104 protein-coding genes, 1 tRNA gene and 2 pseudogenes (2 of these 107 only partly in view) are annotated in these 113,266 nt (G+C 73.3%); 46 read left to right on the top strand and 61 right to left on the bottom strand.

Annotated features, from left to right (window positions below; translation table 11 throughout):
* The 4 genes from hppD to hisC all read left to right on the top strand — a co-directional run.
* Positions 1-777: the 3' portion of a 4-hydroxyphenylpyruvate dioxygenase gene (gene hppD, locus GA0070604_RS29470; protein ID WP_091125953.1), read on the top strand. It extends 429 nt beyond the left edge of the window; the window shows 777 of its 1,206 coding nt (coding positions 430-1,206); the start codon falls outside the window, past its left edge; its stop codon occupies positions 775-777.
* A gap of 10 nt (positions 778-787) precedes the next feature.
* A complete protein-coding gene (locus GA0070604_RS29475) occupies positions 788-1,501 on the top strand; it encodes an RDD family protein (protein WP_091125956.1) in 714 nt (237 codons plus the stop codon).
* A gap of 114 nt (positions 1,502-1,615) precedes the next feature.
* A complete protein-coding gene (locus GA0070604_RS29480) occupies positions 1,616-2,539 on the top strand; it encodes an RDD family protein (RefSeq protein ID WP_091125961.1) in 924 nt (307 codons plus the stop codon).
* Positions 2,536-3,639, top strand: a complete 1,104-nt coding sequence (hisC, locus tag GA0070604_RS29485) for a histidinol-phosphate transaminase (protein ID WP_091125964.1) — start codon at positions 2,536-2,538, stop codon at positions 3,637-3,639. Before GA0070604_RS29480 ends, hisC begins: the two co-directional genes overlap by 4 nt.
* Positions 3,640-3,716: 77 nt before the next feature.
* Here hisC and GA0070604_RS29490 read toward each other — a convergent pair whose 3' ends face one another.
* The 5 genes from GA0070604_RS29490 to GA0070604_RS29510 all read right to left on the bottom strand — a co-directional run bounded on the left by GA0070604_RS29490 (position 3,717) and on the right by GA0070604_RS29510 (position 8,251).
* Positions 3,717-4,970, bottom strand: a complete 1,254-nt coding sequence (locus tag GA0070604_RS29490; protein WP_091125968.1) for an outer membrane protein assembly factor BamB family protein — start codon at positions 4,968-4,970, stop codon at positions 3,717-3,719.
* A gap of 120 nt (positions 4,971-5,090) precedes the next feature.
* Positions 5,091-5,573: an SRPBCC family protein gene (locus GA0070604_RS29495; RefSeq protein WP_091125971.1), complete on the bottom strand. Its 483-nt coding sequence runs from the start codon at positions 5,571-5,573 to the stop codon at positions 5,091-5,093.
* A 128-nt stretch (positions 5,574-5,701) separates the two neighbouring features.
* The gene (locus GA0070604_RS29500) at positions 5,702-5,911 is read right to left on the bottom strand and encodes a DUF397 domain-containing protein (protein ID WP_091125975.1); all 210 of its coding nucleotides are present in this window, start codon (positions 5,909-5,911) and stop codon (positions 5,702-5,704) included.
* Between the two features lie 280 nt (positions 5,912-6,191).
* Entirely contained in the window at positions 6,192-7,388 is a 1,197-nt protein-coding gene (fahA, locus tag GA0070604_RS29505) for a fumarylacetoacetase (RefSeq protein ID WP_091125979.1), read from the bottom strand.
* Positions 7,385-8,251: a hypothetical protein gene (locus GA0070604_RS29510; RefSeq protein ID WP_167363593.1), complete on the bottom strand. Its 867-nt coding sequence runs from the start codon at positions 8,249-8,251 to the stop codon at positions 7,385-7,387. Before GA0070604_RS29510 ends, fahA begins: the two co-directional genes overlap by 4 nt.
* 94 nt (positions 8,252-8,345) lie before the next feature.
* On the opposite strand from GA0070604_RS29510, the gene GA0070604_RS29515 reads away from it, so the two are divergent.
* A complete protein-coding gene (locus GA0070604_RS29515; protein WP_091125986.1) occupies positions 8,346-9,512 on the top strand; it encodes a homogentisate 1,2-dioxygenase in 1,167 nt (388 codons plus the stop codon).
* 57 nt (positions 9,513-9,569) lie between these two features.
* On the opposite strand, the gene GA0070604_RS29520 is transcribed toward GA0070604_RS29515, so the two are convergent.
* A complete protein-coding gene (locus GA0070604_RS29520; protein WP_091125988.1) occupies positions 9,570-10,925 on the bottom strand; it encodes an AfsR/SARP family transcriptional regulator in 1,356 nt (451 codons plus the stop codon).
* A 188-nt stretch (positions 10,926-11,113) separates the two neighbouring features.
* Here GA0070604_RS29520 and GA0070604_RS29525 point away from each other — a divergent pair, with 188 nt between their 5' ends.
* Positions 11,114-11,641 carry a hypothetical protein gene (locus tag GA0070604_RS29525; protein ID WP_091127503.1) on the top strand — a complete coding sequence of 176 codons (528 nt, stop codon included), beginning with the start codon at positions 11,114-11,116 and terminating at the stop codon, positions 11,639-11,641.
* A gap of 51 nt (positions 11,642-11,692) precedes the next feature.
* Here GA0070604_RS29525 and ispF read toward each other — a convergent pair whose 3' ends face one another.
* From ispF to GA0070604_RS29540, 3 genes are all read right to left on the bottom strand, one after another.
* Complete coding sequence (ispF, locus tag GA0070604_RS29530; protein WP_091127504.1) at positions 11,693-12,175, bottom strand: 2-C-methyl-D-erythritol 2,4-cyclodiphosphate synthase; 483 nt, start codon at positions 12,173-12,175, stop codon at positions 11,693-11,695.
* A 151-nt stretch (positions 12,176-12,326) separates the two neighbouring features.
* Positions 12,327-13,022, bottom strand: coding sequence for a 2-C-methyl-D-erythritol 4-phosphate cytidylyltransferase (ispD, locus tag GA0070604_RS29535; RefSeq protein WP_091125993.1), 696 nt, complete (start codon positions 13,020-13,022; stop codon positions 12,327-12,329).
* Positions 13,023-13,076: 54 nt separating this feature from the next.
* The gene (locus tag GA0070604_RS29540; RefSeq protein ID WP_007073334.1) at positions 13,077-13,562 is read right to left on the bottom strand and encodes a CarD family transcriptional regulator; all 486 of its coding nucleotides are present in this window, start codon (positions 13,560-13,562) and stop codon (positions 13,077-13,079) included.
* Positions 13,563-13,889: 327 nt separating this feature from the next.
* Between GA0070604_RS29540 and GA0070604_RS29545 the strand changes: the two genes are divergently transcribed.
* Positions 13,890-14,612 (top strand): hypothetical protein, encoded by a 723-nt coding sequence (locus GA0070604_RS29545; RefSeq protein ID WP_091125997.1) that lies wholly within the window; start codon positions 13,890-13,892, stop codon positions 14,610-14,612.
* A gap of 7 nt (positions 14,613-14,619) precedes the next feature.
* Here the strand turns inward: GA0070604_RS29545 and GA0070604_RS29550 are convergent, their stop codons facing one another.
* From GA0070604_RS29550 to GA0070604_RS29565, 4 genes are all read right to left on the bottom strand, one after another.
* Positions 14,620-15,174, bottom strand: coding sequence for a hypothetical protein (locus GA0070604_RS29550; RefSeq protein WP_141721409.1), 555 nt, complete (start codon positions 15,172-15,174; stop codon positions 14,620-14,622).
* Positions 15,175-15,230: 56 nt separating this feature from the next.
* Positions 15,231-16,280 (bottom strand): type III polyketide synthase, encoded by a 1,050-nt coding sequence (locus GA0070604_RS29555; protein ID WP_091126005.1) that lies wholly within the window; start codon positions 16,278-16,280, stop codon positions 15,231-15,233.
* 81 nt (positions 16,281-16,361) lie between these two features.
* Entirely contained in the window at positions 16,362-17,528 is a 1,167-nt protein-coding gene (locus tag GA0070604_RS29560) for an acyl-CoA dehydrogenase family protein (RefSeq protein ID WP_091126009.1), read from the bottom strand.
* A 42-nt stretch (positions 17,529-17,570) separates the two neighbouring features.
* On the bottom strand, positions 17,571-18,323 hold the full coding sequence (locus GA0070604_RS29565; protein WP_091126012.1) for a methyltransferase domain-containing protein: 753 nt from the start codon (positions 18,321-18,323) through the stop codon (positions 17,571-17,573).
* 45 nt (positions 18,324-18,368) lie between these two features.
* Here GA0070604_RS29565 and GA0070604_RS29570 point away from each other — a divergent pair, with 45 nt between their 5' ends.
* The 4 genes from GA0070604_RS29570 (at position 18,369) to disA (ending at position 22,981) form a co-directional block, all read left to right on the top strand.
* The gene (locus GA0070604_RS29570) at positions 18,369-19,208 is read left to right on the top strand and encodes a UbiA family prenyltransferase (protein WP_091126015.1); all 840 of its coding nucleotides are present in this window, start codon (positions 18,369-18,371) and stop codon (positions 19,206-19,208) included.
* Between the two features lie 141 nt (positions 19,209-19,349).
* A complete protein-coding gene (locus GA0070604_RS29575; protein ID WP_091127505.1) occupies positions 19,350-20,099 on the top strand; it encodes a copper chaperone PCu(A)C in 750 nt (249 codons plus the stop codon).
* A 106-nt stretch (positions 20,100-20,205) separates the two neighbouring features.
* The gene (gene radA, locus GA0070604_RS29580) at positions 20,206-21,657 is read left to right on the top strand and encodes a DNA repair protein RadA (protein WP_091126019.1); all 1,452 of its coding nucleotides are present in this window, start codon (positions 20,206-20,208) and stop codon (positions 21,655-21,657) included.
* A gap of 142 nt (positions 21,658-21,799) precedes the next feature.
* Positions 21,800-22,981, top strand: a complete 1,182-nt coding sequence (gene disA / locus GA0070604_RS29585; RefSeq protein WP_091126022.1) for a DNA integrity scanning diadenylate cyclase DisA — start codon at positions 21,800-21,802, stop codon at positions 22,979-22,981.
* 42 nt (positions 22,982-23,023) lie between these two features.
* Here disA and GA0070604_RS29590 read toward each other — a convergent pair whose 3' ends face one another.
* The 3 genes from GA0070604_RS29590 to GA0070604_RS29600 all read right to left on the bottom strand — a co-directional run bounded on the left by GA0070604_RS29590 (position 23,024) and on the right by GA0070604_RS29600 (position 24,991).
* The gene (locus tag GA0070604_RS29590; RefSeq protein ID WP_091126025.1) at positions 23,024-23,761 is read right to left on the bottom strand and encodes a hypothetical protein; all 738 of its coding nucleotides are present in this window, start codon (positions 23,759-23,761) and stop codon (positions 23,024-23,026) included.
* A 160-nt stretch (positions 23,762-23,921) separates the two neighbouring features.
* Positions 23,922-24,482: a peptide deformylase gene (locus GA0070604_RS29595; protein WP_091126029.1), complete on the bottom strand. Its 561-nt coding sequence runs from the start codon at positions 24,480-24,482 to the stop codon at positions 23,922-23,924.
* Entirely contained in the window at positions 24,479-24,991 is a 513-nt protein-coding gene (locus tag GA0070604_RS29600; protein WP_091126033.1) for a glycine cleavage system transcriptional repressor, read from the bottom strand. The genes GA0070604_RS29595 and GA0070604_RS29600 overlap by 4 nt, the downstream gene beginning before the upstream one ends.
* 97 nt (positions 24,992-25,088) lie before the next feature.
* Here GA0070604_RS29600 and GA0070604_RS29605 point away from each other — a divergent pair, with 97 nt between their 5' ends.
* On the top strand, positions 25,089-25,994 hold the full coding sequence (locus tag GA0070604_RS29605) for an HhH-GPD family protein (protein ID WP_091127506.1): 906 nt from the start codon (positions 25,089-25,091) through the stop codon (positions 25,992-25,994).
* A gap of 191 nt (positions 25,995-26,185) precedes the next feature.
* Here GA0070604_RS29605 and GA0070604_RS29610 read toward each other — a convergent pair whose 3' ends face one another.
* From GA0070604_RS29610 to lysS, 3 genes are all read right to left on the bottom strand, one after another.
* Positions 26,186-28,723, bottom strand: a complete 2,538-nt coding sequence (locus GA0070604_RS29610) for an ATP-dependent Clp protease ATP-binding subunit (RefSeq protein WP_091126037.1) — start codon at positions 28,721-28,723, stop codon at positions 26,186-26,188.
* Between the two features lie 581 nt (positions 28,724-29,304).
* Positions 29,305-29,655, bottom strand: a complete 351-nt coding sequence (locus tag GA0070604_RS29615) for a histone-like nucleoid-structuring protein Lsr2 (protein ID WP_091127507.1) — start codon at positions 29,653-29,655, stop codon at positions 29,305-29,307.
* A 115-nt stretch (positions 29,656-29,770) separates the two neighbouring features.
* On the bottom strand, positions 29,771-31,279 hold the full coding sequence (lysS, locus tag GA0070604_RS29620; protein ID WP_091126041.1) for a lysine--tRNA ligase: 1,509 nt from the start codon (positions 31,277-31,279) through the stop codon (positions 29,771-29,773).
* Between the two features lie 94 nt (positions 31,280-31,373).
* On the opposite strand from lysS, the gene GA0070604_RS29625 reads away from it, so the two are divergent.
* A complete protein-coding gene (locus tag GA0070604_RS29625; RefSeq protein WP_091126045.1) occupies positions 31,374-32,114 on the top strand; it encodes a class I SAM-dependent methyltransferase in 741 nt (246 codons plus the stop codon).
* A gap of 123 nt (positions 32,115-32,237) precedes the next feature.
* Here GA0070604_RS29625 and GA0070604_RS29630 read toward each other — a convergent pair whose 3' ends face one another.
* The 7 genes from GA0070604_RS29630 to GA0070604_RS29660 form a co-directional block, all read right to left on the bottom strand.
* Positions 32,238-32,996, bottom strand: a complete 759-nt coding sequence (locus tag GA0070604_RS29630) for a type III pantothenate kinase (RefSeq protein ID WP_091126050.1) — start codon at positions 32,994-32,996, stop codon at positions 32,238-32,240.
* Between the two features lie 29 nt (positions 32,997-33,025).
* Positions 33,026-33,922, bottom strand: a complete 897-nt coding sequence (gene nadC / locus GA0070604_RS29635) for a carboxylating nicotinate-nucleotide diphosphorylase (protein ID WP_091126053.1) — start codon at positions 33,920-33,922, stop codon at positions 33,026-33,028.
* Between the two features lie 115 nt (positions 33,923-34,037).
* On the bottom strand, positions 34,038-35,726 hold the full coding sequence (locus GA0070604_RS29640) for an L-aspartate oxidase (RefSeq protein WP_091126055.1): 1,689 nt from the start codon (positions 35,724-35,726) through the stop codon (positions 34,038-34,040).
* A 61-nt stretch (positions 35,727-35,787) separates the two neighbouring features.
* Positions 35,788-36,681, bottom strand: a complete 894-nt coding sequence (locus GA0070604_RS29645) for a septum formation family protein (RefSeq protein ID WP_091126059.1) — start codon at positions 36,679-36,681, stop codon at positions 35,788-35,790.
* Positions 36,682-36,777: 96 nt separating this feature from the next.
* Entirely contained in the window at positions 36,778-37,206 is a 429-nt protein-coding gene (gene panD, locus GA0070604_RS29650; protein ID WP_091126062.1) for an aspartate 1-decarboxylase, read from the bottom strand.
* Between the two features lie 21 nt (positions 37,207-37,227).
* Positions 37,228-38,076 carry a pantoate--beta-alanine ligase gene (gene panC, locus GA0070604_RS29655; protein ID WP_091126064.1) on the bottom strand — a complete coding sequence of 283 codons (849 nt, stop codon included), beginning with the start codon at positions 38,074-38,076 and terminating at the stop codon, positions 37,228-37,230.
* Entirely contained in the window at positions 38,073-39,050 is a 978-nt protein-coding gene (locus GA0070604_RS29660; RefSeq protein WP_091126065.1) for a Rossmann-like and DUF2520 domain-containing protein, read from the bottom strand. The genes panC and GA0070604_RS29660 overlap by 4 nt, the downstream gene beginning before the upstream one ends.
* A 154-nt stretch (positions 39,051-39,204) precedes the next feature.
* Between GA0070604_RS29660 and GA0070604_RS29665 the strand changes: the two genes are divergently transcribed.
* From GA0070604_RS29665 to GA0070604_RS29675, 3 genes are read left to right on the top strand one after another with little or no spacing between them, the layout of a single operon-like run.
* The gene (locus GA0070604_RS29665) at positions 39,205-39,501 is read left to right on the top strand and encodes a hypothetical protein (RefSeq protein WP_091126066.1); all 297 of its coding nucleotides are present in this window, start codon (positions 39,205-39,207) and stop codon (positions 39,499-39,501) included.
* Positions 39,498-40,583 carry an SAM-dependent methyltransferase gene (locus GA0070604_RS29670; RefSeq protein ID WP_091126068.1) on the top strand — a complete coding sequence of 362 codons (1,086 nt, stop codon included), beginning with the start codon at positions 39,498-39,500 and terminating at the stop codon, positions 40,581-40,583. The genes GA0070604_RS29665 and GA0070604_RS29670 overlap by 4 nt, the downstream gene beginning before the upstream one ends.
* A complete protein-coding gene (locus GA0070604_RS29675) occupies positions 40,580-41,749 on the top strand; it encodes an NADH-quinone oxidoreductase subunit D (RefSeq protein ID WP_208602193.1) in 1,170 nt (389 codons plus the stop codon). The genes GA0070604_RS29670 and GA0070604_RS29675 overlap by 4 nt, the downstream gene beginning before the upstream one ends.
* A 30-nt stretch (positions 41,750-41,779) precedes the next feature.
* Here the strand turns inward: GA0070604_RS29675 and GA0070604_RS34045 are convergent, their stop codons facing one another.
* The 4 genes from GA0070604_RS34045 to GA0070604_RS29695 all read right to left on the bottom strand — a co-directional run bounded on the left by GA0070604_RS34045 (position 41,780) and on the right by GA0070604_RS29695 (position 46,935).
* The gene (locus GA0070604_RS34045) at positions 41,780-43,786 is read right to left on the bottom strand and encodes a hypothetical protein (RefSeq protein ID WP_091126071.1); all 2,007 of its coding nucleotides are present in this window, start codon (positions 43,784-43,786) and stop codon (positions 41,780-41,782) included.
* A gap of 233 nt (positions 43,787-44,019) precedes the next feature.
* On the bottom strand, positions 44,020-45,024 hold the full coding sequence (locus GA0070604_RS29685) for a glycine betaine ABC transporter substrate-binding protein (protein ID WP_091126074.1): 1,005 nt from the start codon (positions 45,022-45,024) through the stop codon (positions 44,020-44,022).
* A gap of 389 nt (positions 45,025-45,413) precedes the next feature.
* Positions 45,414-46,136 (bottom strand): ABC transporter permease, encoded by a 723-nt coding sequence (locus tag GA0070604_RS29690; RefSeq protein ID WP_091126077.1) that lies wholly within the window; start codon positions 46,134-46,136, stop codon positions 45,414-45,416.
* 112 nt (positions 46,137-46,248) lie between these two features.
* Positions 46,249-46,935: an ABC transporter permease gene (locus GA0070604_RS29695; protein WP_091126079.1), complete on the bottom strand. Its 687-nt coding sequence runs from the start codon at positions 46,933-46,935 to the stop codon at positions 46,249-46,251.
* 2 nt (positions 46,936-46,937) lie between these two features.
* Here GA0070604_RS29695 and GA0070604_RS29700 point away from each other — a divergent pair, with 2 nt between their 5' ends.
* Positions 46,938-47,933 carry an ABC transporter ATP-binding protein gene (locus tag GA0070604_RS29700; protein ID WP_091126082.1) on the top strand — a complete coding sequence of 332 codons (996 nt, stop codon included), beginning with the start codon at positions 46,938-46,940 and terminating at the stop codon, positions 47,931-47,933.
* Between the two features lie 145 nt (positions 47,934-48,078).
* Here GA0070604_RS29700 and GA0070604_RS29705 read toward each other — a convergent pair whose 3' ends face one another.
* The 7 genes from GA0070604_RS29705 to folP form a co-directional block, all read right to left on the bottom strand.
* The gene (locus GA0070604_RS29705; RefSeq protein ID WP_091126084.1) at positions 48,079-48,579 is read right to left on the bottom strand and encodes a hypothetical protein; all 501 of its coding nucleotides are present in this window, start codon (positions 48,577-48,579) and stop codon (positions 48,079-48,081) included.
* 84 nt (positions 48,580-48,663) lie between these two features.
* Entirely contained in the window at positions 48,664-48,972 is a 309-nt protein-coding gene (locus GA0070604_RS29710; protein WP_091126086.1) for a hypothetical protein, read from the bottom strand.
* A 136-nt stretch (positions 48,973-49,108) separates the two neighbouring features.
* Positions 49,109-50,320 (bottom strand): ABC transporter permease, encoded by a 1,212-nt coding sequence (locus tag GA0070604_RS29715; protein WP_091126088.1) that lies wholly within the window; start codon positions 50,318-50,320, stop codon positions 49,109-49,111.
* 120 nt (positions 50,321-50,440) lie between these two features.
* Entirely contained in the window at positions 50,441-50,929 is a 489-nt protein-coding gene (locus GA0070604_RS29720) for a DUF3180 domain-containing protein (protein ID WP_091127509.1), read from the bottom strand.
* A gap of 55 nt (positions 50,930-50,984) precedes the next feature.
* Entirely contained in the window at positions 50,985-51,512 is a 528-nt protein-coding gene (folK, locus tag GA0070604_RS29725; RefSeq protein ID WP_091126089.1) for a 2-amino-4-hydroxy-6-hydroxymethyldihydropteridine diphosphokinase, read from the bottom strand.
* The gene (gene folB, locus GA0070604_RS29730) at positions 51,509-51,868 is read right to left on the bottom strand and encodes a dihydroneopterin aldolase (RefSeq protein WP_091126090.1); all 360 of its coding nucleotides are present in this window, start codon (positions 51,866-51,868) and stop codon (positions 51,509-51,511) included. Before folB ends, folK begins: the two co-directional genes overlap by 4 nt.
* 55 nt (positions 51,869-51,923) lie before the next feature.
* Entirely contained in the window at positions 51,924-52,787 is an 864-nt protein-coding gene (folP, locus tag GA0070604_RS29735) for a dihydropteroate synthase (RefSeq protein WP_091126091.1), read from the bottom strand.
* 355 nt (positions 52,788-53,142) lie between these two features.
* Between folP and GA0070604_RS29740 the strand changes: the two genes are divergently transcribed.
* From GA0070604_RS29740 to GA0070604_RS29770, 7 genes are read left to right on the top strand one after another with little or no spacing between them, the layout of a single operon-like run.
* The gene (locus GA0070604_RS29740; RefSeq protein ID WP_091126092.1) at positions 53,143-53,457 is read left to right on the top strand and encodes a hypothetical protein; all 315 of its coding nucleotides are present in this window, start codon (positions 53,143-53,145) and stop codon (positions 53,455-53,457) included.
* Positions 53,458-53,469: 12 nt separating this feature from the next.
* The gene (locus GA0070604_RS29745) at positions 53,470-53,832 is read left to right on the top strand and encodes a hypothetical protein (protein ID WP_073837722.1); all 363 of its coding nucleotides are present in this window, start codon (positions 53,470-53,472) and stop codon (positions 53,830-53,832) included.
* Between the two features lie 49 nt (positions 53,833-53,881).
* A complete protein-coding gene (locus GA0070604_RS29750) occupies positions 53,882-57,313 on the top strand; it encodes an ATP-binding protein (protein WP_091126093.1) in 3,432 nt (1,143 codons plus the stop codon).
* 1 nt (position 57,314) lies between these two features.
* Complete coding sequence (locus GA0070604_RS29755; protein WP_091126094.1) at positions 57,315-59,243, top strand: hypothetical protein; 1,929 nt, start codon at positions 57,315-57,317, stop codon at positions 59,241-59,243.
* Positions 59,244-59,248: 5 nt separating this feature from the next.
* Complete coding sequence (locus GA0070604_RS29760) at positions 59,249-59,797, top strand: hypothetical protein (protein WP_091126095.1); 549 nt, start codon at positions 59,249-59,251, stop codon at positions 59,795-59,797.
* Complete coding sequence (locus GA0070604_RS29765; RefSeq protein ID WP_091126096.1) at positions 59,794-60,963, top strand: M23 family metallopeptidase; 1,170 nt, start codon at positions 59,794-59,796, stop codon at positions 60,961-60,963. Before GA0070604_RS29760 ends, GA0070604_RS29765 begins: the two co-directional genes overlap by 4 nt.
* A gap of 9 nt (positions 60,964-60,972) precedes the next feature.
* Complete coding sequence (locus tag GA0070604_RS29770) at positions 60,973-61,572, top strand: hypothetical protein (RefSeq protein WP_091126099.1); 600 nt, start codon at positions 60,973-60,975, stop codon at positions 61,570-61,572.
* A gap of 2 nt (positions 61,573-61,574) precedes the next feature.
* On the opposite strand, the gene GA0070604_RS29775 is transcribed toward GA0070604_RS29770, so the two are convergent.
* On the bottom strand, positions 61,575-62,138 hold the full coding sequence (locus GA0070604_RS29775; RefSeq protein ID WP_091126102.1) for an Rv0361 family membrane protein: 564 nt from the start codon (positions 62,136-62,138) through the stop codon (positions 61,575-61,577).
* 310 nt (positions 62,139-62,448) lie between these two features.
* On the opposite strand from GA0070604_RS29775, the gene GA0070604_RS29780 reads away from it, so the two are divergent.
* The 6 genes and pseudogenes from GA0070604_RS29780 (at position 62,449) to GA0070604_RS29805 (ending at position 69,596) form a co-directional block, all read left to right on the top strand.
* Complete coding sequence (locus GA0070604_RS29780; RefSeq protein WP_208602194.1) at positions 62,449-62,931, top strand: MarR family winged helix-turn-helix transcriptional regulator; 483 nt, start codon at positions 62,449-62,451, stop codon at positions 62,929-62,931.
* Positions 62,932-63,161: 230 nt separating this feature from the next.
* On the top strand, positions 63,162-64,121 hold the full coding sequence (locus GA0070604_RS29785; protein ID WP_244162121.1) for an NAD(P)/FAD-dependent oxidoreductase: 960 nt from the start codon (positions 63,162-63,164) through the stop codon (positions 64,119-64,121).
* 13 nt (positions 64,122-64,134) lie between these two features.
* A pseudogene (locus GA0070604_RS29790) lies at positions 64,135-65,126 on the top strand (aldo/keto reductase).
* 86 nt (positions 65,127-65,212) lie between these two features.
* Positions 65,213-66,127, top strand: coding sequence for an LLM class flavin-dependent oxidoreductase (locus GA0070604_RS29795; RefSeq protein ID WP_091126105.1), 915 nt, complete (start codon positions 65,213-65,215; stop codon positions 66,125-66,127).
* A 153-nt stretch (positions 66,128-66,280) separates the two neighbouring features.
* Complete coding sequence (locus GA0070604_RS29800) at positions 66,281-68,833, top strand: FtsK/SpoIIIE domain-containing protein (RefSeq protein ID WP_208602365.1); 2,553 nt, start codon at positions 66,281-66,283, stop codon at positions 68,831-68,833.
* A gap of 67 nt (positions 68,834-68,900) precedes the next feature.
* Positions 68,901-69,596, top strand: a complete 696-nt coding sequence (locus GA0070604_RS29805) for a hypothetical protein (RefSeq protein ID WP_091126112.1) — start codon at positions 68,901-68,903, stop codon at positions 69,594-69,596.
* Between the two features lie 68 nt (positions 69,597-69,664).
* On the opposite strand, the gene folE is transcribed toward GA0070604_RS29805, so the two are convergent.
* The 4 genes from folE to GA0070604_RS32830 all read right to left on the bottom strand — a co-directional run bounded on the left by folE (position 69,665) and on the right by GA0070604_RS32830 (position 73,565).
* Positions 69,665-70,330: a GTP cyclohydrolase I FolE gene (folE, locus tag GA0070604_RS29810; protein ID WP_091126115.1), complete on the bottom strand. Its 666-nt coding sequence runs from the start codon at positions 70,328-70,330 to the stop codon at positions 69,665-69,667.
* Between the two features lie 32 nt (positions 70,331-70,362).
* Positions 70,363-72,369, bottom strand: a complete 2,007-nt coding sequence (gene ftsH / locus GA0070604_RS29815; RefSeq protein ID WP_091126119.1) for an ATP-dependent zinc metalloprotease FtsH — start codon at positions 72,367-72,369, stop codon at positions 70,363-70,365.
* 384 nt (positions 72,370-72,753) lie between these two features.
* Positions 72,754-73,329, bottom strand: a complete 576-nt coding sequence (gene hpt, locus GA0070604_RS29820; RefSeq protein WP_091126122.1) for a hypoxanthine phosphoribosyltransferase — start codon at positions 73,327-73,329, stop codon at positions 72,754-72,756.
* Positions 73,330-73,427: 98 nt separating this feature from the next.
* Positions 73,428-73,565 carry a hypothetical protein gene (locus GA0070604_RS32830; protein WP_167363595.1) on the bottom strand — a complete coding sequence of 46 codons (138 nt, stop codon included), beginning with the start codon at positions 73,563-73,565 and terminating at the stop codon, positions 73,428-73,430.
* Between the two features lie 150 nt (positions 73,566-73,715).
* On the opposite strand from GA0070604_RS32830, the gene GA0070604_RS29830 reads away from it, so the two are divergent.
* On the top strand, positions 73,716-74,675 hold the full coding sequence (locus GA0070604_RS29830; protein WP_091126128.1) for a GlxA family transcriptional regulator: 960 nt from the start codon (positions 73,716-73,718) through the stop codon (positions 74,673-74,675).
* Positions 74,676-74,750: 75 nt separating this feature from the next.
* On the opposite strand, the gene tilS is transcribed toward GA0070604_RS29830, so the two are convergent.
* From tilS to dacB, 3 genes are all read right to left on the bottom strand, one after another.
* A complete protein-coding gene (gene tilS / locus GA0070604_RS29835; protein WP_091126132.1) occupies positions 74,751-75,749 on the bottom strand; it encodes a tRNA lysidine(34) synthetase TilS in 999 nt (332 codons plus the stop codon).
* 30 nt (positions 75,750-75,779) lie between these two features.
* Complete coding sequence (locus tag GA0070604_RS29840) at positions 75,780-76,850, bottom strand: zinc-dependent metalloprotease (protein ID WP_091126136.1); 1,071 nt, start codon at positions 76,848-76,850, stop codon at positions 75,780-75,782.
* Between the two features lie 80 nt (positions 76,851-76,930).
* Positions 76,931-78,340 (bottom strand): D-alanyl-D-alanine carboxypeptidase/D-alanyl-D-alanine endopeptidase, encoded by a 1,410-nt coding sequence (gene dacB / locus GA0070604_RS29845; protein WP_091127511.1) that lies wholly within the window; start codon positions 78,338-78,340, stop codon positions 76,931-76,933.
* Positions 78,341-79,078: 738 nt separating this feature from the next.
* Here dacB and GA0070604_RS29850 point away from each other — a divergent pair.
* Positions 79,079-79,579, top strand: coding sequence for an inorganic diphosphatase (locus GA0070604_RS29850; protein WP_091126139.1), 501 nt, complete (start codon positions 79,079-79,081; stop codon positions 79,577-79,579).
* Positions 79,580-79,637: 58 nt separating this feature from the next.
* Here the strand turns inward: GA0070604_RS29850 and eccD are convergent, their stop codons facing one another.
* The gene (eccD, locus tag GA0070604_RS29855) at positions 79,638-81,041 is read right to left on the bottom strand and encodes a type VII secretion integral membrane protein EccD (RefSeq protein ID WP_091126141.1); all 1,404 of its coding nucleotides are present in this window, start codon (positions 81,039-81,041) and stop codon (positions 79,638-79,640) included.
* A 102-nt stretch (positions 81,042-81,143) separates the two neighbouring features.
* Here eccD and eccCa point away from each other — a divergent pair, with 102 nt between their 5' ends.
* The 3 genes from eccCa (at position 81,144) to GA0070604_RS29870 (ending at position 87,468) form a co-directional block, all read left to right on the top strand.
* Complete coding sequence (eccCa, locus tag GA0070604_RS29860; protein ID WP_091126145.1) at positions 81,144-85,151, top strand: type VII secretion protein EccCa; 4,008 nt, start codon at positions 81,144-81,146, stop codon at positions 85,149-85,151.
* A 68-nt stretch (positions 85,152-85,219) separates the two neighbouring features.
* Positions 85,220-86,581 carry a type VII secretion-associated serine protease mycosin gene (gene mycP / locus GA0070604_RS29865; protein ID WP_091126148.1) on the top strand — a complete coding sequence of 454 codons (1,362 nt, stop codon included), beginning with the start codon at positions 85,220-85,222 and terminating at the stop codon, positions 86,579-86,581.
* Positions 86,582-86,616: 35 nt separating this feature from the next.
* Complete coding sequence (locus GA0070604_RS29870) at positions 86,617-87,468, top strand: phosphatase PAP2 family protein (RefSeq protein WP_091126152.1); 852 nt, start codon at positions 86,617-86,619, stop codon at positions 87,466-87,468.
* 59 nt (positions 87,469-87,527) lie between these two features.
* Here the strand turns inward: GA0070604_RS29870 and GA0070604_RS29875 are convergent, their stop codons facing one another.
* The 6 genes from GA0070604_RS29875 to GA0070604_RS29900 form a co-directional block, all read right to left on the bottom strand.
* Entirely contained in the window at positions 87,528-88,706 is a 1,179-nt protein-coding gene (locus GA0070604_RS29875; RefSeq protein WP_091126158.1) for a MarP family serine protease, read from the bottom strand.
* A 63-nt stretch (positions 88,707-88,769) separates the two neighbouring features.
* The gene (locus GA0070604_RS29880) at positions 88,770-89,462 is read right to left on the bottom strand and encodes an NUDIX hydrolase (RefSeq protein WP_091127512.1); all 693 of its coding nucleotides are present in this window, start codon (positions 89,460-89,462) and stop codon (positions 88,770-88,772) included.
* A 23-nt stretch (positions 89,463-89,485) separates the two neighbouring features.
* Positions 89,486-90,097: a TlpA family protein disulfide reductase gene (locus tag GA0070604_RS29885; protein WP_091126162.1), complete on the bottom strand. Its 612-nt coding sequence runs from the start codon at positions 90,095-90,097 to the stop codon at positions 89,486-89,488.
* Positions 90,094-90,873, bottom strand: coding sequence for an endonuclease III (gene nth / locus GA0070604_RS29890; protein WP_091126166.1), 780 nt, complete (start codon positions 90,871-90,873; stop codon positions 90,094-90,096). The genes GA0070604_RS29885 and nth overlap by 4 nt, the downstream gene beginning before the upstream one ends.
* Before the next feature lie 62 nt (positions 90,874-90,935).
* Positions 90,936-92,108: a CapA family protein gene (locus tag GA0070604_RS29895; RefSeq protein WP_091126170.1), complete on the bottom strand. Its 1,173-nt coding sequence runs from the start codon at positions 92,106-92,108 to the stop codon at positions 90,936-90,938.
* 82 nt (positions 92,109-92,190) lie between these two features.
* The gene (locus GA0070604_RS29900; RefSeq protein ID WP_091126174.1) at positions 92,191-92,853 is read right to left on the bottom strand and encodes an adenosylcobinamide amidohydrolase; all 663 of its coding nucleotides are present in this window, start codon (positions 92,851-92,853) and stop codon (positions 92,191-92,193) included.
* 129 nt (positions 92,854-92,982) lie between these two features.
* Between GA0070604_RS29900 and GA0070604_RS29905 the strand changes: the two genes are divergently transcribed.
* From GA0070604_RS29905 to GA0070604_RS29915, 3 genes are all read left to right on the top strand, one after another.
* Positions 92,983-93,660: a Crp/Fnr family transcriptional regulator gene (locus tag GA0070604_RS29905; protein ID WP_088981720.1), complete on the top strand. Its 678-nt coding sequence runs from the start codon at positions 92,983-92,985 to the stop codon at positions 93,658-93,660.
* 90 nt (positions 93,661-93,750) lie between these two features.
* Positions 93,751-94,494, top strand: coding sequence for a metallophosphoesterase family protein (locus tag GA0070604_RS29910; RefSeq protein WP_091126177.1), 744 nt, complete (start codon positions 93,751-93,753; stop codon positions 94,492-94,494).
* Positions 94,495-94,609: 115 nt separating this feature from the next.
* Entirely contained in the window at positions 94,610-95,602 is a 993-nt protein-coding gene (locus tag GA0070604_RS29915) for a hypothetical protein (protein WP_141721410.1), read from the top strand.
* A gap of 255 nt (positions 95,603-95,857) precedes the next feature.
* Here GA0070604_RS29915 and GA0070604_RS29920 read toward each other — a convergent pair whose 3' ends face one another.
* Positions 95,858-96,319, bottom strand: a complete 462-nt coding sequence (locus tag GA0070604_RS29920; RefSeq protein WP_091126184.1) for a hypothetical protein — start codon at positions 96,317-96,319, stop codon at positions 95,858-95,860.
* Between the two features lie 116 nt (positions 96,320-96,435).
* Between GA0070604_RS29920 and GA0070604_RS29925 the strand changes: the two genes are divergently transcribed.
* Positions 96,436-96,741: a hypothetical protein gene (locus GA0070604_RS29925; protein WP_141721411.1), complete on the top strand. Its 306-nt coding sequence runs from the start codon at positions 96,436-96,438 to the stop codon at positions 96,739-96,741.
* On the opposite strand, the gene GA0070604_RS29930 is transcribed toward GA0070604_RS29925, so the two are convergent.
* The 6 genes from GA0070604_RS29930 to sp36 form a co-directional block, all read right to left on the bottom strand.
* Positions 96,728-98,239, bottom strand: coding sequence for a serine/threonine-protein kinase (locus tag GA0070604_RS29930; protein ID WP_091126190.1), 1,512 nt, complete (start codon positions 98,237-98,239; stop codon positions 96,728-96,730). The genes GA0070604_RS29925 and GA0070604_RS29930 overlap by 14 nt on opposite strands.
* 30 nt (positions 98,240-98,269) lie before the next feature.
* On the bottom strand, positions 98,270-98,740 hold the full coding sequence (locus GA0070604_RS29935) for a hypothetical protein (protein WP_091126194.1): 471 nt from the start codon (positions 98,738-98,740) through the stop codon (positions 98,270-98,272).
* A 193-nt stretch (positions 98,741-98,933) separates the two neighbouring features.
* Positions 98,934-102,515 (bottom strand): adenylate/guanylate cyclase domain-containing protein, encoded by a 3,582-nt coding sequence (locus tag GA0070604_RS29940; RefSeq protein WP_091126198.1) that lies wholly within the window; start codon positions 102,513-102,515, stop codon positions 98,934-98,936.
* Positions 102,512-103,306: an MBL fold metallo-hydrolase gene (locus GA0070604_RS29945; protein ID WP_091126201.1), complete on the bottom strand. Its 795-nt coding sequence runs from the start codon at positions 103,304-103,306 to the stop codon at positions 102,512-102,514. Before GA0070604_RS29945 ends, GA0070604_RS29940 begins: the two co-directional genes overlap by 4 nt.
* Positions 103,307-103,435: 129 nt before the next feature.
* Positions 103,436-103,897 carry a RidA family protein gene (locus tag GA0070604_RS29950; RefSeq protein ID WP_091126203.1) on the bottom strand — a complete coding sequence of 154 codons (462 nt, stop codon included), beginning with the start codon at positions 103,895-103,897 and terminating at the stop codon, positions 103,436-103,438.
* 5 nt (positions 103,898-103,902) lie between these two features.
* Positions 103,903-104,058, bottom strand: a complete 156-nt coding sequence (sp36, locus tag GA0070604_RS29955; protein WP_013736319.1) for a Sp36 family protein — start codon at positions 104,056-104,058, stop codon at positions 103,903-103,905.
* 771 nt (positions 104,059-104,829) lie between these two features.
* On the opposite strand from sp36, the pseudogene GA0070604_RS29965 reads away from it, so the two are divergent.
* The 3 genes and pseudogenes from GA0070604_RS29965 to bagB all read left to right on the top strand — a co-directional run.
* A pseudogene (locus GA0070604_RS29965) lies at positions 104,830-105,393 on the top strand (Rv0361 family membrane protein); the annotation flags it as partial.
* A gap of 26 nt (positions 105,394-105,419) precedes the next feature.
* Complete coding sequence (bagA, locus tag GA0070604_RS29970) at positions 105,420-106,397, top strand: ATPase BagA (protein ID WP_091126207.1); 978 nt, start codon at positions 105,420-105,422, stop codon at positions 106,395-106,397.
* A 56-nt stretch (positions 106,398-106,453) separates the two neighbouring features.
* Entirely contained in the window at positions 106,454-107,602 is a 1,149-nt protein-coding gene (bagB, locus tag GA0070604_RS29975; protein ID WP_091126211.1) for an ArsA family ATPase, read from the top strand.
* A 34-nt stretch (positions 107,603-107,636) separates the two neighbouring features.
* Here the strand turns inward: bagB and GA0070604_RS29980 are convergent, their stop codons facing one another.
* The gene (locus tag GA0070604_RS29980) at positions 107,637-107,957 is read right to left on the bottom strand and encodes a WhiB family transcriptional regulator (RefSeq protein ID WP_091126214.1); all 321 of its coding nucleotides are present in this window, start codon (positions 107,955-107,957) and stop codon (positions 107,637-107,639) included.
* A 400-nt stretch (positions 107,958-108,357) separates the two neighbouring features.
* Between GA0070604_RS29980 and GA0070604_RS29985 the strand changes: the two genes are divergently transcribed.
* Positions 108,358-110,802: a penicillin-binding protein gene (locus GA0070604_RS29985; protein WP_091126217.1), complete on the top strand. Its 2,445-nt coding sequence runs from the start codon at positions 108,358-108,360 to the stop codon at positions 110,800-110,802.
* A gap of 62 nt (positions 110,803-110,864) precedes the next feature.
* Here GA0070604_RS29985 and GA0070604_RS29990 read toward each other — a convergent pair whose 3' ends face one another.
* Positions 110,865-111,320 (bottom strand): GatB/YqeY domain-containing protein, encoded by a 456-nt coding sequence (locus GA0070604_RS29990; protein ID WP_091126221.1) that lies wholly within the window; start codon positions 111,318-111,320, stop codon positions 110,865-110,867.
* Positions 111,321-111,345: 25 nt separating this feature from the next.
* On the opposite strand from GA0070604_RS29990, the gene GA0070604_RS29995 reads away from it, so the two are divergent.
* The 3 genes from GA0070604_RS29995 to GA0070604_RS30005 all read left to right on the top strand — a co-directional run.
* A complete protein-coding gene (locus tag GA0070604_RS29995) occupies positions 111,346-112,239 on the top strand; it encodes a metallophosphoesterase (protein ID WP_091126226.1) in 894 nt (297 codons plus the stop codon).
* A gap of 73 nt (positions 112,240-112,312) precedes the next feature.
* Positions 112,313-112,389, top strand: a tRNA-Pro gene (locus GA0070604_RS30000).
* A 306-nt stretch (positions 112,390-112,695) separates the two neighbouring features.
* On the top strand, positions 112,696-113,266 hold the 5' end (the start) of the coding sequence (locus tag GA0070604_RS30005) for a carboxypeptidase-like regulatory domain-containing protein (RefSeq protein ID WP_091126229.1). The gene runs 1,475 nt beyond the window's last position; the window shows 571 of its 2,046 coding nt (coding positions 1-571); it begins with the start codon at positions 112,696-112,698; its stop codon lies beyond the right edge, outside the window.

Genomic DNA, 113,266 nt, shown 5'->3' on the forward strand with positions numbered 1-113,266 from the left:
GAGCACGGCACCGTCCGGCTGGCGGCCATCGCCGCGTACGGCGACACCCGGCACACCCTGGTCGACCGGTCCCGCTACACCGGCCCGTTCCTGCCCGGCTTCGTGGCCCGCGGCCCGATCGTGGACCGGCAGCCGATGATCGACGCCGGTATCCAGCCGAAGCGCTTCTTCCAGGCCGTCGACCACGTCGTCGGCAACGTGGAGCTCGGCAAGATGGACGACTGGGTCGAGTTCTACAAGCGGGTCATGGGCTTCAGCAACATGGCCGAGTTCATCGGTGACGACATCGCCACCGACTACTCCGCCCTGATGAGCAAGGTCGTCGCGAACGGCACCCGCAAGGTCAAGTTCCCGCTCAACGAGCCGGCCGTCGCCCGCAAGAAGTCGCAGATCGACGAGTACCTGGAGTTCTACCAGGGTCCGGGCGCCCAGCACATCGCCGTGGCCACCAACGACATCCTGAGCAGCGTCGACGCGATGCGCGCGGCCGGTGTCGAGTTCCTGGACACCCCGGACTCGTACTACGACGACCCGGAGCTGCGCGCCCGGATCGGCCAGGTTCGGGTGCCGATCGAGGAGCTGAAGGCCCGCAAGATCCTGGTCGACCGGGACGAGGACGGCTACCTGCTCCAGATCTTCACCAAGCCGGTGCAGGACCGCCCGACCGTCTTCTTCGAGCTGATCGAGCGGCACGGCTCGCTCGGCTTCGGCAAGGGCAACTTCAAGGCCCTGTTCGAGGCGATCGAGCGGGAGCAGGAGCGGCGCGGCAACCTGTAACACTGTCCGCGTGACCCAGCCGCCCCCGAACGCGTTTCCGCCGCCCGCCGGGCCCCCACCCGCGGGCGGCGGCTTCGTTCCCCCCACCGGACCGCCGTACGCGCCCCCCGCGCAGTACGCCCCGCCGGCGTACGCCGGGCCGCCGGGCTATCCCCCGCCGATGCACCCGCCGTACCCGGGTTTCGTGCCGCCGGCACTGGCCCCGAACGGTCAGCCACTCGCCAGCTTCGCCGACCGGCTGCTCGCCTGGCTGATCGACACCGCGGTGGCGACCCTGCTCGGCATGGTGCTGTTCCTCCCGGTCTTCATCTGGCTCTGGTTCCGGATGTTCCGCGAGATGACGACGGTCAACCCGGACGGGACGGCGTACCAGCCCGACCCGGCGACGATGATGACCGATTTCTTCCTGCCGATACTGCTCGCCGAGGCCGGACTGGTGGTGGTGATGCTCGTCTTCTACTGGCTCTACCACGTCGAGTACGCCCGCCGGACCGGCCAGACGCTCGGCAAGAAGGCGATGAAGATCCGGATCATCCCGGTCGATCCGTCCGCGCCCCTGACCCGGGGCGCTCTCGGCAAGCGGTACCTGGTCGAGTTCGTCGCCGGCTCGCTGGTGCCCTTCGCCAACTACGTCGACGGATTCTGGCAGCTCTGGGACAAGCCCTGGCAGCAGTGCCTGCACGACAAGTTCGCCGGCACCGTCGTCGTTAAGGTTGCACCGTGAGCGTGAGGAGTGAGCCGGGTCTGCGAGCCCCGCAATCGCGAACTGAGAAGGCGCTGTGAGCGTGCAGAGTAAGCCGGGTCTGCGAGCCCCGCAATCGCGAACTGAGAAGGCGCTGTGAGCGTGCAACCCGGCTGGTACGTCGACCCCGCCGATCCCGACACCCGACGATACTGGGACGGCGAGGGCTGGATCGGGGCGCCGATCCCCGTCGACGCCACCCCGCCCGAAGGTCCCCCGCCGCCCGAGCCGACTCCCGCCAGCGTGCCGACAGCCGCCGTACCCGGGGCGCAGCCGGAACAGCCGGCGGCCGGGGCGCAGCCGGGCTGGCCGAGCGCCGGACCGCAGCCCGGTGGGCCGGTCGGCGGGCCGGGGCACCCGCAGGGGCCGCCGCCGGGCTGGCCGTACCCGACCTGGCCGGGGCGGCAACCCCTGCCCCGCCCGCACGGGCTGCCGCTCGCCTCGTACGGGGCCCGGCTGGTCGCCCGGCTGATCGACATCGGCCTGGTGCTACTGCTGAACGTGGTGGTGAACAGCTGGTTCGTCTGGCGCCTGCTCGGCGAGTTCGCCGCACCGTGGCACGAGTACATGCGCCGGGTGAACACGGGGGACTTCCGGAATCCTGAGCCACTGCCGCCCGCCGGTGAGCAGTTCGGCGGTCTGCTGATCACCGTCCTGCTGATCGCCACCGCGCTCTGGTTCGCGTACGAGGTGCCCTCGATGGCCGCCCGTGGGCAGACCTTCGGCAAGCGGTTGGTGGGCATCCGCGCGCTACCGGTCGAGGCCGACGCGCCGCTCGGCTTCGGCCGGGCCACCCGGCGATGGAGCACCCTCGGCCTGCCCACCCTGCTCTGGTGCTGCTGCGGCCTCGGGCTGCTGCTCCAGTTCGTCGACGCGGTCTCCGCCCTGTTCGACCAGCCACTGCGCCAGGCGCTGCACGACAAGCGGGCGCAGACCGTGGTGGTCCAGTTGCCCCGCACCAGGCTCGACCCCCGTAGCACCCCGCGCGACCGCGCCAATCCCCCGGGAGACACCGAATGACCGACACCGGACGTCACCAGCCTCCGCTGCGGCTGACCCGCGCCGACCTGGACGCGCTGCCCAACTACGTCCCCGGGCGCAGCCCCGCCGACCTGGCCCGCGAGCTGGGCCTGGCCGAGGCGATCAAGCTGGCCAGCAACGAGGTGCCCTACGGCCCGCTGCCGGGCGTGGTGGAGGCGGTCGCCGAGGCAGTGACCGCCTCGCACCGCTACCCGGACATGGGCGTGGTGGCACTGCGCCAGGCTCTCGCCGAGCGGTACGGCGTGGCGGCCGACCGGATCGCCACTGGCTGCGGTTCCGTGGCGCTGGCCGAGCACCTGGTCCGGGCCACCTGCCTCCCCGGCGACGAGCTGCTCTACTCGTGGCGGTCGTTCGAGGCGTACCCGATCATCGCGGCGACCAGCGGCGCGACCAGCGTGCAGGTGCCGAACAACGCCGACCACGGCCACGATCTGGCCTCGATGGCGGCGGCGGTGACCGACCGGACCCGGATGATCCTGGTCTGCAACCCGAACAACCCGACCGGCACCGCCGTTCGCAGGGCCGAGCTGGACCGGTTCCTCGACGCGGTCCCGGACGACGTGCTCGTGGTGATCGACGAGGCGTACCGGGAGTTCGTCACCGACCCCGAGGTGCCGGACGCGCTCGGCTACCTGGACCGGCCGAACGTGGCGGTGCTGCGCACCCTGTCCAAGGCGTGGGGGCTGGCCGGCCTGCGGATCGGTTGGCTGGCCGCCGCCCCGGCCGTGGCCGCCGCCGTGCGCAAGGTCGTCACGCCGTTCTCCACCAGCATGGCCGCCCAGGCCGGCGCGCTGGCCGCGCTGGCGCAGGCCGACGAGGTCGAGCGGCGCTGCGCGCTGGTCGTCGCCGAGCGGGACCGGGTCACCGAGGCGCTGCGCAAGCTGGTCCCGGACGTGCCGGCCAGCCAGGCCAACTTCGTCTGGCTGCCGCTGGGCGGGCGGGCCGTCGAGTTCGGCAAGGCGTGCGAGGCACGTGGCGTGATCGTCCGGCCGTTCGCCGGTGACGGGGTCCGGGTCACCATCGGCACTCCGGCCGAGAACGACGCCTTCCTCGCGGTCGCCGAGTCCGCCCTCGCCTGAGGTGTAAGGAGGGGCCCCCTGTTAACGCCTGGTGTTGTACAGGGGGCCCCTCCAAACACCTGCGGGCCCGGCGAGGGTCACGTGGCGGCGAGCAGCACCGGCTCGGCCGCCAGGAAGTACGCCTGGTCGTCGTCGTCCGGGACGGCCCGCTCGCGGGCCCGCTCCACCGCCACGTAGCCGCCCGTGGCGTACGCCCGGCCGGGCTGCCAGTCGATCCCGTCCTGCCCGATGGTCAGGGCGATACGGGACCGCTCGGCACCGGTGGCCGGGTCGAGGGTCACCAGGTCCCGCCCCGCGGTCAGCAGGTGCACCCGGCCCGGCTCAGCTGCGATGATCCGCACCGGCCCGAGGTCGGTCCGCCGCCACAACTCCGCGCCGGTACGCGCCAGCCGGCCGGTCACCACAGCCGCCGAGGTGCCGACCGCCCGCTCGCCGTCGAGCGCGGTGTCCGCCCCGGCGAGACCGGGGGCGGCTACCGGGGCGCCGGTGCCCACCAGCCAGCCCTGGCCCCCGTTGCCCTCGCCGTCGGAGATGCGCAGCCCCCGGCAGCCGGAACGGCCCTCCCGGCAGCCGACCGGTGTCAGCACGAACCGGTCGGGGGCATCCGACGGACGCCAACGGGTACGGACCGCGCCGGTGGCGGCGTCCCGGAACTCGACCGTCTCCGGCCCGTCACAGGCCGCCAGGCCGAGCACCTCACCGGCGGCGGTGGTGCCCGCCGCGCCCAGGCAGCCCCGCTCCTGGTCGGCCCGCCACAGCCGGCGACCGTCGGCCAGGTCGTACCCGCCGAGTTCCCCGGCACCGGCCACGACCAGCACGGTCCGGCCGGACGGGGTGCGGGCGACGGAGAGCCCGGACGGCTCCCAGACCGTCGCGGCGTAGGTGCGGCGGGGTTCCGGCAGCACGCCCGGTTCCGGCCCGTCGGCCCGCCAGGCGACCCGCCCGGTCCGCGCGTCCAGGGCCACCAGCTTGCCGTCGGACCAGCGGCTGACCACCGTGGTCCCGTCGGCCACCACCCCGCTGACCCGTGCCGGCCAGCGCCGGTACGACCAGTACGGGCTGACGCGGTGCCGACGGTCGGCCGGCTGATCGGCGTACACCTGGCGGGCGGCCGCGTAGACGCGGAGCCGGCCGTCCACGATCAGCGGGGCCACCGGCAGTCGGCCCACCACCCCGACGGTCGGCGTGACCGCCGACGGGTAACCGGCCCGGGCGATCGTCTCGACCTCGGCCGGAGCGAGCACCCGGTGCCCGACGACCGCGACGGCCCCGACGCCGAACAGCGCCGCGACCAGGGCCGCCACCGCCCGTCGCCCCTTCGGGAACCCCATGCCGCACCTCCGGACGGCACCCTACCCACGGAAACCCTCGAAGGCCCCTGTGAGGTCGCGCCAGCCGTGGCCGACGCGTTCGACTCGGTGACCTGGCCCCAGGGGTCGGTCGCCGCGGGCTCAGGCCGCCACCGCGGGAGCCGCAGGTTGGGCGGCGCGGGCGAGGTCGGCGAGGTCACGCCGGAACGCCGCCTCGACCGCGCGGGCCGCCAGACCGCCGAGGAGCAGGGCGAGGACCCGACCGTACGGGGCGGTGGGCCGCGCCTCCTGCCGCACCGTGACGGCGGTGCAGGCCCGGCAGCGCCGCCGGACCGTACGCAGCGTCCAGCTGATCCGGTAGTCCACGCCGATGCCGGACGAGCTGAGCACCAGCCGCCGGAGCGGGACGGCCTCGACCACGACGAACTCCTCCGCCTGGGCGTCCTCGTCCGGCCGGGTGCGGGTCTCCCGCCAACTGGTGCCGGGAGCGAGGCGACCCGGGGTGAGCAACTCGACCGAGTCGACCGTGGAGAGCCAGTCGGCGCGGGCCGGCAGGTCGACCAGCAGTCGCCAGAGATCGATGGCGGGCGCCTCGATGAACTGGGTGACCGCGACCGTCGACATCACACCTCCCGTGTCCTCCACGGTACGGGGAGTGAGGTCGCGACGGAACCCGGCGGGAAATTTCCCGCCTCCGGTGGCCGCTTCAGCGCGACGGCGGGCTTCCGGTGTCCGGCCCGCCCCGCAGCCGATCAGACCCGGAACCGCCCGCTCCGGGTCGCCTCGACGAAGGCGGCCCAGCGGGATCGGGTGACGGTCAGCATCGGGCCGGTCGGGTTCTTGGAGTCGCGTACCGCGACCACGCCGACGGTCCGGGCCAGGTTGTCCGCCACCTCGACGCACAGCCCCTGGTCGTTCGAACGGCTGCTGGTACGCCAGACGGCGCCCGCGAGATCGGTCATTCGGTGTCTCCTTGTCCGCTGGGACGTCCCCCACGACAGCCGGTGGCACCGTGCCGCGCCACCGGCCGGGGTCGCCACGCCAGCCGGCGGCGGACCCGGCACGATCAACGCAAATTCGCAGGACCCCGGTCGCACAGCGGGTGCGACCGGGCCGGGTGGCACGGGCGGCCCCTGGCCGGGTCAGCGGGCCGGACGGCCCGGCCGCCGGGTCAGCGGGCCGGACGGCCCGGCCGCCGGGTCAGCGGGCCGGGACGCCCGGCACGAGGGTCTCGCGGCCTGCTCAGCGGGCCGGGAGGATGGTCCCGGTGACCTCGCCGAGGGCGATGGTGGTGCCGCCCGCTCCGGGGGCGGTGGCGGTGACGGTGACGGTGTCGCCGTCCTCCAGGAAGGTCCGGGTGCCCCCGTCGGCGAACTTGACCGGCTCGGCCCCACCCCAGGTCAGCTCCAGGAACGAGCCGACCTGGCCGCGCTCGGGGCCGGACACCGTGCCGGAGGCGTAGAGGTCACCGGTACGCAGCGACGCGCCGTTGACGGTGAGGTGGGCGAGCTGCTGGGCGGGTGTCCAGTACATGGTGGCGAAGGGCGGCTCGGTGACCCGTTCGCCGTTCCACTCCACGGCCATGGCCAGGTCCAGCCCGAGGTGCGGGGTGTCCCGCAGGTAGTCCTGCACCGGCGGGTCCTGCTCGGGCGCGGGCACGAAGGCGTCGGCCAGGGCGTCCAGCGGGGTGACCCAGGCCGAGACCGAGGTGGCGAAGGACTTGCCCAGGAACGGGCCGAGCGGCTGGTATTCCCACGCCTGGATGTCCCGGGCAGACCAGTCGTTGACCAGCACCACGCCGAAGACGTGGTCGGCGAGGTCCGCCACGGGCACCCGGTCGCCGAGCCGGCTCGGCACGCCGACCACGAAGCCGACCTCGGCCTCGATGTCCAGGCGTACGGAGGCACCGGTGGTCGGGCCCTGCGCGGTGGCTCGCTGCCCGGTGGGGCGGACCACCGGGGTGCCGGAGACCACCACGGTGCCGGCCCGGCCGTGGTAGCCGATCGGCACGTGCTTCCAGTTGGGCAGCAGCGGCGGCTGGCCCGGCCGGAAGATCTGCCCGACGTTGCCCGCGTGGTGCTCCGACGAATAGAAGTCGACGTAGTCGGCCACCTCGAACGGCAGCAGCAGCTCCACCTCGCGCAGCGGCACCAGCAGCGGCTCCACCGCCACGCGGTGCTCGGCATCGGTGAGCAGCTCGGTGACCCGCTGCCGGACGGCGGTCCACTGCGGGCGGCCGAGCGCCATGAATTCGTTGAGCGTGGGGCGGCCGAGCGCCCCGGCGGCCAGCACCAGCCCGGCCGCCTCCGCGCCGGCCAGATCCAGCACGAAGTCACCGATGCGTACGCCGATCCGCGGCGCGCGGTCGCCGTGCCGGAACACCCCGTACGGCAGGTTGGTCACCCCGTACGGCCCCTCGGCACCCACAACCCAGGTCATTTCTCGAAGCCCCCGTTCACCAGGCCCAGCCGGGCCAGATCGGTCAGTGGATCGGAGATGCTGCACGAGCCGTACCCGGCCCAGAGCGGGCGCTCGGCGTCCCGGTGCGCCCGGACCCGCTCGACCACGCGTACCGGGTCGGTGGCGGCGAGCAGCTCGGCGACGGCGGCCACCTCGGCGCCCTCGGTGGCGGCCAGGGTCGCGGCGAGCACGTTGGCGAAGCCGTGGTGGGTGAAGCCGGTCTCCGGGTCCCGGTGCCGGATCGCGTGGTGCAGCCCGGCGGTGAGCTTGAACGGCAGCTCCCGGTCCCGGCAGGCGCAGATCACCGCGGCCAGCTCGACCGGGGTCGGGAAGAGTTCGGCGGCCAGCCCGCCGGTGCGGAACTTGGCGGCGATCGGCAGGCCGCCGGCGCGCGCCTCGGCGACCGTGTCCAGCCCGCCCATCAGGCCGAAGGTCAGCGGGATCTCGGCGTACACCTGAATGTCGCGCCACTGCTCGGCGAGCTTGACCAGCTCGGTCAGGCCGGGCTGCGGGTCCTCGCCACGCTTGGCGACCGCCACCTCGACCTGCCGGGCGGTCACGCCGTGCGGCGGCAGGAGCGACAGTGCGGTGGGCAGCCGGTCGATGCCGGTGTCGCCGATGAGGCCGATGACGAAGCCCTCGGCCGGGTCAACCAGGCCGCTCAGCTCGCCGGCCGCGATCGCGGAGGCGGGCAGCAGCAGCGGGCCGACCAGGTCGGCGTACCAGGCGGCGCGGTGCCGCCGGTGGGCGGTCACCGCGTCCGGCAGCGTGGCGCTGCCGGGCGGGAAGACCGCGGCGTCGTCGACCAGGCCGGCGAGGAGGCGGGGCACCTGCGTTGACACGAGACAAGAATGTACGGGACGCTACGAGGAACGGACAACTGTGTCCGATTATCGGACGTTACCGGCCGGAGAACGGGACATACCGGGAGGCGAGATGCCGTACTACCGCAGAGTCGGCGAGGTGCCGCGCAAGCGCCACACCCAGTTCCGTCAGCCCGACGGCACCCTCTACGCGGAGGAGCTGGTCGGCCAGGAGGGTTTCTCCTCCGACTCGTCACTGCTCTACCACCGGTACGCGCCGACCGCGATCGTGGCCGCCGAGGAGTTCACCCTGCCCGCGTTCACCCGGGTGCCGAACCTGCCGCTCAAGCCCCGTCACCTGCGTACCCACAAGCTCGACGGGACCGGTGCGGACCCGGTGCTCGGCCGGCAGTACCTGCTCGCCAACGACGACGTGCGGATCGCGTACGTGCTGGCCGACCGGCCGTCCCCGCTGTTCCGGGACGCCACCGGCGACCACTGCCTCTACCTGGAGTCCGGTTCCCTGCGGGTCGAGTCGCCGTTCGGCGTGCTCGACGCGGTGGCCGGCGACTACGTCATCATCCCCACCTCGACCATCCACCGCCTCGTGCCGACCGGCGACGAGCCGACCCGGCTGCTCGCCATCGAGGCGGCCGGGCACGTCGGCCCGCCCAAGCGCTACCTCTCGGTACGCGGCCAGTTCCTGGAGCACTCGCCGTACTGCGAGCGGGACGTCCGGGGACCGGACGCGCCGCTGCTGGTCGACGACGAGGACGTCGAGGTGCTGGTCCGGCACCGTCGCGGTTGGACGAGCTACACCTACGCCCACCACCCGTTCGACGTGGTCGGCTGGGACGGGCACCTCTACCCGTGGGCGTTCTCCATCCACGACTTCGAGCCGATCACCGGGCGGATCCACCAGCCACCGCCGGTGCACCAGACCTTCCAGGGCCCGAACTTCGTGATCTGCTCGTTCGTACCCCGCAAGGTCGACTACCACCCGGACGCCATCCCGGTGCCGTACAACCACCACAACGTCGACTCCGACGAGATGCTCTTCTACACCGGCGGCAACTACGAGGCCCGGCGCGGCTCCGGCATCGGGCAGGGCTCCATCTCGCTGCACCCGTCCGGATTCACCCACGGTCCGCAGCCGGGTGCCGCCGAGCGGTCCATCGGGGCGGAGTTCTTCGACGAGCTGGCGGTCATGGTGGACACGTTCCGCCCGCTCGACCTCTGCGACGCCGCGTCCACCTGTGAGGACGACGCATACGCCTGGACCTGGGCACGTCGGGGCTGAGCTGCTCCGGCGCGGCGGACACGGCCGCCTCGGCGGCGTCGAGCGCTCCGGGCGCGGTCAGGCGCTGCGGCAGGGCGTCCCGGCCTCCCGGCTACCGCAGGTGCCGAGGCTGCACCAGCGGCGAAGGCCGGTCTCGTCGAGGAAGAGCCAGCCACACCGCTCGCCGGGACAGGTCCGGACGGTGAGCCGGCGCGGATCGGCGAGCAACTGCGCGGCGCTCCAGGCGGCGGCGTGCACGGGCAGCCGGAGCCCGGCGGCGAGGTCCGGCCACCAGCGCCCCCGGCCGTCGACGTCCCGGCGGAACACCAGCGTCCGCGCGGCTGCCTCGGCGTACCGGGCGACCGCGTCGAACGCCCGCCGGTCGTCCGGATCGACCAGGCAGGCGTACAGCTCGGCGCGAAGGGCACGGGCCGCGGTGAGCGCGTCGTCGGCCTCGTCGGGCGACCGCTGGGCGAGGTGCAGCAGCCGGCTCACCGCGACCTCGTCGGCCAGCCCGACGTGGCCGGTCCACACGGCCAGCGTCCGGTAGCCGCGCAGCCACTCGGCGCCCGGCAGCGGCGGCTCGTGGCCCCAGCCCGCGAAGGTGTTGCAGAAGTCGAGGGCGGGATGGCCGCCCACGCTCCACGGCAGGCTCTCGTCGCGTACCCGCACCAGGTACGCCGGCTGAACCGTCCGTTCGAGCCGGTCGTCGTCAGCGAGGACCCGCCGGTGCACCTCGCGCAGCCGCGACCCCGGTTCGACGCCGAGCTCCGCCACCAGGAGGTCCCGGGTCCTCCGGTAGAGCCCCAGGGCCTCGGCCCGCCGGGCGTCCCGGTACAGGGCGGTCATCAGGATGGCGACGAGTTGCTCCCGGGTCGGGTACCGCGCCACCAGCGGGGTCAGCTCGGTGATCGCCAGGGTGTGCCGGTCGAGGGCGAGCTGGGCCTGCGCCCACAGCTCGACGGCGACCAACCGCAGTTCCTCGACCGGGGCGTGCAGCCGTTCCCGCAGCTCGTCGTCGGCGGTGTCGGCGAGCAGCGGCCCACGCCGGAGGGCCAGTGCCCGGTCGAGCAGGCTGACCCGCTCGGCGGGATCGGAGACGCCGCCGGCCTGCCGGACGAGCGCGGCGAATTCCGTCACATCGACCCGGTGTCCGTCCGGCTCGACCAGGTAGCCGTCGCCTCGGGTGCTGATCCGCACCCCGTACGGCGTCAGCGAGGCCCGCAGCCGCCCGATGTACGTGTGCACCGCGCCCCGCGCCGAGCCGGGCGGCGCACCGTGCCAGAGCAGGTCGATCAGGCGCTCCGTGGTGACCAGCCGCCCCGGGTCGAGCAGCAGGACGCCGAGGAGGCAACGCTCCTGGCGCCGGCTGCCGACCTCGACGAGTTGGCCCTCGTGGCGCGCCTCGAACGGCCCGAGCAGTCGGAAGTCCATACCACCTGAAACCGCCTGGCCCCCGCCTCCGGTTGTCCGGCCGGTGAGCGGGTGGTGTGCCCGGGAGCGGGCAGTCCTTGCGTCGCCACCGTACGGGTCGGTCGGCCGGGTTCCGGCGGTGAGTGGATGGTGAGCGGGCCTCGGGACGCTGGTCCGGTCCGACCACGGGCAACACGGATGGAGTGATCATGCGTCTGATGAAGAGCGTCGGCGTGGCGTTGGCCGCGGCGGCCCTCGTCGCGACCGTTCCGGCCCCGGCGTCCGCCGCGCGCGGCGACATCGCCCCGGGCATCTGGGTGCCGGCCCCGCAGCCGGGGTTCGAGCAGCCCGCCGGGGCACGCTGCGACTTCGCGGTACGGGTCGAGCCGATCGTGGACGAGGTCCGGAAACTGACGCTGTCGACCTACCCGGACGGCTCACCGAAGCGGGAGCTCTTCCAGGGAGCCCTGATCGATCGGGTGACGAACCTGGAGACCGGGGCCACCTCGACGGCCGACGCGAGCGGCCACGCCATGATCGACTATGGCACCGACGGTTCGATGACCTGGTACGTGACCGGCCCGGTGCTGGTCGGCTTCCGGGAGAACGCCGGTTCCCTGCCGAAGGGGCTGTGGCTCATCGACGGCCAGTTCGTCATCGAGTTCGCGGCCACCGGCCAGCGGACCGTCACGATGCGGCACGGCACGACGCACAACGTCTGCACCGACGTGGCCTGACCCACCCGGCCCTCCCGGGCCGTGGGGCACCCACCCGCGGCCCGGGAGGCGTCAGTCGGTCGGGGCCTCGTAGACCAGGGCCACCGCGATCCCGGTCAGCCCTTCGCCACGGCCGGTGAAGCCGAGGCCGTCGGTGGTGGCGGCGGAGACCGTCACCGGCGCGCCCACGGCTGCGGTGAGCACCTGCTGCGCCTCCTCCCGGCGCGGGCCGATCTTGGGGCGGTTGCCGATCACCTGGACCGACACGTTGCCGATCCGGAAACCGGCCGCGCGGACCCGCCGAGCGCTCTCGGTGAGCAGCGCCACCCCGGAGGCCCCGGCCCACTCCGGCTGGTCCACGCCGAAGTTCGCGCCCAGGTCACCCAGACCGGCCGCGGAGAGCAGGGCATTGCAGGCGGCGTGCGCCGCCACGTCGGCGTCCGAGTGGCCGGCCAGGCCGTCCTGGCCCGGCCAGTGCAGGCCGGCGACCCAGCACGGCCGCCCGGCCTCGAAGGCGTGCACGTCCGTGCCGATGGCCACCCGAGGAACGATCATGACCCGAGGGTACGCGTCAGCGGGGTGCTGGCCGCCCCGCAGTGCCCGGCCAACCTTGATCAACTCCGTGTACGGCACATCGCGGTCACACGCGGCGGTGAAACCACCCTTTGCGGCACGCCGAGTTGATCAGCGAGGACCGGGCACGACCTCAGGCGCCGATGGCCAGCAGGTGCTCGGCCAGCGCCAGGTCGAACGGCCGGGTGACCTTGAGCGCGTACTCGGAGCCGGGAACGCAGACCACCGGCACGCCCAGCTTCTCGACCAGCCCGGCGTCGTCGGTGAGCGGATCACCGGCCGCCTCGTGCGCGGCGGCCAGCACGGACCGGCGGAAGCCCTGCGGCGTCTGTACGGCCCGCAGGGCGGACCGGTCCACCGTGCCGAGAACCACCTCGCCGGCGCCGACCTCCTTGATCGTGTCAACCACCGGAAGCACCGGGACCACCGCGTCGTGCCCGGCGCGGACCGCCTCGGCCACCGACTCGACCAGCTCGGGCGGAGTGAGCGCACGGGCCGCGTCGTGCACCAGGACGATCTCGGGCCCGGCGGGGACGGCGGCCAGCGCGGCGGCCACCGACGCCTGGCGCTCCGCGCCGCCGGCCACCACGGCCACCGGGGCAACCGGCGCGAGGAGCTGCCGGACCGCTCCGACGTCGGCGGCCGGGGCGGCCACCACGATGGTGTGCACCGAGGGCGCGGCCGCGATCCGGCGTACCGCGTGCACCAGCAGGGGCTCGCCGGCGAGCGGTCGGAGCGCCTTCGGGGCGCCGGGGCCGAGGCGTACGCCGGCACCGGCCGCAGGAACAAGGACCGCGACGTCACCGCGCGGATTGAGCTGCGCGGTCACGTCGCGGTCCTCGGATTTCTTTGCTACGGGGCGGGTAGGACGATGTGGTGCGGATCAGGCCTCGGTCAGCACCTTGTCGAGCAGCGTCTCGGCCTCGTCCTTGGTGCTCTTCTCAGCCAGCGCGACCTCGCCGACGAGGATGTCGCGAGCCTTGGCGAGCATGCGCTTCTCGCCCGCGGACAGACCCCGCTCCCGCTCCCGGCGCCACAGGTCACGGACCACCTCGGCGACCTTCAGCGGGTTACCGGAGGCCAGCTTCTCCAAATTCGCCTTGTAACGCCGCGACCAGTTGGTCGGCTCCTCGGTGTGCGGTGCACGGAGCACGTCGAAGACCTTGCCCAGGCCCTCTTCGCCGACCACCTCACGCACACCCACGATCTCGGCGTTCTCGGCGGGCACCCGGACCGTCAGGTCACCCTGCGCGACCCTCAGGACGAGGTACTGCTTGGGCTCGCCCTTGATGACCCGAGTCTCGATTGCCTCGATGAGTGCGGCCCCGTGGTGGGGGTAAACAACGGTCTCGCCGACACTGAAAACCATAGGTTCGAAACCCCTTTCGCTGTGTCTAGGGTAACACGCTCAGGCACCGATGTCTCACCGCTGTCCTGACCGTTGGCGCAGCTCAGGGGCCCTGTGAGAGGTATTTCTTCAGCTTGACAGGCGGTCAAACCGATGGTTTCGACACGCTCCGTGACTGACAGATGACAACCGGCCCGGGCAGTAGGAGCGTCGATATCTAGGGCGATGCGCTCCTTCCATGGTAGCCCCGGAAGCCAGGACGCGCCCAGGTGTGGCGGTACGCCGACGGGTGCGGGACGCTTAGGGCGGACGCGACGTCCGCTCACCGAGACGGTTCCTGGGGGTCCGATGGGCATGGCTGACGCTGAGGGCCAAGGGCCACCGGACGGGCTGCCCGACCTGCCCCCGGAGTGGGGTCGGGTAGTCATTCCCGACGATGCCTCGGAGCTCACCCACGAGGCGCGGCAGATCCGCCGTGAGCTGCGCCGCCGCCGCCAGCGCGCGGTGTGGCGCCACCGGCTCGGTCTCGCCCCCCGGCCGGACGGCCGCCCGCCGCTCGGGCTGCCGGCGCTGGTCCTGCTGGTGTCGGTGCTGATCACCCTCACCGGCCTGGCCGCGGTCGTCTGGCCCCGCTCACCGCGCTCCGGAGGCAGTCCCACCGTCGTTCCGTACCCCACGGCCACCCCGGCGGCGATCGGGCCGCTGCCCGCGCTGGACCTGGTCGACGCCGCGGACTCCCCGGTGCCGCTGCGCGGCCTGCTGCCGGCGATGATCGTCCTGGTGGACGCCTGCGCCTGCACCGAGCAGGTGATCCAGGCCGCGGCCGTCGCACCACCGGGCATCACCGTGGTCACCGTGACCGGGGGCCGCGAGGCCGGCGCCACCCCCGCGCCCGGGGTACGCGCCCTCGCCGACCCGGCCGGCGGCCTGCGCGACTACATCCGCCTCGCCGCCCACCCCGGCACGGCCCCCGCCCTGCTCGTCGACCGGGAAGGCACCGTGGTCCGGCTCGTGCCCGAACTCGGGCCGGTCGACGAGTACCGCGACGTCCTCGCCCACCTCGCCACCTGACGGCTCGTCAGCCCTGGGCGACGAGCCGGGCGTCCAGGTCGACCTCGCCGTCCGCGACGGTGAAGCGCACCAGCAACGGGCCACCGCTGGCGGTGAGGGGCTGGGTGAGCAGCCTCGCCGGACAGGTCGTCCTCAGCGGCGTGTCATCCTCCTCGGAACCGGTGAAGGTCACCGCCAGCATCCCCGAACCGGTGCAGGACACGGTGAGCAGATGACGCTCGCCGGGCGACCGGGCGGCCTGCTGGACCAACGGAGCATCGCCCGGGAGCAGATGGGACCGCGCCACCCAGATGTCCGAGACCACCGTCGCCGGGGGAACATCCGGCTCCTGCTGGACGACCACCGCCTCGTCCGGATCCAACTCCGGCCCGGGGAGCACCTGACCGGTGTCCGGATCGACCAGAAACAGGTGCTCAGGGCTGGTACGGGTCGACGGGCTCGGCGAGGCGTCGACCGCTCCGACGACGGGTGCCGAGTCCCGCCACCACCACACGCCGACCGCCAGAACGGCCAGCGCCAGCCCGGCCAGCAGCACACCCCGTACCCGCTCATCGGCAGCCATGCGGTGAGCGTAGACACGCGACGCTCACCCGGACCGCACCGTGGACCGGGCCGGCCTCAGCCGGTGCGCTCAAGCAGCGCCGTGTACAGGGTCAGGCCCGGTCCGAACGCGAGCATCACGATCCGGGCCGGCGGCGTCAGCGCGTGGCGCAGCCGGTCCAGGATCAGCAACACCGTCGGGGACGAGCAGTTACCGTGCTCGTCGAGGGTGGCGCGGGACGCCGCGAGGGCCTCCGGCGGCAGGGCCAGCTCCCGGTCCACCACGTTGAGGATCCGGGGACCGCCCGGGTGCACCGCCCAGCCGTCCACTTCGGCGGACGTCCGGCCGTGCCGGGCCAGCAGCCCGTCGACCAGCCCCCGTACGTGGCGCGAGAGCACCTGCGGCACCTTCGGCGACAGCCCCATCCGGAAGCCGGTGTCGGTGACGTCCCAGGTCATGTGGTCGGCGGTCGAGGTGTCGGTGACCGAGGCGACCTCACGCAGCGCGTACCCCCGGCCATCGGGGACGAGCACGGCGGCGACGGCGGCGTCCGAGAAGAGCGCGTGCGACACGATCTGCTGGGTGTCCATCCGGGCACTGGCGGGCTGGATGTGCAGGCTGGTCAGCTCCGCGCAGAGCAGCAGCGCGGGGCGACCCCGGGCAGCCACGAAGTCACTCGCCGCACCCAGCCCGGGCAGGGCCGCGTAACAGCCCATGTGGCCGACGAACATCCGCTGGGTGTCCGGGGCCATGCCCAGGTCCCGGGCGAGCAGGATGTCCAGCCCCGGCGTGGCGTACCCGGTGCAGGAGCAGACCACGAACAGGCCCACGTCCCGGGCGTCGAGCCCGGCGGCGGTGAGCGCCCGGCCCACCGCCTCCTTGCCGAGCGGCAACGCCTCCACCTGATAGCGCCGCATCCGGCGCTCGGTCGGCCACGCCGAGACGTCCTCCAGCAGCGGGTTCACCGCCGCCTGCCGTCGGGACACGCCGGAATTGGCGAAGATACGCTCGGCCAACGCTCGGGTCGCCCCCGAGAAGTGCTTCGCGAAGAAGCCCTCCCAGAGTTCGTGCTGCGCGGCGGCCGGCGGTTGCGCCGTACCCAGACCTGCGATCACCGGTACGGCCATGTCCCCCGCCTCTCGATCCCGATCCCCACGCTTCACCAACGACTACCACCCGCCCGCGACAGTGCCGGAGGGCAAAACTCGTCACCAGCGAGGGGCTGAGCCGTCGCGGTCCGGGTCGCCGCCGAGCGCGGCGACGCCGAGCCAGTCGGCGCAGACGTCGGAGGTGGCCGGGTGCAGCGAGCCGCAGCGGGCGTCCCGGTAGAGCCGTTCCAGCGGGTGGCCCCGGCGGGTGGCCGAGGTGCCGGCCGCCTCCAGCATGGACGCCGCGACGTCCGCGGCGGTGGTGCCGGCGAGCAGCTTGGCCCGCCACACCCAGCGGTTGGTGTCCGCGTCCCCGGGTGCCTCGTCCACCCGGCGGGCCGCCTCGGCCACCACCAGTTCGGCCGCCGCGACCGCCGCGTCGGCCCGGCCCAGCCGGGCCCGGACCGCCGGCAGGCCGGCGAGGTTACGGGCGTTCAGGTGCTCGGCGGCGGCGTCGATCGCCGCACGGGCCACGCCGACGTAGACGGCGGCGTAGCTGGCCACCAACCAGTGCGGCATGAGCTGGGCCACCACCAGGGCGAGCCCCTCCACCCCGCCGAGCAACCGGTCGGCCGGGACGGTCACGTCCAGGTGCAGGTCGTGCGAGGAGGTGGCGCGCATGCCGAGCGAGTCCCAGGTGGGCTCCACGGTGATCCCCTCCCCGGCCGGGACCAGGAACTGGGAGACCACCGACTGGTCGGCGGCGCTGCGGGCGGCCACCAGGTAGCCGTCGGGGTGCCCGGCACCGGAGCAGAAGGTCTTGCTCCCCTTGATGTGCCAGCCCCCCTCGACCGGCTCGTAGACGGTGCTGAGCTGGGACAGCCGGGCCCCGGCGCCGCGTTCGCTCATGGCCACCGCGTACCAGGCGCCCTCGGCCGCCGCGCGGAGCAGCCGGTCCCGGGCGGCCATCGCCTCGTCCGGTACGCCCAGCGCCTCCGCCAGTTCCTCGGTGACCGCGCCCAGCGCCCCGGTGACCGAGGCGTGCATGTTGAACACCAGCGCGGTGGCGCCGTTGCCCCGGGCCAGTTCGGTGGCGACGGCGGCGTACTCGGCGAAGGTCGCCCCCACCCCGCCCAACTCCCGGGGCACCATCAGCCCGAAGAGCCCGGCCTCCCGCAGGTCGGCGAAGTCGTCGACGGGGAAGGAGCCGTCCCGGTCGTGCTCCGCCGCACGGGCTGCCAGTCGCGGCGTCAACCGGCGGGCCGCCTCCAGCGCGTACACAGTCATGTCGCCCCCTTCTTGGCGTACCTCCGACCCCGACGGCCCCGGCTATCCGCTCCGGCGCCCGTGGCCCTGGTAGAGCACCGCGGTGGACCGCGTCGGCACGATCCGCGGTTCGGCCCGGCCCGTGGAGCGGCCGCGCATCCGGCGCAGCAGCCAGGCCAGCGTCCCGCCCAACTCGGGGCGGATGCCGGACAGCCGCAGCTCGACACCGTGCCGGGCGCACTCGGCGACCAGCGCGCGCGCGTCCACGAACAACCGCGGATCGTGGATGCCACGCGGCACCGTGGGCAGCCGTTCGCCGATCTCCACCGCGATCAGCCGGGCCAGCAGGGTGTCGTTGAGGGTGTCCAGCACCAGGAGGCCGCCCGGCCGCAGCAGCCGGCACGCCTCGGCGACCGCGCGAGGCCAGTCCGGCACGTGTTCCAGCACCTCACCGGCGGAGACCACGTCGGCGCAGCCGTCCGCGAGCGGAACGGCGGTGACATCGGCGTTGACCACGGTCACCCCGTGCGCGGCGGCCTGGTCGAGGGCCGACCGGGTGAGATCCACCCCGATGTGCCGGTAGCCCTTGCCGGCCAGGTGCGGGGCGAGCAGGCCGGCGCCACACCCGAGGTCGACCAGGACGGCGTCTCTCCTGGCCGCCGGCGGCACCAGTGCGGCGCGGGCCCGGGCCAGCCAGTGCAGCATCGCGAACGCGCCGTCCGCTTGCCACCACTCGCCGGCCAGGTCGTCGTACTGGCGCGGGTCGTTCGGCGGCAGCGCCCGGGGCGATGTGGACACCGGCGCCGCGTCTCGCATGAATCGAGCGTGGCACGACTCCCCGGTAACGACCAGACTTCCCTTATGCCGTCTTCGGTGTTAGGGCTGGCCAAGGCGAGCCATCCGGAACCGGCCGTCGCGGTCACCGCGGTGGCCGGCCTGCTGGCGGCCGGCGTCGGGCATCGGCCCGCCGGCATCGCCACCGTGGTGCTCACCGTGCTGGCCAGCCAACTCGCCGTGGGCTGGAGCAACGACGCGCTCGACGCGCACCGGGACGCCGCGGTCGGGCGTACCGACAAACCGGCGGCCAGCGGCGTCGTCCGGCGACGGACCCTCGGGTACGCCGCCGTCGCGGCCGCCGTCGCCACCCCGCTGGTGGCGCTGCGGACGAACGGCGCGGCGGCGGCGTGCGTGGCGCTCGGGCTGGTGTCCGCGCTGCTCTACAACTGGCCGCTGAAGTCGACCCCGCTCTCCGTGCTGCCGTACGCGGTCTCCTTCGGCGCGCTGCCCGCCTTCGTGGTGCTGGCCCTGCCCGGCGCGCCCCCGCCCCCGCTCTGGCTGGTGGCCGCCGCCGCCTGTCTGGGCGCCGGGGCCCACTTCGCCAACGTGCTGCCGGACCTGGCCGACGACGCGCGGACCGGGGTGCGCGGGCTGCCGCACCGGCTGGGGCCGACCGGCAGCCGGCTGGCCGCCGCCGGGCTGCTCCTCGCGGCCACCGTCGTCCTGGTCGTCGGGCCACCCGGGCCGCCGTCGTGGGCGGGTCTGTCGGCGATCGCCGTCGCCGTCGTGGTGCCGGCCCTCGGCTGGTACGCGGGGCGGATCTCCGCCCCGCCCGGCGGCCGGCCGGTCGCCGCCTTCCGGGCGGTGATGGTGGTGGCACTCATCGACGTGGTCCTGCTGGTGACGAGCGGCCGGGTGGTCTGACCGGCCCCCGGAAGGGTGGCATTGCCGGGTCGGCGTTCGGGCCTCGATCAGGTCCAACTACCCTGGAGCGCGGTCTGCGCGGGTATGGCCACCCCGCGCCCGGCGTACGGCCGGGTGGGGATCGTGACGAGGAGGACCGACGTGACGCGCTCGATCAGGGGTTCCGGACGGGCGGCCCTGCTGCTGGCCGGTACGGCGGCGGCGGCGAGCCTGCTGCTGTCCGGGTGCGGCGCCGGCCAGGTGGCCGAGACCTCCATCAAGGTCCCGTCGGTGCAGGGTGTCAACGTCCAGACCCCCGACTTCAACTTCCTGGTGCGCGGCCTGCACGTCCTGTACCCGGGCACCGAGGGCTACCAGGCGGGCGCCAACGCCCCGCTCGACGTCGTCATCTACAACGACAGCAAGAACCCGGTCACCGTGACCGTGACCACGGACAGCGCCCGCGACATCGTGCTCACCGGCGCCGACGCTGCCGGCCCGCAGGCGAGCCCGACCAACTCCCCGACCGAGCCGGCCACCGCGTCGCCCTTCCCGAGCGCCCCGAACGCCTCGCCGAGCGAGGCGCTGGGTTCGGGCGAGCCCGCCTCTCCGTCGGCCTCGCCGAGTGAGTCGGCCGCGCCCAGCCTGCCGGCCCGGATCGAGATCCCGGCCAAGGGATTCGCCCAGCTCAGCCCCGGCAGCGACCGCTTCCTTCAGCTCGTCGGCCTGCACGAGAAGCTGCTCACCGGCCAGCAGGTCAGCCTGACCTTCGACTTCGGCGACGGCAACGTCATCCGCACCGGGGCGCCGATCGGCGTGCCGCTCACCCCGGCCGCGCCGCCCTCGCCGGTCGTCCACCCCCGCGAGGAGGCGGGCCCCGCGGGCGGCATCGAGGGTGGCGGACACCGCTGACCAGCCGACTGAACATCCCCGGCACCGCCGGTGTGGCCATCGCCACGCCGGCGGTGTCGCCGTTTTCGGGTGGGCTTTCGTCGTACCGTCCGGTTAGCGTCCTGGGGTGAGCACGTCCCGATCGACCTCCCCCCGCGCCACCACCACCGGTCGCGGCCGCGGCGCCGCCCGGGAGCCGCGCCCGGCGTACGAGTGCGACGCCTGCGGCCACCAGCCGCCCAAGTGGGTTGGGCGCTGCCCGGAGTGCGGCGAGTGGGGCTCGGTGGTCGAGTGCACCGTCACCGGGCCACTGGTCTCCGGCCGGGTGGTCAGTTCCCGGATGCCCGCCGAGCCGGCCCGACCGATCGCCACCATCAGCGCCGCGCCGGCCCGGGCCCGCCCCACCGGGGTCAGCGAGCTCGACCGGGTGCTCGGCGGCGGCCTGGTTCCCGGCGCGGTGGTGCTGCTCGCCGGTGAGCCCGGGGTCGGCAAGTCGACCCTGCTGCTCGACGTGGCCCAGCAGTGGGCGGCCAACGCGGGCAGCCCGTCGCTGGTGGTCAGCGGCGAGGAGTCGGTCAGTCAGGTGCGGCTGCGCGCCGAGCGGATGGGCACCCTGCACGAGCAGCTCTACCTGGCCGCCGAGAGCGACCTGTCGGCGGTGCTCGGCCACCTCGACGCGGTCAAGCCGGGGCTGCTGGTGCTCGACTCGGTGCAGACCATCTCGACCACCGGGGCGGAGGGCGTGCCGGGCGGGGTCACCCAGGTCCGGGCGGTCACCGCGGCCCTGGTGGCGATCGCCAAGGAGCGCGGCGTCGCCACCGTGCTGGTCGGCCACGTGACCAAGGACGGCCAGGTCGCCGGCCCCCGGGTGCTGGAGCACCTGGTCGACGTGGTGCTGCACTTCGAGGGCGACAAGCACTCGTCGCTGCGCATGGTCCGGGGGGTGAAGAACCGGTTCGGCGCGGCCGACGAGGTGGGCTGCTTCGAGATGCACGAGGGGGGCATCAGCAGCCTGGCCGACCCGTCGGGGCTCTTCCTCACCCGCTACGCGGAGCCGGTGCCGGGCACCTGTGTGACCGTGGCGATGGAGGGGCGGCGCGCCCTGGTGACCGAGGTGCAGGCACTGATCGGCGCCACGGTCGCCGGCTCGCCACGGCGTACGGTCTCCGGGCTGGACGGGGCGCGGCTGGCGATGGTGCTGGCGGTGCTCCAGCGGCGCACCGAGCGGCTCGCCCTGCACGACCGCGAGGTTTTCGCCGCCACGGTCGGCGGCATCCGGGTGGTGGAGCCGGCCGCCGACCTGGCCGTGGCGCTCGCGGTCGCCTCCGGTGGCCTCAACCTGGCCATCGCCCCGCACCTGGTGGCGATCGGCGAGGTCGGTCTCACCGGCGAGGTACGCCGGGTCGGGGCGGTGCCCCGCCGGCTGGCCGAGGCGGCCCGGCTCGGCTTCCGGCTGGCGCTGGTGCCGCCCGGCTGCGGGCCGGGCAGCAGTGGGGTGGCCCCGGAGAACATGCGGGTGATCGAGGTCACCGACGTGCGCGGGGCACTCCAGGCTGCCGCCCGCGCTTCCGCCGAGTGACCCACGGTGAGCGTACGGCGGGACCGGCTGGGCGATTCCGGACAGCGGGCGTACCGGCTCGCCGACCGGAGAAGCCGGACATCGTGACACATCACAGTAACCACGAGAGCACCCACCGCAGGGCAGTCCGTAGACTGTGCCCGTGCCGATCGACCGCGATGCCACCAAGCCCGCCGCGACGACGCCGCACGCCCGCACCGGCGCCGTGGGTTCCTCCCGTCCGATCAGCGTGACCGTGACCGGGAGCGTGGGCGGGGCCGGCGGGGACCCGCTGCGGGCCAACCTCGCCCTGATGGCGCCGGGTACCGCCCTGCGGGACGGTCTGGAGCGCATCCTGCGCGGTCGCACCGGCGCGCTGATCGTCCTCGGCTACGACAAGGTGGTCGACTCGATCTGCACCGGCGGCTTCCCGCTGGACGTCGAGTTCTCCGCGACCCGGGTCCGTGAGCTGTGCAAGATGGATGGCGCGGTGGTGCTCTCCAACGACGGCACCCGGATCGTGCAGGCGGGTGTGCACCTGATGCCCGACCCGTCCATCCCCACCGAGGAGTCCGGCACCCGGCACCGCACCGCGGAACGGGTCGCCCGGCAGACCGGCTACCCGGTCATCTCGGTCAGCCAGTCCATGCGGATCATCAGCCTCTACGTCAACGGCCAGCGGCACGTGCTGGACGACTCGGCGGCGATCCTGTCCCGGGCCAACCAGGCCCTGGCCACCCTTGAGCGTTACAAGCTCCGCCTCGACGAGGTCTCCGGCACCCTCTCCGCCCTGGAGATCGAGGACCTGGTCACCGTACGCGACGCGGTGGCGGTGGTGCAGCGGCTGGAGATGGTCCGCCGGATCGCCGACGAGATCGCCGGGTACGTGGTGGAGCTGGGCACCGACGGCCGGCTGCTCGCCCTCCAGCTCGACGAGCTGATGGCCGGCGTCGACGCCGACCGCACCCTGGTCATCCGGGACTATCTCCCGGTCGGCCGGAAGTCGCGCACCCTCGACGAGGCGCTGGTCGAGCTGGATCTACTCAGCGCCACCGAGCTGATCGATCTGGTCGCGGTGTCCAAGGCGATCGGCTACCCGTCCGCCTCCGACGCCCTCGACGCGGCGGTGAGCCCGCGGGGTTTCCGTCTGCTGGCCAAGGTGCCCCGGCTGCCCGCGGCCGTGGTGGACCGGCTGGTGGTGCACTTCGGCAGCCTCCAGCGGCTGCTCGGTGCCACCGTGGAGGATCTCCAGGCCGTCGAGGGGGTGGGCGATGCCCGGGCCCGGGGCGTCCGCGAGGGGCTGTCCCGGCTCGCCGAGGCGTCCATCCTGGAGCGGTACGTCTGAGCCGCCACCCGCCGGCCCGGTCGAGGCCGGCGCGGTCGCCGGTCAGTTGGTGATGGTCAGCTTCACCGGGTCGCTGATCTTGGTGCCCAGCCGCGCGAAGACCTGGTAGTTGCCAGCGGGGACGAAGTCGCCGGCGGCGAGCCCGTTCGCGCAGCGGTTGCTGTACCGGCCGTTCCAGCCGAGCTGGTAGGAGCGCTCGAAGTTCGGGGTGAACGACTGGACGTCCGACTCCCTGGCGGTGCCACAGGTGTCCGAGGACCAGACCGTCTCGGCGCCCGCCTTGATGTACAACTCCTGTGCGCCGGAGCCGACGTCGCGGCTGCAGGTGCGGTCCGACACGTTCTTGATCTTGAACCGCAGGGTGACCACCGTGCCCCGCTGGGCGGTGGCCGGCAGCGCCACCGGAGTCGCCCGGATCTCCGAGTCGGTGCAGGTCCCGTCGTCGGCCACCGGGGCGCCCGAGGCGTCGTCCGTCCCGGTGTCGCCGCCCGCCGGGCCGCCCTGCCCACCGTCCGAGCCGCCGTCCGCGCCGCCACCGGAGTCCCCCGGTGTCGGGGACGGACTGCCGGACTTCGGAGTCAGCACCGTGGCGGTCGGCTTTGGGGTCGCGGCGGCGGACGCCGTTGCCGTGGGATCGGCACCGATCGCGCCGGTCGGTTTACGCTTCGGACCGGTGCAGGAATAAAGCAGGACAATCAGGAATAGAAGCCCCGCTCCGAGTACGACGGCGCGACGCCGCCAATACACGGCGGGTGGCAGGGGGCCGACCGTCAGACGCATGATGCGTTCACCGTAGTCGCGCGACGCGAGGCGTGGGGAACGACGCGCCGGTGCGGATCAGTCGTGCCCGACCAGCCGTCCACACTCGACCCGCCATGGTCACCGAACGGCTCCGGGCGGGCGCGCAGCGCCACGACGGACACCCAGGACCCCCGATCGATCAGAGATAGACCTTGCGCTGGTAGACGGAATGGGCACCGGCCACCCGGTCGAGGAAGAGCAGACCGGCACAATGGTCGATCTCGTGCTGGAGCGCCCGCGCCTCGAAGCCGTCGGTGACCAGCCGTACCGGCACACCGGTGCCCGGGAGTACCCCCTCGACGACCAGCCGGCTGGCCCGCTTCACGTCACCGGTCAGGTCGGGCACCGACATGCAGCCCTCCCGCCCGGCCTTCCAGCGGGTCGCCTCGACCACCTTCGCGTTGCAGAGCACGAACGTGCCGTGCACGGTGACCGCCTTCGGATGGCCGGTGACGTTCACCGCAAACACCTGCGCGCCCACCCCCACCTGCGGCGCGGCGAGGCCCACGCAGCCCGGCGACACGCGCATCGTGGCGATCAGGTCGGCGGCGAGGCGGACCACCTCGTCCGAGGTCGGATCGACCTCCGGCCCGGGCCGGCTGAGCACCGGATCGGGTGCGACCACCACCGGCCGTACCTCACCCGCGACCTCCAGCGCCTCCGGGGTCCAGTCGCCCAGGCCGACGTACTCGGCGGTCACAGCAGGTCCGGGTCCGCCGGGCGGAGGCTGACGCCCACGCCGAGATCGGCAGCGGTACGGGCGAGCCGGCCGGCCACCTCGTCGGAACTGCCCGGCGGCAGCTCGACCTCGGCGACCACCACGTAGAGGGAGCCGGTCAGCCGGGTGCTCAGATCGGTGACGTTGCCGCCCGCGTCGGCCAGCACCCGGGTCATCGCGGCGACGATGCCCATCCGGTCGGCGCCGTGCACGGCCAGCACGTACGGCTCGCCCGGCGGCGGCGTCTGCCCGTCCGGGGTGACCGGGCGTACGGTGGCCAGGAGCTGGCCGTCGGCGGCGAGCGGGGCCAGCGCGGCCTCGACATCGGCGGCGGCCGGGCCCACGCAGATCAGGGTCATCGCGAAGTGGCCCCGCAACCGGGTCATCGTGGAGTCGGTGAGGTTCGCGCCGAGCCGCGCGAGCGCTTCGGCGACGTCGGCCACGATGCCCGGCCGGTCCCGGCCGATGACGGTGATCGCGAGCTCGTTCATCCGGACATTCTGCCCCGCCGGTTCCCGGGCGGTCGGAGGGGCCTGCCCCGCCCGCCCATCCTGCGGGAAAGCCAGCCATGACATGATCGGCAGCGCCATGACCGAGCCCACCTTCGCCACCCTGGTCAGCCGCTGGTACGAGCGGAACGCCCGCGACCTGCCGTGGCGCGAGCCGGGCATCGGCGCGTGGGCGATCCTGGTCAGCGAGGTCATGCTCCAGCAGACGCCGGTGGTCCGGGTGCTGCCCGCCTGGGAGGCGTGGCTGGCCCGATGGCCGGTGCCGCTGGCGCTGGCCGAGGACACCCCGGCCGAGGCGATCCGGATGTGGGGACGGCTCGGCTATCCCCGCCGGGCGGTACGGCTGCGGGACTGCGCGGTGGCGATCGTCGAACGGCACGGTGGCGAGGTGCCGGATCGGCTGGACCAGTTGCTGGCGCTGCCGGGCGTCGGGACGTACACGGCCCGGGCGGTGGCGGCGTTCGCCTTCGGGCAGCGGCACCCGGTGGTCGACACCAACGTACGCCGGGTGGTGTGCCGGGCGATCGCCGGCGAGCCGGACGCCGGCCCGGCCACCCGCCCCGCCGACCTGGTCGCCACCGAGGAGCTGCTGCCCGCCGAGCCGGCCGCGGCGGCCCTGGCCAGTGCCGCCTTCATGGAACTCGGCGCGGTGGTCTGCACCGCCCGCGCGCCGCGCTGCGCGGTATGCCCGGTCGAGGCGGTCTGCGCCTGGCGGGCGTCCGGCCAGGAGGCGCCGGCCGGCCCGACCCGCCGCCCCCAGCGCTACGCCGGCACCGACCGCCAGGTACGCGGCCTGCTGCTCGCGGTCCTCCGCGAGGCGACCGGCCCGGTGCCGCACCAGCGGCTGGACCAGGTCTGGCACGACGACGTGCAGCGCGCCCGGGCCCTGGCCGGGCTGGTCACCGATGGCCTGGTCGAGCCGGTCGGTGAGGAGTCCTTCCGCCTGATCGGCGACGGCCCCCCGGTCCCCCTCCCCCACGCCTGACCAGCCGGGCACGGCACGCCGCATCTTGATCCACTCAGCTTGCGGCAACTGGCGGTCTCCGGCACCACCGAGACCACACCTTGCCGCACAGCGAGTCGATCAGAGCCGAGGCGCGGGCCGACGGCCGGAAAGGCGACGGCCCCGGTGGCTCTCGCCTACCGGGGCCGTCGCCCTGTCACATCTGCCCAGCGTTACGCCGCGTCGTCCGCACCCGCGGTGGCCGCGCCACCAAGGTCCGCCGGGACGGCGTCCGGCACGGCCACCGGCCGGTCGGTGCCCCGGAAGACGAGCTTGGACTTGTCGACGTTGCTCGGGTCGCCGTCGCAGTCCACCACCACGATCTGACCCGGGGTCAGCTCGTTGAAGAGGATCCGCTCGGAGAGGTTGTCCTCGATGTCGCGCTGGATCGTGCGGCGCAGCGGCCGCGCGCCCAGCACCGGGTCGAAGCCCTTCTTCGCCAGGTACTTCTTGGCGTTGTCGGTCAGCTCCAGGCCCATGTCCTTGTTGCGCAGCTGGGTCTCGATCCGCTGGATCATGATGTCCACGATCGAGAGGATCTCCTGCTCACGCAGCTGGTGGAAGACGATGGTGTCGTCGATCCGGTTCAGGAACTCGGGCCGGAAGTGCTGCTTGAGCTCGTCGTTGACCTTCTGCTTCATCCGGTCGTAGTTGGACTCGGAGTCCTCAGAGGCCTGGAAGCCCAGCGAGACCGCCTTCGCGACGTCGCGCGTACCGAGGTTGGTGGTCAGGATGATGACCGTGTTCTTGAAGTCCACGATCCGGCCCTGGCCGTCGGTGAGCCGCCCGTCCTCCAGGATCTGGAGGAGCGTGTTGAACACGTCCGGGTGGGCCTTCTCGATCTCGTCGAAGAGGACCACCGAGAACGGCCGGCGACGCACCTTCTCGGTCAGCTGCCCGCCCTCGTCGTAGCCGACGTAGCCGGGCGGGGCACCCACCAGCCGGGAGACCGTGTACCGGTCGTGGAACTCGGACATGTCCAGCTGGATGAGGGCGTCCTCGCTGCCGAACAGGAACTCGGCGAGCGCCTTGGACAGCTCGGTCTTACCGACACCGGACGGGCCGGCGAAGATGAACGAGCCGGACGGGCGCTTCGGGTCCTTCAGGCCGGCCCGGGTACGCCGGATCGCCTTCGAGACCGCCTTGACCGCGTCCTCCTGGCCGATGACGCGCTTGTGCAGCTCGTCCTCCATGCGCAGCAGGCGCGAGGTCTCCTCCTCGGTCAGCTTGTAGACCGGGATGCCGGTCCAGTTGCCGAGCACCTCGGCGATCTGCTCGTCGTCGACCTCGCTGACGACGTCCAGGTCGCCGGCCTTCCACTCCTTCTCCCGCTGAGCCTTCTGGCCGAGCAGCTGCTTCTCCTTGTCGCGGAGCTGAGCGGCCCGCTCGAAGTCCTGCGCGTCGATCGCGGACTCCTTGTCGCGGCGCACCTGGGCGATGCGCTCGTCGAAGTCACGCAGGTCTGGCGGCGCGGTCATCCGGCGGATCCGCATCCGGGCACCGGCCTCGTCGATCAGGTCGATCGCCTTGTCGGGCAGGAACCGGTCGGAGATGTATCGATCGGCCAGAGTCGCGGCCGCGACGAGCGCCGCGTCCGTGATCGAGACGCGGTGGTGCGCCTCGTAGCGGTCCCGCAGGCCCTTGAGGATCTCGATGGTGTGGGCCAGCGACGGCTCACCCACCTGGATCGGCTGGAACCGGCGCTCGAGAGCGGCGTCCTTCTCCAGGTGCTTGCGGTATTCATCGAGCGTGGTGGCGCCGATGGTCTGCAGCTCGCCACGGGCCAGCATCGGCTTGAGGATGCTGGCCGCGTCGATCGCGCCCTCGGCGGCACCCGCACCCACCAGGGTGTGGATCTCGTCGATGAACAGGATGATGTCGCCGCGGGTGCGGATCTCCTTGAGCACCTTCTTGAGGCGCTCCTCGAAGTCACCGCGGTAGCGGGAGCCGGCCACCAGGGCACCGAGGTCGAGCGTGTAGAGGTGCTTGTCCTTCAGCGTCTCGGGCACCTCGCCCTTGATGATCTTCTGAGACAGCCCCTCGACCACGGCGGTCTTGCCAACGCCGGGCTCGCCGATCAGGACCGGGTTGTTCTTGGTACGGCGGGAGAGCACCTGCATGACCCGCTCGATTTCCTTCTCGCGCCCGATGACCGGGTCGAGCTTGCCCTCGCGGGCGGCCTGGGTCAGGTTGCGGCCGAACTGGTCCAGCACCAGGCTGGTCGACGGCGCGGCCTCGCCCGGGGCGGTGCCCGCGGCGGCCGGCTCCTTGCCCTGGTAGCCGGAGAGCAGCTGGATCACCTGCTGGCGGACCCGGTTGAGGTCGGCGCCGAGCTTGACCAGCACCTGGGCGGCGACGCCCTCGCCCTCACGGATCAGGCCGAGCAGGATGTGCTCCGTGCCGATGTAGTTGTGGCCGAGCTGCAGCGCCTCGCGCAGCGACAGCTCCAGCACCTTCTTGGCCCGCGGCGTGAACGGGATGTGCCCGCTCGGCGCCTGCTGACCCTGGCCGATGATCTCCTCGACCTGCTGGCGGACGCCCTCCAGGGAGATGCCGAGGCTCTCCAGGGCCTTGGCCGCGACGCCCTCACCCTCGTGGATCAGGCCCAGCAGGATGTGCTCCGTACCGATGTAGTTGTGGTTGAGCATCCGGGCCTCTTCCTGGGCCAGGACGACAACCCGTCGCGCTCGGTCGGTGAACCGCTCGAACATGCCCTCGTGCTCCTCACGTGCCGTGCGCCTTGATGGTCAAGATCTTGGCGGGGCCGGTGCGCGGACGTCCGGGACGGGCGTCCGTGCCTCCTTACTCTATCGCCGCGGACCGACTCCGCTGAGGTCGTGTGTCCCCGCGAAAGGCCGTTCCCACGTCGTTTCTGACAACCGTCCACGCTCAGCAGGTGTTCCGGTACCCCTAGCTGTACGCGCAGAGCGAAATTCGACCGTTGGTGGAAAAGCCCGGTCGGGGGCCTCCGGAAGGTCTTCCGGGCTCGGGGCGGGGGCTTCGGCGCCGCCGCCGTCATCCACAACCTGTGGACAGGATCTCCACTGCCTGTGGACAACCTGCCCCGCGGCGGTTTTCTTCCCGCCCCCGACCTGGCTCCCGCCGCCCACGACCAGCGCGCCCAGCCCGGCCCCCGCGACCGGCGGCGCACGTCCCGCACGGGGGGCGTTCGACGCGGCCGGCACGTCTCGCCCCGGACCGGACCAGACGACGCACCGGGGCGGAAACGGCGACGCCGGCCCGGAGTGGCCTCCGGTCCGGCGTCGTGTCGCCCGCTACGGGGTCGTCGTGATCAGTGACCCGCCTTCGCGTGGTACTCCTCGACGATCTCCTGCGGGATGCGTCCCCGGTCCGAGATGTCCTTGCCGGCCTTCTTCGCCCAGGCGCGGATGGCCTTGTTCTGCTCGCGGTCGGCGGTCGCGCCGCCCCGGCCACGCGCGGCCCGGCCGCCGACGACCACCCCACCGCGACCGACCTTGGTCCCGTGCGCGATGTACTGAGCGAATACATCACGCAATTTCTCGGCGTTCGTCGCCGACAGGTCGATCTCGTACTGCACGCCGTCGAGGGCGAACTTGACGGTCTCGTCAGCGTCCCCGCCGTCCAGGTCATCGACCAGCTTGTGGATGATCTGCTTGGCCACGTCCCACATTCCTTTCGAGCAGGGTGATGTTCTCCTGCGAATACAGGAGAACAATAACCCGCCCGCCGCTTGTCTCGTCAATAGGATGCGGTAACGACCTGGAGACGGCCGGCGGCTACTCCGGCCGGACCAACGGGAACAGGATGGTTTCCCGAATTCCCAGGCCGGTCAGCGCCATCAAGAGCCGGTCGATTCCCATTCCCATACCACCGGCCGGCGGCATTCCGTACTCCATCGCCCGGAGGAAGTCCTCGTCGAGTCGCATCGCCTCGTCGTCGCCGCGGGCGGCGAGCTGCGCCTGCGCCACCAGCCGCTCCCGCTGCACCACCGGGTCGACCAGCTCGGAGTACGCGGTGCCCAGCTCGAAACCGAGGACGTACAGGTCCCACTTCTCGGCCAGTCCCGGCTCGCTGCGGTGGGCCCGGGTCAGCGGGCTGGTCTCCTCCGGGTAGTCGCACACGAAGGTGGGCGCCTGCAGCGACGGCACCACTAGTTCCTCGAACAGTTCCTCGGCCAGCTTGCCCGGACCCCACTTCGGGTCGACCGACAGCCCGACCTTGTCGGCGTACTCGACCAGCCGGGACCTCTCGGTGCGGACGGTGACCTCCTCACCGAGCGCTTCGGAAAGAACACCGAACAGTGTCACCGAGCGCCACTCGCCGCCCAGATCGAACTCCCGGCCGTCGGCGTGGGTGACCACCGTCGATCCGCCGACCGCGATCGCCGCCTGCTGCACAAGATTTCGAGTCAGCTCGGCCATCGTGTTGTAGTCGCCGTACGCCTGGTAGGCCTCGAGCATCGCGAACTCGGGCGAGTGCGACGAGTCGATGCCCTCATTACGGAAGTTGCGGTTGATCTCGAAGACCCGGTCCACGCCGCCCACCACAGCGCGCTTGAGAAACAGTTCCGGCGCGATTCGCAGATACAGATCGGTGTTGAGCGCATTGCTGTGGGTCACGAATGGGCGGGCCGCCGCGCCTCCGTGCAGCAACTGGAGCATCGGGGTCTCCACCTCGATGAAGTCCTGCGCGTGCAGGGTGTCACGGAGGCTGCGGACCGCGGCCGCCCGGGTGCGTACCATCTGCCGCGCCTGCTCGCGGACGACCAGGTCCACGTAGCGCTGGCGGACCCGGGCCTCCTCGCTCAGCGGCTTGTGCGCCACCGGCAGCGGGCGCAGGGCCTTGGCGGTGACCGCCCACTCCTCGACCAGCACCGACAGCTCGCCGCGCCGGCTGGTGATCACCTCACCGGTGACGCCGACGTGGTCGCCGAGGTCGACCAGGCGCTTCCAGTCCTCCAGCCGCTGCCCGCCGACCCGGTCCAGCGAGAGCATCGCCTGGAGTTCGGTGCCGTCGCCGTCCCGAAGGGTGGCGAAGCAGAGCTTGCCGGTGTTGCGTACGAAAATCACCCGGCCGGTGACCGAGACCCGGTCGCCGGTGGCGGTGTCGGTGGGCAGCTCGGCGTACTGGGCGCGGATCCGGGCCAGCGTGCTGGTCCGGGGGTAGCCGATCGGGTACGGTTCGACGCCCTCGGCGAGCATCCGGTCCCGCTTCTCCCGGCGGACCTTCATCTGCTCCGGAAGGTCGTCGGCGGGGTCTACTGGCAGGGCGTTCTGCTCGGTCACGGCACGCTTCCTCAAGCCTTGGAGGGATATCGGCGGGTCAGCCCATGAGCGTACTCAAGCCACGTGCCGGCCGTTACGGGATAACCTGCCGCCCATGACGGACCCCACTCAGGCGCTCTCCTTCGGTGTCGCCGCCGCCGACTACGACCGGTTCCGGCCCCGCTATCCCGAACAGGCGCTGCGCTGGGCACTCGACGGCCTCACCGCGCCGGCCCGGGTGGTGGACCTCGGCGCGGGCACCGGCATCCTCACCCGCGGGGTGCTCGCGCTCGGACATGACCTCGTACCCGTCGAGCCGGATCCGGGGATGCGGGCGCAACTGGCGGCCGCGACCCCGGGCACGAGGCCGCTGGCCGGCACCGCCGAGGCAATGCCGCTGCCGGACGGGTCGGCGGACGCGGTGCTGGTGGGGCAGGCGTACCACTGGTTCGACAGGGAGCCCGCGCACGCCGAGATCGCCCGGGTGCTGCGACCCGGCGGCGTCTTCGCCCCGATCTGGAACCTCCGGGACGAGCGGGTGGCCTGGGTGGCGGAGCTGACCCGGATCGCCCACCTCGGTGACAACGCGGGCAACGTGGTCGAAAGGTACGGCGACTTCGGGTCCGCCTTTGAGCCGGTCGAAGTGGGCGAATTCTCCCATTCGACCGCGCTGACGCCCGACGAGGTGGTCGGCATGCTGCACACCCGGTCCTACTGGCTCGTCGCGTCGGCGGAGGAGCGGGACCGGGTCGACCGGGAGCTGCGGCAACTCTTCGCCACCCACCCCGACCTGACGGGACGGGAGACCGTCGAACTCCCCTACCGCACCTTCGTCTTCCGCTCCCGCCGCCGCTGAGCGCCGGGCGCCGCCGAGCGCCGGGCGCCGCTGCTCACTGGGCGCCGCCGCTCACTGGGCGCCGTGGTTAAGAGGGGGCCCCTGCTCTGCCGGAGGCGTTAAGAGGGGGCCCTTCCTTGCACCTCAGATGTTGCGTTCGTAGACCATGCGCAGGCCGATCAGGGTGATCATCGGCTCGTGGTGGGTGATCGTGTGACACTCGTGGAGCACCAGCGAGGCGAGGCCGCCGGTGGCGATCACCGCCTTCACCTCGCCCAGCTCCTCGGTCATCCGCTCGACGATCCGGTCCACCTGGCCGGCGAAGCCGAAGTAGAGCCCGGCCTGTAGACACTCCACGGTGTTCTTGCCGATCACCGAGCGGGGCATGGTCGCCTCCACCTTGCGGAGCTGGGCGGCGCGGGCCGCGAGCGCGTCGAAGGAGATCTCGATGCCCGGGGCGAACGCGCCACCAAGGAACTCACCCCGGCCGCTGATCACGTCGAAGTTGGTGGTGGTGCCGAAGTCCACCACGATCGACGGCCCGCCGTAGAGGGTGTACGCGGCCAGGGTGTTGACCACCCGGTCCGCGCCGACCTCCTTCGGGTTGTCGATGGCGAGCTGCACCCCGGTGCGTACGCCGGGCTCGACGATCACGCTCGGCAGGTCCGCGTAGTAGCGGGACAGCATCGTACGCAGCGAGCGCAACGCGGCCGGCACGGTCGAGCAGGCGGCCACCCCGGTGATCTCCACAGCGTCACCGGCCAGCAGCCCCCGGAACTTCAGACCCAACTCGTCCGCCGTCGAACGGGCATCGGTCTTGATCCGCCAGGAGTGCACCAGCTTGTCGCCGTCGAAGGTCGCCAGCACGGTGTTGGTGTTTCCGATGTCGATGCAGAGCAGCACGCTGGCAGCCTAGGCCATGTCCTGGACGCTCATTCCGCCCTCAGATCCAGGGCGATGTCCAGGATCGGCGAGGAATGGGTGAGCGCGCCCACCGAGAGGTAGTCCACGCCGGTCGCGCCGTACTCGGCCGCCACCGGCAGCGTCAGCCCACCGGTGGCCTCCAGCTCGGCCCGGTCGCCCACCGCGGCGACCACCTCGCGCAGCTGCGCCGGGGTCATGTTGTCCAGCAGCAGGAAGTCTGCGCCGGCCGCCACCGCCTCCACCGCCTCGGCCAGCGTGTCCACCTCCACCTGCACCGGCACGTCCGGGAACGCCTCCCGGACCCGCCGGTAGGCGGCGGCGATGCCACCCGCCGCGACCTTGTGGTTGTCCTTGATCATGGCGACGTCGTGCAGGCCCATCCGCTTGTTGGTGCCGCCGCCGGCGCGGACCGCGTACTTCTCCAGAGCGCGCAGGCCGGGGGTGGTCTTGCGGGTGTCGAGGACCGTCGCCTTCGTGCCGGCCAGGGCGTCGGCCCAGGCCCGGGTGTGGGTGGCCACCCCGGACAGCCGGCAGAGCAGGTTGAGCGCGGTCCGCTCGGCGGTGAGCAGCAGCCGGGTCGGGCCGGTCACCGTGGCCAACACGTCGCCGCGCGCCACCCGTTGCCCGTCGTGGGCCACCAACGACACCTCGACCGTACGCTCCGCCCCGGTCACCTCGCCCACCAGCTCGAACACGGCCGCCGCCACGGGCAGCCCGGCCACCACGCCGTCGGCGCGGGCGACCAGGTCACCGGTGTCGTTCTGCTCGCCGGGGATGGTGGCGACGCTGGTGACGTCGAGGAAGTCCGGGCCCAGGTCCTCGGTGAGCGCGTCGACGATCACCCGCCGTACCCGCTCCGGGTCCAGGCCCCCGGCCCGCAACGCCCGCTCCGTCGATTCCCTCACGGTGCCTCCTCTGTTCGCGACTGCGGGGCTCGCAAAACCGGCTCACTCCTCGCGCTCACGGGTGCCTCCTCTGTTCGCGACTGCGGGGCTCGCAAAGCCGGCTCACTCCTCGCGCTCACGGCAGTTCCTCCCACCGCTCGGTCAGCGAGCCCTGCGCCCCGATCCCGCCGACGAAGTGGCCCAGCCACCGGTCGTCGGCGGCCGGGAAGTCCTCCCGCCAGTGGCAGCCGCGGGTCTCCCGGCGCCGGTACGCGGCGGCGACCAGCGTCGACGCCACGGTGATCAGGTTCGTCGCCTCCCAGTCGGCGGTACGCGGGACGCCCCGGCCCTCGCCCAGCTCGGTCAGGGTGGCGGCGGTCGCGGCGAGGGTGTCCGCCGAGCGGAGCACCCCGGCGCCCCGGGTCATCGCCCGTTGCAGAGCCGGGGTACCGGCGGCCGGCAGCACCCAGCCCTGTCCACCGACCCAGGCTCCGGTCTCGGCCGGCTTCGCCTGCTCCGGCAGGCCGGCGGCGATGTCCTCGGCGATCCGGCGGGAGAAGACCAGCCCCTCCAGCAGTGAGTTGCTGGCCAGCCGATTCGCGCCGTGCACGCCGGTGCAGGCGACCTCGCCGCAGGCGTACAGGCCGGGGATGGAGGTGCGGCCGCGCAGGTCGGTACGGACGCCGCCGGAGGCGTAGTGGGCGGCCGGAGCGACCGGGATCAGGTCGGTGGCCGGGTCGACCCCGATGGCCAGGCAGGACGCGACGATGGTCGGGAAGCGCCGGGCCAGAAAGTCCCCGCCCAGGTGGCGGGCGTCCAGCCAGACGTGGTCCGCCCCGGTGGCCAGCAGCACCCGGTGGATGCCCTTGGCGACCACGTCCCGGGGGGCCAGTTCGGCCAGCTCGTGCTGGCCGACCATGAACCGCTTGCCGTCCCCGTCGATCAGGTGGGCGCCCTCGCCGCGCAGCGCCTCGGACACCAGCGGCTGCTGGGCCCGCGTCGCGCCCGGCGCCCCCGTCGGCACGATCAGCGCGGTCGGATGGAACTGGACGAACTCCACGTCGGTTACCGCCGCGCCGGCCCGCATGGCGAGCGCCACCCCGTCGCCGGTGGAGACCGCCGGGTTGGTCGTGGCCGCGAAGATCTGCCCCATGCCGCCGGTGGCCAGCACCACCGCCCGGGCCAGGATCGCGCCGACGCCGTCCTCGCTGCCCTCGCCGAGCACGTGCAGGGTGATCCCGCAGGCCGGGCCGAGCCCGTCCGGGCCGTCGCCGGGCGCGCGCAGCAGGTCCAGCACCAGGGCGTGCTCGACCAGCCGGATCCACGGGTCGCGGTGGACGGCCGCGTGCAGCGCCCGTTGCACCTCCGCACCGGTGGCGTCACCACCGGCGTGCACGATCCGGTCGGCCCGGTGGCCGCCCTCCCGGGTGAGCATCAGCGAGCCGTCCGGGTTCCGGTCGAACTCCGCCCCGATCCGCATCAGCTCGCGCAGCCGGGTCGGGCCCTCCTCCACCAGCACCCGCACCGCCGCCGGGTCACACAGGCCGACGCCGGCGACCTCGGTGTCGTACGCGTGGGCGGCCGGGGTGTCGGCCGGGTCGAGCACGGCGGCGATGCCGCCCTGCGCCCAGCGGGTCGACCCCTCATCCATGTTGACCTTGGTGACCACAGTGACGTGCAGACCCGCCTCGCGCAGGTGCAGCGCGGCGGTCAGGCCGGCGACCCCGGAGCCGACGACGACCACGTCGGTGGTCTCCACCCAGCCGGGTGCGGGCGCGGCGAGCAGCCTGGGCAGGGCCGGCAGGTCGACGGTCGGAAGGTCCATGCGCACAGTCAACCCGAAGGCTTCTCGCCCCGGGCGGCGGGGGCGGGACGAGTGGTTCGAGCTACTTCGTCCGTACCGGCAGGCCGGCCGGTCCGGCGCCCTTGAGCGAGGCGGTCACCGTGCGGTCGCTGAGCCAGAGGTAGCAGCGGACGCCCCGGTCGCCGGCAGCCCACCGACCCGCGCCGGGCGGTCGGACCACCACACCGCTGCGGAACCGCAGCATCGCGTCGTCCGGCACCCCGACGTACCTCGCCAGAACGGTGCCGCAGCCGGCGTAGAGGGGGACCCAGTCGGCCTCCTTCGTCGGGTACGGGCGGTCCGGCGCCGACCACACCCCGACGAACTCGGCGTCGTGCGCGGTGCCGCACTCCACCGGGGTCAGCGTCTGCACCCGCCGGGCGTCGCCACCGGTACGCTGGCAGCCCAGCCGCAGCGCGGACGGCCCCTTGAGCGCGTCCCGCAGGCTGCCCGTACGGGTCACCACCTGCGCCGCCGCCTCGACCGTGGTCAGCTCGGCCAGGTCGCAGCGGTACCACCGGGAGCCGGCCGCCCAGCCGGGCCCGGTGGGCAGCGCCACGGCCAGCCGCAGCCGACCGGCCCGCCAGTTGTCGCCGACGTATTCGTTGACCCGACGGTCGCAGTCGGCGAACGCCGTACGCAGCTCGGCGGAGGCGAGGGGCGGCGGGGTGGCCCGGTCGACGGTGAAGGCGCCCACGTGCACCGTCTCCACCCGGTGCGGCAGCTCGCAGCCCACCGGGTCGTACCCGGCCGGGCTGACCGTGGCGGTGAAGTCGGCCACCTGGCAGACCCCCGCCGCCGGGGTGAACGGCCCGGCCGGCGGCAGCGCCGCCCAGTCGTCGGTGAGGTCGCCGTCCAGCCCGCCGGACCCGGCGCAGCCGGACAGGGTGGCCGCCACGACCAACACGGCGACCAGGGTCCTCATCGCACGGCGCATCGCGGCCTCCCCGAGCCGACGACCGTCAATCCGACGGTGCGCCCAGGGTAGCCGGGAATGACCTTCCGGTGACAGACCGTACGGCCCGAACCGAGGTCAGTTCAGCGCGGCGGCGAACGGGTTGGGCACCGGATCACCGGCGGTGCCGGGAGCGGCGCTGGTCGGGTCGGCGGTCAGGTCGACCACCCGGTTGTCCGCGTCGACGTGCACCACCCGGGGCTGGTACGTCCGTGCCTCGGCGTCGTCCATCTGCCCGTACGAAATAAGAATCACCAGGTCACCGGGGTGCACCAGGTGCGCGGCGGCGCCGTTGATGCCGATCACCCCGCTGCCCCGCTGCCCCGGGATGACGTACGTCTCCAGCCGGGCCCCGTTGGTGACGTCCACGATCGCGACCAGCTCGCCGGGGAGCAGGTCGGCGGCGTCGAGCAGATCCTCGTCCACCGTCACCGAGCCGACGTAGTGCAGGTCGGCCTGGGTCACCGTGGCCCGGTGGATCTTCGACTTGAGCATGGTCCGCAGCATCGGATGCCTTTCTCGCACGAGTCAGGAACGCGGGGCGAGCGGGATCGCCGCGTTGTCGATCAGCCGGGTGGTGCCGGACCAGGCCGCGATCAGCATTCGCGCCGGGCCGGCGAGCGGGTCCGGCTCCAGGTCGGGGTCGGTGAGCACCAGGTAGTCGAGGCGGGCGCCCGGCGTACCGGAGTCGAAGGCCCGGTGGGCGGCGGCCAGCACCTCGCCCGCGTCCGCGCCCTGCTCGGCGGCCTCGACGCCGGCCCGCAGCGCGGCGGACAGGCTCAGCGCCGCCGCCCGCTCCTCGACCGAGAGGTAGCGGTTACGGCTGGACAGGGCCAGGCCGTCCGGCTCGCGTACGGTCGGCACGCCGACGATCTCGGTCGGCACGTCCAGGTCACGGACCATCCGCCGGACCAGGGTGAGCTGCTGGTAGTCCTTCTCGCCGAAGAACGCCAGGTCGGGGCGGGTGAGGTGGAGCAGCTTCAGCACCACGGTGAGCACCCCGTGAAAGAAGCCGGGGCGGCTGTGCCCCTCCAGGCCCTCGCCCAACCGGCCCGGGTCGACCCGGACCGTCGGCTGGCCGTCCGGGTACATGTCGGAGACGGCGGGGGCGAAGACCACGTCCGCGCCGGCCCGCCGGCAGATCTCCAGGTCGTTGTCGAGGGTGCGCGGGTAGCGGTCGAAGTCCTCGTTCGGGCCGAACTGGAGCGGGTTCACGAAGATCGTGACGATCACGTGGTCGGCCCGCTCGCGGGCCGCCCGCAGCAGCGTCTCGTGCCCGGAGTGCAGCGCGCCCATGGTCATCACCACGCCGACGGTGCCGGTCAGACCGTCCCGCGCCGCCGCCAGCTCCTTGCGCGTGTGCACCAGCTCCGTCACGCGGCCACCTCCCCGTAGATCCCACTCAGCACGTCCAGCAGCGACTCCGCGTCCGCCGGGCGCAGCCGGCCCGCCGCGATCGCGCGGTCCGCGCTCCTTCGGGCCAACGCCAGGTAGGGGGGCACGGATTCCGGCGCGGTCGCCGCCAGCCTGCGCAGGTGCCGGCGTACGGTGCCCGCGTCGCCCCGGGAGACCGGGCCGGTGAGCGCGTCGTCGCCGAGCCGCAGGGCGTTCTCCAGGGCGGCCCGCAGCAGCGGGGCGAGCACCTTCTCGGGCCGGTCCACCCCGGCGTCGCGCAGCCGGTCGACCGCCTCGTTGACCAGGGTCACCAGGTGGTTCGCGCCGTGCGCCAACGCCGCGTGGTAGAGCGGGCGGTCGGCCTCGGCCACCCACTCCGGCACGCCGCCGAGGTCGGCGACCAGCCGGGCGGCGAACGCCCGTAGTTCGGCCGGGGCGGTCACCCCGTACGAGATGCCGGCCAGGTGGGTCAGATCGTCCGGCGTACCGGTGAAGGTCATCGCCGGGTGCAGCGCGAGTGGCCGTGCGCCCACCGCGGCGGCCGGGGCGAGGACGGCCAGCCCGTGCGCGCCGGAGGTGTGTGCGACCACCTGGCCGGGGCGCAGCGCGCCGGCCTCGGCCAGGCCGGCGACCACGCCGGCCAGGGCGTCGTCGGGTACCGCCACGACCAGCAGGTCGGCGGCCGCGCGGGCGACCGACCTCGCGGAACGGTTCGGGGTCTGCGGCAGCAGCAGCGCCATCCGGGCCCGGGCGGCCCCGGACGAGCCGGAGGCGGCGGCCACCCGGTGGCCGGCGGCGGCGAGGGCCGCGCCGAGCACGGCACCGACCCGGCCGGCGCCGAGCACGCCGACGGTGAGGGTACGGGGGAAGGCGAGCGGGGCGCCGTTCGAGGCGCCGCCCGGCGGTACGGCGGCCCCGGGCAGGGCGGCCGGACGCGGGCGCAGCGGTGCGCTCATGACAGTCGATCCAGTCCTCGAAGGGGGTACCGGTCGATCGCAAGTATGCGCCGGTGTCACGGAACCTGGACAAGCATGTGTGAAAACCTTCACCGGCCCGCAGCCGGGCCGGTCCGGCGGTGTGGCTGCCCCCACACCGGCTACCGTGCCGCATGTGACGGAACGGGTGATCGTGGACGAGGTCGGCATCCGGACGGAGGACGGCGACCACTCGTTCGGCTGGCCCTGGCCGGAGATTCAGCACGTCTCGGTCTCCGCCCTGCCGCCGGAGGAGCACAAGTTCCTGTATTTCGAGGTCACCCACGTCTCGGGCGAGTTCATGGAGGTCGGTGAGACGGTCGACGGGTTCCGGGCGGCGGTCCAGGACATCGCCGCCCGCGCCGGGCGGGCGGCTCCCGACCTCGACGCGCTCCGGGCGTCCGATCCGATGGTGGAGATCTGGCCGGGATGAACCCGGTGCGCTGGCGGGACGCGATGGACCAGGCCCTCTACGGGCCGGGCGGCTTCTTCGTCTCCGGGGCCGGGCCGGCCGCCCACTTCCGCACCAGCGTGCACGCCACTCCCGCGTTCTCGTCCTGCCTGCTGCGCCTGCTCACCTCTGTTGATCGTGTGCTGGGGCACCCTCCCCGTCTGGACGTGGTGGACGTCGGCGCGGGCCGGGGTGAGCTGCTTCGGGCGCTGCTCGTGGGGGTTTCCGGGGAGCCCACAGCCCCGGTCCCCCTCGCCGACCGGATACGCCTCACCGCCGTCGAACGGGCGCCCCGCCCGGACGACCTGCCCGCGGAGGTCCACTGGACCGACGAGATCCCCGAACGGATCATCGGGCTGTTGGTGGCGACCGAGTGGCTGGACAACGTCCCCCTGGACCTGGCCGTGCACACCGCCGACGGCTGGCGTTACCTCCTGGTCGACCCGCTGACCGGCAGCGAATCACCCGGCCCCCCACTAACCCCCGAGGACACCGCCTGGCTAACCCACTGGTGGCCCACCCCCACATCGTCGATCAAGGAGTTCGCGTCGCCCAGGGGGCCGGAACCGGACGCAAACCTCTTGATCAACGGGGTGGTGGGGGCGCGGGTCGAGGTTGGGCGGGGGCGGGATGTCGCGTGGGCGGAGGCGGTCAGCAGGGTTGAGCGGGGGGTCGCCGTGGCGGTGGACTACGGGCACCTGCGGGAGGGACGGCCGGTGGACGGGACGTTGACGGGGTACCGGGACGGGCGGCAGGTGCCGCCGGTGCCGGACGGGTCGTGTGACGTCACCGCGCACGTCGCAATGGACTCGGCCGCCTCCGCCGGTGAGCGGGTCGCCCGGTGTGCGTACACCCTGGTCTCGCAGCGGGAGGCGCTGCGGGCGCTCGGGGCCGACGGCGGGCGACCACCGCTGAGCCTGGCCTCCCGCGACCCCGCCGGGTACGTCCGGGCGCTGGCCGCCGCGTCGGCGGTGGCCGAACTGACCGACCCGGCCGGCCTCGGCGGGCACTGGTGGCTGCTGCAACCGGTCGGCGTCGCCTTCGATCCCGTCATGGCACGATGACCGACATGACCACGGACGCCGGCGACCTCCGCGAACTGACCGTCGGCACGGGCGCCGGCGGGGAGCAACTCGGCACCGACATGGTGCTGAACATCGGGCCGCAGCACCCGTCCACGCACGGCGTGCTGCGGCTGCGGCTGGTGCTCGACGGCGAGCGGGTGGTCTCCGCCGAGCCGATCATCGGCTACATGCACCGGGGTGCGGAGAAGCTCTTCGAGGTACGCGACTACCGGCAGATCATCGTGCTGGCCAACCGGCACGACTGGCTCTCCGCGTTCGCCAACGAGCTGGGCGTGGTGCTGGCCGTTGAGCGGCTGATGGGCATGGAGGTACCCGAGCGGGCGGTCTGGCTGCGGATGGCGTTGGCCGAGCTGAACCGCGTGCTCAACCACCTGATGTTCCTCGGCTCGTACCCGCTGGAGATCGGCGCGATCACCCCGATGTTCTACGCGTTCCGCGAGCGGGAGACCCTCCAGGCGGTGATGGAGGAGGTCTCCGGCGGCCGGATCCACTACATGTTCAACCGGGTCGGCGGCCTGAAGGAGGAGGTGCCGGCCGGCTGGACGGGCCGGGCCCGGGCCGCCATCGGCGAGGTACGCCGGCGGATGCCCGACCTGGACCAGCTCATCCGGCGCAACGAGATCTTCCTGGCCCGTACGGTCGGGGTGGGCGTGCTGTCGGCGGCCGACGCCGCCGCGTTCGGCGCGTCCGGGCCGGTCGCCCGGGCCTCCGGCCTGGACCTGGACCTGCGCCGGGACGAGCCCTACCTGGCGTACGACCAGCTCGACGTGCCGGTGGTGACCAAGACCGCCGGGGACTGTCACGCCCGCTTCGAGGTGCTGCTCGACCAGGTGTACGCCTCACTCGACCTCGCCGAGCAGTGCCTGGACCGGGTGGACCGGCTCACCGGGCCGGTGAACACCCGGCTGCCCAAGGTGGTCAAGGCCCCCGAGGGGCACACCTACGCGTGGACCGAGAACCCGCTCGGCATCAACGGCTACTACCTGGTCTCCCGGGGCGAGAAGACCCCGTGGCGGCTCAAGCTGCGCACCGCCTCGTACGCGAACGTGCAGGCGCTGGCCACGCTGCTGCCCGGCTGCCTGGTACCCGATCTGATCGCCATCCTCGGCTCGATGTTCTTCGTGGTCGGCGACATCGACAAGTAGCCCCCGCCGAGATCGGGTCGGGCTCCGGGGTCAGCGCCAGTGGTCGGCGGACGGCGGGCCGCCGGCCCGGGGCACGCCGCCGCGCGGCGGGTGGCCCTGCCGCTCGTCGCCGTACCGGACCGGCTCGGGCTCACCCCGACGCCACTCGGGCTGGCCGCCGTGCTGCGCGGCCGGGCGCCACTCGTCCGGTACCGGAACCCCGCCCGCCGGCAGCGCCGGTCGGCTCTCCGCCGGCCAGCCGGGTCCCGCCTCGCCTGGCGTACCGTGCTCGCGGCGGGGCTCGCGGACGGACGCCCAGCGATCCTCGACCCGATACTCGGTGCCCGCTCCGGCGGCGTGCACCGCGGCACGCCGCTCGCCGACCCGAACCTCCCGGCCGTGTTCGTCGTCGCGGACCGAGGCCCAGCGGTTACCGGCTCGCAACTCCGACCAGTAGGCGCCTTCCGGGTCGTCGTCGGCGACCGGCCGCCCAGCGGGCTCGGACGCGGTCCAGGCGGGTACGTCCGGCGTCGCCCAGCCCTCACCGGCTCGGTCCGGCCCGTCGTGCCGTGCCGGCCCGTCGTGCCGGCCCGGCCGGCCGGCCGGAAAGTCGTCTTCGGCCCGGTCCCAGCCGCCCTGCCGGCCCGTTCGAGCCCAGGAGCCTTCGTCGGCCCGGTCCCGCCCGTCGCGCCAGCCCGCGCGCCCGGCCCGGGAGCCCTCGTCACGGGACCCGTCCGGGCTCGCCGACCGGTTCCGATCATCCCGGCCGGCCGGCCGCCACCGCTCGTCGGCCGACCCCTCCGGAACCGCCGGCACTGCCGCCGCGGAACGTTGATCGGCCCGCCCGTCCGCCACCGCCGAGCGTTGATCGGCCCGCCCGTCCGCCGCCGACCAGGACCGCTGATCGGCCGGCCCGGTCGACCGGGAATCGTGCTCGGCCGGCCTCGCCGCCCAGCCGCGCTCCTCGCCGGGCCCGCTTCCGTCACCGACCCGGACGGCGCCCGCCGCCGGGTGACCGCCGGTGCGGGGCCGCTCGTCCCGGGGCACCCGCTCGTCCCGGGGCACCCGCTCGTCCCGGGGCACCCGCTCGTCCCGGGGCACCCGCGGGCCCGGTCGGTCCCGCTCGCCGTCCGGTCCGGACCAGGAGCCGCCAGGCCAGGGCCCGCTCTGGGTGGGCCGACCGTGGTCGCCACCGGTCCAGCCGTGGTCGTCCGCCGACTCCCGGTACCCCGACCAGGAGCGCTCCTCCGGCTCCACGCCACTCCCCCGCCGTTCGTCGGAGACGGGGGGCCAGCGGCCGGCGTACCCGCCGTAACGGCTGCCGGCGACCGGATCCGCGCCGCCGTCCACGATGGTGTGACGGGTGGTGACGTGCACGGTCTCCGTGTGGTGCACCACCCCGACCGGACGGGGTTCCGGCCGGACATCCGGCTCCCCGGCACGCGGGGCGCCGTAGACGCCGGACTGCGGGCGGTCGGTGCCGTAGCGGGTGCCGGGCTGCGAGCGGCGGGGAGACTCGTCCTCGTCACGGCCGGCGGGCTGTCCCCCGCCCGTCGGCACCTGCTCCGGGCCGGCGCCGTGGCGGGACCGCCCCTCGGCGTACGGCTCCTCCGGGGACACCCGGACACGGGCGGTGGCCGGATCCTCCGCAGCCGGTGCCGCGCTGGCCGCAGCGGCCGTCCCGGCAGCCGCCGCGTCCAGCCGGCGATGCAGCGCGGTGACCGTCTCCTGCGTACGTTGGGCCTGGTCGAGCGCCTGGTTGCCCCGGTGCGCGGCGGCCACGATCTCGCTGCGCAGCTCGTGTCGGAGCTGTTCGATCTCGTCCCGCAGTTCCTCGACACCGGCCGCCTGGTCACCGCCGTCAGGACGCAGCGCGATGGACAGTCCGATCAGCACCACGGCGAAGATCGCCAGCACCGCACCGGTCCGCAGCGAACCGCTGCCGTCGGCGACCAGGAGGATCAACGCGGCCAGGGGCGCGAGCCCCACACCGATCCAGAACAGGACGGTGAGCAGCGAGGGCGGGCGCTTCTCGGCGGGGGCGACCGAAGCGGGCATGGCTACGCAGCGTACCGAGAGTTGCCCCGGTAGGGAACGGGGACCGGCGCCGAGGTGACAGCCGGTGAGGGTTACACCGGCTCGCCGCCGTCAACCTGGCCCGATCGCCTTTCTGCGGCTTCGCGGCCCGGTCCCGGCCGGTCGCCGGCGGACCGCTCGGGTCCACCGGCGACCGGCGACTGTTCCGGGCGCGGCACGGCACCGACGTGTCGCGCCGGAACAATCATGGGCCGTCAGCTCGCGGCGAGCGCCGCGTCGGAGGAGAGCACCAGGCCGACGCTGGCCGCGCCGGTCTTCAGCGCGTTCTTGGTCTGCGGGCCACCCGCGTCCAGCGAGCTGAACGAGCCGGCCTTGAAGTCGTAGACCTGGACCAGACCGGCCTGGCACATCGGCCGCTGCGGGCACTCCGGCGGGCCGGCCAGCACCGTCGCCTTGCCCGAGCACTTGGCGGCCAGGTCGGAGAGCGTGGCGAGTTGGTACTTGTCGGCGAAGGCCCGGGTGACCGCGAAGGCGTTCTGGTCCTGCGCCTGTGACGGCTGGCCGAAGGTGAGGCCGACCTTGTCGCCGGCGGCCTTCAGCGCGCTGACCGTCTTGTCCAGCTCCGGCGAGGAGACGGGCTTGGCGTCCTTGCCGTTGGCCTTGGTGTTGAGGAACTCGGCCATGGTGGCCGCGTACTCGGGGACGACCTGGATCTCACCCTTCTCCAGGGCCGGTTCGTAGAGCTCGCGGCTGCCGATGGTCTGCACCTTGACCTGGTATCCGGCCGAGGTGAGCGCGATCTTGTAGAGCTCGGCGATGAGCTGGCTCTCGCTGAAGTTGGCGGCGCCGACCGTGACCTGGCCGCCCGGGCCCTTCTCCACACCCTGGGAGACGCCGTTCGCGTCGGCGAACTCCTTCGCCGCCACCTGCGGGGTCTTCCGGTCGATGTCGACCGCCCGGTTCAGCTCGATGAGCTTGGCGGTGTCGAGCGCCGCCGAGACCTTGTCCAGCGCGGCCACGAGCTGCGGCGTGGCCGCCTTCGTGTTGATCGCGGGGAGGACGTTGTCGGTGTTCTGGAGCTTCTTGTCGTCGGTGAGGACGACCAGCTTGTCGCCCGCGACCGGGGCGCAGCCGGCCCCGGAGGCACCCTGCTCGGGAGCGTCGGTGCCGGAGGAGCCGGCATCGCCGCAGCCGGTGAGCAGACCCGCCGCGGTGAGGGCGCCGATCGCCCCGACGGCCAGCCGTGTACGTGCGCGCATCAGTGCCCGCCTTCCGTGTCCCGGCGCGGCCCATTCGGGCCGGCCGCGTGTCCGACGGGCGATCCGTTCGGCCGCCCGCTTGTCTGTCGCGCGGCCCGGTCCGCCGCCCGCGACTCCAGCCAATATCCTCCGGGCCGGACCGACAAACCCTGAGCGGATTTCGTCACCGGATCGTCACCCGACGCCGATTCGCCCGGTTCGGGCACCTGATGCGACGCCATCTGTCCAGCACTTCGCCAGGTTTCCGTCACCCGGCGTGACCTCGACCACACCCCGGTCCGAACGGTTCGCCACGGCGCCCACCCGCTGGTCCGACCGGCTTCGGTGCCCGCCGCCCACGTGATCGCCCGGCATCCGCCCAACGCGGCGGCCACGGCGGTTCGGCCGGCTCAGCCACCCGCCGTGGCGGCGGCCGCGCGCCGGTTCGCCGCCCGTCGGGCCCGGCGCAGCGGACGCGGGGTGACCAACCGCTCCACCAGTGCCAGCACTCCCTCCGCGAGCAGGGCCAGCCCGGCGACCAGCACACCGCCGGCAATGATCTGCCCACCCCCGGCCGCGATGTCCAGCCCGAAGCCGGCCCGGATGATCTGCCCCAGCCCGCCACCGTTGACGAAGGAGGCCAGCGCCGCGGTGGCAACCACCTGCACCGCGGCGGTACGGAAGCCGGCGGCCAGGTACGGCACCGCCAGGGGCAGTTCCACGCGGCGCAGCACCTGCCCACCGGAGAGGCCCATGCCCCGCGCCGCGTCCCGGGCCTCCGGGTCGGCCTGCCGCACCCCGGTGTACGCGTTGGCGAGCAGCGGCGGCACCGCGAACACCGCCAACGCGACCACCACCGCCGGCCGGCCGAAGCCGAGGAAGGTCAGCGGCAGGATGGTAAGCAGCGCCAGGGTGGGGACGGCGAGGGTGACGTTGGAGACCAGCAGCACCAACCCGCCACCCCGGCCGGTGTGCCCGAGCCAGAGCCCGATCGGCCAGGCCACCAGGCAGCCCAGCAGCACCGCCAGGGCGGAAATGGTCAGGTGCTCGCCGAGCCGGTCCAGGACGCCGCCCGGGTTCGTCCAGTTCAGCGGATCGTTCAGCCAGATCACGGCGTCCCGGATGTGGTTCACCCTGCCGCCCTTCCGTCCACGACCGCGCGGTGCGGTTCGGCGGTCCGCCCATTCCGCGGGCCCTGCGTTCGGTGCGTGACCGCGTGGTGCTGCCGGGTCGCCCTGCGCACGCTCACGAGGCGCGCCCGCGCAGCCACGGCGTCAGCAACCGGCCCACCCCGGCCAGCACCAGGTCCAGCACCAGCGCCAGCAGGACGCAGAGCACGGTGCCGGTCATGATCTCCGCCTTGTAGAAGTTGTTCTGGAAGCCGGCGAAGATGAGCTGCCCCAGGCCGCCCCGGCCGATCACGACGCCGACGGTGACCAGGGCCACCGTCGAGACCGTGGCCAGTCTGAGCCCGGTGAGAATGCCCGGCAGGGCCAGCGGCAACTCGATCCCGAACAGCCGGCGCCAGCGGCCGTAGCCCATCCCCTCGGCAGCCTCCAGCACCTCCGGCGGCACCTGTTTCAGCCCGGCGAGCGCGTTGCGGACGATCACCAGCAGCGCGTACAGCACCACAACGGTGAGCACGGTCACAGCCCCGATCCCCAGGGTCGGACCGAGGAACGCGAACAGCGCCAGCGACGGGATCGTGTACAGCACCCCGGACACCGCCAGGACCGGTCCCGCCAGCGACCGGAACCAGTACGCGGCCACCGCCAACGGCAGCGCCACCAGCGCGGCGATCAGCACGGCCCGGGCGGTCAGCCAGGTGTGCTCCCGCAGCGCGGCCAGGATCGTGTCAGAGTTGTCCCGCACGTACTGCCAGGAGAACCACGGGTTACCCGGCGCGGCTCGGTGACTCAGGTGGAGGGACACGCGTGAACGTTACCCCGGGAACCACCGCCGGACACGGCGCGGCATCGATCACCCTGGAGGGCATCCGCAAGCGCTATCCGGACGGCACGGAGGCGGTCCGGGAGCTGAGCCTGGAGGTGAAGGCCGGCGAACTGACGGTGCTGATCGGCCCGTCGGGCTGCGGCAAGTCGACGGTACTCCGCATGATCAACCGGCTGATCGAGCCGACCGACGGCCGGATCCTGCTCGGCGACGACGACGTGACCCGGGTCGACCCGGTGGCGCTGCGCCGCCGCATCGGGTACGTCATCCAGAACGTCGGACTCTTCCCGCACCAGACGGTCGCCGCCAACGTGGCCACGGTGCCCGGCCTGCTCCGCTGGCCGCGGCAGCGGACCCGGGACCGGGTGCACGAGCTGCTGGAGCTGGTCGGGCTCGACCCGGGGCAGTTCGGCCGCCGCTACCCGCACGAGTTGTCCGGCGGCCAGCGGCAGCGGGTCGGGGTGGCCCGCGCGCTCGCCGCCGACCCGGTGGTGCTGCTGATGGACGAGCCGTTCTCGGCCGTCGACCCGATCGTGCGGACCCGGTTGCAGGAGGAGTTCCTGCGGCTCCAGGCCGAGGTCCGCAAGACCATCGTGCTGGTCACCCACGATCTCGACGAGGCGGTCCGGCTGGGCGACCGGATCGCGGTGCTCTCCGAGGGCGGCCGGCTGGAGCAGTACGACAGCCCGGCCGCCCTGCTCGGGTCGCCCGCCTCGCCGTTCGTACGCGAGTTCGTCGGGGCCGACCGGGGCATCCGTCGGCTGGCGGTCACCCCGGTCACCCCGGAAGTGCTCGACCCGCTCCCGGCCGGTGACCCGGTCGACCTGCCGGCGGTGCCGCTGGGCGGTTCCGCGTACGACGCGCTGGGCGCGCTGCTCACCTCGGCCGCCGAGCACGCCGTGGTCACCGAGGACGGCCGGCCGGTCGGCATGCTCAGCCGCTCCCGGCTGCTCGCCCTGGGCGCGCCTGCGGACTGACCGGCGGCGGCAGCGCTCGGGCCCCGATGCCGGCGGCCGGCGACTCAGGCGCGACCAGTGACGCGACCAGCGGCTCAGGCGCGGCCGGCGGCTCGGCTCAGACCGGGGGCGGCGGCTCGGCTCAGACCGGGGGCGGCGGCTCGGCTCAGGCGCGACCGCCGAGGCTGGCCAGGCCGATGATCCAGCCGGCGAAGAAGCCGTAGGTGACACCGGTGCTCGTGGCCTGGAACGCGGCGAGAAGCGACCCGTCCGGCCCGAACAGCGCCGCCAGCAGGGCGGTGAACCCGCCGGCCAGGGCGTACGCGGCCCAGCCGGAGAGGAACTGGCTGGTCGGGTTCCGGACCCGGGCCACCTGAGCGGCGGGCAGCACGTAGAGCAGGGCCACGGCCAGGATCACCAGCAGCAGGGCCCGCAGGTCGGCGGCGAGCACGCTCTGGGACGGGTCGTCGGAGTGCAGCCGCCAGGCGGGCCAGGCGAGCAGCCGCAGAAGCCAGCCGCCGGCTCCGGCCGGGTCGGTGTGGCGCTGCACCCAGCCCACGTACATCGGGCTGCCGCAGACCACGACGAGCAGGATCGCGGCGAGCGCGCCGGTGCCGGCGGCGCTGCCGTACCCACGGACGGTCCGGAGGTGGTTGGTGAGGGCCATGGGGCGGTCGGTTCCCGGCGCGCCCCGCCGGGCCGGCCTGCGCGTACGCGCGACCGCCCTGGGCCGGCGGACGGCCATCCGCGATCAGTGCTTCAGCAGGTAGTCGATGAAGGCGGCCCGCAGCAGCGGCGCGGACTCCTCGTAACCGTGGCCGGTCAGCTCCCGCCAGAGCGCGTTCGCCTCGTCGACGGTCGGCCCGACCGAGTTGGGGGCGCCGTCCAGGGCGGCGGCCTCGTCCGCGTTGGGCAGGTGCTGCAGCACCGACCAGAAGAACCCGACGTCGCGGCGCTCCCGGGCCAGGGCGAAGGCCTGCTCGCGCAACTCCTCGGTGGAGAGCTTGTCGAGCTCGTCGAAGGTGCGGCCGCCGGGCCCGGTGGCAGGAGATTCGGTCATGTCGCCGAGCCTAACCGGCGAGATCAGGTCCGGCCCGCCGGACGCGTCGCGGCCCGGCCGGCTCCGCCGTCCCGACGCAGGCGGTCCGCCACGGCGACCAGGGCGCGTACGCCCACCCGCCCGGCCCGGGGTCCGGTCAGCGGTCGTCGGCGTCCCAGCGGCGCGGCTCGCTCTCCCAACGCGGGGCCTCCCACGCGTCGACGCCGGTGTCGGTGGTCCGCACCGGCAGCACCGACGGCCAGGCGTCGGCGGGTTCGGGTGGCCTGGTCAGTGCCCAGCCGGCGCTGCCGGCACCGTCGCCGGACGGCCCCACCTCCACCTCGACGCGCGGCCGGCCGAACGCCTCGACCAGCCGGGTGACCAGCAGCCCGACGCCGAGCACGGCCCCGCCGACGGCCCACCGGCTGATCGTCCACCCCTGGGTCGTGGACCAGGTCAGGAAGACCTCCACCAGGGTGACCGCGAACAGCGTGCCGAAGACCCCGCCGCGCCGGCCGTAGGCGCTGGTGCCGGCGAGCATGACGGTGCCGACCGCGAGCACCGACCAGTCCAGCCCGGTGCGCGGCACCACCGGGCCGCCGCGGTTCGCCGCCATGAGCACCCCGCCGAGCGTGGCCAGGACGGTGGAGCCGACCAGGGCCAGCGCGGTCACCGTCGCGGCGACGCCGCCCCGCCGGCGGGCCGGATCGGCGACCGGCCGGAACCGCCCGACGAGCCGTCGGACCGGCTTCATCGCGCCGAAGAGTCCGCCGAGGACGGCCACTGCGGCGAAGCCGACGAAGAGGTAGAGGGCGTTGTCCCGGGGGTCGTAGCCGCCCTGGGCCGCGACCGGTCCGGTCCGCCGCTCGATGTACACGATGACGCCCGCCGCGGCGGCCAGGCTCGCCGCCCAGCCGGGCACGTGCAGCACCACCACCGCCAACGCCAGCGCCAGCCCGCCGAGCACCGCCACCAGCAGCGCCGGAAGCAGCGCCTCCCGCACGCCCCGGTCCCCCTGCTCGGCGAAGTGCAGCGCGGCGGCCAGCGCGACCGGGCCGATCGCCAGGTTCACCGCGCCGGCGCGCAGGCTCAGCCCGGCGGCGAGGGCGAGCAGCCCGAGCGCGGCCACGTCGACCAGGAGCGAGTCGAGACGGCCCCCGCGCAGCGCGTCCGGGTCGTCCCGCCAGAGCAGCCAGGTCATCGCGGCCAGCCCGGCCAGCAGCAGGAACTCCCAGATCACGTGGACGGCGACCCGGTCCCGGCCGGGCTCACCGTGAGCCGGGTCGTCGAAGACGTTCTCCAGCACGGCGGCGGGTACGCCGGACGACGACTCCGCCGGCGCGCTCCGGCCCGTTTCGTCGTACCCCATGCGCCGCGCCTCCCACGTGGCCGGCCGTTCAGGTCCGACGCACGGCGGACCGGCGGCGGCCGTTGCTCTCCGGTCGCCAGGGACGGTACCTGCGGGCCGGGGTGCTGGGAACCCCCCGGATCAGCGCTGGCCGGGCCGGCTCTCCCGGTCGCCGGGTTGGCGGTCCTCGTCGTCCTCCTGCTCCGGCACCCGGCAGGACCGTTCGAGCCAGAGCGCCGCGGCGACCAGCGCGATCGCGGCGATCACGCCACCCACACCGGCCGGGCGGTCGCCGATGGCGGCGTTCGTCCGCTCGATGAAGAGCCAGCCGGTCAGGCCGGCGTAGAAGCCGGCGAAGATGGCCCCGGCCAGCGCGGAGGCCTTGGCCAGCACCACGAACCGGGCGACCAGCAGCGGGTTGAGCGGTTCCCGGCCGGGGCGACCCTCGATCTTGCCGCGGGTGTTGACGGCCGCGTAGCCCTCCAGCACGGCCAGGGCGGCGAGCGTGACCACCGGCAGCCAGGGCAGGCTGGGTGCCAGGTCGTAGTAGAAGCTGCTGATCAGCAGCCAGGCCACCGCCGCGGCGGCCAGGCCGGCCACCACCAACGTGGAGATCCGGGTCGGACCCATCCGGTAACGGTCGGGATCGCGCGGGGACTGCGTCATGCCGGCCGGCTCCACTGGGTCATGCGTCCGACTCTAACGCCAGATCCGGCCGGGGGGTGAGTTCCAGGGCGTCGGAGGCCAACGGCTCGGCGTTGAGCAGGTCCGTCAGCCAGCCGTGCCCGGGCAGCCGGCCGTGCGGCTCGATGTCGATCCACGGCCGCAGCACGAACGCCCGCAGGTGGGCGCGGGGGTGCGGGAGGGTCAGCTCCGGGTCGTCGCTGAGCACCGGCTGCCCGGCCTCGTCCCAGACCGCGATGACGTCGACGTCCAGGGTGCGCGGACCGTACCGCCGCTGTGGGTCGCGGGTCCGCCCGGCCACGGCCTCGGCGGCCCGGGCCCGAACCAGCCAGTCGCGCGGGCCCGCCGCCGGATCCGCGACCAGCAGTGCCGCGTTCAGGTACGCGGGCTGCTCGGCGTCGCCCCACGGTGGAGTCTCGTAGACCCCGGAGACCACCAGCACCGCGTCGCCGAACGCGGCCACCGCCGCGCGCAGGTGAGCGAGCCGGTCGCCGAGGTTGCTGCCGATCGACAGCGCGGCCCGGGTCACCGGGTACGCCGCATCGTCACGGCCACGTCGCGGAAGGCGTGCGGGATCGGGGCCTCGGGCTTGTGCACGGTCACCGTGGCGGCGGCCACCAGTGGTTCGGCCAGGCAGACGGTGAGCAACCGGTCGGCGAGTGTCTCGATCAGGTTGACCGGCTCGCCGGTGATCACCGCGACCAGCTTCTCCGCCAGCTCGCCGTAGTGCACGGTGTCGGTCACCTCGTCGGAGCGCGCGGCCGGGGCGAGGTCGAGTTCGAGCACCGTGTCGACCACGAACTCCTGCCCCTGGGCGCGTTCGAAGTCGTAGACGCCGTGTCGGCCGTGCGCGCGCAGGCCGGTCAGCTCGATCCGGTCGGTCACCGTGCCACCTTCGTTCGCGACTGCGGGGCTCGCAAAACCGGCTCACTCCTCGCGCTCACCGATCCCCCTCGTTCGCCGTGGTCGCCAGGTGCGGGCCGCCGGTGGCCCGCCACACGGCGAGCGCGTCGGCGGTGGCGCGGACGTCGTGCACGCGTACCCCCCAGGCACCGGCCGCCACCGCGAGCACGCTGGTGGCGATGGTGGCCGCCTCGCGTTCCGAGGTCGGCCGGGGGGTGCCGTCGGCGTCGGCGAGCAGTCGGCCCAGGTACGACTTGCGGCTCGATCCGAACAGCAGCGGGAAGCCGAGGTCCACCAGCTCGGGCAGGCGGGCGCTGAGTTCCCAGTTGTGCGCGGCGGTCTTCGCGAAGCCCAGCCCGGGGTCGATGATGATCTTCTCGGCGGCGACGCCGGCGGCCAGCGCCTCGTCGACTCGCTGGCTCAGCTCGGCCCGGACGTCGGCCACCACGTCGCCGTAGTCGGCCAGTTCGCGCATCTGGCGGGAGTGTCCCCGCCAGTGCATGAGCACCCAGGGGCAGCCGGCGTCGCGGACCACCCGGGCCATGTCCGGGTCGGCGAGGCCGCCGGAGACGTCGTTGACCACGTCGGCGCCGGCGGCGAGGGCCGCCTCGGCCACCCGGGCCCGGGTGGTGTCGATGCTGATCGGGATGCCGGCGGCGCGCAGCGCGCGGATCACCGGCAGCACCCGGGCGATCTCGGTCTCGGCGTCAACCCGGTCGGCGCCCGGCCGGGTGGACTCGCCACCCACGTCCACCAGGTCCGCGCCCTCCGCGCGCAGTCGCACTCCGTGTCCGACGGCGGCGTCCAGATCTGCGTACCGGCCACCGTCGGAGAAGGAGTCGGGCGTGACGTTGAGGACGCCCATCAACACCGGGGCCTGCGCCCGCACCAGATCGGTCACGACCCGACAGTACCGGTCGCCAGCAGGGCTTCCGGCGGCCCGGGGCAGCCCTGCCGGCGACGGTCCTGACATGCCAATTAGAACAGGTGTACGATCGGTCGTCCGGGTCGCTTCCGGCAGAGTCTTCGCGGGTTGTCGCAAAGGTGCCCGGCCCGTACGCTTTGGAATTGCCCAGCATCGAGATGGCGAAGCCTGGAGGGAGGGCCGAAGCGGGAAAAATCCCCCCAAAGTTCACCACTCTCCGTGGCTGGCAACGAACACAGCGTCAGAAACGCTGTGGCCCAACACGCACCATCCCGCCAGGCTTGCCTACTGCACCACGCGGCGCCGCCGGCCGCGACATGGGGAGGTTCCAGTGATCGCCATCGAGCTCATGGGGACGGCTTCCGCCGCCGTCGACCACGCGCTCCACACCCTGGCGTCGACTCCACTCGCCGAGCCGGCGCCCAAGGGCATCAACACCGAGGGTGTCGTCACCTTCTTCGCCAGCAAGATCGCACCGATCCTGCTCGCGGTGCTCGGCGTCATCTTCATCGGGCGGGCCAGCCGAGGCGAGATCTCCAAGGTGCTGACCAGCTCCGCGATCGCGATCGTCGGCCTGGCCTTCATCGCCGGCGCCGCCACACTCTTCTTCGTCGGCGACTACCTGATCAACCTGATCTTCCAATAGGCGCGGGCGACCATGCGGCTGCGTACCGACGACGATATCTACCGGGCTCGTCTCGTCTATCTCGGGCCGCCCGGGTACACCCTTCCCGTTCACCTGCCGTACGCCCAGTACGGCCTGTTCATGCTGCTCGTACCCCTCTACATGTTCATCCACTGGTTGTTCACGTTGCAGGTCGAGCTCTTTCCCGCCTGGGAGATCTCCCTCGCCATCGTGACCACCTCGTTCATCTTCCGGCACGTCGACCCGGACCGGCCGGCGCGCATGGTCATCCGGACCGCGCTGACGGACTGGCGACGTACCCGGGAGCCGGCGGCCGAACTGCGCGACCCGCGCCTGGTGGCGAGCCGGATCAGGATCCGGGAGGAACTGGCATGACCGGGCGTACGCCGTTGGCGCAGCCGAACGACGCGGGTGAGGCGGTCGCATGAGTCGCTCTTCCACGCCGGGTTCCCCGGCCGGGCGTTCGGCCGGCCCACCCGGTAACCGAGCGCGATCGTTCGACTACCCTCCCGACGAGGAGCTGGACGAGGTCGCGCTGGACCCGGCACTCGCGACCAGCCCCGGACACGGCCGGGTCGGGGTCTTCCAGCCGCCCCGACCGGCGGGGCCCCGCCCCGCCGGCCCCGAACAGCGGGTCCCGGCGGCCGGCGACCACGGCGACATCGACTCGCCGTTCCTCGACCTCTTCGGCGGCGCGCAGCCCGGCGTACGGCGTCCCGCCGCCCGCCCCCCGAGCCCACCCGCCGCGATCTCGGCCGAGCCGGCTCCCGTGGTGGCGCCGCCCCGGCGAGGGATCGGGCGGGAAGTGCCGCCGCCGATCCCGCACCAGCCCGCCGCCCCGGCCGAGCCGACCACGCCACCCCTGACCGTCGGCCGCGACGTGCCGGCAGCGGACGAGCCGCCCGCGGCCCGACGGCGGGAGAGCGCCCCTGGCGTACGCCCGGTCGGCCGGATCCACGACGTCCCCGAGACCGGCCACGATGCCGAACCGCCGGACCGGCCCGCCGGGCGGACGGCCGCCCTCGACCCCGTGCCCCCGGCCCGTACCCGGGTGCCACACCAGCCCGGCGAGCGGATGCCCGCACTCCGGCCCACCACGGAGCCGGAGCTGACCGGCCCCGAGCCCACGTTCGACACTCCGGGCCGGCGAGGTGATCGGCGCGCGGCGGAGGCGGCCCGGCCGAACGGCCGCGAGGTCGCCGCCGCCACCAGCCGGGAGGTGACCCCGCCCCGGCAGCGGTCCCCGGAGCGCGGCGGCAAGCCCGTCAAGCCGGTCCGGGTACGCGCTCCGAAGATCAAGTTCGGCGACCGCGACCCGTCGGTGGAACTGGCCATCACCGAGATCGCCGGCCATCTCACCTTCACCCCGAACACGGTCACCGCCTGGTACTGGCTGCCCGAGGTGCGTTGGGCGTTCCGCCCCGACGCCGAGCGGGAGGCGCTGCTCTCGGCGATCTCCGAGCAGTACGCCGGCCTGGCCGGTTTCCGGCTGCACCTGCGCCGCACCACCCGGCCCTTCCCGGCCGACGAGTGGGCGCGCACCATCGACGCGCACACCGGGTCGCCGCTGCCCGACGTGCCCGGCACGCCCGGCTGGGCCGACCACCTGGTCGCCGCGCAACGGCACCTGATGGCGGTCAACCACGCCGAGGGGCAGACGTACCTCGGCGTCACCTTCGCCCGCCGGTCGCTCGGCGACTCACTCACCGAGCGGCTGCTGCGCACCTTCGGGCGGGGCACCGCCGACGGTGAGCGCCGCAAGCTGGGCCGCACCGTCGAGCAGTTCGACGAGGTGCTCGGCGCGTTCGGCATGCGCGGGCGCCGGGTGACCGCGCAGGAGTTGGAGTGGCTGCTCTACCGTTCCGTCGCGCTCTGCATGGCGCCGCCGGGCGCCCTCTCCCCGGTCACCAATGGCCGGTGGGAACGCGGTGACCTGCTCGCCCTCACCGAGCAGGTGGAGCGCTACCGCACCCCGTACGGGTCGACGGTGAAGCTGGTCAACCGGATGACCGGCGAGGAGCGGCACGTGGCCGTACTCGCCGTCGGCCGGATGGAGCCGCTGGAGATCCCCGAGCGGCACGAGCCCTGGCTGCACTTCCACGAGCGGCTGCCGTGGCCGATGGAGCTCTCCACCCGGGTGGACATCCTCGGCTCCGGCGACTCCTTCCGGAACCTGGAGCACCGGCTCCGGATGATCCGTTCCCAGCAGCTCGACTACGCCGAACACGGCATCGACGCACCGCCGGAGCTGGAACGGCTCGCCAAACGGGCCCTGGTGATCGGCGACGAGATGACCACCGGCCTGCCGGTCGACTCGGCCCGGGCGCACGGCTGGCACCGGATCGCGGTCGGCGGACGGACCCGGGAGGAGTGCCTGGAGCGGGCCCGCCGGCTCATCCAGCTCTACTCCCGAGAGCTGCGGATCTCGCTCCAGCACCCGAAGAACCAGGACTGGCTGGCCCGCGAGTTCATCCCCGGCGAGCCGATCGCCAACACCGGCTACGTCCGGCGGATGCCGGTCAACCTGCTCGCCGCAGCGCTGCCGCAGGCCGCCTCCACGGTCGGCGACCGGCGCGGCGACCTGATCGGCCGTACCGCCGGCACCTGCCGCCGGCCCGTCTTCCTCGACCTGCACTTCCCGATGGAGGTACGGGAGCGTTCCGGCCTCGCGGTCTTCGTGGCCGAGCCGGGCGGCGGCAAGTCCACCCTGCTCGGCGCGCTCGGCTACCTGGCCGCCCGGCGCGGCGTACAGGTGACCCTGCTCGACCCGTCCGGCCCGCTCGCCCGGCTCTGCGCGATGCCGGAGTTGGCACCGTATTCCCGCGTGCTCAACCTGACCGGCTCCGAGCAGGGCACCCTCGCCCCGTACGCGCTGATCCCGACGCCGCTGCGCAGCGAGTTCGGCGACGGGTCGGCGGGCGACCGGGAGTTCGAGATCGCCATCTCCAACGCCCGCGCCGAACGGCGCATGCTGGTGCAGGACATCTGCATGATGCTGGTGCCGCCGCAGGTGGCCCGGGAGGCGTCCACCGCGACCCTGTTCCGGCACGCCGTACGCCAGGTGCCGGCCGAGGAGACGTCCACCCTGGATGACGTGGTCGCCTGCCTCCAGGGGCTGGACGACGAGGCCGGGCGGGAGTTGGCGAACCTGCTGCTCGACACGGCCGAGATGCCGCTGGCCATGCTCTTCTTCGGCCGGCCGCCGGAGAACCTGCTCGGTGCCGACGCGGCGCTCACCGTGATCACCATGGCCGGGCTCCGGCTGCCCGATCTCAAGATCGAACGCGAGTACTGGTCGGCCGAGGAGGCCCTCGCCCTGCCGATGCTGCACACCGCGCACCGGCTCGCCGTCCGCCGCTGCTACGGCGGTTCGATGTCCTCCCGCAAGCTGGTCGGCCTGGACGAGGCGCACTTCATGGAGGGCTGGCGTTCCGGGCGGTCGTTCCTGGTCCGCCTCGCCCGTGACTCACGCAAGTGGAACCTCGCCGCCCTGGTCGCCTCGCAGAACCCGAAGGACATCCTCGGCCTCGACGTGCAGAACCTCGTCTCCACCGTGTTCGTCGGCCGGATCGCCGAGGACACCGAGATCGCCTCCGAGGCACTGCGCCTGCTCCGGGTGCCGGTCGACGACGGCTACGAAGCCACCCTGGCGTCGCTGTCCCAGGCCGACTCCGGATCGGCCGCCCGGCTCGGCTTCCGCGAGTTCGTGATGCGCGACGTCGACGGGCGCGTGCAGAAGGTCCGGGTCGACGTGTCGTACGTCGACGGGCTGCTGGAACACCTGGACACCACCCCCGCCGCGGTCGCCCACGCCGCCGGGGCGCTACCGACCGTCCTGGCTGATCTGGAGGCGTGACATGGCGAGGGCCCGGGCACGGATCGCGGCGCTCCTCCTCACGCTCGGCGTACTCGCCGGGGCCACCATCGTCTGGCCGCTGGTCGGGGCGACACCCGGGTACGCCGCCCCACCGGTCGCGCAGGCCCGAGCCGAGCTGTGCAGCACCAAGGAGTGGCAGACCGACTTCCGCGCCTGCGTCGCCCGCCTCGACGAGGTCAAACAGGACGCGGTCGAGTGCCGCAACGCCCCCGTACCCAGCGCACCGGATTCGGGTCTGGCGGGCTGGTTCGCCTCCCGCCCCGACTCCGCGAAGCTGCCCGGCCCCAAGGGGCTCTACAGCGACTACGGGTACGCGGGATACAGCTACACGACGTACGACGTCGACGGGGGCTGCGCGTCCTCGGTCCTCCATCCGGACTACCGCTTCACCAACATGGTCGCGAACGGCGAATTCATGTTCGCCAACGCGGTGATCGGGGCGTCGAACGCGCTGCGGGAGCGGGCCTGGGATCCCCGCTCGATGTGGCGCTGGGCGGACCCGCTGGTGGAACAGGCCACCAAGGCCGTCTACCAAAAAGTGTTCAGCGTCTTCGGCATCATCACGCTCTGCGTGGTCGGCCTCTACCTGATCTGGCGATCACGCCAGTCGGACATGAGCAACGCCATGACCACGGCGGGCTGGGCGGTGCTGGTGATGGTGGCGGTGACCGCGCTGGCGGCCTGGCCGGTCAAGTCGGCGAACATCGCCGACAACGCCCTGATCACCACACTCGGCGTCGTACACGACGCCGTCGGCCCGGCTTCCCGAGATACGCCTGCAGATCAGTGCGACGACACAACGCCGGGAGCGTGCAAGGATCACCGTCCCCCAGCCGTCCGGGCCAGTGACACCGCCACCGAGACGATGCTGTACCGGAACTGGCTGCGGGGCGTGCTCGGCTCGGCCGACAGCGAGACCGCCAAGAAGTACGGCCCGGCGCTCTACGACGCCAAGTCGCTGTCCTGGGAAGAGGCGGAGAAGCTCCGCCAGAACCCGGCGACGCGCGAGGCCACCATCAAGGCCAAGCAGCAGCAGTGGGCCCGGGTGGCAGAGCAGATCAAGAAGGAGGACCCGGAGGCGTACGAATACCTCAAGGGTGTCCGGGACATGGATCGGATCGGGTCCGGCTTCATCGCCGTGCTTGCCTCGCTGCTCTTCGCGATGTTCGACCTGACCGCCTCGTTGCTGGTGCTGCTCGGCTTCCTGATCTTCCGCTGGGCGGTGATCGCCGCGCCGATCCTCGGCACGGTCGGTCTGATGCGCCCGGCGAGCGCCGGGCTCCGCCGGCTGGCGAACGCGGTGGTGGCGGCCGTCTTCAACATCGCGATCTTCGGCACCGGCGCTGCCATCTACCTGTTCGCCGTCGACCTCATCATGAACACCCCGACCCTGCCCGGCTGGCTGCAGGTGGTCCTGGTCTGGCTCTGCGGTGTGGTGGGCTGGCTGCTGCTGCGCCCGTACCGGCGGATCACCCAGCTCGGCGGCAAGGACAGCAGCGAGGCGATCAGCTCGGCCGGCTCCTGGCACCGCCGGTTCTTCCGGGACATGCGGATCGCGGCCCGGCTGGACGTGGCCGAGCCCGGCGGCACCGCCGAGCCGGCGGTCGGCCGGCGGCGCGGCGTGGCGTCCGAGCAGAGCAGACTGCGGCCCGAGGCCCGGCATGAGGACCCGTCGCACGCCGCCGCGGCCAGCGAACGCGAGCGGCCGGACGGGCGGGAACCGGCCGACGAGCCCCCCGCGCCCGAGCGGAAGGGTGGACGGGCGGCGTCTCGCTCGCGCCGGCAGCCGGCGACCTGGACCGAACCGGACGTGCCCGAGGAGGCTCCCTCCTTCGCCATCTACCGGCCGGACTCGGCCGAGCGTGCACCGGCCAAACCGGCTCCCCGAATCCGCTCCGAGGCGCGGTAACGCCGATGCGTCGGGCGTTGGAGTTCCTGTTCACCCGGGTGCTGCGGTCCCGGCTCGGCATCGCGCTCGTGATCGCCGCCCTCGTCTTCGGCGTGATCGGCGCGGCCCGGCTGGTGTCGGGGCCGCTCGACCCGGCCGCCGGCCTGAGCAGCCGGCCGCGCGAGCCGATCAGCACCGTCGATCCGCAGGTCGGTGACGACGGGGTGCTGGCCAGCCCGGCCGCGCCGACCCCGAAGACACGCCCGGGCGAGCTGCCTCCCGAAGAGGCCGCCGCCCGCTTCACCACCGCCTGGCTGACCGGCCCGGGCAGCAGCGCGGACGATTGGCAGGCGCAGCTGCGACCGCTCTCCACGTCCGCGCTGACCGAGAAGCTGACCGGCGCGGACCCGGAGAGCGTGCCTGCCCGGCGGGTCACCGGCCAGGTGACCCTCCGACCACGGACGGAGGCCTTCGTGGAGGCGCTGATCCCGCTCGACAACGGCCGACTCCGGCTCGAACTTGTGTCGCCCGAGGGCCGCTGGCTGGTGGACGCGGTCGACTGGGAGCGGCCATGAGCACGGCGGGCCAGGTCCCCGGCCGGCGGAAGCTGCGGCTCGGCGCCGTGGCCGCCGCGGTGACCACCGTGCTCACCCTGCTGTGCTGCATCGGCGGCGCGGGCGCGTTCTTCCTCACCGAACTGGGCGGCGACGGGCAGGACCGGCTGACCGCCAGCCTGGCCTGCGACCCCGCCTACCAGGTCGACATCACCGGGGACATGCCACGTTTCGCTGAGTACGGCGACGCCCAGCTACGCAACGCTGCCGTCATCGTCAAGGTCGGCCAGGACATGGGCCTGCCGGCTCGCGGCTGGGTGATCGCGCTGGCGACCGCGATGCAGGAGTCCGCCCTGCGCAACCTCGCCAACAGCACGGTGCCGGCGTCGCTGGCGCTGCCGCACGAAGGTGTCGGCTCCGACCACGACTCGCTCGGCCTGTTCCAGCAGCGACCCGGCTGGGGCAGTGTCCAGCAGCGGATGACACCGTCGTACGCCGCACGGAAGTTCTACGAGAAACTCCTCCTGGTGAAGAACTGGCAGCAGCGACCGCTGACCGTGGTGGCACAGCGGGTTCAGGTCAGTGCTTTTCCCGACGCCTACGCCAAGCACGAGGACCTGGCTGGCCGGATCGTCGACGCGCTCGCCGGCGGGGCCGCCCGCACCGTGGAGATCGCCGGCAAGGCGGTCTGCGACGCGGCCGCCGGCGCCCGAATCGCCGCCTCCGGCTGGACCGCCCCGATCCCTGGCGGCGTCGGCTCCGGCTTCCGCACCGCCGAGCGCCCCAGCCACAACGGCGTCGACATCGCCGCCGACAAGGAGACCCCGATCCACGCGGCGTCCGCCGGTCGGGTGCTGGTGGCCCGCTGCGATCCCGACCACTCGCAACGACGCGACTGCGACCGCGACGGCTGGCCGGGCAAGGGTGGTTGCGGCTGGTTCGTGGACATCCTGCACGCCGGCGGTTACATCACCCGCTACTGCCACATGGTGCGGCGCCCCCTGGTGGTGCCCGGGCAGTCGGTGGAGGCCGGCCAGGAGATCGGCCGTTCCGGGAGCAGCGGGAACTCGTCCGGCCCGCACCTGCACTTCGAGGTGCACGTAGACGCCGACCGGTCGAGCCGGGGTGCGATCAACCCGGTGCCGTTCATGCGGGATCGCGGCGCCCCGCTGGACGGCGACACGTGAGGCCGACCCGTGAGTAATCCACTGCCCGACCCCTTTGCGGACCAGCCCGACTGGGCACCGCTGCCGCCCCGACCCGTCGAGATCGTGCCTGCCGCCGGCCGGGTCGAGTTGCGCGGCCGGCGGGTGCTGGTCGGCCTGCCCGGCCTGGGTTGGCGCGGTGACCTGCGAGCCGACGAGCGGGTGGTCCAGGGCAGCCGGACGTACGTGCCGGTCATCCCGGAGCACGAGTGGTACCGCGCCGAGTCCGAACAGGTGGAGGTCTTCGCGCCGCTCGTACCGGTGGAGCGGGTCTGGGTGGAGACGGTCGGCGAACGCCGGCCGTCCAGCGACCCCGCCCAGGCGGGCCTCCGGCTGGTCTCCCTCGACGCGCCCGCTCATCGCCCGCCCACCCCGGTCTTCGAGGCGGACTCGGTGGCCGGCCGGCGCGTGGTGCACGTGACGGGAACGACCGAGCAGCGTGACCTCCGCGCGGTGACCGAGACCTACTCCGGAGCAGACGGAGACATCTGCGTCCGGGTCGCTCCGGAGATCGAGTGGTACCGGTGGGCGTGGCGCGGCCAGGCGCCCACCACGTTGGAGATACCGGTCCACCTGCTCTGGCTCGAGTAGAGTCAGTCCATCTTCCTCCCGCCGCAGACGCGCCAACCGTCCCTATCGACCACCTGGAACTGCCAGTCCTCACGTCGACTGCTCCGCGTCTGGCCGTCGGCCGAGCTGGAAATGGTCAGCGTTGTGACGACCGACTCGCCATCGCCATTCTTCACGGTTGTGAGCGGTCCCCAACTCACACGGACCACGACGTTGAAGTTCGCCTCGCGTCGCTCCATCTCGTCTCGGAGGCGACGGATGGCAGCGAGATTAGCCGCCTGGCCACCGCAGGCGTACTCGCTGGCCTTCGTGTCGTTACGGGAAACCAGGAACGCGCGCAAATAGTTGTCCACCACGACGTCGGGGGCGCTGCGGTCGGGGGCGGTTGCGCGGTCGTACAGCACGAAGCCGACGACGGCGCCGCCAGCACAGAGCAGCGCCAGCAGCCCGGCGACGACCGCGAGGACGGTACGCAGCTGCCGACGCGGACGTTCCGGCGCCGGAGCCGGCGCGGGGGGCGCCAACTGCTCGGGCGGGGTCCGCTGCGCCGGTACGCGGGAGACCTGGGAACCGGCGGGGGGCTGCACTGATTCCACCTCCTGAGGCTATCGGCTGCGCCGCGCGTACCCAATGCCCCAGATCCCAGGATCGTGGCGAATCGCCGGGCGATCGGCGCGGCGGGCGCAGGCCGGCCCCAGCCACCCACCCAGCCGGACCGAACCGCGGACGGCTGGCGGTCCGCTGCGCGCCTTGGGACGCATCCGACTTGCGGATGACGCGACCGTGGTCGAGACGCCGATCCCAAACAGCGTGCTGCGCCCGGCCACCTCTCTCCACGCGCGTTACGCGCATAGTTCGTTACGCGAATTACGAGGGTTATGGTGTTACCCTGGCCAAATGGGTAAGCCTGATGATGGCCAGATCGGGGTAGTGGCCGCGTTGGTGCGGTCCTCGTTCCTGGTGAATGCCGTGTACGCCGAGTCCGGCCGGGAGCACGGATTGACCCCGCAACAGGGGCAGTTGCTGTGTGTGCTGATGGCACGACCGTATGGCATGAGCGAACTGGGGGCGATGCTGCGGCTGGCCAAGTCGAGCCTCACCGGCCTGGTGGACCGCACCGAGCGCAACGGCCTGGTTCGGCGGGAACCGGATCCACAGGACATGCGGGCGGTGCGAGTCGCGCTCACCCCGCAGGGCAGCAGGCTGGCAGGGGAGTTCTACACCGAGACCTGCCGGCGGATCGAGGAGTTGCCGGGGAGCCTCAGTCCAGCCGAACGCGACACGCTCGCCGAACTACTGGGCCGCGTCGTGCTGGACAACGAGGCTCCCGCGGTCTTCCTGGAACCGGACGGAGGGACCCCCGCTACCCACGGGCAGTGACGCGCGACACGACGCTCCCCGAGAAGGTTGCAGTTCGTGCCACGAACTAATATGGTTCGTGGCCCGAACTTCGCCATTCTTGGGAGCGTGCAACATGAGTCGTACAGTCGCGGTCATAGGCGGAGGCTACGGAGGCGCCGCGGTCGCCAAGGCGCTGGAATCCATGGCCGACGTCGTCCTCATCCGATCCCCGGGACGCGTTCGTCAACGCGGCCGCATCGCTGCGGGCGGTGACCCGGCCCGAGTGGGCGGCCAACATGTTCTTTCCCTTCGAGACGCTGCTCACGCAGGGCAGGGTGGTCCGCGACCGCGCGGCCTCGGTGGACCCCAGCGGTGTCACGCTGGCTTCGGGTGAGCGTGTCGCGGCGGACTACGTGGTCCTGGCCACCGGCTCCAGCTACAGCTACCCGGCCAAGCCCGTCTCCGATTCGATCAGCGAGGCGGTGGACGACCTCCGCCGGACACACAAGGAACTTCGCCAGACCGACCGGGTGCTGATTCTCGGCGCCGGCCCGGTCGGCCTGGAACTTGCCGGGGAGATCAAGGAGGTCTGGCCGGACAAGCACGTGACCATCGTCGACCCGGCCGAGGAGCTGCTCCCCGGCTTCAAGCCGGAGGTGGTCGAGGACCTGCACGGCCAGCTCGACGCCCGGGGCGTCGAGGTGCGCCTCGGCACCAGGCTGGCGGTGCCGCCGAGCACCGAGGCCGGCCAGGCGGGCACCTTCACCGTCACCACCGCCGGAGGCGAGGAGATCACCGCCGACATCTGGTTCCGCGCCCACGGGACGCGCACCAACAGCGGCTACCTCGCCGACGGCAAGCTCACCACGCTCAACCCGCGGGGCCAGGTGCCCGTGACCGAGTTTCTCAACGTCAAGGGGTACGACCACGTCTACGCGGTCGGAGACATCACCGACGTCCCGGAGGCCAAGATGGCCGGTTACGCGATGCAGCACGCCGAGGTGGTCGTCAAGAACATCATCAGTCGGTTGAACGGTGAGCAGCCCTCGGCCACCTACCAGCCCCTGCCCTTTCCCATGATCCTGCTCCCGCTCGGCCCGAACGGCGGTGTCGGGCAGCTGCCCTCGCCCGAGGGCCCATTCGTCGCCCCGCCCGCGATGGTCTCCGAGTACAAGGGCGCGGACCTGTTCACCGGCCGCTTCATCGAGCAGTTTGGCCCCACCGCCTGAAAGGCTGGCACAAATGGAGTACACCCACCTCGGCCGCAGCGGCCTCACCGTGTCCCGGCTCGTTCTGGGCACCATGAACTTCGGCCCGCAGACGTCCGAGGCCGACAGTCACACGATCATGGACCGCGCGCATGAGCACGGAATCAACTTCTTCGACACCGCCAACGTGTACGGCATGACGCCGGGCGATGGCGTCACCGAGGAGATCATCGGCCGGTGGTTCGCCACGGGCGGCGGTCGGCGCGAGAAGACCGTACTGGCCACCAAGCTCTACCTCCGACCGGCGACTGGCCCAATCAACGATTCGCGTCCGCGCTGAACATCCGGCGCGCGGCCGACGCGTCACTCAGGCGGCTGCAGACCGACCACATCGATCTGTACCAGATGCACCACATCGACCGGAACACGCCGTGGGAGGAGATCTGGGAGGCGTTCACCGTCCTGCGCCAGCAGGGAAAGGTGCTCTACTTCGGCTCGTCCAACTTCGCCGGCTGGCACATCGCGCAGGCACAGGAGGCCGCGCGGTCACGGCACTTCCTCGGCTTGGTCTCCGAACAGTCGATCTACAACCTGATGACCAGGTGGGTCGAGCTGGAGGTGCTGCCCGCGGCGCGGGCGTACGGGCTGGGCGTGATCCCGTGGTCGCCGCTGAACGGCGGGGTGCTCGGCGGCGTCCTGCGCAAGCACAAGGAGGGCCGCGCCTCCCGCGGCAGCTCCGGACGCTCGGCAGACACGCTCGCGAAACACCGGGAAACCATCGGTTCGTACGAGAAGTTGTGCGCCGAGATCGGCGAGGACCCGGCCCACGTCGGACTGGCGTGGCTCCTCGCGCAGGACGGGGTGACCGGGCCGATCATCGGGCCGCGGACGGCCGAGCAGCTCGACGGCTCGCTGCGCGCACCGCAGATCACGCTCGACGACGACACCCTCGCCAAGCTGGACGAGCTGTTCCCACCGCCCGCACCGAACGGGGCCAAGCCCGCGCCCGAGGCGTACGCCTGGTAAATCGCGCCCGGCGCTGAAACCCGGCACGTCGGCGGCCACCGTCCGGACGGACCGACGGCCACCCCCCATCGAAGGAAGGCAGAGCATTGTCTGTACAAGAAGTCGTCTTCGGGTTCGGAGCGCACAGCATCATCGACGACGGGCCGGAGCTGCTGCGGATGGCCGAACAGGCCGACCATGACGGGCTCGACCTCTTCTCCCTGTCGGACCATCCCTACCTCGGTAAGCGCCTGGACGCCTACGCCACCCTCGGATTCGTCCTCGGACGTACGCAGCGCCTCGCGGGCTTCGCCAACGTGACCAACCTGCCGACCCGGCCCGCTCCGATGCTGGCCCGGACGGTGGCGGCGCTGTCGGCGCTGTCCGGCGGTCGCGTCGTGCTGGGCATGGGCGCGGGCGGGTCATGGGAGCGGATCCGCGACATGGGGGTGCCGCGGCTGTCGCCGGCCGACGCCGTGGACGCCTTCGAGGAGGCGATCGTCCTGGTCAAGATGCTGTCGGGTGGCGGTGCGCCGGTCACGTACCGAGGCCGCCACTACCAGGTGGACCAGATCGAGCCCGCTCCGGTGGCGGCACCGCCCGTCTGGACCGGCTCGGTCGGCCGGAAATCCCTGGCCGCCACCGGCCGGGTGGCCGACGGCTGGATCCCGGGGCACGCGGCGGATTGGCTCAGCGACCGATACCGGTCCTCCCGGCCGGTCATCGACGAGGCGGCGGCGGCCGCAGGCCGTGATCCGCGGGAGATCCGCACGGTCTTTAATTTCCCCGGGCGCATCACCGATCGACCGCTGCCCGCCACCCGCGACCGCGAGGGCCGCTGGATCGGCGGTTCGGTGGGCCAGTGGGTCGAGGAACTGACCGGGGCCGTGCTGGAACACGGCGTATCAGGGTTCATGCTCTTCTCACCCGAAGGCGGAACGCCGGACCGGGTCTCCCTCAGCCACTGGGCCAAGGAGATCGTCCCGGCCGTACGCGAAGCGATCGCGAAGAAGGACGGCTAGGCGGCGGATCAGGCCGCTGGCTGCTCACCCTAGTGAGCCTGCTCACCGCCGACGCGCCAGGACCGGCGCAGCGCCGACCGACATCCCGGAGGACGGACCTCGACTGGGATACCGTCACAGCTCGGGGAGGAGATGTCGGCCTCGGGAAGTGAGGTGGACGCGATGGCGGGTCCGAAGGCGCGAGCCGGTCGGGCCGCTGCGCTGCACCGCAGGGCCGAGGCCACGGCGACCGCGGCGGCCGGCATCCTCGACGAGATCCGACCCGCCCCGGCCGACCACCACCGGCAGTACGAGCTGGCGGAGCGGCTCCGGACGGCGGCGGCGCTCGCCGCGCCGGGCTGGGCCGGGGCCCCACTGGAGACGCTGCTCCCGACCACCCCACCCGGGGACGGCCCACCGCCGGTGGTCCGGGTCGGCACCGCCGCCCCGTTGGACGACGCCCGGTTTCCCGCGCTGGTGCCGCTGCTCGGCAGTGGGCACCTGAGCGTCGGCACCGACGCCCGCGACCCGCGGGTGGCCGGGCTGCTCCGGGCCATCCTGCTCCGGCTGTTCGCCGCCACCCCGGCCGGTGCCCTGCTGGCTCGGGCGGTGGACGGTGCTGCCGGGGCCGGTGCCGGGCCGGTGGGCGGAGCCGGGAGCACGTTCGCCGGGTTCGCGGCGCTGGCCGACGCGGGACTGCTGCCGCCGCCCGCCACCGACGTGGCGGGGCTCCGGGCGGTCCTGACCGAGGCCGAGCAGTGGGTTGCCGCCGGCACGGCCCGGCAGCGCGGGCACGACCGTACGCTGCTGCTGGTGGTGGCCGCCCTGCCCGACGGCACCGCCCCGTCGGACCTCGCCCGGATCGGGGAACTGGCCGCCCAGGGCCACCGCGCGGGCCTGCACCTGGTGGTGGCCGGCTGGCCGCCCGGAACACCACTGTCCCAGGCCACTCCGCTGGCGGTACGCACGGCATACGCGCTGGTGGGCGATCCTCCCGGCACGGGGTTGAGCAGTCCCGGGGCCGAGCCGCCCGGTGGTCTGAACTCGCCGGTCTTCCTAGAGGAGGACCCGCCGCAGGAGCTGGTCACCGAGGTCTGCCGCCGGCTGGCCCGGCAGATCGAGGACGGCTCCCGGCTCGCCCTGACCGACCTGCTGCCCGCCGGCGACCTGTGGGCGTCGGACTCCGTCGACGGGCTCGCCACGGTGGTCGGCGACGCCAGCGGCCGGCCGGTCAGCCTCGGTTTCACCGAGCTGACCCCGCACTGGCTGGTCAGCGGCCGCTCGCAGGCGGGGCGGTCGGCATTCCTCACCAACGTCCTGTTCGGCCTGGCCGCCCGGTACGGTCCCGACGAGCTGGCCTTCTATCTGGCGGACCTCGACGAGGGCGAGTCCTTCGTGGAGTTCCTGCAGACCGAGCGGGACCGGTCCTGGGTGCCGCAGGTGCGGGCCGCCGGGATGGCCGCCGACCGGGAGTACGTGGCGGACCTGCTCGGCGTGTTGGAGGCGGAACTGCGCCGCCGGGAGGACGCGGGCCGGCGGGCCGGCGGGCAGCGCTACGCGGAGCTGCGCCAGCACCAGCCGCTGCCCCGGATCGTCTGCGTGATCGACGGTTTCCCGCTGCTGCTGCTGCGGGACCGGGACCGGTTGGCCACGGACTTCCTCGCCCGGCTGGAGGCGCTGGCCCGCGCCGCGCGCGCGTACGGGATCCATCTGGTCCTGGCCGGCGAGGGTGACCTCGGCGTCGGCGGCCCACGCGATCCGCTGCTCGGCCAGTTTCCGGTCCGGGTGGCGTTGCCCGGCGGCGCGGCGGTGCTGGAACCGACGAACGACGCGGCGGCCGGCCTGCCGGTGGGCAGCGCGGTGGTCAACACGGCCGGGGGGCTGGGCGGCCCGCGCGGCGCGACCCGGGGCCACGAGCGGATGATCCGGTTCCCGGACCCGCACGAGGACCAGGATCTCCTCGCCGAGCTGCGGCACCGGCTCTGGTCGGCCCGCTCGGAGGACACCACTCCGCCGGTGGTCTTCGCCGGGTACGCGCGCCCGCTGCTCGCCAACGACCCGCGCTACCGGGCCGCCCTGGCCGGTCGGGCGCACGCCCCGGCCGCGTTGCTCGGCCGGGCCGTGGACGTACGCCGGTCGACGGCCGCCGTTTCGCTCGGGCCGGCCGCCGGTCGGAATCTGGCGGTGCTGGGCCAGGACGAGGAGGCCGAGCGGCTGCTGGTCACGGCTGTCCGGAGCGTGGCCGCACACCACGCCTCGGCGCGGTTCGTGCTGGCGCCGTTGGCGAACGGGTCGGCCGAGCCGGCCGCGGCCCTCGCCGCGGAGCTGGCGGAGCGACACGAGGTGACGACCATCGACGTGGCCGGGCTACGGGCCACGCTGGAGGCCGGCGAGCCGGGCTACCTGGTGGTGTTCGGGCTGGACGTGCCGGACGCGACCGAGCTGCCGCCCGACCGGCTGCGGGCGCTGCTGTTGGAGGGGCCGCCGGCCGGGCGGCACCTGCTCGGCTGGTGGCGCTCGGTGGCCCCGCTGGCGGGGTTGCTCGGCCCGGAGGGCGAGCTGGACAAGCTGACCGCCGTGGTGGTGACGGACGTGCCGGGTAGCCGGCTCGAACAGCTCTTCGACCGGCCGGTGCTGTGGCGGCCCCGGCCGGGACGGGCGGTGCTCTGGGACGGTGCCGGGGAGCAGGGGACGGTCCTGGTCCCGTTCGGGGAGGAGCCGGCGTGAGCGAGCGAACCATTCGGCTCAGCAGCGTGGCGCCTCGCGCCGCCGTGGAGCGGAGCGAGGCGGCGGCGTGAGCGAGACGGGTACGGCCGCGTCCCGGCCCGGCGGCCCGACGGTCGACATCGACCCGGTCGCGACGGGCTGGGCGGACTACGTCGCCGCCGCCCGGCAGCTCGACGGGGTACGCCGGGCCGCGGCGACCGCCGCCGGCGAGCAGGCCCGGTCGGTGGCGGCGGCCCGGGAGGAGCTGACCGCGGTACGGGAACGGCTGGCCGCGCAGCAGTCGCGGCTGCGGGACCGGGGCGTACCGGCGATCTCGCTGGTGCCGACGCCCCCGGAGGTCACCGAGGCGGCCCGGTCGATGATGGCCGGCCCGGCGGCGGTGCTGGCCTGCCTGCGGACCGCAGGTGGCTGGGCGGAGGCAGCCGACGACACGCTCGCCGCACGCGGTCTGCCCCGGCTGGCGCGGTGGCCGTCTCGCCCCCGCAACCTGCTGGTGTACGGGCCGCTGGCGCTGGTGGTCCCGCTGGTCCAGGTGGTGCTCTTCCTCGCCACCGGCACCAGCCCGGCGGCCATCGCGGCGCTGGTGGTGGGGCTGCCGATGCCGGCCGTCGCGTTCATGCTGGGCTGGCTCGCGGTGGGGCGGCTGTTCCGGCCCCGCCCGCAGGACCGGGTGGACCGGACCCCTCGGTTCGGCGCGCTGGTGTGCCTGATCCCGGCGGTGCTGACCACCGCCGCCATCGTCCTGGCAATGTTAGCCGGCTAACGCGCCGGCAGCGTGAGAGGGGAGCCCTTCTCTACCGGAGGCGTTAAGAAGGGGCCCCTCCTTGCGCCTCAGCGGGGAATGATGAGGGCCATTGCCTCGGCGCGGGACTTGGCGTCGTGTTGCAGGGTGCCCCGGACCGCCGAGGTGATCGTCTTGGCGCCGGCCTTCTGGATGCCGCGCATCGCCATGCACATGTGCTCGCATTCGAGCACCACCACGACGCCGCGCGGGGCCAGCTTGTTCATCAGCAGGTCGGCGATCTGCGCGGTGAGCCGCTCCTGCACCTGGGGGCGGCGGGCGAAGACCTCGACCAGCCGGGCCAGCTTCGACAGCCCGGTGATCCGGCCGTCCGGGCCCGGGATGTATCCGATGTGCGCGCTGCCCCGGAACGGGAGCAGGTGATGCTCGCAGAGACTCATCACGTCGATGTCCCGGACGAGCACCAACTCCTCGTGGTTGGCCTCGAAGGTGGTGGTGAGCACCTGCGCCGGGTCGACCCGCAGGCCGGCGAAGAGTTCGGCGTACGCGCGGGCGACGCGGGCCGGCGTCTGCTGGAGGCCGTCACGGTCCGGGTCCTCGCCAACGGCGATGAGGATCTCCCGGACGGCCTTCTCGATCCGGGCCAGGTCCATGGTCTCCTCGACCGGCCGGCCGGTGAGCTTGCCGCTGATCAGGCGTGCGGCGACGTAGTCGAGGGCCTCGTCACCGTCGGGCTCGGTCGACGAGGCGGCCAGCCCCTTGTCAGGGCTGGCCGCGGCGTCCGTGTTCAGTGCGTACCGTCCGAGTTGTTCGACGAGCCGCCGACCGAGGCACCGTCGGCCTGGGCCTGCGCCTTCAGAGCCTCCTTCTCCGCCGGGGTGAGCACCGGCGGCTCGGTGGAGGGCTGACGCTTGCCGAAGCCGTGGTAGGGGGCCATCGGCGGGCGCTTCGCCACCCGGGCACAGATCCGGGCCATGTCGGCGGTGGAGAGAGTCTCCTTCTCCATCAGCTCGAGCACGATGTTGTCCAGGACGTCCCGGTATTCCACCAGGATCTCCCAGGCCTCGTCGTGGGCCAGCTCGATCAGCGCCCGCATCTCTCCGTCGATCTCGGCGGCCACCGCGTCCGAGTAGTCCCGCTCGTGGCCCATGCTGCGGCCGAGGAACGGCTCGTCGCCGCTGGTGCCGTACTTGATCGCACCGAGCTTGGAGCTCATGCCGTACTGGGTGATCATCGCGCGGGCCAGCTGGGTGGCCTTCTCGATGTCGTTGCCGGCGCCGGTGGTGGGCTCGTGGAAGACAAGTTCCTCGGCGGCCCGGCCACCCAGCGCGTACGCCAGCGTGTCGACCATCTCGGCCCGGGTCTGGGTGTACTTGTCCTCGGTCGGCAGGACCAGCGTGTGGCCCAGCGACCGACCCCGGGACAGGATCGTCACCTTGTGCACCGGCGCGGCGTGCGGCAGCGCCCAGGCGACCAGCGCGTGCCCACCCTCGTGGTACGCGGTGATCTTCTTCTCCTGGTCGCTCATCACCCGGGTCCGGCGCTGCGGCCCGGCGATCACCCGGTCGATCGACTCCTCCAGGGAGTCGTTGGTGATCGCCCGCTGGTCCTTGCGGGCGGTGAGCAGGGCGGCCTCGTTGATCACGTTGGCCAGGTCGGCGCCGCTGAAGCCCGGGGTACGCCGGGCGACCGAGTCGAGGTCGACGTCGGGCGTGAACGGCTTGCCCTTGGCGTGCACCCGCAGGATGGCCTTGCGGCCTTCCATGTCGGGGGCGTCGACCGGGATCTGCCGGTCGAAGCGGCCCGGGCGCAGCAGCGCCGGGTCGAGGATGTCCGGCCGGTTGGTGGCGGCGATCAGGATGACGCCGCCCTTGGTGTCGAAGCCGTCCATCTCGACCAGGAGCTGGTTGAGGGTCTGCTCCCGCTCGTCGTGGCCGCCGCCCATGCCGGCGCCGCGGTGCCGACCGACCGCGTCGATCTCGTCGACGAAGACGATCGCCGGCGCGTTCGACTTGGCCTGCTCGAAGAGGTCGCGGACCCGGCTGGCGCCGACACCGACGAACATCTCCACGAAGTCCGAGCCGGAGATGGAGTAGAACGGCACCCCGGCCTCACCGGCGACCGCCCGCGCGAGCAGGGTCTTACCGGTGCCGGGCGGGCCGAAGAGCAGCACGCCCTTCGGGATCTTGGCGCCCAGGGCCTGGTATTTCGCCGGGTTCTGCAGGAAGTCCTTGATCTCGTGCAGTTCCTCGACGGCCTCGTCCGCCCCGGCCACGTCCGCGAAGGTGGTCTTCGGCGTGTCCTTGGTGATCATCTTGGCCTTGGACTTGCCGAAGTTGAGCACCCGGGAGCCGCCGCCCTGCATCTGCGACATGAAGAACAGCAGCAGGAGCACGAGCAGCGCGATGGGGAGCAGGTTGACCAGCAGGCTGACCCAGATGCTGTCCGAGGAGACCTTGGCGTCGGCCGGGCCGGTGATCCGGTCGGCGGCCTTGGCGTCGAGCACCTGCTTCCAGACGTCGTTGCCCGCCGCGTACGGGAACTGGGCCTCGATCCGGTCGGTCGTGGTGTTGTCGAACTTGGCCTTCTGCGCCAGTTCGAGCTGGATCGTCTGTTCCTTGTCCTGGAAGACGACCTTGTTGATCTTAGCGGTGTGGAGCTGGTCGAGCGCCACCGACGTGTCTACCCGGTGGAAGCTGGGACCAGCCGTGAAGAGTTGACTGAGCACAACGGCGCCGAGGATGACCAGGATGATCCAGACCACCGGTCGGCGGAAGAAACGCGTACGTTCCATACTGTCGTCGGGCATCGAGACGCCCGCATCCTCCTGATCGACGTCCTGACCGTCTAAATGGTGTCGCCGCCTCGAGCGGCGCCGCAGCCGCCGTGCGGGCCGGCCCCGACCCCGAGGCGCGTCAAGTGTCGCGCCGCGGTCATTCGACGGTACACCGTTCGAGCCAGATGTGAGCTTGCGAGCCCGGCACTTACGCGTACGGCGAACCCGGGTTTGAGCCGGCGTGGCGGGGAGCTCCTCATCCGGCCACCCGAACGCCCGGTCACGCGGTACGAGGGGCCGGGCGCGAAGAATGCCTCCACGTCACCGGCCTCTACCGTAGACCGAAAGGCTGAGAGCCCGCTGTACGTCCGCTTGACGGGCCGGGAGGGGCCCGGCCGGGGCTCAGGCCCGGGCGTACACCTCGGGCTTGAGCACGCCGACGTAGGGCAGCTCCCGGTACCGCTCGCCGAAGTCGAGGCCGTAGCCGACGACGAACTCGGTCGGGATGTCGAAGCCGACGTACTTGACCGGGACGGACACCTTGACCGCGTCCGGCTTGCGGAACAGGGCGACCACCTCGACGCTGGCCGCGGAGCGGGACTCCAGGTAGCGCAGCAGCCAGGAGAGGGTCAGCCCGGAGTCGACGATGTCCTCGACCACCACCACGTGCCGGCCGGCGATGTCCCGATCCAGGTCCTTGAGGATCCGGACCACGCCGGAGGAGGTGGTGCCCTGGCCGTACGAGGAGACGGCCATGAACTCCAGCTCGGCGGGCGGACCCTGGCGGCCCAGCGCGCGGGCGAAGTCGGCCATGAACATGACCGCGCCCTTGAGCACGCAGACGAGCAGCAGACCGTCCTCGACGTGCGCGTAGTCCGCCGAAACCTGCTTGGCCAGTTCCGCGGTCTTCTCGCGGATCTGCGCCTCGGAAATGATCACGTGGTCGATGTCGGCGTCGTACCAGGAGCCGTCAGCCATGCTTCTAGCCTGCCGTACGCCGGATGCGCTCCGTCGGCGGGGCCGCCGCTTTGGACCCGGCCCCGCCGGGATATTCGTCGCAGAAGGTGCAAGTCGTCTCAGCAGGTACGGGAGGACCAGCGGCGACCGTCGTCGCTCGGCCGCCAGTCGGCCGAGTCCCGGGTGTCCGCGGTCAACCCGAGGGCGCTCGCGACACCGAGGAGGAGCAGGAAGAACAGGAGGAGCAGAGCAGACATGGCGGCGCTCGCTTTCGCGTGGTTGATGTCGGTTTCGCCGCCGGTGCGCACCGGACACAGCCCAGTCTGCGCCCCGCCGCCCCGCCCGGACAGTGGCAGGAATGCCAGCGTCCCTCGATTTCCTGCCATCCGCAGGGTTACCCTCGTCACATGTTTCGCTCGGTGGTGGTCCTCGCGCTCGACAACGTCGCCGCGTTCGAGCTCGGCGTCCTCGCCGAGGTCTTCGGCACCGACCGGACGGCCGACGGCTTCCCCGGCTACCGCTTCGACGTCTGCACCGCCGACGGCCAGCCGGTCCGCAGCCGGTCCGGCTTCCTGCTCACCCCGCACGCCGACCTGACCCCGGTCGAGGATGCCGACCTGGTGGCGGTGCCGGCACACACCGAGGGGGCCGGCGTCCCGGCACCGGTCCTGGCGGCGCTGCGCCGGGCCGCCGACCGGGGCGCCTGGGTGTTCAGCGTCTGCTCCGGCGCCTTCGTGCTGGGCGAGGCGGGGCTGCTCGACGGGCGGGACTGCACCACCCACTGGCGGCACGTCGACGAGCTGCAACGGCGGTTCCCGGCGGCCCGGGTCCGGTGCAACTCGCTGTACGTGCAGGACGGGCGGCTGCTGACCAGTGCCGGCACCGCCGCCGGGATCGACGCATGCCTGCACCTGGTCCGCCAGGAACACGGATCGGCGACCGCCACCCGGCTGGCCCGGCGGATGGTCGTCCCGCCGCACCGCGACGGCGGCCAGTCCCAGTACGTCGAGGCGCCGATCCCGAAGGCGCCGGAGGCGCCCACCCTGGAGCCGGTGCTGGAGTGGCTGATGGGCCACCTCGACCGGGCGGTGACCGTGGACGAGCTGGCCGCCCGGGCCGGGATGGCGCCGCGTACCTTCGCCCGCCGGTTCCGCGCCGAGACCGGCACCACCCCGCACGACTGGCTGACCAACCAGCGGGTGCTGCTGGCCCGGCGGCTGCTGGAGGAGACCCGGCTGAGCGTGGAGAGCGTCGCCGGCCAGGCCGGCTTCGGCGACGCCGCCGCCCTGCGACACCACTTCACCCGCCGGGTCGGCACCACCCCGCACGCCTACCGGACCACCTTCCGGGAACGGGTCGAGGCCTGATCACCAGCCCAGCATCGCTCGCACACACCGAGTCGATCAAGGTCAGGCTCGGGGATGGGTGGAGGACCGGTCGGGTCAGGACCCGGCCACGTCCGAGGAGATCAGCCGGCCGGCACGGCGGAGCACCGGCAGCCCGCCGGGTAGGTGCACGGCACCCTGCCCGTGCCAGTCGGTGACCAGGGCGTCCAGCGCGGCGACGTGCCGGTGCGAGAGGGCGGCCGGCGACGCGCCCAGCTCCCGGGCCCAGGCGTGCAGCACCCGGGTGCGTACCGCCGCGGGCAACCCGGCCAGCGCCTCGACCGCGAGCCCACCCTCGGCGGCCCGCACGTCGGCGAGCGCGGCGGCGGACAGGGCGTCGAGGGCCGCGGTGTCGGCCGCGACCTGGCGGGCGGTCCGGGCGAGGTTGTCCACCACCCCGGGACCGAGCGCCTTGACCAGGGCCGGCAGCGCGTCGGCGCGGACCCGGGAGCGGGCGTACGCCGGATCGGCGTTGTGCGGATCGTCCCAGGGAGTCAGGCCGAGCGTGGCGCACGCCTTGCGGGTGTCCTCGCGGGCGACGTCGAGCAGCGGTCGCAGCAGGGGCACCCCGGCCAGCTCGCGACGCTCCGGCATGCCGGCCAGGCCACGCGGGCCGGCGCCCCGGGCGAGCGCGAGCAGCACCGTCTCGGCCTGGTCGTCGCGGGTGTGACCGAGCAGCACCGCGCTGGCATCGTGCCGCCGGGCGGCATCGACCAGCGCCTCGTAGCGAGCGTCCCGGGCCGCCGCCTCCGGGCCCCCGGGCCGCCCAGCGACCCGTACGGACACCGCCTCGACCGGCTCCAGGCCCTGCTCACGCGCCCAGCCGGCGACCACCTCGGCGCGCTCGGCCGAGCCGGGTTGCAGGCCGTGGTCGACGGTCACCAGGCCGGCGCGTCGGCCGAGGCGGGGCGCCACGAAGGCGGTCGCGGCGGCCAGCGCCAACGAGTCGGCACCGCCGGAGCAGGCCACCAGCACCGGCCCCGGCCCGGGCAGCCCGGTCAACGCCCGGCGTACGGCGACCCGGACGGCGGCGACGGGCGGGGCGAGCGCGGCCATGCTGCCAGTCTCCGTTCCCGCGGGGCGGGCTCAGCCGGCGGCCGGGGTGGCCCGGGCCGGACCGCCGTGCACCCGGGCCACCCACGCGTCCGGGTCACCCAGTTCGTCGAGCCGCGGCAGGGTCAACGGCGAAGCGAAGATCTTGTTGAAACCCGCCATGCCGACGCGGTCGACCACGCCGTGCACGAACTTGCGGCCCTCGGCGTACTGGCGCATCTTGACCTCGATGCCGAGCAGCCGGCGGATCGCCTTCTCCAGCGGGTTGCCGGCCTCCCGGCGGCGGTTGAACGCCGCCCGGATCGACTCGACGCTGGGAATCACCTGCGGGCCGACGCCGTCCATCACGAACTCGGCATGTCCTTCCAGCAGGGTCATCAGCGCGGTGAGCCGGTCGAGCACGGCCCGCTGCGCCGGGGTCTGCACGAGGTCCAGCACACTGGCCCGGCTGTCCGGGTCCTTCACCGCGTCGGAGAGGGTGGCGACCCCGCGCCGCAGCCGCTCCAGCAGGTGCTCGCCGCCCTGCGCGGCGTCCACGAACGCCTGCACCTCGCTCAGGAAGTACGCGCGCATCCACGGCACGGCGGTGAACTGGGTCCGGTGGGTCACCTCGTGCAGGCAAACCCAGAGCCGGAAGTCCCGGGGGTCGGCCTGCAGCTTCCGCTCCACCTCGACGATGTTCGGCGCGACCAGCAGCAGCTGGCCGGGGTCGCCGGCGAAGACCTCGTACTGGCCGAGCACCCGGCCGGAGAGGTACGCCAGCACCGTGCCGGCCTGCACCCCGGTGAGCCGGGAGCCGATCGCCTCGGTCAGCGGCCCGGGAGCCTTGTCCCCGGAGATGCGGTTCACCAGCGGGGTGATCACCTCACGCAGCCCGGCGATGTTGGCCGCCGCCCAGTCCCGGCGGTCCACCACGCGTACCGGCGGGTGGGTGACCTGGGCGCGCAGGCCGGTGTAGTCGGCGACGTGCCCGGCGGCCTCCTCGGTCAGCCGGCGCAGCTCGCCGACCACGTCGGTGGCCTCCGCGTACGACACCCGGGGGCCCGACTTGCCCAGCGCCCCCGCGGTCGCGGCGGCCAGATCCCAGTCCACGAACTGCGCCATGTACCAACCGTACCCGCGCCGCGACACCCCCACCCCGGCTCGCGGCGGGCGGTCGACGCCGGAGCCGGGGCCGCAGCGGGTCAGCGGCAGCCGCAGCCGGCCAGCGCGGAGCTGATCCGGTCGAGGGCCTCCCGGGTGTCGTCGAGGCCGCCGGTGGTCCGGTCGGTCAGGACGGCGAAGGTGAGCAGCCGACCGTCGGCGGTGGTGACCAGCCCGGCGATCGCGTTGACCCCGGTCAGCGTGCCGGTCTTGGCCCGGACCACGCCGGCTCCGGCCTTCGTCGCCGACTTCTTGTAGCGCCCGTCCAGGGTGCCGGACCAGCCGCCGACCGGCAGGCCGCCGAAGATGGCCGCCAGCTCCGGGTGGCTGCCGTTGCCGGCCAGGGTGATCAGGTCGGTGAGCAGCGACGGGCTGATCCGGTTGGTCCTGGACAGCCCGCTGCCGTCGGCCAGACTGATCTCGTCGGCCGGCAGGCCCAGCTCGCCGAGCGTCTGGTCGGTGGCGGCGGCACCCCCGACGAACGAGGCCGGCTTGCCCTTGGTCAGCGCCACCTGCCGGGCCAGGTACTCGGCGATGACGTTGTCGCTGTCGCTGATCATGATGTCGACCAGCCGGATCATCGGCAGCGACTCGACCTTGCCCAGTTCCGTGCCGGAAGCGGGGGCCGCGGCGCCGGAGGCGGCGGGCGCGCTGCCCCGTTTCACCTCGGCGGCCGCCCCGGAGAGCCCGAGCAGCTTCGCGAACTGCCGGCCGGCGGTCAGGTCCGGCTGGGGCACCCGCTCGGCGGCGCCGTGGGTGTCGTCGAAGTTCTTCCGAGCGGCCACCGGATCCCTGCGGGCGGCGTCGGTCGTCAGCGCGGTGATAGCCGCGCCGTAGCCGCCGGTGGGGATGTCGGAGTCCCAGCCGGGTTCGTACACCGGGCCGGAGAACAGGGACGAGTCGACCGTGACCTTCGTAGGTGCGGTGCCGCCGAGCGCCTTGGTTACCTGGGCGGCCAGGTCGTCGAGGCGGGCCGCACCCGGGTAGAAACTGTTCTCGTCCACCGCGAGGGTCGGGTCGCCACCGCCGACGAGGACCACCTCGCCGGGGGCCGAGCCGGCCACCGCCCGGGTGGGGATCCGGTACGCCGGCCCGCGGGCGGCCAGCACGGCCACCCCGGTCGCCAGCTTGGTCACCGACGCGGGGACGGTGGGATCGTCCTGCCCACGGCCGTACAGCTCCTGGCCGGTGGCCACGTCGGCCACCGACACGTTCACCCGGTCGCCGAGCGCGTCCGCGCGGACCAGCGGTTCGAGGGCGGCGCGTACCCCCTCGGCGGTCGGCAGTGGCGCGTTGGCGTCGGCACCGGCGAGCACGGCCGGCGGGTCGGGCTCGGGCGACTGGCTCGTCTTCGGCGTGTCGTCTCCGCCCAACCAGCCGGCGACCGGGCCGGGACGGACCACGGCCAGCCCGACGACCGCCAGGGCGACGACCAGCACGGCGGACAGCATCGCCACCAGCCGGAGCCGACCGCGCGGGGGCGGCGGCGGGGGCGGCGGGGGCGGGGCGGCCCCGACGGGCGGGACGGGCGGGCTCACCGGCATTCCGCCGGGCGCGTCGTGCGCCGGCCAGCTCACCGGGGCGGCGGGACCCGGGCCGGCCGGACCTGGGCCGTACCACCCCGGGTCGGCGCCGTACTCCCGGCCGGAGCGGTATTCACGCGGGTCGGCGTGGTGATCCCGAGGGCCGGTGCCGTACCCCTGCGGGTCGGCGCCGTACTCCCGAGGGCCAGCGCCGTACTCCCGGGGGCCGGCGCCATATCCCTGCGGGTCGGCGCGGTACTCCCGAGGGCCAGCGCCGTACCCCTGCGGGTCGGCGCCGTACTCCCGAGGGCCAGCGCCATATCCCTGCGGGTCGGCGCGGTACGGCTGGGGGTCGGCGCGGCCGACGGGGGCGGATCCGGTCGGACGTCCCGGGACGCCCGGAAGGTGCGCGCCGGGAATCTGCGCGCGACCGGTGACACCGCCCGAACCGGAAGTGCCGGACCTGCGTCCGTCAACCCTTTCCGGGCGGTAGTGTGAATCTTCCCTCCCCACGACCCCCTCCTCCCCCGCTCGAAAGCACTTGGGTGACACTACTTCGGTCCGAACACTATGCGGCGGCCGGAGCCGGCGGGGGTCATTCCCCTGTCCGGGCGCGGCGGCACTGGTTTCCGTTAGCCAGCGTGGGCAAACGAGGGAGCGTGGAAGATGGATTTCGACGTCACGGTTGAGATCCCGAAGGGTCACCGCAACAAGTACGAGGTGGACCACGCGACCGGCCGGATCCGGCTGGACCGCACCCTCTTCACATCCACGCAGTACCCGGCCGACTACGGCTTCATCGAGGGCACCCTGGGCGAGGACGGCGACCCGCTGGACGCGCTGGTGCTGGTCCCCGAGCCGACCTTCCCGGGCTGCCTGATCCGCTGCCGCACCATCGGCATGTTCCGGATGACCGACGAGAAGGGTGGCGACGACAAGGTCCTCTGCGTCCCCTACGAGGACCCGCGCCAGGAGCACCTGCGGGACATCCACCACCTGGGCGAGTTCGACCGGCTGGAGATCCAGCACTTCTTCGAGGTGTACAAGGACCTGGAGCCCGGCAAGTCGGTCGAGGGCGCGACCTGGGTGGGCCGGACCGAGGCGGAGGCCGAGATCCAGGCCTCGTTCCGGCGCGCCAAGGAGGCCGAGGAGCGCGGCGAGCACTGATCTTCGACGTCGACGGGCCCGGGTCGCTCCGCGGAGCGACCCGGGCCCGCGCGTGTGCTCAACCCAGTAGCCCCCGGGCCCGGTCGTAGAGGTCCAGCACCGCGCAGGCCACCGGCACCACGGAGACCACCAGCGCGGTGTCGGCCAGGTCGGCCAGCCGACCGAGGTACGGGGACACCGGCCGTCGGGCGTACGTGGCACCGGCCGCGACGGCGAGCAGCGCCAGGGCGAGCCCGCCGGCGGTCAGGACGAGCCGGCCGCCCGGCCCGGTGTGGTCGACGAGCACCACGCCGAGCAGGACGTACCCGGCCAGCCCGGCGGCCACGGTGGGCACCCGGTGACGGACGGCCACGAACAGCCGGGAGCGCAGCAGCAGCACCGCGCAGCCGACCGCCGCCAGCAGCCGGCCGGCCCAGCCGCCGGTGGTGGCCAGCACCGCCGTGGCGGCGACCGCCAGCAGGGCGTGCCCGAGCAGCATCCCGGTCAGCATCTCCTCGGTCCGGGCCACCGCCGCGTGCACCCGGCCCCGGTCCGGCAGGTCGCGGACACCGTCGGGGCCGCCGGCCGGGGCGCTCGGGGGCAGGGTGATCGGCGGTAGCGGCACCTTGCCGAGCCGGATGGCCAGCAGCGGCAGCCCGCCGAGCGCGAAGACCAGCACGCAGAGCAGCACCGCGGCGGTGCCGGCCGGGTCGAGCAGGAGCCCGCCGAGGGCGGCGAGCCCGCCGGCCGACCCGGCGGTGGCGCCGGCCACGAAGACCCGGGACCGACTCGCCACCCCGAACAGGCCGAGCACCGACGCCAGCAGCAGCGCCACCGAGCCGGTCAGCAGTTCGGGCGCGCCCACCCAGGGCAGCGGCCCGAACGCGCCGACCGGGTCGCCGGAGCCGACCGCGAGCGCGCCGGCCGCGGCGGCGTACGGCAGGGCGTACCCGCCGAGGGTCGCGCCGGCCGGCCCGTCCCCGTACGCGCGGGAGGCGACGGTGGCGGCGAGCACGAGGAGCAGGGCCACCCCGGTGGCGACCGGCCAGCCGGTGTGGTGCCCGGGTCCGGCGGCGAGCACGGCGAACAGCCCCACGGCGAGTGGCACGCCCGCCCCGGTCAGGGTGGCGGCCCGGGTGGCCGCCGGCGACCAGGCGGCACCCCGGCGTCGGGCCCCGTCGGCGATCGCCTCGACCACGTCGTCGTACTCCAGCTCGGGCCACTGGGCGCGGGCGGGTACGAGGTGCAGCACCTCGCCGTCGCGTACGCCCTGGGGTAGCAGCGCCTGCGCGGTGGCCAGCACCGCGCCGTCGGTGCGCCGCAGCACCCAGCCGCCGTGCCGTTCACCGTCGTCGGCGAGCCCCTCCCCGGCGTGCCGGAGCACCTCGGGCAGCAGCTCGGCCAGGGGAACCTGCTCCGGCAGGGCCACGTCCACCCGCCGCTGAGGGGCGCTGATCGTGACCCGGGCCAGCCCGATAGTCATCGGCGTCTCTCCATATCAGGCGGGAACGGTGGCTGACGGACGACAGGACTTTACCTACCATGAGCCAGGCTCGGGTTACCGAGAGCCACTTTTGGAGGGCGAGTGTCCACTGTCGTCATCAAGCGGCCGCCGCGCCGACCGGCCCCGGAGATCCCGGCCGGCGAGCTGCCCGTCGAGGCACCGCCGGAGATCCCCGTGGGCACCGGCGGGCGCTGGCAGCAGGCGCTGATGGTGCTGCCCATGCTCGGCGGCACGGTGGCGATGGCGATGATGTTCGGCCGGGGCGGTGGGGCCTACTCGTACGTGGTGGGCGGCATGTTCGGACTCTCCTCGCTGGCCATGCTGGTCACCTCGTGGGGCAGCGCTGGCCCGAAGAAGTCGGAGATGATGGCCGCCCGCCGGGAGTACCTCCGCCACCTGGCCACCCTGCGCCGCCGGGCACGGGAGACGGCCGGGGCGCAGCGGGCCGGGCTCTACTACCGGCACCCCGACCCGGCGCGGCTCTGGTCGACGGTGGAGAGCCACCGGGTGTGGGAACGCCGGCCGGGCGATCCGGACTTCGCCGTGGTCCGGGTGGGAGTCGGGCCGCAGACCCTGGCCACCCCGCTGGTCCCGCCGGTCACCCGGCCACTGGAGGAACTGGAGCCGATGACCGCGGGAGCGCTGCGGCGCTTTCTCGACGCGTACTCGGTGGTGCCGGAACTGCCGGTGGCGCTCTCGCTGCGCGGCTTCGCCCGGGTCTTCCTGCGCGGGCCGACGCCGCGACGACTCCAGGCCGACGCCTCCGATGCCGGGCAGCGACCGGAAGGCGTCGGGCGACCCGGCACCGGTTCGCCGCCCGCGCAGGCGCTGGCCCGGGCCATACTCACCCAGCTCGCCGTCTTCCACGCCCCCGACGAGCTGCTGATCGCGGTCTGCGCCGGCCCGGAGCGGCGCTCGCTCTGGGAGTGGGTCAAATGGCTGCCGCACACCCACCACCCCAGCCGCGTCGACGCGCTCGGTCCGGTCCGGCTGGTCACCAGCTCCGCCGCCGAACTGGAACGGCTCCTCGACGAGGTGCTGGCCAGCCGGTCCCGGTTCAGCCCGGCCGGCCCGGCCACCGACGGTCCACACGTGGTCGTGGTGCTCGACGGGGGCGACCTGACCGGGGCCACCGACCTGGTCGGCGACGGCGGCATCGACGCGGTCACCGTGCTCGACCTGGACACCCCGCCGCCCCGCCTGCTCGACCGGTACGCCCTCCTGCTCGACCTGGCCGACGGCCGGCTCTGTTCGCACTCCGTCGAGGGACCCGCCGAGGTGGGCACCCCCGACGCGCTCGACCTCGCCGACGCCGAGGCGGTCGCCCGCCGGCTCGCCCCGCTGCGGCTCGCCGGCACGGTACGCGGACCCGACGCCCCGCCCGGCGCCGAGCCGGGTTTGCCGGAGCTGCTCGGCATCGGCGCACCGGAGAGCTTCACCGCCGAGCAGGGCTGGGCGCCCCGGGCCGCCCGGGACCGGCTGCGGGTGCCGATCGGGGTGGGTGCCGACGGCGGCGCGATCGAACTGGACCTCAAGGAGTCGGCGCAGGACGGCATGGGCCCACACGGGCTGCTCATCGGCGCGACCGGCTCCGGCAAGTCGGAGCTGCTCCGTACCCTGGTGCTGGGGCTGGCCGCCACGCACAGCTCGGAGCAGCTCAACTTCGTCCTGGTCGACTTCAAGGGTGGCGCCACCTTCGCGCCGTTCGAGCGGCTGCCGCACACCGCCGCGGTGATCACCAACCTGGCCGACGCGCTGCCCCTGGTCGACCGCATGGTCGACGCGATCAACGGCGAGCTGATGCGCCGGCAGGAGCTGCTGCGCCGGGCCGGCAACTTCGCCAGCCTGCGCGACTACGAGCGGGCCCGAGCCGCCGGCACCCCGCTCGCCCCGCTGCCGTCGCTGCTGCTGATCTGCGACGAGTTCTCCGAGCTGCTCTCCGCCAAGCCGGACTTCATCGACCTGTTCGTCCAGATCGGCCGGGTGGGCCGCTCCCTCGGCGTACACCTGCTGCTGGCCAGCCAGCGGTTGGAGGAGGGGCGGCTACGCGGGCTCGACACCCACCTGTCGTACCGGATCGGATTGCGGACCTTCTCCGCGCTGGAGTCACGGACGGTGCTGGGGGTGCCGGACGCGTACAAGCTGCCCCGCACGCCCGGGCACGGCTACCTGCGCGCGGGCACCGACCCGCTGGCCCGGTTCAAGGCCGCGTACGTCTCCGGCCCGGTACGCCGCCGGGGTGGCCCGGCAGGCGCGGACGGCGCGGCCCCGGCCCGGCTGCTGACCTTCTCCACCCATCTCGTGCCGGTGCCCGAGCCCGCCGCCCCGGCCGTGCTCCCCGCCGTGGAGGAAGCCACGGAGAGCCTGCTCGACCTGCTGGTCGGACGGCTCGCCGGCCAGGGGCCGCCGGCGCACCAGGTGTGGCTGCCGCCGCTGGACTCCTCCCCCGCGCTCGACGAGTTGCTCGGCCCGGTCGGGGCCGACCCGGTACGCGGGCTCACCGTCGGCAACCCGGAGCTGCACGGCGCCCTCCAGGTGCCGGTGGCCCTGGTGGACAAGCCGTTCGAGCAGCGCCGGGACCTGTTGTGGCTGGCCCTGGACGGGGCGGCCGGCCACGTGGCAGTGGTCGGCACCACGGGCAGCGGCCGGTCCACCGTGCTGCGGACGCTGATCTGTGCGCTGGCGCTCACCCACACCCCGGCCGAAGTCCAGGTCTACTGCCTGGACTTCGGCGGCGGGACGCTCGGCGCGCTGCGCGACCTGCCGCACGTCGGCGGTGTGAGCGGGCGCGCCGACGACACGGCCGTACGCCGTACCGTCGGGGAGATCGCCACCCTGCTGGCCGAGCGGGAGCGGCGCTTCGCCGAGGCGGGCGTGGAGTCGATGGCGGCCTGGCGACGGCGGCGGGCCGCGGCACTGGCCGGCGGGCAGCCCGGCACCGACCCGTTCGGCGACGTGTTCCTGGTGATCGACGGCTGGAACACCCTGCGCGGCGACTACGAGGACCTGGAACCGCTGGTCATCGAGCTGGCCACCCGGGGCCTCGGGTACGGGGTGCACGTGGTGGCCGCCGCCCTGCGCTGGTCGGACTTCCGGCCGGCGATCCGGGACCTCTTCGGCTCCCGGGTGGAGCTACGTCTCGGCGACCCGGCCGACTCGGTGCTGGTCAAGCGGCCGGTCGCGGCGACCGTGCCGGAGGAGCGGCCCGGACGCGGGATCACCGCCGCCGGGCTGCACTTCCTCACCGCCAAGCCCCGGGTCACCGGGCTCGGCACGGAGACCACCGACCTGGTCAAGGCGGTCGCCGGAGCGTGGGCCGGGCCGGCGGCACCCCGGGTGCGGTTACTCCCGCCGGTGCTTCCGTACGCCGAGCTGGACCAGAGCGCGACCAGTGGGCTGGCCTTCCCGATCGGGGTGGCCGAGGCGGACCTGCGCCCGGTGGTGCTGGACTTCGCCAGCGAGCCGAACTTCGTGGTCTTCGGCGACTCCGAGTGCGGCAAGTCGTCGTTCCTGCGTGCGCTGGCCACCTCGATCATCAACCGGTTCACGCCCGAGCAGGCCCGGGTGATCCTGGTCGACTACCGGCGCAGCCTGATGGGCACGATCGAGACGCCGCACCTGATCGGGTACGGCACGGCCGCGCCGCACACCACCGAGCTGATCGAATCGGCGGCCAGCTATCTCCAGGGCCGGCGGCCGGGACCGGAGGTCACCCCGGCCGAGTTACGCAACCGGTCATGGTGGACCGGGCCGGAGCTGTTCGTGCTGGTGGACGACTACGACCTGGTGGCCGGCGGGCCGACGAACCCGCTGCGCACACTGGAGGAGCACCTGCCGCAGGCCCGGGACGTCGGGCTGCACCTGGTGCTCGCCCGCCGCTCCGGCGGGGCCGGCCGGACCTCGTACGAGCCCATCATCCAGCGGCTGCGGGAGCTCTCCACGCCCGGCCTGGTGATGTCCGGCGGGCCGGAGGAGGGGGCGCTCGTCGGCCAGGTGAAGGCGGGTCCGCTGCCGCCCGGCCGGGGTCGACTGGTCACCCGCCGGGAGGGCGTACGCCTGGTGCAACTGGCCCACCTTCCGCCAGGTTGAACCCCCACCGACTTGGCCCGAGGCGGACGGGACACCCGGTAATCTCCGAGCAGCATGTTTCGGTCGCGATGAAATGGCTGGGGAACGTGATCAGGGATCGGCAGGGAGCTTCGAGCGCCACCCGGCGCTCCGCCGGTCGTACGCTCGCCGCGGTCGCCGCCATGGCCACTGTGGCCGGTCCACTGGCCGCGCCCGCGCACGCGTCCCCGCGCACGCCCGTCGCCTCGGCTCACTCGGTCGCCGCCGCGCGGCCGGCCTGGCTGGCCCCGGTGGACACGACCGCGCGGGGGGACCAGGCCCGCGAGGAGCAGTGGCAGCTCGAAGCGCTGGGGGCGAAGACCGCCTGGCGTACGTCGACCGGGCGTGGCGTGGTGGTCGCGGTGATCGATTCCGGGGTGGATGGTTCCCACCCGGACCTGGCCGGCCAGGTGCTTCCCGGCATCGACCTGGTCGCCCCCGACGGCGCCGACGGGCCGGACCCGGTCGGCCACGGCACCACCGTCGCCGGCCTGATCGCCGGGCGCGCCGACGACGACCGTGGGGTGGTCGGGCTGGCGCCGGACGCCCGGATCCTGCCGGTCCGGGTGCTCGACGACGAGAACCGCTACGACGACGCGCTGATCGTCGCCAAAGGAGTGCGCTGGGCGGTCGACAACGGCGCCCGCGTGATCAACCTGTCCCTCGGCGGCAACGGGGACAGCCCGGCCCTGGCCGCGGCCCTCGACTACGCCTTCGCCCGGGACGTCGTGGTGGTCGCCTGCACCGGCAACCTGGCCACCTCGAACACCACCCAGGTCTGGTACCCGGCCCGCGAGCCGGGGGTGGTCGCCGTCGCCGGCCTCGAACGCGACACCCGGAACCTCTGGTCCGGCTCCATCACCGGTCCCCAGACCGTACTCACCGCGCCGGCCACCGCACTGTTCGGGGCCCGACCCGAGGGCGGCTACTGGCGGGTGCAGGGGACCAGCTTCGCGGCTCCGCTGGTCGCCGCTACGGCCGCCCTCATCCGGGCCCGCTACCCGCAGATGTCCGCCGGGGACATCATCAACCGGATGACCACCACCGCGCGTGATCTCGGCCCCGCCGGCCGGGACGACCGGTACGGCTTCGGGATGGTGGATCCGGTGGCCGCGCTGACCGCCGACGTGCCGTCGGTGGGGCGTAACCAGCTCGATGACAACGACTCTCCCGGCGTGGTGGGCTTCGGCCCGGCGCCCGGCTCGGAGCGGGCCGCCGCGAACGCCGCCGGTGCGGGGGCCGATCCGCGCACCCTCGATGCCCCGAGGGAGCCAACCCGGTGGTCGGCCCGTCCGGCCGGCCTGGCCACCGACCCGACGCCGGAACGGCTCTGGGCCGGCCTCGCCCTGTTCGTCGCCCTGCTCACCGGTGGCGCGTTGCTGGTCCGCCGGGTCCGGCAGGCTCGCCGCTGACCGGCACGGGCGGTCTCCTGGATGGTGATCAGCGGATGAACCGGCCGGGCACGGGCGGTCGGCTGTCCACGGGCGACCGGTCCCGGGGCGGACGCCGGCTCGACCCGGGCCGTTCGCCGGGCCGGCACCGGGTCCTCGCCGCGACGGCGGTGTTCCTGCTGCTGGTGCCGTTCACCCTGCTGGCGCTGCTGGTGCGGGCCACCTGGCCGCCGCTGTTCCGGTTCGACGCCACGGTGACCGACGCGCTGCACCGGTACGCGCTCGACCATCCGGCCTGGGTACGCCTGATGAGTCTCTGGACCGACGTCTTCGCACCCACCCCGCTACGGATCGCCACCGGGGCGGTGGCGGTCTGGCTGCTGCTCCGCCGGCCGCCCCTCCTTCGGTCCGGAACGCCGTCCACCGGCGCGGCGGCCGGATCACGGCCGGCGGCGCTCTGGGTGGTCATCACGATGGCCGGCGGCGGCCTGCTCGGCGTGCTGCTCAAGCTGCTGGTCGGCCGGCACCGGCCGGAGCTGCTCGACCCGGTGGCCCGGGCGTCCGGGCTGTCCTTCCCGTCCGGGCACGCGCTGAACGCCACCCTGGCCGCCGGGGTCGTGCTGCTGCTCCTTCTGCCGTTCACCCGCGACCGGCGGCCGCTGCGCCGGGCGCTCTGGGCCGTGGCCGTGCTGGTCCCGGTGGTGACCGGGGTGAGCCGGGTCGCGCTGGGCGTGCACTGGATCAGTGACGTGGTCGGCGGGTGGTTGCTCGGCCTGGCGGTGCTCGCCGCGACGACGGCCGCCTTCCGCACCTGGCGGACCCGGACCGGCCACCGGGCGGCGCGTACCGCCCGGGAGGGCATCGAGCCGGAGCTGGCCGAGCCGGGGCCGGAGGTGCCCCCGAGATAGTCCGACCCGACCTGGCGGAGTCCGGGCCCGGCTCGATCGTCGGCCCGCCGCCCGGCCACTCAGGTGCAGTCGCCGGTGCCGACCGCCCGGGTACGCTCCGCGCCCGCGAGGGCCACCGGCCGGGCCTCGGCGGCGGTCACCGCGAAGCCGGTGTTCGGATCGTCGGCCGCCGCCGCGAAGATCACCCCGAGCACCAGCCCGTTCGAGGAGACCAGCGGGCCACCCGAGTTGCCGCTGCGGACCAACGACCGGATCGTGTAGATCTCCCGGGTCACGTCCTTGGCCGCGTAGATGTCCGGCCCGGTGATCCGGTCGACGTCGCGGATCCGGGCCGGGCGGGCATCGTACGGGCCGTCGAGGGGGAAGCCCAGCACGATGGCGTCCGCCCCGGTGCCGGCCGCGCCGGCCGCGAAGCGCAGGGACGGCCCGGGCAGCCCCGGTACGTGCAGCACGGCCAGGTCCCGCTGCGGGTCGTAGACGACCACCTCGCCGTCGTACCGCTCGCCGCGCAGTTCCACCGCCACCGAGCGGGTGCCCGCCACCACGTGCGCGTTGGTCATCACCCGGTCGTCGGCGTACACGAAGCCGGAGCCCTCGATGCGGCGGGCGCAGCTCGGCGCGGAGCCCAGCACCTTCACCACCGACCGCTGGCTGTTCGCCACCACCTGGGAACCGGCCAGCGTCGGGTCGGGCGGGGAGACCTGGCGGGCGCGGGTCGGCGAGAGCCGGCCGAAGACGTCCGGGAAGCCGTTGGTGTCGACCGTGTCGCGCAGCGCCGTGGAGAGCTGCTGTGCCTTGTCGGGCAGGATCCGGTCGATCACGGTGAGCAGGGCGCTGTTGCGCACCGAGGAGGCCACCCAGGGCACCGACGAGGAGCCCAGCGGCACCGCAACCAGCCAGACCACCAGCATGACCGCCACGGCCGAGACGAGCGCACCGCCGATGTCGTCGAGCCGCTTGAGCAGCTCGTTGGTGATGGTCTGGCGCAGGTGGGAGCCGATCCAGCCGGCCAGCGCCTGCCCCAGCACCGCCAGCCCGAAGATCGCCACCAGGGAGATCAGCACCCGGATTCCGCTGTCGGTGAACTGCCGGGCGACCAGCGGGCCGACCTGGAGGCCGATCAGCACGCCAAGGAAGAACCCGGTGAGCGACAGCGCCCCGATGGCGAAGCCCTGCCGGTATCCGCTGATCGCGAACACGAGCACGAGTAGGAGCAGGACGAGATCCACGACGGACACCCGTCAAGGGTACGGGCCCCGGCCACAGGCGTGTTCGATCGCTCGCGGAACGTGACCGCCGGGTCAGCGTACGGGGCTCTCGTCGACCGCGTCGGTGCCGGCCGAGGGTGCCGGCGCGGCCCCGGTCGGCGGCAGCTCCACCACCCGGGAACGCGGCCACGGGCGGGCCCAGCCGCCCATCTCCAACAGCGTGTTGAGCACCCCGGCGGTGAAGCCCCAGACCAGCATGCCGCGCACCGAGAAGGCCGGGCCGACCCAGCCGCTCGGGTGGCGCACCCGCATCCGGTTCTCCGGGTCGACCAGCTCGCTGACGGGCAGCCGGGCGACGTGCGCCACCTCGGCCGGTTCGCACGGACGCACCGGGTGCGGGGCGTGCCACCAGGCGAGCACCGGGGTGACCACGAAGTCGCTGACCGGAATCCACAGCTTCGGCAGCTCGGCGAGCACGGTGACGCTGGCCGGGTCGAGCCCGACCTCCTCGTTCGCCTCCCGCAGCGCGGTGGCGCTGGCGTCGGCGTCCTCCGGGTCGGCCGCGCCGCCCGGGAAGGCCGGCTGCCCGGCGTGATTGCGCAGCGTGGCGGCGCGTTGCAGGAGCAGCACGTCGACGCCGGCCTCCGGCTGCTCACCGAGCAGCACCAGCACGGCGCTCTCCCGGCCGCCACTCTCCGGGGTGGTCAGCTGGGTGAAGTCCTCGGCCCGGGCGGTGCCGAGCCGGCCGAGCAGCGGGTCCAGCCACCCCGGGGGCCGACGGGTCATGGATCCCTGCTCCGCGTGCCCGGTCACGACCGCACCTCCACGCCGAGGTGCTTGCGGACCAGCTCGGCGAGGCGGGCGTCGTCCAGCGCACCGGTCGAGTCGGTGTGCCGGATCCGCCCGTCGGCGTCGACGAGCACGGTCAGCGGGAAGGCCTTGCGCTCCAGCGCCCGCTCGAACGCGTCGCCCTGGTCGACCAGCATGGGGAAGCGGACGCCGAAGTCCTCGCCGATGGACTGCGCCCCGCCGCGGCTGTCCTGGCTGTTCACCCCGATCACCTGGAACCGGCCGGCGGCCCGCTCGCTGAGCCGCTGAAAGGCGGGCAGCTCCTTGCGGCAGGGCGGGCACCAGGACGCCCAGACATTGATCACCGCGGGACCCTTGAGGTCACGCAGCGGCACCGGGGCACCCCCGGTGAAACAGGAGAGGGTCAGCTCCGGCAACGGGTCGCCCCGGGTGCCGCTCGGCGCCGGGGCGGCCGAGGCCGGCGGGGTGGTCAGGGTGGCGCAGTCGGCGAACGGCGAGGGACGCTCGGCCGCCCGGGTCGCCGCCGCCGGGCCCGCCGGCGGCTCCTCGCTGACGGTGCAGCCGGCGACCGCCAGCAGCAGCGGGACGAGAAGGTACGCGAGCCGGTTCACGGCACCTCCGCCGCGACCGCCTGCTGCGGCACCAGGTCCGGGTCGATGCCGACCGCCTCGGCGAGATCCCGGGCGCGCGGCCCCTTGAGCAGCTTGACGGCGACCGCCGGATCGGTCGGCCCGGTGCCGTACGACGGGCAGAGCTTCACCAGCGTGCAGGCGCCGCAGGCGGGCTTGCGGGCGTGGCAGACCCGCCGCCCGTGGAAGATGACCCGATGCGACAGCATCGTCCACTCGCGCTTCGGGTACAGCGCGCCGATGGCGTGCTCGATCTTGACCGGGTCGGTCTCGGCGGTCAGGTTCCACCGGCGCACCAGCCGCTGAAAGTGGGTGTCGACGGTGATGCCGGGGACCCCGAAGGCGTTGCCGAGGATCACGTTGGCGGTCTTGCGGCCGATGCCGGGCAGGGTGACCAGGTCGACCAGCCGCTTCGGGACCTCGCCGTCGTACCGCTCGCAGAGCGCGCGGCCGAGGTTGATCAGCGAGGTGGTCTTGTTCCGGTAGAACCCGGTCGGCCGGATCAGCTCCTCCATCTCGACCCGGTCCGCCCCGGCGTAGTCGGCGGCGGTGCGGTAACGGGCGAAGAGCTTCGGGGTGACCTCGTTGACCTTCTTGTCGGTGCACTGCGCCGACAGGATGGTGGCGACCGCGAGCTCCAACGCGTTGGAGTGGTCGAGTTCACAGTGCGCGTCGGGATGGGTCTCGGCAAGCGCCCGGCCGATCCGCCGGGCGCGGCGCGTACGGCCGAGGTCGGTCTCGGGGGGACTTGTGGTCACGCCGGCCAGCCTACGTCGCCGGTACGACCTCCCGGCGCGGCCCACGCCTGGGATCGGCCCCGCTACGCCTCCGGCGCGGTGATCCGGCCGTCGCTGTCGAGCCGGGCACCGGTCTCCGGGAAGTTGTCCCGGCTCAGCTGCCGGACCAGCCCGAGGCCACGGTGCTGCCGGTCGACCGCCGGCCGCCCCACGCCGTTCATCGCCGTGGAGGTGAACCCGCCCTCGACGAAGCTGCCGTCCGCCGCGAGTGAGACCTTCAGCACGCCGCCCCAGCCGAGCCGGCCGGAGCTGTTCAGCGACTTCCCCCCGCCGGCGAAGTTGCCCAGGCTGTACGCGATCAGGCGCCCCTTGTAGAACTCCATGCCGCGCAGCACGTGCGGGCCGTGCCCGACGACCAGGTCGGCGCCCGCGTCGATCACGGCGTGCGAGAAGCGGATCGGATCGCCCCGGTTCTCGCCGTAGAACATCTCGGTGCCCGGCTTCACCCGGGTCTTGTCGGCGCCCTCGGCCCCCATGTGCACCTGCACCACGACCAGGTCGGCCTGTTCGGCGGCCTGGGCGACCACCTTCTTGGCCGCCCCGATGTCGGTGAGGCTGTTCGACCACGGGTACGACGAGAAGCCCAGCACCGCGACCTTCACGCCCTTCACGTCGACCACGGTGATCTCGCCGGGCGCGCCGGTGTGCTTGAGCCCGTGTTCCTTGAGCGCGGACTGGGTGTTCTCGTAGCCCCGCGGGCCGTAGTCGTACCCGTGGTTGTTGGCCTGGTTGAGCAGCTGGAACCCGGCGGAGCGCAGGTGCGCCGCGTAGCCGGGGGGCGCCCGGAACTGGTAGCAGTTCGTCGCGTTGGGCGCGCACTTGCCGGTGCCGGTGTCCTCGGTGAGCGGCTCCTCCAGGTTGCCCATCACCAGGTCGCCCTTGAGCGCGGCCTTGACGTCGTCGAAGAAGTCCTTGCCCCCGTTGGCCGGCAGCCGGGAAGGGGCGTTGCCCATGATCACGTCACCGGTCGCGGTCAGCGAGACGACCTTCGCGGACTCGCCCGGCTCGCTGGGCTGGACGGCGTCGACGGGGACCGCCGAGCCGGTCGGCGCGCCTCCGCCGCCCGCCTGCCAGACGGGGCCGCTGCCGCTGCCGCCGTCGCCGCAGCCGGCGACGAGCAGTGCGAACAGCAGCATGCCGAGGGCGGCGGCCCGGCGACGCCGGACACGGGACACGGAGCGGGCGGGAGCATACATCGTCCGCGACGGTACCGCCCGAGAGGCGGTCTGACGACGGCCGATCGGTCGGAATAGCCGGCCGTGTCGCCCGCCGGCCGGCTCAGCCCGCCCGGCGGTCTGACCAGGGAACCACCGTGCCGACGCCACCGGCCCGGACGGCCGCGTGCACGGCCCGGGCGAGCGGCGCGCCCCACGTCGACCGGGGGCCGCCGTACGCGGCGGGCTCACCGTCGGCCGGGCAGAGCACGGTGACCGCGTCCGTAGGCGTACCGGTCGCCGCCAACCCCAGCTCCCAGATCGCCTGCGCCTTCGCCTCGGTGGCCGTCGCCACCGCGTTGACCAGGGCGGCCTCGCCCAGCCGGGCCGGGACGTACACCACGATGTTGACCGTGCCGACCCGCTGGGCCGCCGGCGCGGGCGCGGGGGCGGCGGCCCAGACCGGAGTGCCGAGCCCGACCGTCGCCCAGACCCGCACGCCGCTGTCGGCCCGCGCCACCGCCTCGGCCACGTCGACCCCGGTCAGCAGCCCCACCCCGGGTCCGGCCAGGCCCAGGCCGTCGGCCAGCTCGGCCAGGTGGGCCGCCGGGTCGTCCCGGTCGTACGACATCGGCACGGTCGCGTTGACCACCCACCGGCGTACGCCGATCCCGCCGCCGAGCGGAGCGGTGCCGACCGCCAGCAGCGGCTCGTCGGCACGCCAGACCAGCAATGGGATGTTCCATCCGTCCTCGTCACGGGTGGTCAGGAATGGCTCGCGCAGCACGTACCAGAGCCTACGATCCAAGGGGTGCACCTCTGATTCCTGCTCACGTGCGCCTAGACTGGCGGCGCGCGAGGGATCAGCGGACGGCGGACCCGGCCGACGGACGGCACGCGCAGGCGGAGGTGCGCGATGGACGAGGTACTGGCCCGCAGCGGGATCTTCCAGGGTGTCGACCCGGAGGCTGCCGAGGCGCTCGCCAAGGAGATGGAGACGCTCGAGGTCCGTAAGGGCGAGGTCGTCTTCAACGAGGGCGAGCCCGGCGACAGCCTCTACATCCTCCTGTCCGGCAAGATCAAGGTGGGTCGCCGCGCGGCGGACGGCCGGCAGAACCTGATCGCCGTGATGGGCCCGTCGGACATGGTCGGCGAGCTGTCGCTCTTCGACCCCGGCCCGCGTACGGCGACGGCCACCGCGGTGACCGACACCCGGCTGGTGCGGCTGCGCAAGCAGGCACTGCGGCCGTGGCTGAACAACCGGCCGGAGATCGCCGAGCAGCTCCTGCGGGTGCTCGCCCGCCGACTGCGCCGGACCAACGACTCGCTGGCCGACCTGATCTTCACGGACGTGCCGGGCCGGGTCGCCAAGAACCTGCTCCAGATGGCCGGCCGGTTCGGCACCCGCGACGGTGGCGTGCTGCGGGTGACCCACGACCTGACCCAGGAGGAGATCGCCCAGTTGGTCGGCGCCTCCCGGGAGACGGTCAACAAGGCCCTGGCGGACTTCGCCTCGCGCGGCTGGCTGCGGCTGGACGGCAAGAGCATCATCATCCTCGACCCGGAGCGCCTGGCCCGCCGCGCGCGGGTCTGACCTCCCCACCCGGCCGGGCAGGCCACCGGATGGGTCTGCCCGCCGCAGAATCGCTGGACCGGGACCCGTCGGGTCGAGGACGCTCGGACGATGCTCGAACGTGTCGCGGTCCTCTCCGACATTCACGGCGTACTGCCGGCGCTGGAGGCCGTCCTGGCCGAACCGGACGTGGCCACCGCCGACCTGATCGTGCTCACCGGCGACCTCGCCGCCGGCCCGCAGCCGGTCGAGGTGCTGGACCTGCTCGCCACCCTCGGCGACCGGGCCCGCTGGGTACGCGGCAACGCCGACCGTGAGCTGGTCGAGGCGCGGGCCGGGCGGATCAGCCCGATCGAGGTCTCGAACTGGGCCGCCGCCCAACTCCGGGACGACCAGGTGGCCCGGCTGGCCGCGCTGCCGCTGACCGTCACCCTGCCGGTCGCCGGCCTCGGTGACGTGCTCTTCTGCCACGCCACTCCCCAGGACGACGAGGAGGTCGTGCTGGTCGACTCCCGGCTCGACCGCTGGGCCGAGGTGTTCACCGGCCTGCCGACCGAGGTGGGCACGGTGGTCTGCGGGCACACCCACATGCCGTTCACCCGGCTCGTGGACCGCCGCCTGGTGGTCAACCCGGGCAGCGTCGGGATGCCGTACGGCGGGGCGGGCGCCTGGTGGGCGCTGCTCGGCCCGGGCGTGCAACTGCGCCGGACCCGGTACGACATCGAGGCCGCCTGCGCCCGGGTGGCGGCCGAGTCGACGTTCCCGGACGCCATCGCCTGGGCCGACGAGTACCTGCGCTCCCGCCACTCGGACACGGACGCGCTCATGGCCTTCGGCCCGCGCGACGGCCGCTGACGCCTCCGCCACGACAGCAGAGCCGGTCTCGGCTGTTCGTCAGAGCGGCGGGGCGGCGGGGGATGCTCCGGGCTGGGAGGATGGGCCCCAAGGTCAACAACAGTTAAGGATGCAGATGGACCGTAGGTCGATCCTCAGGGCGGCGGCGGCCGGTGCGCTCGCCGCGCCCGTCGCCGGGCTGCTCGGCGCGCTGCCCGCCGAGGCGGCGACGTATTACGTGATGGCGACGGAGCAGGCCAGCGGGCGGATTCTCCGCTTCAACCCGGCCGCCTGGAATGGCGGTACGGTCCTGTGGCAGGCCCCGAGCCGCACCGGCACGTGGACGAACCTGTCGGACGTCAAGCGCCGAAGCACCGCCAAGTGGGGCAACGTCATGCTGGTGACCTCCTCGGGCGCCGGAGATTACCTGGGCCGGGCGGCGATGATCGACGAGAGCGCGATCAGCTCGTCGCGGACCGGCGGGATCGTCTGGCAGGCCACCGTCGACGGCAATCCACACTCGATCGAGCGGATCGAGGGTAAGGGCGCGATCGTGGTGGCCACCTCGAAGGGGCCCACCGGCTCGGCCACCGGCGGAGGGCTGCACCTTTTTGTCCCCAGTTCCAACGGGGGGAAGCCGGGCACCAAGGCGGCGCAGTTCATCAACTTTCCCGGCGCGCACGGGGTGATCTACAACCGCAACGGGTTCATCATCGCCGTGGGGAACGGCGAGGTCCGGCTGTACGGGATCACCGGCGACGGCGCGAAGACCCGCCTGGCGTACCGGACGAAGTACACCTTCAGCGACGGCGCGGGCAAGGCAAAGATGGGGCACGACATCCTGCCCAACCACGGGGGGCGTGGCTACTTCTTCACCTCGTCGTACAACGTGCGCTCGCTCGACCTGGTATACGCCGGCAACAGCTGGCAGTTCACCGCGACAAGCGTGGTGAGCAAGACGGCGCACGTGAAGGCATACACCCGGTTGCCGAACGGGGTGCGGACCTGGGTCGTCCCCGGTTCGGGCGAGGGTGAGTGGAGCAAGACCATCCACTTCAGCTCTGGCAACCACAGCAAGAGCGGCGCCCGCTTCTACCGGGTGCGCTACTACACCACCGCGTTCGCCTGACCGGCCCGGGGTACGGCGGGTGCCCGATCACCCGCCGTACCCCGGGGGTCCGTCAGCGGACGGTCAGGGTGCCGACCAACCGGCAGCGGCGCGACCACCGGGCGGGAGCCTGGCTGCGCGTCACCGCCACTCTAGGGAGCAGCGCCAACGAAGGGGACCGGCCAAACGCGGATCAGTACGACGAATCACCCCACCGATGTAACGAAAATTTCTTTCTCGACGCTTTTTGCGCCGACCTGAGGCCGGCCCGGTCGACTATTCGATTCCGGCGAACCAGGAGGGCGTCGGACCGGCGTCGTCCCCCTCGAAGGCAGGTACGTACGCGTCGGCGACCTGCCAGCCGGTGTCGCCCTCGGCCAGCAGCAGGAACGCGTCGATCTCGCTGGACGGGGCCCCGATCCCCCACACCTCACCCTCGTCCACGACGGCCTTCTTCAAGCCGCAGACACCGCGCGGGTCCGGCTTGGCGGTCTCGCAGTTGCCGACGTAGCGGCTGCCCTTCGGGTAGTTCGCGGTCACGTACCGGGCCATGGCCTGCTCGAACGTGATGCGCTCCAGCTTCGACGACGGCGTGGTCGCGGGTGTGGGATCGGACGCGGTGGCAATCGGTTCGGGCGGGGACCAGGTGTGGGTCCCCGCCGACGGCGCCGCCGATCCGCAACCGGCCAACGCGGCCACCATCAGCAGGGCGACAAGGGGCCGGGAAACCCGATCCACGAACGTTCTCCTTTCCTCGACAAGATGATCTTGTCGTTATTCAACCGGACGCCCGCTCGGTGCCGCCGACTCGGGCCGGCGCTTGACGGACGGCCGACCTCGGTCAGGCTTGTCCGATGAGGTCAGTCCCCGCGCGCATGCAGGCCGTCGTCGCGTCGCTGGCGACGCTGGTGGCGCTGGTGACCCTGGCGCTCTGGCACCCTGCGGGCACCCTGTCGGTGGCTCTGGCCCTGGCCTGCGTACTACTCGGGATGATCGCCGGAGTGACGGTGACCGCGGCCTGGCAGGCCCGGGCCGGCGAGGCACCGCCCGAGGAGCGGCCGGCACCCGGCGGGTACGAGGTCGACGCCGACACGCTGGAGGCCATCGATCCACGGGCGGTCCGGCAGCAGCGGACGGCGCACCGGCTCAGCGACCGATGAGGGTCGGCACGGCGAGCGCGTCCACGCCCCGCCCGGCCAGGCAGCGATAGCTGCGGTCGGCGTCCGAACCGGACGGCGGCAGCACCTCCAGGTTCCAACCGGCAGCCTCCGTGAGGCCACTGGCGAGCTGGAAGGTGCGCACGTTACAGACCTGCTGGACGGCCGGGTCGGCGACGACCGCGGCGTGGCCCGCGTCGGCCAGCGTCGCGGGCAGGTCGCCCACGGCGTACGTCTCCCAGGTGTGCAGGCCGTTGCACTGCACCCGGGTCGCCTCGGCTCGGTCGCGGCGCAGCCGTACCGGCCCGAAACACTCCAGCTCGGACGCACACCGGGCACCGGCCGGCAGGCGTACGCCCCCGGCCGCGCAGCCCGGCACGGCCGTCGACCCGGTGGCGTTGACGATCCCGGTGGCCACCGGCGTCGGCTGGTCCACATTCGCCAGGCCACCGCCGAACCAGGCTCCCGCGCCGGCGGAGGCGGCCAGGGCGAGCACCCCCGCGCCGCCGAAGAACCAGCGCCGGGGCCACCGCCGGTCGCGCCCGGTCACGGCCGGTTGGGCGGCGTCCTCCGGCGCCGGGCGCGGCGCGGGCTGCCCCGTCCGGCCCACGGCGTACGGTCCGCCAGCGCTCGGGGCACCGTAGACCGGCACGCCGCTCACCGGGGCGGACCCCGGGTCGAGCGGCAACGCGGCGAGCATGCCGCCCAGCTCGACGGCGGACGGGCGTTCCCCGGGGTCGTTGGACATGCCGAGCCGCAGCACGTCGATCAGTTCCTCGGGCACCCCGGGCAGGCCGGGAATCGGCTGGTTGAACATCTCCAGCACGGTGACCAGGCTCGGATTGCGCTCGGTCTGCCAGCGCGGCGGCCGGCCGTGCATCACCGCGTAGAGGGTGGCGCAGAGCGCGTAGACGTCCACCGCCGGCGACGGCGGGCTGTGGTTGAACATCTCCGGCGGCGCGTACGCCGGGGTGAGCACCTCCAGGGTGACCGAGGCGTCGCGCACCTCGGCCAGCACCGCCAGCCCGAAGTCGGCGAGCACCGCCGGATTGAAGTGGGAGTAGAGGATGTTGGCCGGCTTCACGTCCCGGTGCAGCACGCCGGCCGCGTGCGAGTGGGCGAGCGCATCGGCGATCTTGACGCCGAGGTCGCGGGCCTCCACCGGGCCCAGCGGCGAGGTGCGCATCCGCTCCGCGTACGACCCGTCGCAGAGCTCCATGATCAGGTAGGGGTGCCGGTCGACGGTGACCCCGACATCGAAGAGGTCGACCACGTGCGGGTGGGAGGACATCTTGCCGGCGGCCCGCGCCTCGCGCAGGAAGCGTGCCTGGTCCCGCTCGCTGCCCAGCATGCGGTTCTCCACCTTGACCGCGACCTCGCGCCCCACCGAGATCTGGGTGGCCCGGTAGACGGTGGCGTAACCCCCTCGGGCAAACACCTCTAAATCGGTCAGACCGGGCACGATGGGTAGCCGCAGGGCGCCGGGCGGGGTCTCGGTCACGGGTCGAAAATACCCAACGATCCTGGTCGCTCAGTGCACCGCGTCGGCCGTCGGCACGGGGCCCGACCCGGCGGCGGTGGCGTCCGGCGTGCCGTCGGCGGCCGCCCGGCGGGCGTCCCACCAGAGGCCGACGGCCGTCGCGGCCGCGCCCAGCCCCTCCCAGGCGGCCACCGAGAAGAACCGGCCCGGGGCCACCTCGGTGAGCACCGCGATGCTGAAGACCGTGAACGTGACCAGCCGGAACCAGACCGTGAACCGGTAGAACGGCCGCCACTCGGTGGCGGCGGCGAGCAGGTAGTAGACCCCCATGTTGAACGAGGCCATCGAGGACGCGGTGAGGAACGTGCCGGTGTAGTCGCCGGGGGCGCGTTCGGCCGGCGTCTCGAAGCCGAGCATGCGCAGCTGGGCCTCCGGCCAGATCAGCCCGAGCGCGCCGAGCAGCAGCGCCAGGAGCCCGAAGACGGCCATCGTCCAGCCGGCGCCCGAACGCGGCAGCCTCATGCTTCCTCCCCACCCGCGACCGCCGATGTGGACGGCCCTCCTCGGCCCCACGCTATCGGCCGCCCCCGACACCACACATCCCCGGAACCGCCAAACCTGTGCCGGCACCGCACCCACGCCCACGGATTCATCGAAGGATCGGACTCCGGACACGCGATGGTCACCGTTTTCCGGCGAGCCCGCGGGTCAGGGATCAGGGGAGCGCGAGGCGGGCGCGGAGGGTGTCGGCGGCCGCCCGCTCGCTGCGCTGCTCGGTGGCGTACGCCAGGCGGACCGCCTCCTCGGCGCTGGCGAGGGCCTCGACCGGGCGACCGCAGGCGGCCAGCGCCTCGGCCAGCACACCGGCCCCGATCACCTGGCTACGGACGTCCTCGGCCGGAGCGGCAACGGCCCGCTGCGCCCAGTCCAGCGCCTGCTCATGCTGGCCGTGGGCGAGCAGCGCGGACGCGTACCGGGCCATCGTCTGGCGGCGGGAGAAGAGCAGCGACGGGGTGTGGGCGGCGGCCGTGGCGACCGGGGCGAGCAGCCCCACCGCGGTCCCCGAGTCGCCGGCGGCGAGCCGGGCCATCGCGAGCAGCACCCGGGGGCCCACCTGGGCGGGAGCCTGCGGATTGTGCGGCTCCACGGTGGTCAGCACCGACCGTGCCTCCCGCTCGGCGGTCTCCCGGTCGCCCAGTTCCAGGGCCACGAACCCGCGCAGCGTGCCGGCCATTCCGGTGAGCAGCGGATGCGACGTCCGGTTGGCGTACCAGAGTGCGTCGGTGAGCAGGTCCGCGGCGTGCTCGGGCGCACCCAGCCCGCGCGCCACCACCCCACGGACGACCAGCGCGAAACCCTGCCCCCAGTCGTCGCCGACCTCGGCGAACTCCCGGTACGCCCGGCGCGCCCCCCGGTCCGCCTCGGCCAGCTCGCCCAGCTCGGCGGTGGCGTACGCCTCGACCGCCCGAAGCGTGCCGACCGCCCACGCCTCGCCGACCCGTTCGCCGAACGGCAGGAACACCCGCGCCATCCGGCAGGCCTCCCGCAACCGGCCGGCGAGCAGCCGGGCGAACGCCGTGGTGCCGCGCAGCCAGGCCCGCCCGTACGGGTCCCGCAGCTCGGCGAAGAGGCGGGCGGCCCGGCCGAGCACCGCGTCGGTGCCGGCGAAGTCGCCCCGGGTGGTGGTGACCCAGGCCAGGTTCTGCAACGACCAGGCCTGCCCACGCGGGTCCCGGGCGGAGAGGCTCACCTGGTAGGAGGCGGCGAGCCGGCTGCTCGCCTGGCCGAGCCGGCCGGCGATGAAGTCGGCCATGCCGAGCCGGCGCATCGCCGAGGCGCGCATCGCGGGCAGCTCGGCCTCGGTGGCCACCTGCAACGCCTCCTGCCAGCAGCGCACCGCCCGGTCGGCGTCGCCCACGGTCTGGTGGGCCTGCCCGGCGAGCAGCAGGGCGCTGGCCCGGGTGGTTGCCGCCTCCCCGGCGTTGGCGGCGATCTTCTCGGCCGAGGCGAGGGCGTCGCTCGGGCGGCCGATCTGGAGCAATGCCCGGGCGTGCACCACCTGGTCGGCCAGCGGCAGCCCGTCCCGGGCCAGCTCGGCGGCCCGTTCGGCGTACTCGACGGCCAGGGCCGGCTCCCCCGAACGCAGCGCGCGGCGGGCGGCCCGGCCGAGCGCGGCCACGCCCAGCGGGGCGACCGCGCGGGCCGGCGCGTCGGGGCGGAGCTTCACCGCGTCGGCGAGCGCCCCGGCCCGCTCGACGTGCTCGGCGACGAACTCGTCCCGGGCGGGCTCGGTGAACCCGCCGGCCGGGGGCGCGGCGGCGTCCGCGCTCTCCGGGGCCGCCCAGCGGGCCAGCGCGGCGTGCCGCTCGGCCAGCTCGGCCTTGCTCACCCCGGCGTACGCGGCCTCCCGCATCAACGGGGTCGCGAACGCGTACCCGGTGCGGGTCCGGTGCAGCATCCGGCGTTGCAGCAGCTCCTCCACGGCCCGGTCCAGCTCGACCGCGACCACCGCCGCCGGGCGGCCGCCCCGCCCGACGTGCTGTTCGCGGAGCGCCTCCAGCGCGCCGGCCGGCACGGTGTCACCGATCACCGCGGCGTCCCGCAGCACCGACCGGGCATCCGGCGGCAGCGCGTCGATCCGGGCCGCGAGCACGGCGGCCAGGTCCCGGGAGAGCAGTCGGCTGCCCAGCGAGCCGGGGATGAGCCGCCAGCCGACCGGCGGGTTCCGGTCCGGGCCGGGGGTCAGCGCCCCGCGTTCCATCAGCAGCGTGACCAGCTCGGCCAGGTAGAAGGGGTTGCCCTGCGCGGTGGCGAGCAAGCGGTCGGCGTCGGCCTGCGACAGCTTGCCGCCACCGAGGTAGCTGGTGAGCAGCCGGGCGGCGTCCGCGCCGCGCAGCGGGGGTAGCGCGTGCACCTCCGCGTCCGCCACCCGGGTCAGCGCGCCGGCGGTCCGGACCAGCTCGGGGCGGCCGAGCAGCAGCACCAGCACCGGCCCGGTGAGCCGGGAGAGGGCCAACCCGAGCGCGTTGATCGTCTCGGCGGTGGCGTCGTGCAGGTCGTCCACGACGATCATCAGGGGCGCCTCGACGGCGAGCGCGCTGAGCAGGTCGGCGACCGCGTTCGGCACCGCTTCGGCGTCCGGGTGCGCGGTGGCCGCGTCCCATTCGCCACTCTCGGCGACGGCGGGAAGTTCGGCGTACCCGAGCAGGGCCAGCAACTGGTCGACGGCGACCGGGGGCGAGTCGCCGGGAATCCGGCCCAGCCGCTGCCCGAGCCGGCGCAACCGCTCCTCGACGGCCGGCCGGGTGACCGCGGTGGCCGCGTCGTTGGGCAGGCCGACCGCCGCCCGCACCAGGTCGGCCAGGGGAGCCAGCCGGCGGCGCTCGCCGAACGCGGCGCAACGCACCGAGAGCACCCGGGCACCGGTGTGCGCGGCGTACCGGCCGGCACCGACGTCGTAGCCGGCGGCGAGGCGTTCCACCTCGGCGGCGAACCGGGACTTACCGATCCCCGCCTCGGCGGTCATCAGCAGCACCCGGGGCTCGCTCCGGTCGATCACCTCGGCGAGCCGGCCGGCGACCCGGCCGATCTCGGTCTCCCGGCCCACGAAGGGCGCCTCGTCGCCGAGCCCGGAGCGGGTGCCCGGCGCGTCCAGGAGGCCCAGCAGCTCGTACGCCTCGACCGGCTCACGCTTGCCCTTGAGCCGCAGCGGGCGCAGCGCCCGCCAGGAGGCGACGTGCCGGGTGGCGGCGGCGGTCCGTGCGCCGGCGTAGACCGCGCCCACGGCGGCGGCGTCGGCCAGCCGGGCGGCCGTGTTCACCGTGTCACCGATGACCGTGTATTCGATCGCCGCCTGGATGCCGGCGATCACGTCACCGGTGTTCAGCCCGACCCGCAGGCCGAGCGGCGCGCCACCGCCGCGCTCGTCGTCGAGCACCCGGCGGACGGCCCGCTGCATGGAGAGCGCGGCCCGCACCGCCCGCTCGGCGTCGTCCTCGTGCGCGACGGGCGCCCCGAAGACGGCCATGATCCCGTCGCCGGTGAGCTTGTCGACGTGCCCGCCGAAGGTCTTGACCGCGCCGGCCAGGGCGGCGAGCACCCGGTCGGTGACCGCGCCGACCCGTTCCGGGTCGAGGTCCTCCGACCAGGAGGTGAAGTCGGAAAGATCGCCGAAGAGCACGGTGACCACCCGCCGCTCGGCGGCGGGCAGGGTAGCGGCGGCCGGCAGCGCGGCACCGCAGTTGTGGCAGAACCGCCCGCCGGGTACGGCGACGGTCCCGCACACCGGGCAGGTCACGGCTGCTCCACCCCGAGATATTCGAGCTGGGCGCGGACCGACCACTCGGCCGCCCACCAGAGCGACCGGTCGACATCGGCGTAGACCCTGGCGACCACCTCGGGCGCGGTGGTCGCGCCCTCGGCCACCGCGGCGCGGACCTGGTCGAGCCGGGCCCGGCGGTGGGCCAGGTAGAAATCCGCCGCCGCGCCGCAGTCGGCCAGCGCCGGGCCGTGCCCCGGCAGCGCCGGGATCCCCCGGTACGTCGAGAGCAGCTCCAGGCTCGACAGGTAGTCACCGAGGTGCCCGTCCGGGTGGGCGACCACCGTGGTGCCCCGCCCCAGGATGGTGTCGCCGGTGAGCACCACCCGCTCGTCGCCGTGCTCGACCAGGAAGCAGACCGAGTCCGCGGTGTGCCCGGGGGTCGGTACGACCCGGATGGTGAGGCCGGCGGCCAGCGCGGCACCCGCCGCCAGCGGCTCACCGCCGATGGTGTGCGCCGGGTCGACGGCCCGGACGGGCGCCCCGCCGAGCAGCTCGTGCACGCGGGCCGAGCCCTCGGTGTGGTCCGGGTGCCCGTGGGTGATCAGCACGGACTCGACCGGCCCGTGCGCCGCGATCGCGGCCAGGTGCTCCTCGTCGGCCGGGCCCGGGTCGACGACGACCGCCTGCTCGGCGTCGGGGGCGCGCAGCACCCAGGTGTTGGTGCCGTCGAGGGTCATCGGCCCCGGGTTCGGCGCGCGCAGCAGCGTCACCCATCCCGGCAGCTCGTCCGCGAGGGCACCCGCCGCCCCGGTCACATGCCCGCCCATGGCAGCGATCGTACGACCCCGGCCGCCACTCCCCGCGATCTTGCGATTTCGACCGCTGATTTGTGGTCGTTCACGGCTTTCACGCCGGCGGAACCGCAAGATCGCGGAGGCGGAGCGGGGTGGGTGGGGTCAGCTGACCTCGACGATGACCTCGACCTCGACGGGGGCGTCGAGGGGAAGCTCGGCGACGCCGACGGCGCTGCGGGCGTGCCGGCCGGCCTCACCGAAGACCGCGAGGAACAGGTCGGAGGCACCGTTGATCACGCCCGGCTGGCCGGTGAACCCCGGCGCGCTGGCCACGAAGCCGGTCAGCTTCACGATCTTGACGACGTTCTCCAGGCCGACCAGCGAGTCGATCGCGGCGACCGCGTTCAACGCGCACCGCTGCGCCAGGTCCTTCGCCTGCTCGGCGGAGACGCCGGCGCCGACCTTGCCGGTGGCGAGCATCTTGCCCTCGACCATCGGCAACTGGCCGGACACGTAGACGTGCTGCCCAGACTGGACGGCCGGCACGTAGCTGGCCACCGGCGGCACCACCTCGGGCAGGGTCAGGCCCAGCTCGGCGAGCTTCGCGTGCGGTCCGTTCGCCATGCCGCTCACGCCTTCGGCCGCTTGAGGTAGGCGACGAGCTGCTCCGGGTTCGGGCCGGGAACCACGGAGACCAGCTCCCAGCCGTCCTCGCCCCAGTTGTCGAGGATCTGCTTGGTCGCATGGACCAGCAGCGGCACCGTGGCGTACTCCCACTTCTGCATGCGTGACGGCTCCCTTGCCTGGCATGGACTTCGGTCAGCCACAGCCTACGGTCCGCCGTCGCCACCGAGGCACGGGACGCTGCTCGGGCGACGTGGACGGTTCACCGCAGTGGCCTTCGTGGTCGTGGCGCCGGGGGCAGCGGGAATCGTCGGGCAGCAGCAGGTCGCAGAAGTTCGGTGCCGGCTGTTCTGGTCGTCGGTGGTGGAGGCCGTCGTCTCGCCGGCGTCCACCACCCGCCATGCGGGGGTGCGTGCGCTACGGCCGTCGATCGCGCGTCCCGCGTCCAACCCGGTACGCGGGGCCGACGCCTCCGCCACCGACCGCTACCCTTCGGGCTGGACGGGCATCCGCGCTCGCCCGCCACGCCCGATCACGCGCGTCGGTCGCCATCGGGCGGCGACGGCACCGCACCCCCGGGGGAAGACATGACCCAACCGCCCATCGGTGGCGCCACCGGCTCGCCCGACGGCTCGTCCCACCCCGAGCCGAACGGGGGCGCCACCCCGCCCCCCGCCGCGGCCTTCCCCCCGCCTCCGGTATCCGGCCACCCGCCGTACCAGAACCCTGCCGGGCCGTACCAGGACCCGACGGCGCCCTACCAGAACCCTGCCGCGCCGCACCAGAACCCCGCCGCGCCATACCAGAACCCTGCCGCGCCCTACCAGAACCCGACGGCGCCCTACCAGAACCCTGCCGGGCCGTACCAGGGCCCGACGGCGCCCTACCAGAACCCCGCCGCACCGCACCAGAACCCGGCTGCGCCGTACCAGAACCCCGCCGCGCCGTACCAGAACCCTGCCGGGCCGTACCAGGGCCCGACGGCGCCCTACCAGGACCCGACTGCGCCGTACCAGAACCCGGCCGGGCCGTATCCGAATCCGGCCGCGCCGAAGAAGCGCCGGGGCTTGTTGATCGTGTCGATCGTGCTCGCCGCGGCGATCCTGCTCTGCGGCGGTGGCGGCACCGCCGCCTTCCTGACCCTCCGCAACAGCGAGGAGGGCCAGGGCGCGAAGGAGCCGGCGGTCGCGGTGGACGGCTTCCTCGGCGCGGTCTACCGCGACCTGGACGCCAAGAAGGCGGGCACCTTCGTCTGCTCGGCCTCCCGGGACGACAAGAAGCTCGCCGCCAAGGTCGCCGAGGTGCGGAAGTACGGGGAGCAGTACCAGCAGCCGCGGTTCCGCTGGACCCCCCCGAAGGTGGACAACCAGACCGCGGAACGGGCGACCGTCAGCACCATGGTCACCATGATCACCGCCGACGAGAAGGTCGCCGACCAGGAGCTGCGCTTCACCGTCGTGCAGAAGACGGGTTGGTGGGTCTGCGAGGTCTCCTGAGCCCGGCGGCTGGGTAGGCTCGACCGGTGGCAGCAGCTGAACGGCCGGCCGAGCCCGCCGGCACCGGGTGGCCGGCCCGCCTCCACGTGGTGACGGGGAAGGGCGGCACGGGCAAGACCAGTGTCGCCGCGGCGCTGGCCCTCGGGCTGGCCGCCGGCGGCCGGCGGACCCTGCTCGTCGAGGTGGAGGGGCGGCAGGGCATCGCCCAGCTCTTCGGCGTCGACCCGCTGCCCTACGAGGAGCGGTACCTGACCGACGCCCCGGGCGGCGGCGAGGTACGGGCCCTGGCCGTGGACGCCGAGGAAGCGCTCCTGGAATACCTGGACATGTTCTACAAGCTCGGCGCGGCCGGCCGGGCGCTGCGCAAGCTGGGCGCCATCGACTTCGCCACCACCATCGCCCCGGGCCTGCGGGACGTGCTGCTCACCGGCAAGCTCAAGGAGGCGACCACCCGGACCACCGGGCAGCGCCGGGCGTACGACGCGGTGGTGCTGGACGCCCCGCCGACCGGGCGGATCGGCCGCTTCCTCAACGTCACGGCGGAGACCGCCCGGCTGGCCAAGGTCGGCCCGATCAAGACCCAGAGCGAGGGGGTCTCCGCCCTGCTCCGCTCGCCGATCACCGCCGTGCACGTGGTGACCCTGTTGGAGGAGATGCCGGTCCAGGAGACGCTGGACGCGATCACCGAGCTGACCGAGCTCGGCTTCCCGGTCGGCCGGGTGATCGTGAACGGCGCTCGGCCGCCGGTGCCGGCGGGGCGCGAGGTGACCGCGGCCGAGCTGACGCGAGGGCTGGCCGCCGCCGGCCTGCCGAGCGACGCGCGCACCGTGGCCGGCCTGGCCGAGGAGGCCCGGGGCCAGCAGGTACGCCGGGAGCTCGAGGACTCCCTCCGGGCCGACCTGATGGAGCTTGGCCTGCCCCTGACCGAGCTGCCGCTGCTCCCCGAGGGGGTCGACCGCGCGGGTTTGGACACGCTGGCCGGGATGCTCGTCCGGGCGGATTGACTCACACCTGCGGGCAGCACCGGCAGAGACACCGGGCAGACCGATACGCTCGATTCGTGCATTCCGAAGCCGCGGCGCCAGCGCTGGACGTCGACCGGATCCTCGCCGACCCTGGCGTACGGATCGTGGTCTGCTGCGGGGCGGGCGGGGTGGGCAAGACAACCACCGCTGCCGCGCTGGCCCTGCGGGCGGCCGAGCGGCACGGCCGGCGCACTGTGGTGCTCACCATCGACCCGGCCCGCCGGCTGGCCCAGTCGCTGGGCCTGACGGAGCTGGACAACACCCCGCGCCAGGTGAAGGGGATCGACGTCCAGGACAGCGGCGGTGAGCTGCACGCCATGATGCTCGACATGAAGCGGACCTTCGACGACGTGGTGCTGGCGCACACCGATCCGGCGAAGGCGGCGGAGATCTTCGCCAACCCCTTCTACCAGGCCATGAGCTCCACCTTCGCGGGCACCCAGGAATACATGGCGATGGAGAAGCTGGGCCAGCTGCACGCCCGGGGCGAGTGGGACCTGATCGTGGTGGACACGCCGCCGTCCCGGTCCGCGCTGGATTTCCTGGACGCGCCGGCCCGGCTGTCCCGCTTCCTCGACGGTCGGATGCTGCGGCTGCTGCTCGCCCCGGCGCGTACCGGGGGGCGGAGCATGTTCAGCTTCGTCACCGCCGGGTTCGGGATGTTCTCCAAGGCGGTGCAGAAGGTGATCGGGGCGCAGCTGCTCACCGATCTCTCCGGTTTCGTGGCCGCGCTGGATTCGATGTTCGGCGGTTTCCGGCAGCGGGCCGAGCAGACGTACCGCATCCTCCAGGCCCGGGAGACGGCGTTCCTGCTGGTCGCGGCTCCGGAGCCGGACGCGGTGCGGGAGGCGGCCTACTTCGCGGGCCGGCTGCGCGACGAGCGGATGCCGCTGGCCGGCCTGGTGCTCAACCGGGTGCACCGGCCGGTGGTGCCGGAGCTGAGCGCGGCGGACAGCATGGCCGCGGCGGTCCGGCTGGCGCAGGAGGGTGGGCACGCGGGCACCGTCGAGGTGCTGCGGGCCCATGCCGCGCTGGCCCAGCAGGCGGTACGCGAGCAGCGGGTGGCGGCCCGGTTCACCGAGGCGTTCCCAGCGGTGCCGGCGGTGTCGGTGACGGCGCAGCCCGCCGACGTGCACGACGTCGACGGGCTGCGGACGATCGGCGAGGCGATCAGCCGGCGGTGATCCGCCGGGACCGACCGGCCGGGCGGCTCGGTGGTCAGTTGGCCGAGGTCACCAGGACCTTGTCCCGGCCGGCCTTCTCCTTGGCGTTCTTCTTCATGGCTGCCTCGAACATCTTGCGCCAGCTGGTCACCTGGGGGTGACGGCGCAGCAACGCCCGGCGTTCGCGTTCGGTCATGCCACCCCACACACCGAACTCGATCCGATTGTCGAGCGCGTCGGCCAGGCACTCGTACCGGACTGGGCAGCTCCGGCAGATCCGCTTCGCCACGTTCTGTTCGGCGCCCTGTACGAACAACGCGTCCGGGTCCCCGTTCTGACACGCCGCCAGTGACGGCCAGTCAGCGATCATGCCCATCTGTACACGTCCCCCCTTGGATCAAACACGACTTCGCGCGACCAGCCGTCGAATTCCCCCCGGTCGTCCGGCCGGCCTCCCCCAGGACGGCACCGGACGACATGTGGCTCTGTCGCCGCCATCATCATGCTGGGTAGTCACCCAATTACGCAACGTTGTCGGCGAAATCCATCATTCCGGACACTCCCGGCTTCCCGGGCCTGCGCCCGCCGTCTACCCGGTCGAGGTACGTGAAAACCCTGCGCCGTTCCCCCGTTCGGGGGAGACTTCGCCAGATTCACGCAACCACCCACCAGGGTTCGTGCGTTTAGCACAACGAGGCCGGCGCGCGCAGGAAATGGGGAAAAGACGCCCCAGCGCCCCTCGTTCCCTACTCGCGTACCCTGTCGAGGTGACCTGGATGCGGAAACGTGACCACAATGTGCTGACCAACGCCGCATCGCTACTCATCTGTGGCCTACTGGCCGGCGTGGTGGTCGCGGCGGCGGCCTTCCCCGCAGTGGCGATGTCCGGACTGGCCGCCAAGGCGGGGGCCGAGACCTTCGGCGCGCTGCCGAAGGAACTGGCCGTAGCCCGCTCCCCGCAGATCACCTATCTGCTCGCCTCGGACGGCAAGACGCCGCTCGCCAGCATGTTCGACGAGAACCGCCGCGACGTCAAGCTCAAGGACATCTCGCCGTACATGCAGAAGGCGATCATCGCGGCCGAGGACCACAACTTCTACAAGCACAACGGCGTCGACTTCAACGGCGTGGCCCGGGCCTTCGTCAACAACAGCTCCGGGGCCAACTCGCGGCAGGGCGCGTCGACGCTGACCATGCAGTTCGTCCGGCTGGCCATCTCGTACTCGGCGACCCACCCGGCCGACGTGGTCGCCGCGACCGAGGACACCAGCGCCCGCAAGCTGCGCGAGATGTCGCTGGCCCTCCAGGTGGAGAAGGAGTTCTCCAAGGACGAGATCCTGGAGCGCTACCTGAACCTCGCCGCCTTCGGCAACGGCGCGTACGGCGTCTTCGCGGCCAGCCAGGTCTACTTTGGCAAGCCACCGAGCAAACTGGACATCCAGGAGTCGGCGCTGCTGGCCGGCCTGGTGAAGGCACCCACCGCGTTCAACCCCACCACCGCCGCCGGCTACCCGGACGCGGTGGGCCGGCGGGACTACGTCATCCAGAACATGGTGACCATCGGCGCCATCACCCAGGCCGAGGCCGACCAGGCCAAGCAGATCAAGCTCAAGGTCAACCACAAGCGCACCCCGAACGGCTGCGTCGCCACGAACGTGCAGAGCTGGGGCTTCTTCTGCGACTACTTCTACCGCTGGTGGTTGCAGCAGGAGACGTTCGGCTCCACGACGTACGACCGCGAGCGCCGGCTGAAGAGCGGCGGCTACACCATCACCACCAGCCTCGACGTGCAGGCGCAGAAGGCCGCCGACAAGGCGGTCCGCAACCATCTGAGCGTGGACGCCACGGCCGCCCGGATGGTGGCGGTGGTCGAGCCGGGCAGCGGCCGGGTCCGCGCGGTCGCGGTCAACCGCAACTTCAAGCTCGACGATCCGGACACCCCGCAGAACAAGCTCTCCAGCGATCCGAAGAAGGCCAAGAAGAAGATCCGGGGCAGCCGCCCGAACACGGTCAACCCCCTGATCACCGGCGGCGCAGGCTTCGCCGGCTACCAGGCCGGCTCGACCTTCAAGATCTTCACCCTGGTCGCGGCGCTGGAGAAGGGCTACCCGCTCAGCTACACGATCAACGCGCCGCATCAGTTCAAGTCGGATTACATCATCGACGCCCGCAACCCGGCCGCCTGCGACGGGCCCCACTACTGCCCGACCAACGCCAACAAGTCGATGGCCGGCGTGCACAACATGTGGAGCGCGTTCGGCTACTCCGTCAACACCTACTTCGTGGCGTTGCAGCAGCAGGTCGGCGCGGAGAACGTGGTGAAGGCCGCACAGAAGCTCGGCATCACCTTCCGTTCCTCCGGGGACGCGCGGCTCGCCACCGACAAGAGCTCCGCACACCAGTGGGGCGCGTTCACCCTGGGCGTCTCGCAGACCACCCCGCTGGAGCTGGCCAACGCCTACGCCACGCTGGCGGCCGACGGCAAGTACTGCGAGCCGACCCCGGTCCAGGAGATCCGCGACCCGGACGGCAACAAGCTCGACATCGCCAACCCGCGTTGCGAGCAGCGGATCGACACCCAGGTGGCCCGCGCCGCCGTCGACGCCGCCCGCTGCCCGGTGGGCGACAACTCCTCGACCTCCAGGTGCGGAAGCCGCACCGCGGGCAACGTCCACGGCGTCGTCGACGCCCCGGTGGCCGGCAAGTCGGGCACCACCGACGGCGACAAGACCTCCGCCCTGGTCGCCATGACCAAGCAGTACGCGGTGGCCGGCATCCAGGCCGACCCGGACTGGCCGCAGACCACCCAGCGGATGAAGCACAACGAGGTGCCCTGGGGCATCAACCCGGCGGTCTACGAGACGCTCCGCGACGCCATGAAGGGCAAGCCTCGGGTCAACTTCACCCCGCCGAGCGGAAAGATCGTTCTGGGCGACCAGCGGTCCATCCCCGGCGTCAAGTGCCAGTCAATCGAGACCGCCAAGTCGCGGCTGCGTGGTGCCGGCTTCGAGCCGGTGGTGTCGAGCAGCAAGGTGGCGTCGGAGTGCCCGGCGGGGACCGCCGCCGGCACCAGCCCGGACGGGAAGACCATCAAGAACGGCGTAGTGACCATCGAGGTCAGCTCCGGCCAGGGCGCGCCGACTCCCGACAGCAGCACCGGAGCCGGCGACAGCCCGCCGCCGAACGGCAACGGGCGTGGGCCACGACCGCCGCGTAACTGATCCGGCGCGACAAACAGCGGGCGGGCACCCGAGGGGTGCCCGCCCGCTTCGTCGTCCGGGGATCAGAGGCCGAGCTGCCGGCGTACCTCGGCGGCGACCCGGCCCCCCTCGGCCCGGCCCGCCACCGCGGCCTGGGCCGCCTTCATGGCCGGGCCCATCTGCGCCTTTCCGGTGACGCCGCCCGCGGCGAGCGCGCCCGCGACCAGCTCGGCCAGCTCGGCGTCGGAGAGCTGCTTCGGCAGGTAGCGCTCCAGCACCTCGCCCTCGGCGGTCTCCTTGCTCGCCTGCTCGGCGCGGCCCGCGTCGGCGAACGCGGCGGCCGCCTCGCGCCGCTTCTTCGCCTCCTTGGTCAGCACCGCGAGCACCTCGTCGTCGCTGAGCTCGCGCTTCTCCCTACCGGCGACCTCGGCCGTGCCGACTGCCGCGAGGGCCATCCGCAGCGTGGAGGTGGTCAGCTCGTCGCGCGCCTTCAGGGCGGCGCGCATGTCGGCGGTGAGACGATCCTTCAGCGTGCTCATGGCTGGTCAAACTACCCTGAACGCCATGCGAAAGCGCACACTATTCCGGCTCGCCGCCGGGACCGCCGTCGCCGGCGCGGCCACCCTGGCGTACGCGTCGCTCGTCGAGCGCAACATGTTCACCCTGCGCCGGTACGACGTACCGGTGCTTCCGACCGACGCCGAGCCACTGCGCGTGCTGCACCTGTCGGACCTGCACATGACCCCCAACCAGCAGCGCAAGCAGGACTGGGTGGCCTCGCTGGCCGCCCTCGACCCGGACCTGGTGGTGGTCACCGGGGACAACATGGCGCACCCCGACGCGGTTCCCGGGGTGCTGCGCGCCCTGCAACCGCTGCTCGACCTGCCGGGTGCCTTCGTCTTCGGTTCCAACGACTACACCGGGCCGGTCTGGAAGAACCCGTTCACCTACTTCCTGCCCGACCGGGAGTACACGGAGGGCGTGCCGCTGCCGTACGAGGAACTGCGCGACGTCTTCACCGGCGCCGGCTGGGTGGACCTCAACAACGCGCGGACCACCCTGAAGGCGGGCGGCCGGGAGATCGAACTGGTCGGCGTGGACGACCCGCACGTCGAACGGGACGACTACGACGCGGTGGCCGGCCCGGTCGGCTCCGGGTCGGCGCTCGCCATCGCGCTCAGCCACTCCCCGGAACCGGTCGTGCTGGACCGGATGGCCGCCGACGGCTTCGGGCTGCTGCTCGCCGGGCACACCCACGGCGGCCAGGTCTGCGTACCCGGCTACGGCGCCCTGGTGACCAACTGCGGCCTGCCCCGCTCGATGGCTCGCGGCCTGCACCGCTGGCCCGGCTCGGATTCCTGGCTGCACGTCTCCGCCGGCATCGGCACGCACCCCACCGCCCCCGTACGCTTCGCCTGCCCACCGGAGGCGAGCGTGCTCACGCTGATCCCCCGCTGAGCGACCCCGCTCCAGGTTGGGGGTACCGAGTTTGACCATCGGAGCGAGTGGGCTACTATTTGTCGGCACGCCTCGGGGTGTGGCGCAGTTTGGTAGCGCGCTTCGTTCGGGACGAAGAGGTCGTCGGTTCAAATCCGGCCACCCCGACCAGAGGTAACAGCAGGTCAAGGCCCCTCCGCGGAGGGGCCTTGATTCGTTTCCAGGGATCCCCGCTCCGCCCTGGCAAGGCGAGAAGGCGGCGCCCTGCGGTCCCGGTCACCCGTCGACTACGGGCAGCGGTCCAAGATCACGGACGCTGGCGGTTCGCCCGGTCGGAGCGGCAGAGATCAGCCCTCGGCGTCGCAGAGCGATGATCTTCGACTGATTCGGGGAGGCAGCCATTGCCATCCCTCACTAGGCTGACGGGCCAACGTGGGTCACGATCCCGACCCATCCCACTCCTCAAACAGGGGAATCATGAGCAGATCAACGCTGCGCCGGTTCGGCGCACTGCTGCTGGGCGTCACTCTGGCCCTGACCGGGCTCGCCACGCCGGCCCAGGCGGCGTCCACCGGCTCCATCACGGGTCAGCTGACCGACGGCGGGGCCGCGGTCACCGGCGGCTCCGTCTACCTCTACGGCGACGACGTCGACCACTGGGACTACGCGTGGCTCGACGACCAGGGCCGTTACGCGTTCGACGCGGTCCCCCCGGGCCAGTACCGGGTGAGCTTCGAGGCCTGGGGTCACCCGACGCAGTTCGCCTACGGCAAGTCCGACTGGTCTTCGGCGAATCTCATCACGGTGACGGCTGGCGGCGCCACGGTGGTCAACGACGAGCTGCTGCCGTCCGGCACCATCACCGGACGGCTGGTCGACCGGACCGGCGCCCCGGCCCCGTTCGTGTTCGTCAGCGCCGAGGCCACCGACTACAGCAGCTACGGCTACGGCAGCACGGGACCGGACGGCACCTTCGACATCCAGGTCGTGCCGGGCAAATACCGGGTCCGGTTCGACGTCGGCGGGTTCGGTCAGTTCGCGTACGGCA

Origin of the sequence: Micromonospora eburnea (assembly GCF_900090225.1) — a bacterium.
GTDB classification, from domain to species: domain Bacteria; phylum Actinomycetota; class Actinomycetes; order Mycobacteriales; family Micromonosporaceae; genus Micromonospora; species Micromonospora eburnea.

What these genes read in the sequence shown, in the direction of transcription:
- GA0070604_RS29675 (WP_208602193.1), top strand. Translation starts at nt 40,580, where the DNA reads ATGACCGACATGACCACGGACGCCGGCGACCTCCGCGAACTGACCGTC.
- GA0070604_RS29590 (WP_091126025.1), bottom strand. Translation starts at nt 23,761, where the DNA reads ATGCGTCTGACGGTCGGCCCCCTGCCACCCGCCGTGTATTGGCGGCGT.
- GA0070604_RS29610 (WP_091126037.1), bottom strand. Translation starts at nt 28,723, where the DNA reads ATGTTCGAGCGGTTCACCGACCGAGCGCGACGGGTTGTCGTCCTGGCC.
- GA0070604_RS29945 (WP_091126201.1), bottom strand. Translation starts at nt 103,306, where the DNA reads ATGGGCGGGCATGTGACCGGGGCGGCGGGTGCCCTCGCGGACGAGCTG.
- GA0070604_RS29525 (WP_091127503.1), top strand. Translation starts at nt 11,114, where the DNA reads ATGCGTCTGATGAAGAGCGTCGGCGTGGCGTTGGCCGCGGCGGCCCTC.
- GA0070604_RS29895 (WP_091126170.1), bottom strand. Translation starts at nt 92,108, where the DNA reads ATGTATGCTCCCGCCCGCTCCGTGTCCCGTGTCCGGCGTCGCCGGGCC.
- GA0070604_RS29540 (WP_007073334.1), bottom strand. Translation starts at nt 13,562, where the DNA reads ATGGTTTTCAGTGTCGGCGAGACCGTTGTTTACCCCCACCACGGGGCC.
- GA0070604_RS29715 (WP_091126088.1), bottom strand. Translation starts at nt 50,320, where the DNA reads ATGGGGTACGACGAAACGGGCCGGAGCGCGCCGGCGGAGTCGTCGTCC.
- GA0070604_RS29765 (WP_091126096.1), top strand. Translation starts at nt 59,794, where the DNA reads ATGAGCACGGCGGGCCAGGTCCCCGGCCGGCGGAAGCTGCGGCTCGGC.
- GA0070604_RS29495 (WP_091125971.1), bottom strand. Translation starts at nt 5,573, where the DNA reads ATGTCGACGGTCGCGGTCACCCAGTTCATCGAGGCGCCCGCCATCGAT.
- GA0070604_RS29555 (WP_091126005.1), bottom strand. Translation starts at nt 16,280, where the DNA reads ATGGCCGTACCGGTGATCGCAGGTCTGGGTACGGCGCAACCGCCGGCC.
- GA0070604_RS29755 (WP_091126094.1), top strand. Translation starts at nt 57,315, where the DNA reads ATGGCGAGGGCCCGGGCACGGATCGCGGCGCTCCTCCTCACGCTCGGC.
- GA0070604_RS29995 (WP_091126226.1), top strand. Translation starts at nt 111,346, where the DNA reads ATGCGAAAGCGCACACTATTCCGGCTCGCCGCCGGGACCGCCGTCGCC.
- GA0070604_RS29990 (WP_091126221.1), bottom strand. Translation starts at nt 111,320, where the DNA reads ATGAGCACGCTGAAGGATCGTCTCACCGCCGACATGCGCGCCGCCCTG.
- GA0070604_RS29750 (WP_091126093.1), top strand. Translation starts at nt 53,882, where the DNA reads ATGAGTCGCTCTTCCACGCCGGGTTCCCCGGCCGGGCGTTCGGCCGGC.
- GA0070604_RS29915 (WP_141721410.1), top strand. Translation starts at nt 94,610, where the DNA reads ATGGACCGTAGGTCGATCCTCAGGGCGGCGGCGGCCGGTGCGCTCGCC.
- GA0070604_RS29935 (WP_091126194.1), bottom strand. Translation starts at nt 98,740, where the DNA reads ATGAGGCTGCCGCGTTCGGGCGCCGGCTGGACGATGGCCGTCTTCGGG.
- GA0070604_RS29640 (WP_091126055.1), bottom strand. Translation starts at nt 35,726, where the DNA reads ATGGACCTTCCGACCGTCGACCTGCCGGCCCTGCCCAGGCTGCTCGCC.
- eccD (WP_091126141.1), bottom strand. Translation starts at nt 81,041, where the DNA reads ATGACTATCGGGCTGGCCCGGGTCACGATCAGCGCCCCTCAGCGGCGG.
- GA0070604_RS29950 (WP_091126203.1), bottom strand. Translation starts at nt 103,897, where the DNA reads ATGGCGAACGGACCGCACGCGAAGCTCGCCGAGCTGGGCCTGACCCTG.
- GA0070604_RS29515 (WP_091125986.1), top strand. Translation starts at nt 8,346, where the DNA reads ATGCCGTACTACCGCAGAGTCGGCGAGGTGCCGCGCAAGCGCCACACC.
- GA0070604_RS29905 (WP_088981720.1), top strand. Translation starts at nt 92,983, where the DNA reads ATGGACGAGGTACTGGCCCGCAGCGGGATCTTCCAGGGTGTCGACCCG.
- GA0070604_RS29545 (WP_091125997.1), top strand. Translation starts at nt 13,890, where the DNA reads ATGGGCATGGCTGACGCTGAGGGCCAAGGGCCACCGGACGGGCTGCCC.
- GA0070604_RS29780 (WP_208602194.1), top strand. Translation starts at nt 62,449, where the DNA reads ATGGGTAAGCCTGATGATGGCCAGATCGGGGTAGTGGCCGCGTTGGTG.
- GA0070604_RS29830 (WP_091126128.1), top strand. Translation starts at nt 73,716, where the DNA reads ATGTTTCGCTCGGTGGTGGTCCTCGCGCTCGACAACGTCGCCGCGTTC.
- panD (WP_091126062.1), bottom strand. Translation starts at nt 37,206, where the DNA reads ATGCTGCGGACCATGCTCAAGTCGAAGATCCACCGGGCCACGGTGACC.
- GA0070604_RS29925 (WP_141721411.1), top strand. Translation starts at nt 96,436, where the DNA reads ATGAGGTCAGTCCCCGCGCGCATGCAGGCCGTCGTCGCGTCGCTGGCG.
- hisC (WP_091125964.1), top strand. Translation starts at nt 2,536, where the DNA reads ATGACCGACACCGGACGTCACCAGCCTCCGCTGCGGCTGACCCGCGCC.
- GA0070604_RS29880 (WP_091127512.1), bottom strand. Translation starts at nt 89,462, where the DNA reads ATGACCCGTCGGCCCCCGGGGTGGCTGGACCCGCTGCTCGGCCGGCTC.
- GA0070604_RS29645 (WP_091126059.1), bottom strand. Translation starts at nt 36,681, where the DNA reads ATGCGCCGTGCGATGAGGACCCTGGTCGCCGTGTTGGTCGTGGCGGCC.
- tilS (WP_091126132.1), bottom strand. Translation starts at nt 75,749, where the DNA reads ATGGCCGCGCTCGCCCCGCCCGTCGCCGCCGTCCGGGTCGCCGTACGC.
- ftsH (WP_091126119.1), bottom strand. Translation starts at nt 72,369, where the DNA reads ATGGAACGTACGCGTTTCTTCCGCCGACCGGTGGTCTGGATCATCCTG.
- GA0070604_RS29600 (WP_091126033.1), bottom strand. Translation starts at nt 24,991, where the DNA reads ATGAACGAGCTCGCGATCACCGTCATCGGCCGGGACCGGCCGGGCATC.
- GA0070604_RS29570 (WP_091126015.1), top strand. Translation starts at nt 18,369, where the DNA reads ATGCCGTCTTCGGTGTTAGGGCTGGCCAAGGCGAGCCATCCGGAACCG.
- GA0070604_RS29760 (WP_091126095.1), top strand. Translation starts at nt 59,249, where the DNA reads ATGCGTCGGGCGTTGGAGTTCCTGTTCACCCGGGTGCTGCGGTCCCGG.
- GA0070604_RS29980 (WP_091126214.1), bottom strand. Translation starts at nt 107,957, where the DNA reads ATGGGCATGATCGCTGACTGGCCGTCACTGGCGGCGTGTCAGAACGGG.
- GA0070604_RS29685 (WP_091126074.1), bottom strand. Translation starts at nt 45,024, where the DNA reads ATGCGCGCACGTACACGGCTGGCCGTCGGGGCGATCGGCGCCCTCACC.
- GA0070604_RS29710 (WP_091126086.1), bottom strand. Translation starts at nt 48,972, where the DNA reads ATGACCGAATCTCCTGCCACCGGGCCCGGCGGCCGCACCTTCGACGAG.
- GA0070604_RS29670 (WP_091126068.1), top strand. Translation starts at nt 39,498, where the DNA reads ATGAACCCGGTGCGCTGGCGGGACGCGATGGACCAGGCCCTCTACGGG.
- GA0070604_RS29520 (WP_091125988.1), bottom strand. Translation starts at nt 10,925, where the DNA reads ATGGACTTCCGACTGCTCGGGCCGTTCGAGGCGCGCCACGAGGGCCAA.
- GA0070604_RS29550 (WP_141721409.1), bottom strand. Translation starts at nt 15,174, where the DNA reads ATGGCTGCCGATGAGCGGGTACGGGGTGTGCTGCTGGCCGGGCTGGCG.
- GA0070604_RS29985 (WP_091126217.1), top strand. Translation starts at nt 108,358, where the DNA reads ATGCGGAAACGTGACCACAATGTGCTGACCAACGCCGCATCGCTACTC.
- GA0070604_RS29490 (WP_091125968.1), bottom strand. Translation starts at nt 4,970, where the DNA reads ATGGGGTTCCCGAAGGGGCGACGGGCGGTGGCGGCCCTGGTCGCGGCG.
- GA0070604_RS29870 (WP_091126152.1), top strand. Translation starts at nt 86,617, where the DNA reads ATGAACCGGCCGGGCACGGGCGGTCGGCTGTCCACGGGCGACCGGTCC.
- GA0070604_RS29560 (WP_091126009.1), bottom strand. Translation starts at nt 17,528, where the DNA reads ATGACTGTGTACGCGCTGGAGGCGGCCCGCCGGTTGACGCCGCGACTG.
- GA0070604_RS29500 (WP_091125975.1), bottom strand. Translation starts at nt 5,911, where the DNA reads ATGACCGATCTCGCGGGCGCCGTCTGGCGTACCAGCAGCCGTTCGAAC.
- sp36 (WP_013736319.1), bottom strand. Translation starts at nt 104,058, where the DNA reads ATGCAGAAGTGGGAGTACGCCACGGTGCCGCTGCTGGTCCATGCGACC.
- GA0070604_RS29625 (WP_091126045.1), top strand. Translation starts at nt 31,374, where the DNA reads ATGACGGACCCCACTCAGGCGCTCTCCTTCGGTGTCGCCGCCGCCGAC.
- GA0070604_RS29605 (WP_091127506.1), top strand. Translation starts at nt 25,089, where the DNA reads ATGACCGAGCCCACCTTCGCCACCCTGGTCAGCCGCTGGTACGAGCGG.
- mycP (WP_091126148.1), top strand. Translation starts at nt 85,220, where the DNA reads ATGAAATGGCTGGGGAACGTGATCAGGGATCGGCAGGGAGCTTCGAGC.
- GA0070604_RS29660 (WP_091126065.1), bottom strand. Translation starts at nt 39,050, where the DNA reads ATGAGCGCACCGCTGCGCCCGCGTCCGGCCGCCCTGCCCGGGGCCGCC.
- GA0070604_RS29745 (WP_073837722.1), top strand. Translation starts at nt 53,470, where the DNA reads ATGCGGCTGCGTACCGACGACGATATCTACCGGGCTCGTCTCGTCTAT.
- fahA (WP_091125979.1), bottom strand. Translation starts at nt 7,388, where the DNA reads ATGACCTGGGTTGTGGGTGCCGAGGGGCCGTACGGGGTGACCAACCTG.
- GA0070604_RS29840 (WP_091126136.1), bottom strand. Translation starts at nt 76,850, where the DNA reads ATGGCGCAGTTCGTGGACTGGGATCTGGCCGCCGCGACCGCGGGGGCG.
- hpt (WP_091126122.1), bottom strand. Translation starts at nt 73,329, where the DNA reads ATGGCTGACGGCTCCTGGTACGACGCCGACATCGACCACGTGATCATT.
- ispF (WP_091127504.1), bottom strand. Translation starts at nt 12,175, where the DNA reads ATGATCGTTCCTCGGGTGGCCATCGGCACGGACGTGCACGCCTTCGAG.
- GA0070604_RS29850 (WP_091126139.1), top strand. Translation starts at nt 79,079, where the DNA reads ATGGATTTCGACGTCACGGTTGAGATCCCGAAGGGTCACCGCAACAAG.
- GA0070604_RS29565 (WP_091126012.1), bottom strand. Translation starts at nt 18,323, where the DNA reads ATGCGAGACGCGGCGCCGGTGTCCACATCGCCCCGGGCGCTGCCGCCG.
- dacB (WP_091127511.1), bottom strand. Translation starts at nt 78,340, where the DNA reads ATGCTGTCCGCCGTGCTGGTCGTCGCCCTGGCGGTCGTCGGGCTGGCC.
- GA0070604_RS29720 (WP_091127509.1), bottom strand. Translation starts at nt 50,929, where the DNA reads ATGGGTCCGACCCGGATCTCCACGTTGGTGGTGGCCGGCCTGGCCGCC.
- GA0070604_RS34045 (WP_091126071.1), bottom strand. Translation starts at nt 43,786, where the DNA reads ATGCCCGCTTCGGTCGCCCCCGCCGAGAAGCGCCCGCCCTCGCTGCTC.
- GA0070604_RS29910 (WP_091126177.1), top strand. Translation starts at nt 93,751, where the DNA reads ATGCTCGAACGTGTCGCGGTCCTCTCCGACATTCACGGCGTACTGCCG.
- GA0070604_RS32830 (WP_167363595.1), bottom strand. Translation starts at nt 73,565, where the DNA reads ATGTCTGCTCTGCTCCTCCTGTTCTTCCTGCTCCTCCTCGGTGTCGCG.
- GA0070604_RS29705 (WP_091126084.1), bottom strand. Translation starts at nt 48,579, where the DNA reads ATGGCCCTCACCAACCACCTCCGGACCGTCCGTGGGTACGGCAGCGCC.